Below are 115,343 nucleotides of genomic sequence, written 5' to 3'. Positions count from 1 at the left end.
GGTCAACAAGATTCTGCTCGACGGCAAGAAGGGTCTCGCTGAGCGCATCGTCTACGGTGCACTCGAGAACGTCGCCGCCAAGAGCGATCAGGATGCGGTGACGGTCCTCAAGAAGGCGCTCGACAACGTGCGCCCCACCCTCGAGGTCCGTTCGCGCCGCGTCGGCGGCAGCACCTACCAGGTGCCCGTCGAGGTCAAGCCGCACCGTGCGAACACGCTCGCACTGCGCTGGCTGACCAGCTACGCCAAGGCACGTCGTGAGAACACGATGACCGACCGTCTCACCAACGAGATTCTCGACGCGTCCAACGGCCTCGGTGCCGCGGTGAAGCGTCGTGAGGACACGCACAAGATGGCCGAGTCGAACCGGGCCTTCGCGCACTACCGCTGGTAACCCGTCGCCGTCCGGGCGGGGTCACCACCCTGATCCCGCCCGGACGCCGCGGTCGCGCTGGCTTCCGCGTTCCCGAACTTCCACCCCCGTACGGAGGAGACACCTGTGGCACAAGACGTGCTCACCGACCTGAGTAAGGTCCGCAACATCGGCATCATGGCTCACATCGATGCCGGCAAGACCACCACTACCGAGCGCATCCTGTTCTACACGGGTGTCAACCACAAGCTGGGCGAAACCCACGACGGCGCTTCGACCACCGACTGGATGGAGCAGGAGAAGGAGCGCGGCATCACGATCACCAGTGCCGCGGTGACCTGCTTCTGGGACAACAACCAGATCAACATCATCGACACCCCCGGTCACGTCGACTTCACCGTCGAGGTGGAGCGCTCGCTCCGCGTGCTCGACGGTGCCGTCGCCGTCTTCGACGGCAAGGAGGGCGTCGAGCCCCAGTCGGAGACCGTGTGGCGTCAGGCCGACAAGTACGGCGTGCCCCGCATCTGCTTCGTCAACAAGATGGACAAGATGGGCGCCGACTTCTACTTCACGGTCGACACCATCATCAACCGTCTCGGCGCGAAGCCGCTCGTGATGCAGCTTCCGATCGGTTCGGAGTCCGACTTCGTCGGCGTCGTCGATCTGCTCTCGATGAAGGCGCTCGTCTGGCCGGGCGACGCGAAGGGCGACGTTGCGCTCGGCGCTGCGTACGAGACCCGCGAGATCCCCGAGGAGCTCCAGGCAAAGGCCGTTGAGTACCGCGAGAAGCTCGTCGAGTCCGTCGCCGAGGCAGACGACGCGCTGCTCGAGAAGTACTTCGGCGGCGAAGAGCTGACGATCGACGAACTCAAGGGCGGCATCCGCAAGCTGGTCATGGAGGGGGAGACCTTCCCCGTCTACTGCGGCTCGGCATTCAAGAACCGCGGCGTACAGCCCATGCTCGACGCGGTCGTTGACTTCCTGCCGAACCCGCTCGACGTGGGTTCCATCAAGGGTCACGATCCCCGCGATGAGAGCATCGAGATGTCCCGCAAGCCCTCGAAGGACGAGCCCTTCTCGGCGCTCGCCTTCAAGGTCGCGGTGCACCCCTTCTTCGGGCGTCTCACCTACGTCCGCGTGTACTCGGGTCAGATCCCCTCGGGCACCCAGGTCATCAACTCGACCAAGGGCAAGCGCGAGCGCATCGGCAAGATCTTCCAGATGCACGCGAACAAGGAGAACCCGGTCGACGAGCTGACCGCCGGCAACATCTACGCGGTCATCGGCCTCAAGGAGACCACGACCGGCGACACGCTGAGCGACTCGAACGACCAGGTCGTGCTGGAGTCGATGACGTTCCCCGAGCCCGTGATCGAGGTGGCCATCGAGCCGAAGACCAAGGGCGACCAGGACAAGCTGTCGACCGCGATCCAGAAGCTCGCCGAAGAGGATCCCACGTTCCGCGTGAGCCTCAACCCGGAGACCGGCCAGACGGTCATCGCCGGCATGGGCGAGCTCCACCTCGACATCCTCGTCGACCGCATGAAGCGGGAGTTCAAGGTCGAGGCGAACGTCGGCAAGCCCCAGGTGGCGTACCGCGAGACGATCCGCAAGGCCGTCGAGAAGTACGACTACACGCACAAGAAGCAGACCGGTGGCTCCGGTCAGTTCGCCAAGGTGCAGATCGCGCTCGCGCCCCTCGAGGACGCGGACAGCGAGACGACCTACGAGTTCGAGGACAAGGTGACCGGCGGCCGCGTGCCGCGCGAGTACATCCCCTCGGTCAACGCGGGTATCCAGGACGCCATGCAGTACGGCATCCTCGCCGGCTTCCCGGTGGTCAACGTCAAGGCGACACTGCTCGATGGGCAGTACCACGACGTCGACTCCTCGGAGATGGCGTTCAAGATCGCTGGCTCGATGGCCTTCAAGGAGGCCGCGCGTCTGGCGAAGCCCGTGCTCCTCGAGCCGCTCATGGCGGTCGAGGTGCGCACGCCGGAGGAGTACATGGGCGATGTGATCGGCGACATCAACTCGCGTCGCGGTCAGATCCAGTCCATGGAGGACGCGAGCGGCGTGAAGATCGTCAACGCGCTCGTTCCGCTTTCCGAGATGTTCGGGTACATCGGTGACCTGCGGTCGAAGACCAGCGGTCGCGCCGTGTTCTCGATGGCTTTCGATTCCTACGCAGAGGTGCCGAAGGCCGTGGCCGAAGAGATCGTTCAGAAGGCTAAGGGCGAGTAATCCCGCCCGCGGTCGGCGGCGGGTCCCGCACTCGCCGCCGACCGCACCTCTCGGGTCGCGATCCCAGGCCCGAGCTTGTAACATAATGAGGCAACCCGTACTCGTGCCCTTCGAAACCGTCGGAGGGAAAGAGTACCTGACGTCCTGAGGAGGACCATAGTGGCGAAGGCCAAGTTCGAGCGGACCAAGCCGCACGTAAACATCGGTACGATCGGTCACGTCGACCACGGTAAGACGACCCTTACCGCGGCGATCTCGCAGACCCTCGCCGAGAAGTTCCCGTCGGAGGTGAACGTCAAGCGCGACTTCAACACCATCGACTCGGCTCCCGAGGAGCGTCAGCGCGGCATCACCATCAACATCTCGCACGTCGAGTACGAGACCGACAAGCGCCACTACGCGCACGTCGATGCCCCGGGTCACGCGGACTACATCAAGAACATGATCACCGGTGCCGCTCAGATGGACGGCGCGATCCTCGTGGTCGCGGCGACCGACGGCATGATGGCGCAGACCAAGGAGCACATCCTGCTCGCCAAGCAGGTCGGCGTTCCCTACCTGATGGTGGCGCTCAACAAGAGCGACATGGTCGACGACGAGGAGATCCTCGAGCTCGTCGAGATGGAGGTCCGCGAGGAGCTCTCCAAGCAGGGCTACCCGGGCGACGACGTCCCCGTGGTGCGTGTCTCGGGTTACGAGGCGCTGCAGGGCAACGAGAAGTGGGTCAACTCCATCGTTGAGCTCATGGAGGCCGTGGATGAGAGCATCCCGGACCCCGTGCGCGACAAGGACAAGCCCTTCCTCATGCCTGTTGAGGACGTCTTCACGATCACCGGTCGTGGCACCGTCGTGACCGGCCGCGCCGAGCGCGGCACCCTCGCCATCAACAGCGAGGTCGAGATCGTGGGTCTGCGTCCGACGCAGAAGACCACCGTCACGGGTATCGAGATGTTCCACAAGCAGCTCGACGAGGCCTGGGCCGGCGAGAACTGTGGTCTGCTGCTTCGCGGCACCAAGCGCGAGGACGTGGAGCGCGGTCAGGTCGTGGTGAAGCCCGGCTCGATCACGCCGCACACCAAGTTCGAGGGCACCGCCTACATCCTCAAGAAGGATGAGGGTGGCCGTCACAACCCGTTCGAGACGAACTACCGTCCGCAGTTCTACTTCCGTACGACTGACGTGACCGGTGTTATCACCCTTCCCGAGGACAAGCCCATGGTCATGCCCGGTGACACCACCGACATGTCGGTGGAGCTCATCCAGCCGATCGCCATGGAGGAGGGCCTCGGCTTCGCGATCCGCGAGGGCGGCCGCACCGTCGGCGCCGGCACGGTGACGAAGATCGTCGAGTAGTCTCTCGACTCCTCGGAGCATTTCGCTCCAACAGTAGACCCCCGGAACACCGTTCCGGGGGTCTACTGCGTTCTGCCCTGTTTCGGTTTTGACCCTCCGGCGCGCCAGTGGCGCGCAGGGATCGCGCGGCCGCGGCAGGGTATCCTCGGTGGGTGAGTACGGAGGCGGCGTCTCGCCGTGCCGTCACACCCCAGTCTCCGAGGCCGATACGAGAGGACCACTGTGCCGCAGACTCCGCAGCGTCGTTTCTCGCACTTCGTGCGCCAGTACGGTCTGCTCTTCCTCTTCGACGCAGCGGCATGGGCCATCGCGATCATGGCGGCGCTCGTGCTGCGCTTCGACTTCAACCTGACGCGCATCCACTGGACCTGGACGCTCGTAGTGATCCTGATCACCGCGCTGCTGCAGCTCGTCGGCGGGTGGCTGTTCTGGTTGTACCGGAGCCGCTGGGAGGTCGGCAGCTTCGACGAGGTGCGCGCGCTCGTGCTCAACGTCGTGGTCGTGATGACGTTCGCCTGGGCTGCCGCGTATCTCGTGGGCTACGGTCGAGGGATTCCGCGGAGCGCGCTCATCATCGCCGCTCCCATCGCGTTCACGCTCATGGGGGTTGTCCGCTACCTCGTCAGGCTTTCGGCCGAGCGGCAGTTGAAGCCGGGCGAAGAGGCCGAGCGCGTGCTCCTCTACGGTGCAGGTTACCTCGGTGTGCAGACCGCCAAGCGGCTTCTCACGGATGCCGCGGGCTCGGCGCTTCCCGTTGGTTTCATCGACGACAACCCGACCAAGCGCAATCAGGAGGTGCGGGGCGTCCGTGTGCTCGGAGGCTTCGCCGATCTCGCCGACACCGCCCGGCGTACCGACGCCACGACACTGCTCGTCTGCATCGGGGATGCGGACGCGACTTTCATGCGGCGGGTGGACGACGCGGCCGATGAACTCGGACTCCGCGTCCTCGTGCTGCCGCCGCTCGATCAGATCCTGCGGAATTCCTCGGCGATCAGTGAGGTCAGGGAACTCTCCATCGAAGACCTCATCGGCCGGCACCCGGTCCGGCTCGACACCGAGTCGATCGCGCCCTACCTTCAGGACCGCGTGGTGCTCGTCACCGGCGCGGGCGGCTCGATCGGCGCCGAGCTCTGCCGGCAGCTCGCGCGCTTCGCTCCGCAGGAGCTCATCATGCTCGACCGCGACGAGACGTCGCTGCAGGCGACGCAGCTCTCGATCAGCGGACACGGTCTGCTGGACACGCGCGACGTGGTGCTCGCGGACATCCGTGACGAGCAGACGCTGGAGCGTATCTTCGCCGAGCGCAAGCCCGAGGTCGTGTTCCACGCCGCCGCGCTGAAGCATCTGCCGATGCTCGAGCAGTACCCGGACGAGGCGTGGAAGACCAATGTGCTCGGCACGCTGAACGTGCTCCGGGCGGCACGGGCGTCCGGCGTTGACACCTTCGTCAACATATCCACCGACAAGGCCGCGAATCCGACGAGCGTGCTCGGCCACTCGAAGCGCGTCGCCGAGAAGCTCACCGCCTGGATGGCGCAGCAGACGGGGGAGCGGTACCTCTCGGTCCGGTTCGGCAATGTCATCGGAAGCCGGGGATCCATGCTGCCGACCTTCCGGGCGCTCATCGATGCCGGTGGGCCGCTGACCATCACGCATCCCGACGTCACCCGGTTCTTCATGACCATCCCGGAAGCGTGTCAGCTCGTCATCCAGGCGGGGGGCATCGGTCGTCCCGGCGAGGTGCTCATCCTCGACATGGGCGATCCCGTGCGCATCCTCGACGTCGCGAAACGGATGATCCAGCAGTCGGGGAAGCAGATCGACATCGTATACACGGGACTGAGGCACGGCGAGAAGCTCCATGAAGAACTCGTCGCCGAGGGTGAGGGCGACGCTAGACCGTTCCACGACAAGATCACCCACGCCAAGGTCGACTGGCTGGCGCCAGAGCGCCTCGACCATGACGGCTGGGTAGCGCGAATGGACCTGACCGACGACGCCGGCGGGAGGATCGAACGGTGATCTTCGTTCCCGTGCTCCTCTGCCTGGTGCTGAGCGCGTGCCTTCCACTGCTCGTGCGTCCGCTGCTCGTGCGGTTGGGCATCATGGACGTGCCCAACGAGCGCTCTTCCCATGAGCGGCCGATCCTGCGAGGCCTCGGCCTCGCCGTCCTCATCGCCATGACGGTGTCCGGTGTCGTCGCCGTCATCGCACTCGCCGTTACGAGCCCCGATATCGAGCGCTGGTGGGTACTGCTCCTCATCGTGGTGACCGGGACGTTCGCGGCCGGCCTCCTGGGCCTGGCCGAAGATCTGCGCGGCCTGAGCGTGGGGGTGCGCAGTGCGTGTCTCCTGCTGATCGCGCTCGCCGTGCCGGTCGCACTGCTGCTCGCGATGCGCGCCTTCCCGGATCCGTTCGCCGCCGGACCGCTGAATGGCATCACGGTGGATCGCGGCGGGGCACTCCCTGATTTCATTGCTGTACCACTGCCGTTCTGGGTGACCATCGCGCTGGTGCCCTACGCGGTGCTCTTCATCTCCAGCTACATCAACGTCGCGAACTTCATGGACGGGCTGAACGGGATCAGCGGATTCCACGGAGTCATCGCCGGCCTGACGTTCGCCGCTGCCGGGTTCTGCAGCGGACTCCCGTGGCTCGTGCTGGCCGGACTGATCCTCGCGGCGGGCTTCGCGGGCTTCCTCCCCTGGAACCTCAGCAAGCCGGGCGCCTTCCTGGGTGATGTCGGCAGCTACCTGCTCGGAGGCGCGACCGCGATCACGAGCTTCGCCGCCCTGCTCGCCGGCGTGCCGATCCTCGCCACGATCGGCCCGATGGTCATCTACTTCGGCGACGTGGGGGTCACGCTGGTCAAGCGGGTCCGCGCCGGCTTCAAGTGGGACGAACCCCATAAGGAGCACGTGTACCAGCGCGTACAGCAGCTCGGATACTCGCACGTGGCAGCGTCTTCGATGACCGCGCTCTGCACGCTCGCGGCGTCGCTCCTGGGCCTGGCGTCGTTTTACGTCGCGCCGATCTGGTGGATCGCGCTGCTCGGCGGAGGGCTTCTCGTGCTCGGCGTGTACCTCGCGCTTCCTCGCCTCCTGGCGCGCGGCCGCGGGCACATCTGAGCGCGACACGCCCGGGTTGCACGGTGGGTGCCGCTGTGCCAGAATAGTTGAGTTCAGTACTTCCGGGCGTGCTCGGAATCACTGCCAGGCAGTGCATAACCGCTCGGTGCGTCCGGGTTCAGGGTTAGGCCGCGGGCAGCGAACACCACTCACTTTCGGAACGGCCCGGCACTTCGCGCCAGGCCGTCTTCGTGTGTGAGGACCCCGACGGGTGTGAGGGCGACCTCCGGATCCTGCGGGATTGACAGGTGAACAGAGACCCAGTGCTTCCTCGTGGGGCACCAGGGCGCTGATACGCAAGACGTCCAATGCTGCGCACATCCACGCAGTACGACGCAACCAAGAAAGAGAGAGTCACATGGCGGGACAAAAGATCCGCATTCGACTGAAGTCGTATGATCACGAGGTCATCGACAGCTCGGCACGCAAGATCGTCGACACGGTGACCCGCGCGGGTGCGACCGTGATCGGCCCCGTGCCGCTCCCCACGGAGAAGAACGTGGTCGCTGTGATCCGTTCGCCCCACAAGTACAAGGACAGCCGCGAGCACTTCGAGAAGCGCACGCACAAGCGTCTGATCGACATCGTGGATCCGACCCCGAAGGCCGTCGACTCGCTCATGCGTCTCGACCTGCCTGCCGATGTCAACATCGAGATCAAGCTCTAAGGGGGGTCTGAACATGTCGCACAACGATCGCAACGTCAAGGGTCTCCTGGGCACCAAGCTCGGTATGACGCAGGTCTGGGATGAGAACGGCAACGTCGTTCCCGTCACCGTCATCGAGGTCGCACCCAACGTCGTCACCCAGATCCGCACCCCCGAGGTCGACGGCTACAGCGCCGTGCAGATCGCGGCGGGCGAGATCGACCCCCGCAAGGTGAACCAGCCCAGCGCCGGTCACTTCGAGAAGGCGGGCGTCACGCCCCGTCGCCACCTCACCGAGGTGCGAACGGCAGACGCCGCCGACTACACGCTCGGCCAGGAGCTCACCGCCGAGGCCACCTTCGAAGCCGGTCAGAAGATCGACGTCGTGGGTACCTCGAAGGGCAAGGGCTTCGCCGGCACCATGAAGCGCCACAACTTCAAGGGCGTTTCCGCGTCGCACGGCGCTCACCGCAACCACCGCAAGCCCGGTTCCATCGGCGGCGCCGCGACCCCCGGTCGCGTGTTCAAGGGCCAGAAGATGGCCGGCCGGATGGGCGGCGACCGCGTCACCGTGCAGAACCTGTCGGTGCAGGCGATCGACGCAGAGAAGGGTCTCATCCTGGTCAAGGGTGCGGTTCCCGGTGCTCGCGGCCGTCTCGTATTCGTTCGCAACGCAGTGAAGGGGGCCTAGTCCATGGCTACCGCTACCACGCTCGAGGTGCTCGACGCGAAGGGCAAGAAGGCCGGGTCCGTTGACCTGCCCGAGGCCATCTTCGCCGCCGAGGCCAACGTTCCGCTGATCCACCAGGTGGTCACCGCTCAGCTCGCAGCCGCTCGTCAGGGCACCCACAAGACCAAGGGCCGCGGTGAGCGCTCGGGGTCGGGCGCTAAGCCGTTCAAGCAGAAGGGCACCGGCCGCGCACGCCAGGGCTCGGTCCGCATGCCGCAGCACCGCGGTGGCGGCATCGTCCACGGTCCCGTGCCGCGCGACTACAGCCAGCGCACCCCGAAGAAGATGATCGCGGCTGCGCTCAGCGGCCTGCTCTCGGATCGCACCCGTGCGAACCGTCTGCACGTCGTCGAGTCCTTCGGTCTCGGCGAGCAGCCGAGCACGAAGTCCGCACGCGAGTTCCTCGCCTCGGTCGCCCCGGGTCGCCGCGTCCTCGTCGTCGTCGATCGTGCCGACGAGACCACGGTCCTCAGCGTCCGGAACCTGCAGCACGTCCACGTGCTGTTCCAGGACCAGCTCAACGCTTACGATGTCGTCGTCAGCGATGACATCGTATTCACCAAGGCGGCCTTCGACGCATTCGTCGCCGGTCGTGCCGCAGGGGAGGAATCCAAGTGAGCCTCAACAAGAACGCCCACGACGTCATCATCCGTCCGATCGTCTCCGAGAAGAGCTACGGCATGATCGACGCGAACGGCCAGTACACCTTCGAGGTGCAGCCGTCCGCGTCCAAGACCGAGATCAAGCTCGCGATCGAGCAGGTCTTCAACGTCAAGGTCGCGAAGATCAACACGCTGAACCGCAAGGGGAAGACGCGTCGCACCCGCTTCGGCATGGGCAAGCGCAAGGACACCAAGCGTGCCATTGTCACCCTGAAGTCGGGCACCATCGACATCTTCACGGCTGCGCTGTAGTAGGAGCGAAGAGGAAACAACATGGCTATTCGTAAGTACAAGCCGACGACCCCGGGTCGTCGCGGCTCGAGTGTTGCCGATTTCGCTGAGATCACGCGCTCGACCCCCGAGAAGTCCCTGCTTCGCCCGCTGCCGAAGACCGGTGGACGGAACAACCAGGGCCGCATCACCACCCGCCACATCGGCGGTGGCCACAAGCGCCAGTACCGCGTCATCGACTTCCGTCGCAATGACAAGGACGGCGTGAACGCCAAGGTCGCGCACATTGAGTACGACCCCAACCGCACGGCGCGCATCGCCCTCCTCCACTTCGAGGACGGCGCGAAGCGCTACATCCTGGCTCCGAAGCGTCTCCAGCAGGGCGACGTCGTCGAGTCGGGTGCCGGTGCCGACATCAAGCCGGGCAACAACCTGCCGCTCAAGAACATCCCGACGGGTACGGTCGTTCACGCGATCGAGCTGAAGCCCGGTGGCGGTGCGAAGATGGCACGTTCGGCGGGAGCCTCGGTTCGCCTCGTGGCGAAGGAGGGCCCCTACGCCCAGCTGCGCCTGCCCTCGGGCGAGATCCGCAACGTCGACGCGCGCTGCCGCGCGACCGTCGGCGAGGTCGGCAACGCCGAGCAGTCGAACATCAACTGGGGTAAGGCCGGCCGTATGCGGTGGAAGGGCGTTCGCCCGACTGTCCGCGGTGTCGTCATGAACCCGGTGGACCACCCCCACGGTGGTGGCGAAGGCCGCACCTCGGGTGGCCGTCACCCGGTCAGCCCCTGGGGTCAGAAGGAAGGCCGTACGCGTCATCCCAACAAGGAAAGCGACAAGCTCATCGTTCGTCGTCGTCCTTCGGGCAAGAAGCGCTAGTCGGCAGGTAGGAGAGAAGAGAAGATGCCTCGTAGTCTCAAGAAGGGCCCCTTCGTCGATAACCACCTGCTGAACAAGGTGGTTACGCAGAACGAAGCCGGCAGCAAGAACGTGATCAAGACCTGGTCGCGCCGTTCGATGATCGTCCCCGCAATGCTCGGGCACACGATCGCGGTGCACGATGGTCGGAAGCACATCCCGGTGTTCGTCACCGAAACCATGGTCGGGCACAAGTTGGGCGAGTTCGCCCCCACCCGTACCTTCCGTGGTCACGTGAAGGACGACAAGAAGGGCCGTCGCCGCTAACGCGGTGACGTGAAGGAGGAAGAGTCATGGTGGAGTCGATCGCACGTGTGCGTCACATCCGCGTTACCCCCCAGAAGGCCCGTCGCGTCATCGACCTGGTCCGCGGCAAGAACGCTCAGGAGGCCCTGGCCATCCTGAAGTTCGCCCCGCAGGCCGCTTCGGAGCCGATCTACAAGCTCGTCGCCTCGGCCATCGCGAACGCTCGCGTCAAGGCCGACAACGAGAACCAGCGTCTCAACGAGGACGAGCTCGTCGTAGCTCGCGCCTTCGTCGACGAGGGCACGACGCTCAAGCGTTTCCGCCCCCGTGCACAGGGCCGCGCATTCCGGATCAACAAGCGGACCAGCCACATCACGGTCGTACTGCAGACCGCCGATGAGCTTGCCGCGAAGAAGGGAGCCAAGTAATGGGCCAGAAGATTCACCCCTACGGCTTCCGCCTCGGGGTCACCACCGACCACGTGTCGCGCTGGTTCTCGGACTCGACGAAGCCCGGTCAGCGGTACGCGGACTACCTCGCTGAGGACGTCCGCATCCGCGAGCACCTCGGCAAGTCGCTTGACCGTGCCGGCGTCTCGCGCATCGAGATCGAGCGCACCCGCGACCGCGTCCGCGTGGACATCCACTCGGCGCGCCCGGGCATCGTCATCGGCCGCCGCGGCGCCGAGGCCGAGCGCATCCGGAGCGAGCTCGAGAAGATCACGGGCAAGCAGATCCAGCTGAACATTCTCGAGGTCAAGAACCCCGAGGCCGATGCTCAGCTCGTCGCTCAGGGCATTGCCGAGCAGCTCGCTGCGCGCGTGGCGTTCCGCCGCGCAATGCGCAAGGGCCTGCAGGGCGCCCAGCGCGCGGGTGCCAAGGGCATCCGTATCCAGGTTTCCGGCCGCCTCGGCGGCGCCGAGATGAGCCGTTCGGAGTTCTACCGTGAGGGTCGCGTGCCGCTGCACACGCTCCGCGCGAACATCGACTACGGCTTCTACGAGGCGAAGACCACCTTCGGCCGCATCGGCGTGAAGGTCTGGATCTACAAGGGCGACCTCACGAACAAGGAACTCGCACGCGAGCAGGCGGCCCAGAAGCCGTCCCGTGAGCGCGGCGACCGCCGCCGTGCACCCCGCGGTGCACAGGCCGAGGCTGCGCCCGCCGCAGCAGGAGCGGAGAAGTAAGCATGCTGATTCCCCGTCGAGTCAAGTACCGTAAGCAGCACCGTCCCGGCCGTTCAGGCCAGGCGAAGGGCGGCACGGAGATCAACTTCGGTGAGTTCGGTATCCAGGCCCTGACGCCCGCGTACGTGACCAACCGTCAGATCGAGTCCGCTCGTATCGCGATGACCCGTCACATCAAGCGCGGCGGCAAGGTGTGGATCAACATCTACCCCGACCGCCCCCTCACCAAGAAGCCCGCCGAAACCCGCATGGGTTCCGGTAAGGGTTCACCCGAGTGGTGGGTGGCGAATGTCAAGCCGGGCCGCGTCCTCTTCGAGGTCGCCGGTGTCAACGAGGAGCTCGCACGTGAGGCGCTCACCCGCGCCATTCACAAGCTTCCTCTGAAGGCCCGCATTATCAAGCGCGAGGAGGGCGACGCGTAATGGCGATCGGTAGCAAGGAATTGGTCATCACCGAACTCGACACGTTCGAGAACGAGCGGCTGACCGAAGAGCTCAAGAAGGCGAAGGCCGAGCTCTTCAACCTGCGGTTCCAGTCGGCCACCGGCCAGCTGGAGAGCCACGGACGCGTCCGTCAGGTGAAGCGCGACATCGCGCGCATCTACACGGTCCTCCGTGAGCGCGAGCTCGGTATTCGCGAGACCCCGGTTGCGACCGAGGCCCCGGCGAAGGCCAAGAAGAGCACCAAGAAGAAGACCGAGCAGGCGGACGCCGCCGCTGAGACGAAGGAGGCCTAAGCATGGCTGAGATCGAGAAGGAACAGCGCGGCTACCGTAAGGCCCGTCGCGGCTACGTCGTCAGCGACAAGATGGACAAGACCATCGTCGTTGAGGTCGAGGATCGCGTGAAGCACTCGCTGTACGGCAAGGTCATGCGCCGCTCCTCCAAGGTGAAGGCGCACGACGCCGAGAACACCGCGGGTATCGGCGACCTCGTGCTCATCCACGAAACCCGTCCGCTCAGCGCCTCCAAGCGCTGGCGCCTGGTCGAGATCCTCGAGAAGGCGAAGTAAGCTCCGGCTTACGGAAGAAGGAGTAACAAGTGATTCAGCAGGAATCCAGGCTCAAGGTCGCCGATAACTCCGGCGCCAAGCAGCTGCTCACGATTCGTGTGCTCGGGGGATCGAAGCGTCGGTACGCGGGGGTCGGCGACACCATCGTCGCCACCGTGAAGGACGCCATCCCGGGCGGCAACGTGAAGAAGGGCGACGTCGTCAAGGCGGTCGTCGTCCGTACCCGCAAGTCGACCCGTCGCCCCGACGGCTCGTACATCAGCTTCGACGAGAACGCCGCCGTGATCCTGAAGGCAGACGGGGAGCCCCGCGGCACCCGTATCTTCGGACCGGTCGGCCGTGAGCTCCGTGACCGGAAGTTCATGAAGATCGTCTCGCTCGCACCGGAGGTGATCTAGTCCATGGCTAGCAAGATCAAGAAGGGTGACCTCGTCGAGGTCATCTCGGGCCCGTCGCAGGAGCGCGGCGGCTACAAGGGCAAGCAGGGCCACGTCATCGAGGTGCTCCGAGACAGCGACCGCGTCGTCGTCGAGGGTGTCAACTACGTGACCAAGCACGTCCGCCGAGGGCAGTCGTCGCGTGGCACCCAGGAGGGTGGCATCGAGACGCACGAGGCGCCGATCCACGTTTCGAACGTCGCCGTCGTCGACCCCGAGACCAAGAAGCCGACCCGCGTGGGCATCCGCCTCGACGAGGTGGAGAAGGACGGCGTCAAGAAGACCGTCCGCGTCCGCTACGCCAAGAAGTCAGGGAAGGACCTCTGATGACCGAGACTGCTGCGCCCGCTGGCAAAATCCAGCCGCGACTGAAGCAGAAGTACCGCTCCGAGATCATCGCGGCGCTGACCGAGCAGTTCGGCTTCGCCAACGTGAACCAGGTCCCCGGCCTGGTGAAGGTGGTCGTGAACACCGGCGTCGGTGACGCCGCTCGCGACAGCAAGGTGATCGAGGGCGCTATCGCGGATCTGACGCTGATCACCGGCCAGAAGCCGATGGTCACCAAGGCACGCAAGTCCATTGCGCAGTTCAAGCTGCGCGAGGGACAGGCGATCGGCGCGCACGTCACCCTCCGCGGTGACCGCGCCTGGGAGTTCCTTGACCGTCTCATCACGCTCGCACTCCCGCGTATCCGCGATTTCCGTGGTCTGTCGCCCCGTCAGTTTGACGGAAACGGCAACTACACCTTCGGATTGACCGAGCAGAGTGTGTTCCACGAGATCGATCAGGATAAGATTGATCGGGTGCGCGGTTTCGACATCACTGTCGTGACCAGCGCCAAGACCGACGACGAGGGCCGTGCGCTTCTGCGCGCATTCGGTTTCCCGTTCAAGGCCGAATAACTGAATAGTCCATACGGGGCAGGCACCGCGGAGGAATTCCGTGGTGCCTGCACCCGTGTCACCCAGGTCGGCGGTCGTGTAACGGCCGTCGATACCAGGCGAGAAAGAAGAGTCACTCATGACGATGACTGATCCGGTCGCAGATATGCTGACCCGGTTGCGCAACGCGAGTAGCGCACATCATGACGACGTTTCGCTCCCCGGCTCGAAGCTGAAGGAGCGGATCGCAGAGATCCTCAAGCGCGAGGGCTACATCACCGACTGGAAGGTGGAGGACGCGCGCGTCGGCACCACCCTCAGCCTGTCGCTGAAGTACGGCCCGAACCGAGAGCCGGCTGTCGAGGGCATCAAGCGTGTCTCGAAGCCCGGCCTCCGCGTGTACGCGGGCTCGAAAGAGATCCCGAGCGTGCTCGGTGGTCTCGGAATCGCGATCCTGTCCACCTCCTCGGGGCTCCTCACCGACCGCGAGGCCGAGCAGAAGGGCGTAGGCGGAGAAGTCCTCGCCTACGTGTGGTAGTCCGTCATGTCACGTATTGGAAAGCTTCCCATCACCGTTCCCGGTGGAGTCGAGGTCAAGGTCGACGGCCAGCAGGTCTCGGTCAAGGGTCCGAAGGGCGAGCTGTCGCTCGTCGTTTCTGAGCCCATCCGCGTGTCGCTCGAGGAAGGTCAGGTGCTCGTCACCCGTCCCGACGACGAGCGCGAGTCGCGTGCCCTGCACGGTCTCACCCGCACGCTCATCAACAACAACGTCATCGGCGTGACTCAGGGCTTCGCGAAGCAGCTCGAGGTCGTCGGCACGGGGTACCGTGTGCTCCAGAAGGGTCAGGGCCTCGAGTTCGCCCTGGGCTTCTCGCACCCGGTCTCGTACGAGGCACCCGAGGGCATCACCCTCGAGGTCGAGGGCGCCAACAAGGTCACCGTCCGCGGCATCAGCAAGCAGGTCGTCGGCGAGACCGCCGCGAACATCCGCAAGCTGAAGAAGCCTGAGCCCTACAAGGGCAAGGGTATTCGCTACGCCGGCGAGAACGTTCGCCGCAAGGCAGGAAAGGCTGGTAAGTAACCATGGCCGCTTCAGTGTCACGGGCTAAGGGCCGTTCGGCAGCGCGTATCCGCCGCCACGCCCGGCTGCGTAAGAAGATCGTCGGTACGGAGGCTCGCCCCCGTCTCGCGGTGACGCGTTCCGCGCGTCACGTGTTCGTCCAGGTCATCGACGACAGCAAGGGCCACACTGTGGCCTCGGCGTCGACGATGGAGAGCGACCTCCGCTCGTTCGACGGTGACAAGTCCGCCAAGGCCCGTCGGGTCGGCGAACTGGTCGCCGAGCGCGCGAAGGCCGTCGGTGTCGAGGCAGTCGTGTTCGACCGCGGTGGCAGCAAGTACGCCGGCCGCGTCGCGGCGATCGCCGATGGCGCTCGCGAGGGAGGTCTGTCCCTGTGAGCGAAGAAACGAAGGAGCAGGAAGTGACTGCACAGGCCCAGGCTGAGACGCAGGGTGCTGAGGCCCCCGCTCAGGATCATCGGAACGAGCCCCGCGAGCAGCGCCGCGGCAGCCGCGATCGCGGTACCCGCGGGGAGCGCGGCGGTCGCGATCGCAGCGACAGCCAGTTCCTCGAGCGCGTCGTCACCATCAACCGCGTGTCGAAGGTCGTCAAGGGCGGCCGTCGCTTCAGCTTCACCGCGCTCGTCGTGGTGGGCGATGGCAACGGCACCGTTGGCGTCGGCTACGGCAAGGCGAAGGAGGTGCCCCTCGCCATCTCCAAGGGTGTCGAGGAGGCGAAGAAGAACTTCTTCCGCGTGCCCCGCGTCGGCAGCACCATTCCGCACCCGGTCCAGGGCGAGGCCGCCGCAGGCGTCGTCCTGCTGCGTCCGGCGGCTGCCGGTACCGGTGTTATCGCGGGTGGTCCGGTTCGCGCCGTCCTCGAGTGCGCCGGCATTCACGACGTGCTGAGCAAGTCGCTCGGTTCGTCGAACACCCTGAACATCGTGCACGCGACCGTTGAGGCGCTGCGACTGCTCGAGGAGCCCCGCTCCGTCGCTGCTCGTCGCGGTCTCGACTTCGACCGCGTCGCCCCGGCTCGCATCGTGCGCGCCGAGGCGAAGGCCGCGGCCGACGCTGCCGCCAAGGCGAAGGCAGGTGCGTAATGGCGACGAGCCTGAAGATTACGCAGACCAAGTCCGTTATCAGTGAGAAGCAGAACCAGCGCGACACGCTGCGGAGCCTCGGTCTCAAGCGGATCGGCGACTCCGTCGTCCGCGAGGATACCCGGGCGAACCGCGGCTACGTTCGCGCGGTCGCTCACCTCGTAGAGGTTGAGGAGATCGACGCATGAGCGAGAACAACGAGGAGCGCCAGCAGGTGCTGAAGGCGCACCACCTGCGCCCCGCCCCCGGCGCCAAGACCGCGAAGACCCGCGTGGGTCGCGGTGAGGGCTCCAAGGGCAAGACCGCGGGCCGCGGTACCAAGGGTACGAAGGCTCGCTACCAGGTCCGCGCCGGCTTCGAGGGTGGGCAGATGCCGCTGCACATGCGCACCCCGAAGCTCCGCGGATTCAAGAACCCGTTCCGCACCGAGTACCAGGTCGTCAACGTGGGTAAGCTCGCCGAGCTCTACCCGCAGGGCGGCGAGGTCACGGTTGCCGATCTCGTGGCCAAGGGCGCGGTTCGCAAGAACCAGCCGGTCAAGGTCCTCGGCGACGGCGACCTGCAGGTGAAGCTGTCGGTCCAGGTCGACAAGGTCTCGACCTCTGCCGAGCAGAAGATCACCGCCGCGGGCGGCGAGATCAAGTAGTACGTCTGCATTTGCAGATGCACATCGGGGGCGGGACCGGGCAGCGAGAGCTGCCGGGTTCGGCCCCCGACGTGTATTTCCCCGGGTCGGGCATTCCGACTCAGTTGTGACCCCGTGAGCGCCGTGTAGGCTGGGGTACTGGTTTTCCGTGTTCGGTCGTGCACTTCGCGACATCTTTCAGGAGGCAAGATTTGTTTAGCGCCATCGGTCGTATCTTCAAGACGCCCGATCTCAGGCGGAAGATTGTCTTCACGCTCGCGATCGTCACGCTGTTCCGGCTCGGCTCGTTCGTTCCGGGCCCGTTCGTCAACTACAACAACGTGCAGGCGTGCCTCGTCGCGAACCAGGCCGATACCTCCGGTCTGTACCAGATGATCAACCTGTTCAGCGGCGGTGCGCTGCTGCAGCTCTCGATCTTCGCCCTCGGCATCATGCCCTACATCACCGCGTCGATCATCACCCAGCTCTTGCGCGTCGTCATCCCGCACTTCGAAGCGCTCCACAAGGAGGGCCAGGCGGGTCAGGCCAAGCTGACGCAGTACACGCGCTACTTGACCATCGCCCTCGCGGTGCTCCAGGCCACGACTCTCGTCACGGTCGCTCGCGCAGGTATGCTCTTCGGCGCCTCCGCCAACGCCGCCTGCCAGAACCTCATCTCGCAGGAGTGGTGGTCGATCCTGATCCTCATCATGACGATGACGGCGGGCACCGGTCTCATCATGTGGTTCGGCGAGCTCATCACCGAGCGCGGCATCGGCAACGGCATGTCTCTGCTGATCTTCACCTCGATCGCCGCGACCTTCCCCGGCGCGCTCTGGATCATCCGCGAGTCGGAGGGCTGGGAGGTCTTCTTCCTCGTCATCGCCGTCGGCCTCGTCGTCATCGCCGCGGTCGTGTTCGTCGAGCAGTCACAGCGCCGGATCCCGGTCCAGTACGCGAAGCGCGTCGTCGGCCGACGCACCTACGGCGGCTCGAGCACCTACATTCCGATCAAGGTGAACATGGCTGGTGTCATCCCCGTCATCTTCGCCTCGGCGATCCTGTATCTCCCGATGCTCATCGCGCAGTTCAACGAGCCGGGCATCGGCGAAGAGCCGCAGCCGTGGGTGGTATGGATCTCGAACAACCTCGTGCAGGGCGACCAGCCGTTCTACATGCTGGTCTTCTTCTTGCTGACCATCGGCTTCACCTTCTTCTACGTGCAGATCACCTTCAACCCGGAGGAAGTCGCCGACAACATGAAGAAGTACGGCGGATTCGTTCCCGGTATCCGTGCCGGCCGTCCGACCGCCGAGTACCTCAACTACGTGCTCACCCGCATCACCAGCGCCGGCTCGCTGTACCTCGGTGTCATCGCGCTGATCCCGCTCATCGCGCTCGCGTTCTTCGGTGCGAACCAGAACTTCCCGTTCGGCGGCGCCTCGATCCTCATCATCGTCGGTGTGGGTCTCGAGACGGTGAAGCAGATCGACGCGCAGCTGCAGCAGCGCCACTACGAAGGGCTCCTCAAGTGACCGATACCACCACGACCCGTTTGCTCATCATCGGTCCCCCCGGGGCGGGAAAGGGCACGCAGGCCGCGAAGATCACCGAGCGCTATGGAGTTCCCGCGATCTCAACCGGTGACATCTTCCGAGCGAACATCAAGGGCCAGACTGAACTCGGCCAGCAGGTCCAGGCGGTGATCGAGCGCGGTGAACTCGTTCCCGACTCGCTGACCAACCGGATCGTCGAGGATCGCCTGCAGCAGGACGACGTCGCGCATGGATTCCTGCTCGACGGGTACCCCCGCAATGTGGAGCAGGTGCACGCGCTCGACGAGATGCTCCATGGCGACTCGCTCGACGCCGTCGTGCTGCTCGACGCTGACGTCGAAGAGGTCGTCGCCCGGCTCATCAAGCGCGCCACCATCGAGGGCAGGGTCGACGACACCGAGGACGTCATCAGGCACCGCCAGGAGGTCTACGCCGAGCAGACGGCTCCGCTCGTCGAGCTGTTCACCGAGCGAGGAATCCTCGTCCGCGTCGACGGTCTCGGCTCGATCGACGAGGTCTCGGAGCGGATCCGCGAGGGTCTCGACGCCCAGCTGGGTGCGCGCTAGATGGCACGTGGCCTGATCCGCCGCTCGATCTACAAGTCGCCGGCGCAACTGCGGCTCATGCGGGCGCCGGGTGAAGCCACTGCCGCCGCACTGAGTGCCGCGCGCGCCGCGATCCGGCCGGGAGTCACCCCGCTCGAGCTCGACGCCCTCGCCGAAGAGGCGATCCGGGCGCTGGGCGGTGCACCGAACTTCATGCTCGAACCCGGGTATCGACACACCATCTGCGCGAACGTCAACGAGAGCGTCGTCCACGCGATCCCGACGGATCGTCCGCTGGAGCCCGGCGACATCATCGCCGTCGACGCCGGCGCGATCGTCGACGGGTGGAACGGCGACTCTGCATTCACCGCCGTCCTGCCGGATCCGGAGCGCCCCGACCGCACCGACGCGAACGAACGACTGAGCCACGTCACCGAGCAGGCGATGTGGCGCGGGATCGCGAAGCTCGCGACGGCCCGTCACTTGAACGAGGTTGGCGACGCGATCGCCGAGTACGTGGAGGACGTGAGCGACTTCGGGATTCTCGAGGACTACATCGGACACGGGATCGGTCGCCGGATGCACGAGGATCCACCGGTGTTCAACTACCCGGTGGGGCGCAAGGGGCCCGAGGTGAAGCCTGGCCTGGTCGTCGCGATCGAGCCGATCATCTCCGCTGGGGGCATCGACACCGTCACCCAGGACGACAACTGGACGGTCGCGATGGCTGACGGCTCCATGAGTGCGCAGTGGGAGCACTCCGTCGCGGTGCACCGTGACGGCATCTGGGTGCTCACCGCCGAGGACGGGGGAGCGGCCGGTCTCGCGCCCCTGGGCGTGACCCCGGTCCCGATCCCCTGACCGGCCTTTACAACTCGGGCGTTTCGGAGTACTGTTGGTCTTTGGTGCTTTGCGCCTGGAATCGGTGTTGCCGTTTCCCGCACAGCATTCGCATGACGAGTGTTCACGAACCTAAGCGATAGTGAGGCTATGGCCAAGAAAGAACGTGTCCAGAAGGATAAAGAAGGCGTCATTGAGGTTGAGGGACGCGTGCTCGAAGCGCTGCCCAATGCCCAGTTCCGCGTGGAGCTGACGAACGGTCACATCGTCCTGGGTCACATCTCTGGCAAAATGCGTCAGCACTACATTCGTATCCTCCCCGAGGACCGCGTCGTAGTAGAGCTGACGCCGTATGACCTTACGCGCGGCCGGATCGTCTACCGCCACAAGTAGGCACTCCGAAGTAACGGCCCGCGGCACCCCGCGGGTACGAGGACAGCGAACATCTAAGGAAACATCATGAAGGTCAAGCCCAGCGTCAAGAAGATCTGCGACAAGTGCAAGGTCATCCGCCGCCACGGCCGCGTCATGGTGATCTGCGACAACCCGCGCCACAAGCAGCGCCAGGGCTAGTCCAGAGCACGGACACAACTCAATAATCGATCCAGCGCATCGAAGAACCCGTCGGCATCGCCGGTGGGGGACACCTCGGGACGGAGGCCCGAACCCCCGGTGCGCACCACACCTCCACCACAGTTAGAGGAGAGCCAGCATGGCACGTCTCGCAGGAGTCGATATCCCACGCGACAAGCGCGTGGAGATCGCACTCACGTACATCTACGGCGTTGGACGCACGAGCGCGTTGAAAGCGCTCGCCGAGACCCAGGTCGACGGGAACACCCGCGTCAAGGATCTCAGCGACGAGCAGCTCGTCGCCCTTCGCGACTACATCGAGGCCAACTTCACGGTCGAGGGCGATCTGCGACGCGAGGTCGCCGCGGACATCCGTCGCAAGGTCGAAACCGGGAGCTACCAGGGTCTTCGTCACCGCAAGGGCCTGCCTGTGCACGGTCAGCGCACCAAGACGAACGCACGTACCCGCAAGGGTCCGAAGCGCACCGTCGCCGGCAAGAAGAAGTAATCGCGGTTCGCGACCCAGATCACAGAGCTTTTCAGGAGAAGACACCACTCATGGCTGCACCCAAGACCGCGGCTCGCAAGCCGCGTCGCAAGGATAAGAAGAACGTCGCCGTGGGCCAGGCCCACATCAAGTCGACCTTCAACAACACCATCGTTTCCATCACCGATCCCAGCGGGGCCGTGATCAGCTGGGCTTCGTCCGGCGGCGTCGGCTTCAAGGGATCGCGCAAGTCGACCCCCTTCGCCGCGCAGCTCGCCGCGGAGTCCGCTGCTCGCAAGGCGCAGGAGCACGGGATGAAGAAGGTCGACATCTTCGTCAAGGGTCCCGGCTCGGGCCGCGAGACCGCGATCCGCTCGCTGCAGGCAGCGGGCCTCGAGGTCGGTTCGATCAACGACGTCACCCCCCAGACGCACAACGGCTGCCGCCCGCCCAAGCGGCGCCGCGTCTAAGGAGTCGAGCGCGCGACGGCGGAGCTTCGGCTCCGCCGTCCACCCCCTATCCCGATACCGCATGAGTCATATAGCGGACTCCAGCGAAAGGACCCCACACCGTGCTGATTGCACAGCGACCCACTCTGACTGAAGAACCCCTCTCCGAGTACCGTTCGCGCTTCGCGATCGAGCCCCTCGAGCCTGGCTTCGGCTACACCCTGGGCAACTCGCTCCGCCGCACGCTCCTCTCCTCGATCCCCGGTGCGGCTGTCACCAGTGTTCGATTTGAGGGCGTCGCGCACGAGTTCACGACGATCCCCGGCGTGACCGAGGACGTCACCGAGATCATCCTCAACATCAAGGACCTCGTCGTCTCCAGCGAGCACGACGAGCCCATCACCGCGTACCTGCGGAAGACCGGCGCCGGTGAGGTCACCGCTGCCGATATCTCCGCTCCCGCTGGTGTCGAGGTGCGCAACCCCGAGCTCGTCATCGCCACGCTCGGCGAGGACGCGCAGTTCGAGCTCGAGCTGACGGTCGAGCGCGGCCGCGGCTATGTCTCGGCAGCTCAGAACCGCAACGAGGACGCCGAGGTCGGCCGCATTCCGGTCGACTCCATCTACTCGCCCGTGCTCAAGGTCACCTACCGCGTCGAGGCGACGCGTGCCGGTGAGCGCACCGACTTCGACCGCCTGGTCGTCGACGTCGAGACGAAGCCGGCCATCACGCCCCGCGACGCGATCGCGTCAGCGGGATCGACGCTGGTCGAGCTGTTCGGCCTCGCACGCGAGCTGAACACCGCAGCCGAGGGTGTGGAGATCGGCCCCGCGCCGGTCGAGGTGGCCTCGGACGGCGAGCTCTCGATCCCGATCGAGGATCTCGATCTCTCGGTCCGCAGCTACAACTGCCTGAAGCGCGAGGGCATCAACACCGTGAGCGAGCTCCTGGCTCTCTCCGAAGCCCAGTTGATGAACATCCGCAACTTCGGTCAGAAGTCCGTCTTCGAGGTGCGCGACAAGCTCACCGAGATGGGACTGTCGCTGAAGGACGCCGTGCCCGGTTTCGACGGCGCGCAGTTCTACAGCTACGAAGACGACACCAACTAACGATCGCCCGCCGGTCGATCGCTCACCCCAGGAGATACCATGCCCAAGCCCACCAAGGGCCCCCGCCTCGGAGGCGGACCCGCTCACGAGCGCCTCATGCTCAACCAGATGGCCTCGCAGCTGTTCGAGCACAAGCGCATCCAGACCACGGAGACCAAGGCGAAGCGCCTGCAGCCCATCGCTGAGCGTCTCGTCACCTTTGCGAAGCGCGGAGACCTGCACGCACGCCGCCGCGTGATGCGTCAGGTGCTCGACAAGTCGGTCGTCCACGAGCTCTTCACCGAGATCGCGCCGCAGGTCGAGGACCGCCAGGGTGGTTACACCCGCATCATCAAGACCGGTTTCCGCAAGGGCGACAATGCTCCGCTCGCAGTGATCGAGCTCGTGCTCGAGCCCGTCGCCTCGAAGGCGAAGGCTGCGCACGCAGCCCCGGTCGCCGAGGAGGCTCCGGCCGAGGAGACCGAGGCACCTGCTGAGGAGACCACCGAGGCGCCCGCCGAGGAGTCGGCACCCGAGGCTGCGGCCGAGGAGGCCACCGAGGCACCCGCCGAGGAGAAGTCCGAGTAATTCGCTTCCCTCTGCATGAGCGCCCCGTGAGTCACATCGACTCGCGGGGCGTTCGTGCGTCTGGAGGGCGCCGGGTGTGTGGGGGCTCCTGCCGCGTGCGATGTCGGGCGGCTCGACTCCGACTGAGAGAATAGTGGGGTGACTGACACCCTTCCGGATAGATCGCCGCACGTTCGGCTGCGCCTGGATCTCGCGTACGACGGCACCGACTTCCACGGGTGGGCGGCGCAGCCCGGCCTGCGGACCGTGCAGGGAGAGCTGGAGGCGGCGCTCGCGATGGTGCTGCGCGCTCCCGAGGGGGAGAGTCGGCTCACGGTGGGCGGTCGCACCGATGCGGGCGTGCATGCGCGCGGTCAGGTCGCGCACCTCGACGTGACGGCTGAGCAGCTCGACCGCTGGAACGGTCGGAGTGCGGGGTCCGACGAAGCTGACTCGTCCCGTGCGCGTGCGCGGCGCGTTCAGGGCGTCCTGCGACGGGGTGCGCCCGACATCGCCGTGCGCGGGGTGACGCGTGTACCGTCGACGTTCGATGCGCGGTTCTCCGCGCTCAGACGCCGGTACGAGTACCGGCTCAGGGATGCGTCGTCGCCCGCGGATCCGTTGACCGCCCGGTTCACGGCCGATGTCGGGCGGGATCTCGATCTGCATCGGATGCGGCGCGTTTCCGAGGGGTTGATCGGTCTCAACGATTTCACGAGCTTCTGCAAGGCGCGCGAGGGGGCGACCGCAGTGCGGACACTGCTCGACTTCAGCTGGCGGGAGACCGACGACGGTGCGTTCGCAGCCCGCATCGAAGCGGATGCTTTCTGCCACTCGATGGTCCGCGCTCTCGTCGGCGGCGTGGTCGCCGTGGGTGCCGGACGCCTGGCACCAGAGGAGCTCACGGGCATTCTCGACGCGCGGCAGCGCACCAGCCGGTTCACCGTCATGCCCGCGCACGGACTCAGTCTTGAAGAGATCGGCTACCCCGATGATGATGCACTGGCCGCGCGGGCGGAGGCCACCCGAGCGAAGCGGGCGGCGCTGCCCGGTCAGGCGCGGACTCGCGAATCCGACCGCTGAGGGGAACTGTGCTAAAGTAGACCCTTGGTGCGTGCCCGCTATCGAGCGCGCACCGAAATGTTGAGCCCTCCACTGGACGGCTCGCGGGCTGTGCCCGCGAATCTCCACCGGAGCGGGATACACGAACACCTCCATTTCGACAGAAAGCAGCACGACAGTGACTCGCACTTACTCGCCGAAGGCCGCCGACCGGACGCACGATTGGCTCGTCATCGACGCAGCCGACGTGGTGCTCGGCCGCCTCGCCACGACCGCCGCGGCCCTGCTCCGCGGCAAGCACAAGACGACGTTCGCTCCCCACATGGACATGGGCGATCACGTCATCATCATCAACGCCGACAAGGTGGTCCTCACCTCGAACAAGGCGGACCGCAAGCGCGCCTACCGTCACTCGGGTTACCCGGGCGGCCTGAAGTCGGTCAGCTACACCGAGCTGCTCGAGAAGAACCCCGAGCGCGCCGTCGAGAAGGCGATCCGCGGCATGCTGCCCAAGAACTCGCTGGGTGCCGACCTGTTCCGCAAGCTGCGCGTCTACGCCGGCCCGGAGCACCCCCACGCTGCGCAGCAGCCGACCGCCTACACCATCGGCCAGGTCGCGCAGTAACGCGGCTCGAGAGACTTTGAGAGAAGGACACCACACATCGTGAGCACCCCAGAGCAGACCGTGGCCACCGAGAGCTACAGCACCGAGACCCCGGCTTCGCAGGCCACCGCAGCAACCCCGCGCCCCGCGCTCACCGTTCCCGGTGCAGCCGTCGGCCGTCGCAAGCAGGCCATCGCGCGTGTTCGCCTCGTGCCCGGCTCGGGCGAGATCCGCGTCAACGGCCGCGAGTTCGCCGACTACTTCCCGAACAAGCTGCACCAGCAGCTCATCACCGATCCCTTCACGGTGCTCGAGCTCGGCGGCTCCTACGACGTGATCGCCCGCATCGTCGGCGGCGGCCCCTCGGGCCAGGCGGGCGCGCTGCGCCTCGCGATTGCTCGTGCGCTGAACGAGATCGACGCGGAGCACAACCGCCCGACGCTCAAGAAGTCCGGCTTCCTCAGCCGCGACGCGCGTATCAAGGAGCGCAAGAAGGCCGGCCTCAAGAAGGCCCGCAAGGCACCCCAGTACTCGAAGCGCTAAACCGCGACGAGCTCATGGCACGCCTGTTTGGCACCGACGGGGTGCGAGGGCTGGCCGGCGTCGATGTGACTGCCGAGCTGGCCCTCAACCTCGCACATGCAGCGGCTCTCGTGCTCGGGCGTTCAGCCCGGGCCGAGAGCCGTCGTGCTACCGCTGTGGTGGCACGCGACCCCCGAGTCTCCGGCGAGTTCATCGCCTCCGCAGTCTCCGCCGGCCTTGCGGCCGCGGGTGTCGACGTGCTCGACGCCGGGGTCATTCCGACACCCGCTGCGGCGTATCTGGTCGCCGACACCGGAGCCGATTTCGGCGTCATGGTGTCCGCTTCGCACAACCCGGCACCCGACAACGGCATCAAGTTCTTCGCTGCGGGCGGGCGGAAGCTCGCCGACACCATCGAGGACGAGATCGAGGCTGCCATGGCCGGCCCGATTGTCGCGGTGACCGGCCGCGAGGTGGGGCGCATCCGCCGTTTCGCGGACGCCGAGGATCGGTACCTCGTCCACCTGCTCGGCACGCTCGAGGGAACCCGGCTCGACGGTATCCACGTGGTACTCGACTGCGCGCACGGAGCGGCTGCCGGAATCTCGCCAGACGTGTTCGCCGACGCCGGTGCGCGGGTCACCGTGATCGGGAACGACCCGGACGGTTTCAACATCAACGACGGCATCGGTTCGACCCACCTCGAACCGCTCATCGCACGAGTGCGTGAGGTCGGCGCCGACCTCGGGATCGCTCACGATGGAGACGCTGACCGGTGCTTGGCGGTCGACGCCGACGGCAACGTGATCGACGGCGACAAGATCATGGCGATCCTGGCGCTCTCGATGGCGGAGCGCGGCAAGCTGCACCAGCACACCCTCGTGGCGACTGTCATGAGCAACCTCGGACTCAAGCTCGCGATGGCCGATCGCGGAATCGACGTCGTCGAAACGGGTGTCGGTGACCGTTACGTGCTTGAGGCGATCAACGAGCATGGCTACTCGCTCGGTGGTGAGCAGTCGGGCCACGTCATCATGAGCGATCATGCGACGACGGGTGACGGTATTCTCACCGGCCTGCACATCGCGCTCGAGGTGGTTCGGAGCGGTAAGACCCTGGCGGAGCTCGCCGAGTGCATGCAGGTCTACCCGCAGGTGCTCGTCAACGTGAAGGGCGTCGACCGGGCAGGGGTGCACACCGACGAGGTGCTGCAGTCTGCGGTCGTCCAGGCGGAGACCGTGCTCGGAGGGAACGGCCGAGTGCTGTTGCGCCCCTCGGGTACCGAGCCAGTCGTCCGAGTGATGGTCGAGGCAGCTGAGACCGACCTCGCCCAGCAGCTCGCGGATGATCTCGCAGCGGTGGTGCGCGACCGTCTCGCCGTCTGAACACGTTCGCGACCTGGGCGTTCGTCCCCGGCTCGTCCGGCCTCGCTGTCACGCGCGGCACTTCACGCTCGTCTCGATGCGGACGCTCTCTCGCGGTCACGGTGCTTGCCCGCGGCGATTGCGCTCATGACCGTGTCCTGCACCTCAGGCCAGCGGTGCATCACCTGTTCGTAACCGACTCGGATGACGGTGAAGCCGCTCAGCATGAGGCTGGCGTCGTGCGCGATGTCCTGCGTGCGCTGCGCGCCGACGTGATGGCCCCCATCGATTTGGAGCACCAGGCGTTGTCCGATGAGGAAGTCGACGCGATGACCGGCGATCCATGCCTGGGCGACGATGCTGATGTGCAGCCAGCGCAGCCGGTGCCGAACATAGGTTTCGAGGCCGGAGTCCGAGAAGGGCGAAGCAGCTGCGAGTAGCCCCCGTGCGCGAGACCCCAGAGGGAGTTGCGCGAGTGAGAGCGTGTCGACGAGTTCATGCCGAAGCGCTGACTCCCACACCGTGAGGGCGTCTTCGAATGGGAGGCAGACGGCCACATAGCCGAGCACGTTCACGACGTCGTCCTCGAGGGCGTCGGGTGCGCGTGGCTTCACCGGTGCAGCCCAGTGGAGGCGTTCAGTGTGCTGGGGGACGGGGGAGCCCCCAGCGGGAGCGGGAGTCATCCGCGCGGGTGATGAGGGGCCTTCTGGCTGTGGTGAGGCATTCTGGTGCGTTCGGCCCTGAGAGCCCGGTCTGGTCATCGCCAGATGCAGCCCGCGATGCGGAGGCGTCCACAGACCGAGCCGTCGTGCTTGCGTGACACACGTGAGCGTTCCCCCGCGATCGACCGCGTGGAGGAGGAGAGGATCGGCATCGGGTGCGGATACCCACCCACGCCGGGGGCGTTGCAACCGACCGGCGGTTACCGCGAGCCTGATCTGGTGCGGACTCCACCCTCGTGCGATGAGAGCGCGGGAGCGCATGACGCCCCCCGGCGGGAGCGCGGTGCGTGCGGGAGAGGTCTGTGCGGGAGAGGTCTGTGCGGGAGACATGCGCTCAGTCTCGCGAGAAACGTGCACCGTGCGGGGTGCACGGACGGTACATGGGGATGACACGCCGGCACGGTACGCCAAGCGGCTGCTGTGCACGAGTGAGGAGAGCAAGTCATGCGCACGCTCGGCTCGAGATTGACGCTCCGCTCGATGTGGACGTGCGCGGTGAGCGAGCTGATGCTCATAATCGAGCGGACGGTGCAGGCACCCCACCTACATCTTGCGCAGAAGCACCTTCTGCACCCGGTGGTCCGCTTCCTTGCGCAGTACGAGCGTGGCGCGGGCGCGGGTGGGGCGGATGTTCTCGACGAGGTTGGGCTCGTTGATGTTCGTCCAGAACTCGTTCGCGAGCGCGACGGCGGTGTCGTCGTCGAGTCCCGCGAAGCGACGGAAGTGCGACGACGGGTCTTTGAACGCGTGCTCGCGGAGGCGGAGGAAGCGCTCCTGGTACCAGCGTCTGATGTCGGCGGTGCGGGCGTCCACGTAGACGGAGAAGTCGAAGAGGTCGCTCACGGCGAGGGGGTGCGCCGTCGAGGGGGGCTGCAGCACGTTCAGGCCCTCCACGATGAGGATGTCGGGCTGGCGGACGACGGTGTACTCGCCCGGCACGATGTCGTAGGTGAGGTGGTCGTAGTGGGGCGCGCAGACCTCGGGGACGCCGGCTTTCACCTGCGAGACGAACCGGAGGAGCGAGCGTCGGTCGTAAGACTCGGGAAATCCTTTGCGGTGCATGATCCCGCGGCGCTCGAGCTCGGCGTTCGGAAACAGGAAGCCGTCGGTGGTGACGATCTGCACGTCCGGCGTCTCGGGCCAGCGAGCGAGCAGGTCGCGGAGGATTCGGGCGACGGTGGACTTACCGACGGCGACTGATCCGGCGACGCCGAGTACGAAGGGGCTCTGACGTTCCTCACCCATTCCGAGGAATCCGCGCGTCCGGTCGTGCATCTCGCGCACTGCGATGGCGTACTGGTTGATGAGGCGGCTGATGGGTCGGTAGACGGCGCTGACCTCCGCCATGTCGAGCGGCTCACCGAGACCGCGGAACGCGTCGATCTCCTCCTCCGTGAGCGGCATGGGGGTCTCGCCGGCGAGTCGTGACCAGGCGTCCCTGCCGATCTCCGTGAACGGCGAAGTGAGGTCGGGGCGGATGAGCGCCTGAGTGTCCGTTGTGCGGTCTGTCATGGTTCACTCATCGTGCCACTAAACTAGAGCCCATGTGTGGAATTGTGGGATATGTCGGCCCGAACGATACGGTCGAGGTACTGATCAGCGGTCTGCGCCGCCTGGAGTACCGCGGGTACGACTCGGCGGGAATCGCGGTGACGACGCCGGAGGGCTCGATCGCGACTCGGAAGAAGGCAGGCAAGCTCGTCCGTCTTGAGGAACTGCTTGAGGTGCAGCCCGTCGAGGCCACCAACACCGGCATCGGGCACACCAGGTGGGCGACGCACGGCGGTCCGACGGACGTGAACGCTCACCCGCACCTGGGTGACGACGGCAAGCTGGCGCTGATCCACAACGGGATCATCGAGAACTTCGCCGTGCTCCGCGAGGAGGTCGATGCCGCGGGCATCGCTCTCAAGAGCGAAACTGACACGGAGGTTGTGGCGGCGCTCCTCGGCCACCGCATCGCGCAGGGCGAGGACCTCGAGACCGCGTTCCGCGCGCTGGTGCCCCGGCTCGAGGGCACGTTCACGCTGCTCGCGATGCACCAGGACGAGCCGGCCAAGGTCGTGTCGGCGCGGCACAATTCGCCGCTCGTCGTCGGTATCGGCGAGGGCGAGAACTTCCTCGGCTCCGACGTCGCGGCATTCGTGAGCTTCACGCAGCGGGCCGTCGCGGTCGACGAGGACAGCATCGCGGTCATCACGCCGGACGAGGTCCGCATCTCGACGTTCGCCGGCGAGCCGGTCGAGTTCGAGGAGTTCGAGGTCGCCTGGGACGCAGAGGCTGCGGACAAGGGCGGGTGGTCCTCGTTCATGGCGAAGGAGATCAACGATCAGCCCGACGCCGTCGCGAACACGATTCGCGGTCGCGTGCACGACGGACAGGTCGAGATCCCCGAACTCACGGCGCTCGGCGACGACGTGCTCCGCGACATCGACCGCATCATCATCATCGCCTGCGGAACGGCGTCGTACGCCGGGATGACGGGAACCTACGCGATCGAGCAGTGGGCGCGCGTGCCCGTCGAGGTGCAGCTGAGCCACGAGTTCCGCTACCGCGATCCGGTGCTGACCGAGCGCACCCTGCTCATCTCGGTGAGCCAGTCGGGTGAGACGATGGACACCCTCATGGCCGTCAAGTACGCGGCCGAGCGCGGCGTGAAGACCATCTCGGTGTGCAACACGCAGAGCGCGACGATTCCGCGGGAGTCGCACGCCGCCGTGTACACGCACGCCGGTCCCGAGGTGGCCGTCGCCTCGACGAAGGCCTACGTGGCTCAGATCACGGCGCTCTACCTGATCGGCCTGCACATCGCCCGCGTCCGCGGCACGATCTCCGCCGAGGATGCGCAGCAGGCGACCGACCAGCTGCTTGAGCTTCCGGAGAAGTTCCGCGAGGCCGTCGCCACGCACGACGAGATCGCCCAGCTCGCGCACTGGATGGCGGATACCCGCTCAGTGCTCTTCCTGGGTCGCCACGTCGGGTACCCGACGGCGCTGGAGGGCGCGCTGAAGCTGAAGGAGATCGCGTACATCCACGCCGAGGGGTTCGCCGCCGGCGAGCTGAAGCACGGCCCGATCGCGCTCATCGACCACGGTCAGCCGGTCTTCGTGATCGTTCCGAGCCCGCGGACCGCGCCGGTGATGCACTCGAAGGTCGTCTCCAACATCCAGGAGATCCGTGCTCGCGGTGCCCGCGTGATCGCTATCGTCGAGGTGGGCGACACGTCGGTGATGCCGTACGCGGACGATGTGATCCGCCTGCCGCTGGCCGATGCGCTGTTCGAGCCGCTGCTGCAGGTCGTGCCGCTGCAGTGGTTCGCGCTGGAGCTGTCGACCGCGAAGGGTCTCGATGTGGACCAGCCGCGCAACCTGGCCAAGTCGGTCACGGTCGAGTAAGCGGAGGCGGCAGCACGGCGATGATTCGCGGGATCGGCGTCGACACCGTTGACATCGAGCGGTTCTCACGGCAGCTCGCGTCCGCTCCGGCGCTGCGGGCGCGGCTGTTCGCTCCGGTGGAACGAGAACTCGCCGTGCCGTCGCTCGCGGCGCGTTTCGCGGCGAAGGAAGCCCTCGTGAAGGCGCTCAGGGGCTCGTGGAATCTCGGCTGGCAGGATCTCGTCGTCGAGCGCGATGAGGATCGGGCGCCGGGCTTCGCCGCGACGCCGGGGCTCGCGGGCTGTCTCCTGGAGCTCGGCATCGCCCGCCCGCACCTTTCGATGACGCACGACGGCGGTTTCGCTACGGCATTCGTCGTCGTCGAGGGGCGAGCCGGCGGGGAGGGCGACGCGTGACCGGTGAGAGCCTTCCGCACGGCGAGTGGACGACCCGAGTCATCGATCCCGACGCGATGCACGACCTCGGCGTGCGTCTCGGTGCGGTGTTGCGGGCCGGGGATCTCGTGATCCTCACCGGCCCCCTCGGTGCTGGCAAGACGACGCTGACTCGCGGGATCGGGGAGGGGCTCGGCGTACGAGGACCGGTGACGAGTCCGACATTCGTGCTGGCCAGGACGCACCCGTCGCTTGGGGAAGGCCCTCCGCTGGTGCACGTCGACGCCTATCGGCTCGCGGACGCCGTGGAGGCCGACGATCTGGACCTCGATTTCGACGGGTCGGTCGTCGTCGCGGAGTGGGGCGCCGGTCTCATCGCCGAGCGCGAGTCCTGGATCGAACTTGTTATCGAGCGCCCGACTGGTGGCGAAGACCTCGAATCGACGTCCCCTGAGTCCGAGGCTACCTCCGACTCAGAAGAGTGGGAGGCCGAGCTCGTGGAACCGCGGACGGTGACGATCATCGCCCACGGCGACCGCTGGCAGAACGGAGTACTGACGCAGTGACCGATTTCACCGTTTCCGAGACGACGCGCTCGCCGAGCGATCCCCGTGGTGGGGGCGTGTTGCTCGCCATCGACACCGCGATCGGCTCGAGCGTTGCGGTCGGCACCGCTGCAGGCATCGTTGAGGTCGCGAGCCGCGACCCCCGACGGCACGCCGAGGTGATCGGGGACCTCATCGCGCGAGCCTTTTCCGAGTCCGGAGTCACGCCGGCCGAGACGACGGGTGTGGTGGTCGGCATCGGCCCGGGCCCATTCACCGGGCTCCGCGTCGGCATCGCCGCGGCAACCGCGTTCGCGACCGGGCGCGGCATTCCGCTCCTCCCCGTCCAGGGGCATGAGGCTGTCGCACTCCCGGTCCTGGAGCGAGGGACCGACCCAGGCGTGCGCGTGCTGCAGGATGCGAAGCGGCGGGAGCTGTTCGTCACCGAGTACGCGCGCCTCGACGGGGCGGGGATCCCGCAGCGCAGCGCCGATCCGGACCTGATGGCCCGCGACGCACTCATCGACGATCCGCGAGACGTCTGGCCGGATGCGATCCCGGCGGGGCAGCTCGTCCGTCTCGCAGAGCGGCGCCTCGCCTCGGGGGCGCCGTTCGCGCCGAACCGTGCGCTCTACCTGCGCCAGCCAGACGTGCAGCAGCCATCGGCGCCGAAACGGGTGAGCACGTGAACCCCTCGTCTGGCCGCGAAGCCGGCGCACCCCCAGAGTTCCGGGAGCACCCCGGAACGCTGCGGCCCGTGGGACCAGCGGACTTCGACGCCATCCACGCGATCGAGGTCGCCACCTTCGGCACGGACGCCTGGAGCGCGGCGACGCTCGCCGACGAACTCGCAGGTCCGCACCGTTCCTACGTCGTGCTCGAGGTCGATGGGTCCGTACGGGGCTACGCCGGGCTGCTCGCAGTGGGCTCCCAAGGTGATATCCAGACCATCGCGGTCGACGCGTCCCTGCGGGGGACGGGGCAGGGGCGACGGCTCATGGACGCGCTCATCGCCCGAGCGGAGCAGCGGGGAGTGCGAGAGCTCTTCCTCGAGGTCCGCGCCGACAATCCGGTCGCCAAGCGACTGTACGCGTCCCTCGGGTTCGTCCCCATCGCCGAACGCCGCGCGTACTATCAACCGGATGGCGTCGACGCGATCATCATGCGACGCGACACAGGAGAGGCACCGGTGAACGGATGACGGCAATCGCGAAGACGGTACCGGCGAACGAGGAGCCGCTCGTTCTCGGCATCGAGACCAGCTGCGACGAGACCGGCGTCGGCATCGTGCGCGGACGCACCCTGCTCGCGAACGCGGTCGCCTCGTCGATGGACGAGCACGCCCGCTTCGGTGGGGTGATCCCCGAAGTGGCGGCGCGCGCTCATGTCGAAGCCCTCGCGCCGACGATCGACCGAGCCGTCGCCGAGGCAGGGATCGAGCTGGCCGATCTCGATGCGATCTCCGTGACCTCGGGTCCCGGCCTCGCCGGTGCGCTCATGGTGGGCGTCGCGGCGGCCAAAGCGCTGGCGCTCTCGCTCGACGTGCCGCTCTACGCCGTGAACCACCTCGTCGGGCACGTCGGAGCCGACCTGCTCCAGGGGGAGGGGCTCCGCGAAACGCATGGGACGGTGGGCGAGCTCGAGCTGCCGACCGTCGCGCTGCTCGTTTCGGGAGGGCACACCTCGCTCCTCCTCGTGCGTGACCTCGTGTCCGACGTTGAGATGCTCGGCGAGACGATCGACGACGCGGCCGGCGAAGCGTTCGACAAGGTCGCGCGCCTACTCGGGCTGCCGTACCCGGGAGGCCCCCATATCGATCGCGTCGCGGCCGACGGGGATCCGAACGCGATCCGCTTCCCGAGAGGACTGACTCGGCCGAAGGATCTGGAGCGGCACCGGTACGACTTCTCGTTCTCCGGGCTCAAGACATCGGTGGCCCGCTGGGTGGAGCAGCGCCGCGCTGCGGGTGAAGAGGTCCCCGTCGCCGATGTGGCTGCGAGCTTCCGCGAGGCCGTCGCCGACGTGCTCGTCAGCAAGGCGCTCGCCGCCTGCCGTGAACTCGGCGTGCCGCGTCTGCTGCTCGGGGGCGGTGTCGCTGCGAACGCGCGCGTGCGCGCGCTCGCAGCGGAGCGAGCGGCCGCGGATGGTGTCGAGCTGCGAGTACCGCCGCTCTCGCTCTGCACCGACAACGGTGCGATGATCGCTTCGCTCGGAGCGCAGCTGGTCGCGGGAGGCGCAGCGCCGTCGACGCTGGGATTCGGAGCCGATTCCACGCTGCCGGTCACCACAATCAGAGCCTGAGCCGCCTGACACCGTTATCGTGGTTCAGTCGGACCGAGCAGCTCGGACCCGAAGACCGTACACCCCAGACGAGGAGTGAGACATGTCGAGTACGACTCCAGACCACGACCCGGACGCGCCCCGGACGCCGGAAACCGCGTCACCCGAGACCACCGATCCCGAACCCGGCCCCGCCCCGTACGTCGCGCCTGCGGCGCGGGAGCCGCTCACGCCCCCGGTGCCGCCGGCCGCGCCCGTGCCGCAGGCCGCTGCAGATCCGCTGGGACTCCAGTCGGCGTCCGAGACCGGAACCCAGCCCGAATACGCTCCGCCGGCGTATGCGCCCGACCAGTCGGCGAGTGCATACGCCGGGGCGGCTGAGCCGGGCGCGACCGGCCCGCGCGGCTTCGCAATCGCGGCGCTCGTCCTCGGTATCGCCGGTCTGGTCCTCGTGTGGCTCCCGTTTCTCGCGGTGGTCGCGCTTCCGGCGGCGATCGTCGGCCTCATTCTCGGTATCGTCGCGATGCGGAAGGGCCAGCCGAAGGGATTCGCGCTGACGGGTGTGATCCTCTCGGGGGTGGCGATCCTGATCTCCGTGATCTCGATGGTCGTCGTGATGATCGGCCTCGCGCTCCTCGGCGGATCAGGCGCATTCGCCCCCTGATCGACGTCTAGGCCGAGGACTCGGCGGCAGTCACCCGCTCCGCGAGGAGCGCCGCGTGCCTGCCGCCGATCCGTGTCAGGACGAGGGTTGCACTGCGGTCTCCCCGGAGTTTCAAACGCTTCCGGAGCGCGGCTGGGTCGACATCAGCACCGCGTTTCTTGATCTCGAGACGGCCCACGCCGCGGTCTGCGAGCGCGCGTCGCAGATCCTTCTCCCGCGCAGGCAGTTCCTCGACGATGCGGAAGGTCTGTGCGAAGGGTGTGGACACGAGCCGCTCGGACGTGAGGTAGGCGATCCCCGCGCTGAGCGTTCCGGCGTCGAGGCGCTCTGCGAGCATCCCGATGAGTCTCGCCCGGATCACTGCGCCGTCAGGCTCGTAGAGGTACGCGCCGAGACGCGCGGGCTCCGGGTCGGGGGCGTCTCCCGGTGCAGCGAGTTCGTGCGCGAGCCCATCGCGGAGGAGCAGCGCCGACCTGCCGATGCCTCTGCGCGCGACGGCACCGAACCAGAGGCCCATCTCCACGACGTTCCCGTCGACCGACACCCACTGGGCCTCCGCGTCGTCAGGGATGAGTTCGCGGTCGAAGCCGGGCCCGAGCTTCACCCCTGTCGGCATCCGGTCGCCGAGTCCGAACGCGAAGTCGAGAGACGGCGCGTAGTCGTCGACCGAGGTGAGGCGACGAGTGTCACGCGACCCCGCGGTGCGCCTCGCGGGGTCCAGAAAGGCGCCGTCGATGCCCGCCAGGTCGACCCCGGTCGCGTCGGCGACCCGGACGTGCGGCGCTGGCACGTCCGCTGCCGCTGCGGCGACCGAGACGTTGTGCTGAGCGAATCGCGCGGTGAACGGGTCGATCTCCACCGGCGAGACCCTGACCCCGGCCGCGAGCAGCGCGAGCGATTCGGATCCGATCCCCGTGCCGAGGTCGGCGACGCACGCGCAGCCCGCCTCGCGGAACCGGGCCGCATGGGCTTCGGCCACGATCCGGCGAGAGGCCTGCTCGAGGCCCGCCTGCGTGAACAGCAGGTCACCTGCGGAGGGGCCGAACTTCGCTGCAGCACGTCGGCGGAGGTCGGCCTGGGTGAGGATCGCGGCCACGGCATCGGGCTCCAGGCCCGTGCGACGCAGCTCGGCACCGGCCTGCGACGCAGTCGCGCCGTCAGCGATCGCTCGCTCGACGGCCGCCAGGTGCTCGTGCCCGGTGTCGGTGAACAGGACGTCCCACCCCGGAGGCGGCTGGGGGAGCCCCTTCTGGATGCCGCTCAGGAGTAGTAGGGGTCCGAGAACGACGACATCATCGAGCCGAACCCGGCGATCATCGAGAAGATCACGACGACGTAGAAGACGATGAACGCCACCCAGAACGCCACCATGACGTAGCCAACGATGAGACCCGTGAGCGCGAGGCCGCGCCCCGTGTCGCCGTTGCGCTTGATCTGACCGAGCGCGAGGTGGCCGAAGACGATGCCTGCGATCGGCTGCAGGAACCCGAGAATGACCGCGACGAGTGCGAACGTGTTGGTGTACGCGAGCGTGGTCGGCTGCTGCGCTCGCTGCGCGGCTGCCGACTGCGGGGCATCCGCGCGGTACGGCGCCTGCGGGGCGTCGTTCGTGCCTGGACTCGAAGCGGGCCCTGGCGGGGGGACGGGGTGCGACATGGTGGGCTCCTTTCTGTGACCACACTATCGCAGGCCGATACGGGCGCCCCCAGTGACCGTATCGACATCGGAATTGGCACTCGCCTTGCACGAGTGCCAACGCACGGCATAGACTTTCGAGTGTGCGATCTCATCCGAGTTCGCTACACATTCTTCGTCCCCGAGTTCACCGAGAAAGAGGTCAACCGTGTCGGTCGCCATCAAGCCGCTCGAAGATCGTATCGTCGTCAAGCAGGTCGAGGCAGAGCAGACCACCGCGTCTGGTCTGGTCATCCCCGATAGCGCCAAGGAGAAGCCGCAGGAGGGCGAGGTCGTCGCTCTCGGCCCGGGCCGCATCGATGACAACGGAAACCGCGTGCCGCTCGACATCTCCGTCGGCGACATCGTCATCTACTCCAAGTTCGGTGGCACCGAGGTGAAGGTCGGCGGAGACGACTACCTCGTGCTCTCCGCGCGCGACGTGCTCGCGGTGGTCACCCGCTAACCAGAGCATTCAGTATCCCTGCGGGGCCGGCGCGATTGCGCCGGCCCCGCAGTTCGTTCAGCGGGCGGTGAGCCCCGGAGAGGAGTGTCGTGCCTTCGACCGAGCGGTCCGCGACGAGCGGACTCCTGTTCGGAATATCGGCGTACCTGCTCTGGGGGATCCTGCCGCTCTACTTCGTGGTGCTCGGCGCGATCGGACCGTTCGAGATCGTCTCGATACGCGTACTCCTCACACTCATCTTCTGCGCCGGAGCGGTGACCGTGCTTCGGCAATGGGGTCGCACCGCCGCGCTGCTGCGCGATCGGGGGATACTCCTCCGCCTCGCTGCGGCGGGCGCCGTGATCTACGTGAACTGGCAGGTCTTCGTCATCGCATCGACCTCGGGGCACGTTATCGACGCCTCCCTCGGGTACTTCATCAACCCGGTGGTCACGGTGCTGCTGGCAGTGGTGCTGCTCAAGGAGCGACTGACTCCGGTGCAGTGGATCGCGATCGGGTTGACGGTCGTGGCGTTCGCGATCATCGCGATCGGGTACGGCATCTTCCCGTGGACCGGTCTCGTGCTGGCCCTCTCCTTCGGCTTCTACGGGTATTTGAAGAGCTCGGTCGGAGATCGCGTGCCAGCGCTCAGTGGACTCTTCGTCGAGACCCTGGTGCTCACTCCGCTGGCCATCGCGATCATCAGCGTGCTCGGGATCACCACCGGCCTCTCAGTGGCCGACGCCGACCCCGTCACCATCCTGCTCTTCGCCTGCTCCGGAGCGGTGACCGCCGTTCCGCTGCTCTGCTTCGCCGCATCGGCGCGCCGGATCCCGCTGTCGGTGCTCGGGTTCCTGCAGTACCTGGCTCCGACGTTGATGTTCCTGCAGGGTTGGCTCCTCTTCGGAGAGGACGTGCCTCCGGCCCGTTGGGCCGGGTTCGGTCTGGTCTGGTTGGCCCTGATCTGCCTGTCGTTCGACACGATCAGGAGGGCCGGTCGTGAGCGTCGGCGGAAGCGGCTGGGATGAATCAAGCGTACGTCGAGGCGGGTGCCCCTACGATAGAGGGGTCGGTGCTCTCCGGCGTCGAGTCGCAATCAGAAAATCGAGGTCTTCATGGAACAGCGTGATCCGTTCGCACTCACGGGTCTCACCTACGACGATGTGCTGCTGCTTCCGGCGCACACCGACGTCATTCCGAGTGAAGCGGATACGTCGACGCAGCTGACGCGTCGCATCCGCCTCGGAATCCCGCTGATCTCCGCGGCGATGGACACCGTGACGGAGACTCGCATGGCAGTGGCGATGGCCCGCAACGGCGGCCTCGGCATTCTCCACCGCAATCTGTCGATCCAGGACCAGGCCGAGATGGTCGACCGTGTGAAGCGCTCCGAGGCTGGCATGATCACGAATCCGGTCACCACGTCGCTCGACGCCACCGTGGCAGAGGTCGATGCGATCTGCGGCGAGTACCGCGTGAGCGGACTCCCGGTGGTTGACAAGCAGGGCATGCTGCTCGGCATCATCACGAACCGCGACATGCGATTCATCGACCCGAAGCAGCGGGCTCGCGTGCTCGTGCGGGAGGCGATGACCCCGATGCCACTCATCACCGCGAGCCCCGGCATCGCCCGCGAGGACGCCGAGGACATCTTCAGGCAGCACAAGATCGAGAAGCTCCCGCTCGTCGACGACAGCGGCAAGCTCACCGGACTCATCACGGTCAAGGACTTCGACAAGGAGGAGGAGTACCCGAACGCCACGAAGGACGAGGCAGGGCGCCTCCGCGTCGGCGCGGCGGTGGGCTTCTTCGGCGACGCCTGGCAGCGAGCCACCGCCCTCGTTGAGGCTGGAGTCGACGTGCTCGTCGTCGATACAGCGAACGGCGACAGCCGCGGCGTGCTCGACATCATCACCCGCATCAAGAACGATCCCGCTTTCGACGGCGTCGACGTGATCGGCGGCAACGTCGCGACGTACGCCGGTGCCCGTGCGATCGTCGAGGCCGGCGCGGACGCCGTGAAGGTCGGCGTCGGTCCCGGCTCGATCTGCACCACCCGCGTGATCGCCGGTGTCGGCGTGCCCCAGGTCACGGCCGTCTACGAGGCCGCCAAGGCCGCGACCCCGGCAGGCATCCCCGTGATCGCGGACGGAGGCCTGCAGTACTCGGGCGACATCGCAAAGGCACTCGTGGCGGGCGCCTCATCCGTCATGATGGGATCCCTGCTCGCGGGCACCGATGAGAGCCCGGGCGAGCTCGTCTTCGTGGGGGGCAAGCAGTTCAAGAACTACCGCGGCATGGGATCGCTCGGCGCTCTGCAGACTCGCGGGGAGCGCACCTCCTACTCGAAGGACCGCTACTTCCAGGCCGATGTGCCGAGCGACGAGAAGCTCATCCCCGAGGGCATCGAGGGGCAGGTCGCGTACCGCGGTCCCCTCGGCTCGGTGGCGCACCAAATGATCGGCGGTCTGCGGCAGTCGATGTTCTACGTCGGTGCGCGCACCGTCACGGAGCTCAAGGAGCGCGGCGAATTTGTGCGCATCACGGCGGCGGGCCTTAAGGAGTCCCACCCGCACGATGTGCAGATGGTCGTCGAGTCGCCCAACTACAAGCGATAGGGAATCCCGGTGAGTACAGAGATCGAGATCGGCAGGGCCAAGCGCGCCCGCCGTGTCTACACCTTCGACGAGATCGGCATCGTCCCGACGCGGCGCACCCGAGACCCCGAGCTCGTCTCGACCGCGTGGACGATCGATGCCTTCCACTTCGAGATCCCCGTGCTCGGCGCGCCGATGGACTCCGTCATGTCGCCGGCCGCAGCGATCGAGCTCGGACGCCTCGGCGGACTGGGCGTTCTGAACCTCGAGGGCCTCTGGACCCGTCATGAGGATCCCGACACGCTGCTCGGCGAGCTCGCGGGGATCACCGATCCCATCGAGGCCGTTCACCGCATGCGCGAGTTGTACGCCGCGCCGATCCGGCCCGAGCTCATCCGCGCGCGCCTCGGCGAGATCCGCGAGGCCGGGGTGACGGTCGCCGGAGCGCTGTCACCGCACCGCACTGCCGAGTTCTGGGAGACCGTCGTCGGCGCAGGCGTGGACCTCTTCGTCATCCGCGGGAACACCGTCTCGGCCGAGCACGTCTCAGTCGAGGGCCGCGAGCCGCTGAACCTCAAGCAGTTCATCTACGAGCTGGACGTCCCGGTCATCGTCGGGGGCGTGGCGACCTACCAGTCGGCGCTCCACCTCATGCGCACGGGTGCCGCGGGTGTCCTCGTCGGCTTCGGCGGCGGTGCTTCGTCGACCACGCGTGCGACGCTCGGCATCCGCGCACCCATGGCGTCGGCGATCGCCGACGTGGCTGGCGCCAGGACCGACTACCTCGATGAGTCGGGCGGCCGGTACGTCCACGTGATCGCCGACGGTGGTCTCGGCACCTCAGGGGATCTCATCAAGGCGATCGCCTGCGGTGCAGACGCCGTCATGCTCGGAACAGCGCTCGCGCGTGCCACCGACGCTCCCGGTCGCGGGTGGCACTGGGGCCAGGAGGCCCATCACGAGGACCTGCCCCGCGGAAAGCGCATCCAGGCCGACCGTGTCGCACCGCTCGCCGAGATCATCGCCGGTCCCGCGAACGTGGCCGACGGAACGGCGAACCTCATCGGATCGCTGCGACGCGCCATGGCGACGACAGGGTACTCGGAACTCAAGGAGTTCCAGCGGGTCGACGTCGTCTACGCCGAGCGCTAGCGGCGTGCGCACGAACCTGGACGGGGTATGACGGAACGGCAGAGGCCGCAGTACACGGGAGAGCCCACGCTCGCCCAGATCATGCGACGGCCCGTGTGGATCCTGGCGCTGCTCTTCGCGCTCGCCGTCGCGGGAGCGTTCGCCTGGCTCGGGCAGTGGCAGCTCTCCCACGCCATCCAGGAGGATACGCAGCAGGGCACGGACTCCGAAGTGCCGCGCCCTCTCGGCGAGCTCAATCCTCCGGGGGAGCCCGTCACCGATGCCTCCGCAGGCCACATCGTGACCGTCGACGGCACGTGGGTGCCCGATGATTTCGCCGTCGTCTCCGAACGGGCCAATGACGGGGAGACCGGGGCGTGGGTCATCGGCCACCTCGTCGCGCCGATGGGCAACGGGACCGGACACCTGGCCGTGGCGGTGGGCTGGGCCCCGACCGTGGAGGAGGCCGAGACGGCCCGCGACCGGATCACCGACGACATCGATGAGTCGCGAGTGGTCTCGGGGATCACCGGCCGGTATATGCCGTCGGAGGGCGTCAGCGTTCCTGCGCCTGACGCCGACCCGTTCGCGCTCGAGACGATGGCTCCCGCGCAGCTCGCCAACATCTGGGACGGGATCGACGATCCGGTCTGGTCCGGCTTCCTCGTCCTGCACGCCGATGGTTCGGCCGCGCCGTTCGACGAAGCGGGTCTCACCGCTCTCGACCTCGACCAGATCGACTCTGTCCCCCCGATCCCGCAGGAGCGCGTGAACTGGCTGAACGTGTTCTACGCGGTCGAGTGGGTCGTGTTCGCCGGCTTCGCGGTGTACTTCTGGTTCCGTCTCACGCGGGACGCCTGGGAGAAGGAGCACGAGCTGCGCGCACTGACCGCCGAGGCTGAAGCCGAATCGGCGGCCGGGGGCGGGATCACCACCCCCACTAGAGACACGTAGAATGGAACTCATGCAACTGCAGCCCAGGACCTCCGACATCCCGCGTATTCGCAGGGCGCTGAAGATCTACAAGGTCGCATCGATCATCACCGGAACCATGCTGCTCCTGCTGCTCGCGGAGATGATCCTGAAGTACTCGCCGACGCACGTCGAGTTGTTCGCCGGGGGCGGGCAGTTCCTCCACTTCGCGCCGGTCGTCGTGGGAGAGGGGTGCCAGTGGTACTCCCTCTTCAACCCGGCGCAGGAGGTCTGCGAGCTCTCCTCGACCGGCAACGGGTTGAACCTCTCGTTGCTCATCCTGATCGTGCACGGCTGGCTCTACGTCGCCTACCTTGTCGCCTGCTTCCTGGTGTGGAGCCCGATGCGGTGGCACTTCGGCCGGTTCCTGCTCCTCGCGCTCGGCGGCGTGATCCCGTTCATGTCGTTCATCCTCGAGGTGCGCGTCGCCCGCGAGGTCACCCGTTTCCTCGACTCACACCCCGCCGCCGCGGAGCCCGCGGCGCTCTCCACGGAAGGCACCCGATGACGGACCAGACCCTGACGCGCCCCGTGCTCGTCGTCGACTTCGGCGCACAGTACGCCCAGCTCATCGCACGTCGTGTGCGCGAAGCCGGAGTGTTCTCGGAACTCGTCCCGCACACCATCACGGCGGCCGAGGTCACCGAGCGCAACCCGCTCGGTATCGTACTTTCGGGCGGGCCGTCCTCGGTGTACGAGGAGGGGGCGCCGCAGTTCGATCCGGCGATCTTCGAGCTCGGGGTTCCCGTGCTCGGCATCTGCTACGGCTTCCAGGTGATGGCGCGCACGCTCGGCGGCACCGTCGGCCACACCGGTGATCGTGAGTACGGGGCGACCGACGCGTCGGTGATCGGCGACGGCGGCCCCCTGCTCACCGGGCAGCCGGCAGAGCAGAACGTGTGGATGAGCCACGGCGATGCCGTACAGGAGGCTCCGGAGGGCTTCGAGGTCTTCGCCCGCACCGCGGTCACGCCGGTCGCCGCGTTCGGATCGGCCGCGCGCAAGCTCTACGGAGTGCAGTGGCACCCCGAGGTGCGCCACTCGGACCACGGCCAGCAGATCCTCGAGAACTTCCTGCACACCGTCGCCGGGATCCCGTCCGACTGGACCCCTGGCAACGTCATCGCCGACCAGATCGCCCGCATCCGCGAGCAGGTCGGGTCGGCGCGCGTCATCTCCGCGCTCTCCGGCGGCGTCGACTCGGCCGTCTCCACTGCGCTCGTGCAGCAGGCGATCGGCGACCAGTTGACAGCAGTGTTCGTGGACCACGGGCTCCTCCGTCAGGGCGAGCGCGAGCAGGTCGAGCAGGACTACGTCGCCTCCACCGGGGTGAACCTCGTCACGGTCGAGGCCGCGGAGACGTTCCTCGGTCACCTCGCCGGCGTCACTGACCCGGAGGAGAAGCGCAAGATCATCGGCCGCGAGTTCATCCGCTCGTTCGAGGGGGTGCAGCGCCAGCTCGTCGAAGAGGCGAAAGCCGAAGGCGAGCCGATCAAGTTCCTCGTCCAGGGCACGCTCTACCCCGATGTGGTGGAATCGGGCGGCGGATCCGGATCCGCGAACATCAAGAGCCACCACAATGTCGGCGGCCTCCCCGACGACATGACGTTCGAGCTCATCGAGCCGCTCCGCGATCTTTTCAAGGACGAGGTGCGCGCCATCGGCCGCGAGCTCGGCCTGCCCGAGGCGATCGTCGGACGCCAGCCGTTCCCCGGCCCTGGCCTCGGCATCCGCATCGTCGGCGAGGTCACCCACGACCGCCTGGAGACTCTGCGCGCCGCTGACGCGATCGCCCGCGCCGAGTTGACCGCCGCCGGCCTGGACGCCGAGATCTGGCAGTGCCCCGTCGTGCTGCTCGCCGATGTGCGCTCGGTGGGGGTGCAGGGCGACGGCCGCACCTATGGTCACCCGATCGTGCTGCGTCCCGTCTCGTCGGAGGACGCGATGACGGCGGACTGGACCCGCGTGCCCTACGACGTCCTCGCCCGAATCTCGAACAAGATCACGAACCAGGTGCCCGAGGTGAACCGAGTGGTGCTCGACGTCACGTCGAAGCCCCCGGGAACCATCGAGTGGGAGTGAGCGCCGGCACGCCGGTGTGAGCGCGGCCCGGGCCCCCGAGGGGGTCCGGGCCGCTGTCGTTTCTCGTGGCGTGAGTGCAGGGTTTCGCATGGAATATCCTGCGGATAGCGTGCGGAACCCTCCACTCAATGGCGGGCGTCGCCTCTGAAGCGCAGAAGCGCCTCACCGGACACAGAGAGGGCCCCTCCCGAACGAACGGGAGGGGCCCTCTCTCTCTGTCAGGGGCGAGCGCTGGTGATTAGTCGCCGCGCAGGATCGCGAGAATGCGCAGGATCTCGAGGTACAGCCACACGAGCGTCACCGTGATGCCGAACGCTGCGGTCCAGCCCCACTTCTCGGGAACGCGGTTCTGCACACCGTTCTGCACGAACTCGAAGTCCATGACGAGCGAGTACGCGGCGAGCAGCACGGCGAGCACACCGATGATGACGCCGAGCGGGATGCCCATGACCGTAATGTTGCGAGCACCGAACATGCCCTCGGTGACGCCGGTGAACATGAGGATGACGTTCACGACGGAGAACGCGAGGTAGCCGAGCATGGCGATCAGGAAGATCTTGGTGGCCTTCGGGCTCGTGCGCACCTTGCCGCTGCGGAAGAGGAGCAGTGTGACGGCGAAGACCGCGAGCGTGCCGATGACCGCTTGCGACACGATGCCGGGGAACATCCCCTCGAGCATGCCGGAGATGCCGCCGAGGAAGAGGCCCTGGGCCACCGCATAGGCGACGATGAGGCCGGGGCTCGGTTCCTTCTTGAAGGCGTTGACGAGTCCCAGCACGAGGCCGGCGATCACGCCGGGGATCATGAGGATCGGCACGAACCAGCCGACTGCGGCGCCCGCCACGACCAAGACGAAGAGCATCACGATCTTGTTGATCGTGTTCTCGTACGTCATCGGCTTGTCAGAGGGCGCGTCGATCGGCGGCCGCTGCGCCGTCGTCTCGGGGGTGTCGATGCCTGGCCGCTGCGTCTGCGCAGCGGGCTGATCGTAGATGCGGCGCAGCTCTTCGGCGGAGAGCGACTTGCCGTTCAGGGCCGGGTTGTTGTTCAGGGCCGGGTTGCTCATGCGTCTGGATCCTTCAATCGGGTCTCGGACAGGTGATTCCACACTATCTGCCGATGGTCACGCGAGGCTGAGGATTCCGCGCCAATTCGTACGTGTTCACTGTGGGCGGAGGGTCTCGGCGTGCGATGCGAGAGGTGCCTGCGTACAGTGGGGCCATGCGTCCGCTCATCATCGGTCACCGCGGTGCTCCCGGGTACCGCCCGGAGCACACGGAGTCGGCGTACCGGCTCGCCATCGCTCAGGGGGTCGATGCGGTGGAGCCGGACATCGTGCTGAGCCGCGACGGTGCGCTCGTCATCCGCCACGAGAACGAGATCGGGTCGACCACCGATGTCGCCGATCATCCGGAGTTCGCGGATCGGCGGACGACGCGCGTGGTCGACGGTGTGGAGCGCACGGGCTGGTTCACCGAGGACTTCGACTGGAACGAGCTTGCGACGCTCAGGTGCCGGGAGCGCCTGGCGGATCTCCGGCCCGACAGTGCCGAATTCGGCGGTGCCGAGCCGATCCTGCGTCTGCGCGATGTGCTCGCCATCGCCGATGATGCGGACCGGCCGATCTCGGTCGTCGTCGAGGTGAAGCACGCGCAGTACTTCTCCGACCGGGGGTTCGCGATCGATGAACTGTTGCTGGCGGAGATCTCGCGGGCAGGTTGGGGTGACCGCCGCGATCGACTGATCTTCGAGTGCTTCGAACTCGGAGTATTGGATCGTCTCCGGAGGTTCGGAGCGCCCGTCGTCTTCCTGACGGAGACACGGGGGGCGCCCGCCGACGAGGTCGCAACGATGGGGGATCGCGCCCGACCGTTCTCGTGGTTCCGCGGCGACGCGGGGCTCGAGGCACTCGCCGGCCGCGTAGACGGCATCAGCGTCGCGAAGCGCGACCTCTTCGTCCTCGACTCGGACGGGACTGCGTCGGGGACCAACGATCTCGTTGCGCGAGCGCACGCGCGCGGACTCGTCGCCTACGCCTGGACGCTGCGTCCCGAGAACCGCTTCCTGAATCAGCGCTACCGCTCGGGGGATGACCCCGCGGCTCAGGGGGAGTGGATGGCCGAGTTCGCGGCGATCCTCGATACCGGGATCGACGGCGTCTTCGTCGACCACCCGGATCGGTACATCGGAGAACTCTGCGACCCGTCGTGACACGGGTCGCGGAGTACCGGTCGGCTAGACGGCGGCGTCGAGGCCCCTCGTCTTCAGGAGTTCGCGTTGGTTCGGGTTGACCGACGGGCGGAACGGCACTTCGACGACGGTCGCGCACACGGGTTCTCCCGGCGTCTCCGCGTACTGATCGGGTAGATGGACCCACATCTCGGTGCCGAGCTCCGACATCGGCAGCGGGACGTGGGCGAGGGCGATGTTCGTCTCGAGTTCGGGGGAGAACCAGGGCGAGGTCACGTACCCGACGGCCTCGCTTCCCGCCTCCGCGCTGATCAGCCAGAAGTCGGGTGCGTAGTCGTCGATGGGCTTGCCGCCGAGGGCGAGACCGACCAGCTGGGTGCTGTAGGGCACCTCGCCGGCTTCGAGCCGCGCACGGACCTCGTCGAGCCGCGCCTTGCCGATGTAGTCGGCTTCCTTCTTGCGGGGAACCTGGTAGCCGAGATTGACCTGGAAGGGCAGCGTCTCGAAGTCCATGTCCTGACCCCAGGAAAGGATGCCAGCAGCGATCCGGCGATGATGGGCCGGAGCCACGACCCGGAGGTTGTGCCGCTCGCCGGCCGCGACGATGACCTTCCAGAGGTCTTCGGCATAGCGGGTGGCGTCGTAGAGATACACCTCGTAGCCCTTCTCCCCGGTGAAGCCGGTCTGCGAGATGATCACGTCGCGCCCGCCGATCTGAGCAGCGTGCAGGCCGTAGCTCGGGATATCCCTGGCAACGGGGCCGATGAGGTCCTCGAGGAGATCGACGGACTTTGGTCCCTGGATCTGGACAGGAGCCACATCGATCTCGGCGATACCGACATCGAATCTGCGTCCAACGTTCACGCCCTGCAGCCAGAGCATGAGATCGGTGTCCGAGAGGCTGAACCAGAACTCGTCCTCGGCGACGCGGAGGAGTACCGGATCGTTCAGGATCCCCCCGTCCTCGTTGCAGAGGATCACGTAGCGCGCCCGCATCACCGGGATCTTCGTCGCATCGCGCGTGATGACGTAGTTGACGAACGCTTCGGCGTCCGGACCCTTGACCTGGATCTGTCGCTCGACCGCGACGTTCCAGAGGGTCACGTCGTTGACGAGTGACTGGTACTCCACCGTCATGCCACCCTCTTCGCGGGGGACGTAGCCCCGCGGGTGATACATGCGGTTGTAGATCGATGCCCTCCAGCACCCGTGATCCATGGAGAGGGCCCAGTAGGGAGACTTCCTGACGCGGGTGTCGATCAGCATTTCGACGGGGGTGGGGCCTGACTGGCGCAGGTTGATCGGAACGCGACGGTCGCTTTGATCAACGGACGGGACGTTGTAGCTCATGGGTCCTCCTGTCACATCATTGTGGTCTCACCATGTGGAACACCCGTTCCAATTGTGGTGATGGCGCCAGTGTAGGCACGCCCGTCGAAGCGGTGCAAGGGGGTTTCGGGAGGCTGCGTTCAGCGATCGGTCAGCAGCGGAGGCACCTGCCGCTGCAAGGACCGGGAGAGCGTCTCCGCCTCGCGCACCAGGAGCGCGCCGAGACGTGCGTGATCCGGCTCGAGGCGGAGCGTCGGCCCCGAGATGCCCACCGCCGCGATCACGCCTCCTCCCGGCCCCGCAATCGGGGCGGCCAGTGCGTCCAGTCCATCCTCGAGTTCGTCGTGCGCGACGGCGAATCCGGACTCGCGGATCTCCTCGAGATCGGCGAGCAGTGCGGACCGGGTCGTCAGCGTGCGCGTCGCGCGTCGCTCCAACCTGCCGGTCGGCAACGGGATGGCGTCGAACGCGTACAGCACCTTGCCGAGAGCGGAGCAGTGCGGGGGAACGTCGATGTCGACCCAGTTGCCCGAGCCGAGCAGATACGTCGAGTCGATCTGGGCCACTTGCACGACCTTGCCGCCGCTCGGCACCGCGAGGTGACTCGCCTCTCCCGTCTCCTCGCTCAGGCGCTGCAGCGTGGACCCCGCGGCGGCGGAGAGGGAGTCGACTCGGTCGAAGCGCGCCGCGAACTGCGTGAACATGGCCCCGCCGCGATACCGACCGTCAGGATCCCGATCGAGGAGCGCGTTCCGCTCGAGGGCTTGCAGCAAGCGCGAGGCGGTGGATCGGGAGAGCCCGGTCTGTTCGACCACCTCGGTGAAGGAGACAGAGGTGTCGGCGCCGACGACGCAGGCGATCACGTGTGCGGCACGGTCGATCGCCTGAGCTCCACGGGGAGACTGGGAGGCGCGAGGGTCGGCGGACAGACTGCGCTCCTCTCATCCGTGGCTCACGGGAGCTCCCGAAACGGCCGGAAGCTCAGACTACCGGACCGGCGGGCGATGTCGGTGGCGCTCGGTAGGGTGGCAGCATGCTCCGATTCGACGAGACCCAGCGCTCAGTGCTGGCGCTCGACGCCTCGCGGCACGCGAGTGTCCTCGGGGCCCCGGGCACCGGTAAGACGACGACGCTCATCGAGTCCTTCGCGCGACGGGCCGACGCCGAAGGGTGGCAGGAGGGCGACTTGCTCGTCCTCGCTCCGAGCCGCGCCTCTGCGACGCGCCTCCGCGACCGCGTGCATCAGCGACTCGGACGTGCCTCCGGCGGCACCCTCGTGCGCACTCCAGCTTCCCTCGCCTTCGCGCTGCTGGCGAGGCGCGCTGCCGAAGAGGGGCGCGAACCGCCTCGCCTGCTCACCGGCACGGTGCAGGACGAGCTGATCGGAGAGGTGATCGAGGCGGCGCTCGTCAGAGCGGAGACCGGTCATCGTACCGCCTGGGTCGAACGCTTCGCTCCCGAACTGTTGCGCAGCGCCCCGTTCCGCGCCGAGCTGCGAGAGCTCGTCCGGGTGCTGGATGACGCCTCCCTCTCGCCCGAGACGCTGATGCCCCGGCTCGAAGCCCTCGAGGGAGCTCGGAGCCGCGAGGCGGTGACGGCACTGCCTGCGCCCGAGCTCGTCGAGGTCTGGCTGGCCGCCCTGGAGCTCCTGACCAGGGTCCAGGCGCGGATCGCGGAGGCGCGGCCGGGAGAGCTGACCTCGAGCGGCCTGCTGCGTGCCGCCGCTGCGATGGTGCGCGCGTCAGGCGACGGAGGAGGCGCGGTCCCTCTGCCGCGCCTCATCCTCATCGACGATGCCCACGAGCTGACCGAGGGAGACCTCGCACTCGTCGCTGCCTGCGCCCGCGAGGGGGCGCGCATCTGGGTGTTCGGCGACCCCGATGTGGCGACGAGCGCGTTCCGGGGGGAGCGCGTCGAACTGCTCACCCGGATGGAGGAGGAGCTCGCTCGACAGGGGTTCACAGAAGGGTCGCGTGCGGCGAGGTCTCGAGCCGCGCAACCGCAGCGCGTAGTGCTCGGGGTGGATCACCGCAGCGACCCCGCGATTCGCGGTCTCGTGCGGAGGCTCACGGAGCGGGTCGGGGCCGCCGGAGCCGGTGCGCAGCGCGCGGCGGTGTCCGCTCGCTCGGCCGAGCCGACGGGCGAGCCTGGCTCCGGTCGGCCCGCGACGCAGTTCGTGACGGTTCCCGCGGTGTCCGAGCAACTGGGGGTGATCGCGCACCGACTGCGTCGACGCCGCCTGGGTCTCGACGATGGGATCGAGCTCGACTGGAGCGACATGGCGGTGGTGTGCCGCACACGTGAGGAAGCCGGAGCCGCGGCCAGAACCCTCGCCGGTCTCGGCGTCGTCACGGCGGTGACCGCGGGCGGCATCGTGCTCAGAGAGCACCGGATCGTCCGCGAACTCATCCGCCTCTTGCAGCACGCCCTCGGCATCGCCCCGCTGACCTCCTCCGATGCGTTCGACGTGCTCGGTGGAGACGTGGGCGGTCTCGATCCCATCGTGCTCCGCCGGTTCCGGGCCGCTATTCGCCTGAGTGAGCAGCGCGCCGCCCGGGGAGAAGCGCGCGAGCCGAAGGGCATCGACGAGCTGGTCGTCGAAGCGCTCGGCCGGCCAGAGGCCGAACCGATCGTCGACAGTGCCGCGGGGCGTGCCCTCCGGCGCCTCGCCAGGTTGGCCGAGGCGGGAACGCGCGTGCGCGCGTCAGGCGGAACGCCGCGCGAGACCCTCTGGGCGATCTGGGACGCGACGGGCCTCGCCGGGCCCTGGCAGGAATCAGCGCTCGACGGCCGAGGTGCTCGGGCCGACGACGCCCATCGCCGCCTCGACGCCGTGCTCGGTCTCTTCTTCGCCCTGCAGCGGCACGAGGAACAGGACAGCGAGGTGCCGATCGCCGATCTGCTGGCCGAGCTCCTCGCCAGTGCGGTGCCGGAGGACTCCCTCGCGGCGAGCAGCGCCCGAGAGGTTGTCACGGTGACGACGCCGCAGGGGCTCGTGGGCACCGACTTCTCGCTGGTCGCGATCCTCGGCCCGCAGGACGGCGTCTGGCCGAACCTTCGCTCGCGCGGCACTCTGATCGGCGTCACCGCGCTCGAACGCTGGTTGCGCGGGGGGATCGCCGAGCCCCCGGCGCGACGGGACACGCTGCACGACGAGCTGAGGCTCTTCGCCCACGCCTGCTCCCGTGCCAGGGACGAACTGCTCGTGGTCGCCGTCGCGGACGAGGACCACCATCCATCGACCTTCTTCGGGATAGCGCACCCGCGGTTCGACGGAGCACTGCCGAGCTCGAGACTGACCCTCAGAGGAGCCGTCGCCGAAATGCGCCGACGGCTGACCCGTGATCCCGCCGACGCCGAGGCGAGCGCATCCCTCGCGGCGCTCGCGAGCGAGGGAGTGCCTGGAGCGCACCCCGATGAGTGGTACGGAGTGCTCCCCCCGAGCACCGAGGCGCCGCTCGTCGACCTCGACGGTGACCCCGAGGCCGTCGTACCCGTGAGCCCCTCGCACCTCGACACGGTGGAGCGGTGCCCGCTCGACTGGGCGATGTCCCGGCTCGGTGGGGGGACCACCACCTTCAGCTCCCAGCTCGGCACGCTGCTCCACCACGCCTTCGAACGCGTCGACGATGCAGACCCCGAAGCGCTGCTCGCCATCGTCTCCGAGGAGTGGGACAGCCTCGAGTTCGAGTCCGGTTGGGAAGAGGTGCGCTCGTTCCGACTCGCGGAGCAGATGACGCACGGACTCGCCGAGTACCTCGCGGACTTCGCGGCCTCGGAGCGCGAACTCGTCGGGCGCGAAGCCGAGTTCAGCGTTCGCGTCGATCGCGCCGAACTCCGGGGCACCGCCGATCGTCTCGAACGCGTGCACGGGACGGATGGGCGAAGAGCGCTGCTCGTGATCGATCTGAAGACGGGGAAGACCGCTCCGGGCGGAGCCGCTCTCGAAGCGCACGCCCAGCTGCAGGCGTATCAGTTCGGCGTGCTCGCCGGCGCGTTCGATGCGGAGGGCGGCAGCGCCGGGGCGGCGCTCGTCTTCGTGCACCCCGACGCGCTTCGTGCACGGGATGGCGCCTACAGTCTGCGCTCGCAGCAGCCGCTGACTCCGGAGGCGCGCGCCGAGTTCGGTGAGCGGGTCGCTGCGGCGGCACGCGTGATGGCGGCCGGTGCGTTCACCGCGAGAGTCGAGCACCACTGCTCCGACGAGCACAGCCCAGGGGGCGCGTGCCGCCTCCATGTCATTCCGGCGGTGAGCGCGGGATGAGTCGGAAACAGGATCGCGCAGCCGCGTTCAGCGCCGTGGAGATCGCGCAGCTCATGGCGGATGATCCGTCGGCGGCGCTGCTGCCGACGGATGAGCAGCGCGCCGTGATCGAGCACCGCCTCGACGGGAGCACGCTCGTCGTCGCGGGAGCCGGCAGCGGCAAGACGGAGACGATGGCGAATCGCGTCGTCTGGCTCGTTGCGAACGGATTCAGCGACCCAGGGGCGATTCTCGGGTTGACCTTCACGCGAAAGGCAGCGGGCGAACTCGGGGAGCGCATCGTCGGCCGGCTGACTCGTTTTGTGGAGCGCGTCTCCGACGCGGCAGATCGCGGACTTCTCACACCGTTCCAGAGCGAACGGGCGGAAGAGCTCGCGGCAGTGCTCGAAGACGGGCTCGTGCAACCCGAGGTGAGCACCTACAACGCGTTCGCCTCGAGTATCGTGCAGGAGTTCGGCGTCGCAGCGGGCGTCGCCGCTGCGGCGACCGTGATCGACTCAGCAACTGCCTGGCGTATGGCCCGCGGCACGGTGCTCGCGAGCGAGGCGCCAGGGCTCGTCGACACCGACACTCCGCTGCCCACCATCATCCGCCGCGTGCTCGAGCTCGACCATGCCGTCTCCGACCACCTCACCTCACTCGAGCGGGTCGACGCCGTCGTGACGGAGTTCGCCCGCGTCATCGAGCTCCCGTACAACGAGAAGCAGGCGCTCAGTCGCACCGGCAAACCCTACAAAGCGGTTGCTGACGCGGTAGAGGCGCACCGGGAGACCCCGCTCCTCACACGTCTGGCCCGGGAGTTCGCCGCTGCGAAGGACCGCGGCGGCGTGGTCGAGTTCTCGGACCAGGTGCGACTCGCCGTCAGTACTCTCGAGGAGTCGCGCGAGGCGGTGACGATCCTGCGACGACGGCACCGCATCGTTCTGCTCGACGAGGTGCAGGACACGTCCGTCGGCCAGACACGGCTGCTCTCCCGCATCTTCGCCGGGAGCTCGGTCATGGCCGTCGGCGATCCCCATCAATCCATCTACGGGTGGCGCGGGGCGTCCTCCGACAATCTCCGCCGCTTCCACGAAGTCTTCGCCGGGCCGGGGGAGCGCGTCAGCTCGACGCTGTCCCTCTCGATGAGCTGGCGAAACCCCTCTGGCGTGCTCGCGGCGGCGAACGTGGTCGCCGATCCGCTCGTCGCTGACGCTGCGGTGACCGTCGAGCGACTGCGCGCCGCGCCCCACACCGGTGATGGGGCGATCGAGTGGCGCTACCCCGAAACCGTGGCGGAGGAGTTCTCCGCGGTTGCCGAGTGGCTCGCGGAGGGGAGGGAGCGCCGGCGACTCGAGACCGGTCACCTGCCGACGGCCGCCGTGCTGTTCCGCAATCGCCGGCACATGCCCGCCGTCGCGGCGGCACTCGGTGAGGTCGGAGTGCCCAGCCGGATCATCGGGGTGGGAGGACTGCTGGCGACCCCCGAGGTCACCGACGTCGTCAGCACCCTTCGCTGCCTCTGGTATGCGGAGGCGGGAAGCGAACTTATCAGGCTCCTCGCCGGTCCGCGATTCAGGATCGGGGTCGCCGACCTCGATGGGCTCCGACGTTGCGCCGCCTGGTTCTCGGAGCGGGACTCCGGGCACCAACGGCTCACGGATGCCGACCTCGCCTCCCGTCCACTGCTCGCCGATCCGGAACAGCGCGTCACGCTGCTCGACGCCCTCGACGAGATCGCTGAGATGCGCGACCTGGATCACCGGTCGCTCGCCGCGGTCAGCCCCGAAGGCCGGGGCCGCCTCCGTGAAGCGGGGCGCATGCTCAGGCGACTGCGTCGGAGCGTGGGTGCCGGCATCCCGGAGCTCATCCGGGCTGTCGAGCACGAGCTGCGGCTGGACATCGAACTCGACGCCCATGAGCGCAGCGGTCACGACGGGTCGGCAGTGGCCCGTGCGAACCTGGACGCCTTCACCGAAGTGGTGCAGGGCTTTCTCGCCGTCGACGAGCACGGCACACTAGCTTCGGTCCTCGCCTGGCTGGAGCGTGCCACAGAGGACGACGAACCGGCCGAGCACGTTCCCGAGCCAGAGCCCGGTACGGTCGACCTCATCACGGTGCACGGCTCCAAGGGGCTGGAGTGGGACCTCGTGGCGATCCCTCGCCTGGTGACCGGCGAGTTCCCCGGTCCGTCACGCGAGGGTCGCGGCTGGTTGCGTCCGGGCCAGTTGCCTGACGAGCTCCGCGGGGATGCCTCCGGCCGTCCCGAGCTACGCTGGCGCCTCGCCGAGACGCAGGAGGACCTTCACCGTGCGATCAGCGGGTACCGGGAAGGGCGGGGCGACGACGCCGTGTACGTTCCCGGCTACCTCGATGCCCTCGCGGAGCGTCACGCAGCAGAGGAACGGCGGCTCGCTTACGTGGCGATCACCAGATCAGCGAGCGAGCTGCTGCTGACGGGATCGTTCTGGGGCGGTCAGCTGAAGTCTCGGGTTCCGTCGCCGTTCTTGCGCGAGCTCGACGCTGCCGGCGTGATCGCCGAACTGCCGGAGAACAGTCGATTCGAGTCCGACCCCAGTGAGCGACCCGAGCGCACTTTGGTGTGGCCACAGGATCCGCTCGGCCGTCGCCGGGCGAGCGTGCAGCAGGCCGCCGAGTCCGTGCGTGCTGCGCTCGCTGCGGACGACGCGCCCGGTCGTACTCCCGACCACTTCGTTGTCGGCATCGATCCGACCGTTGAACTGCTGATCGCCGAGAAGCGCAGCGCTGAGGAGAGCGGGGGGCGCCGGCACGCTGAGGACCTCTCTTCGAGCGGTCGCATCACTGCGTCGGGGTTCCACGAGTTCGTCGACGACCCCGAGCGGGCAGACCGTCAGGCGCGGCGTCCGCTGCCGCTCCGTCCGTATCGGAGGACGCGCATCGGGAACCGCTTCCACGAGTGGGTGGAGCGGCGCGCCACGACCGCCGTCGGCACGGCCCTGCCCCTCGCGGGACTCGAACCGGACCTGGACGAGGTGCATCGGACGGAGTTCGACGGCGAAGCGGAGCTGGCCCCCCTCATCACGAACTTCGAGCGGTCGCGTTGGGCGAATCTGCAACCCATCGCGGTCGAGCAGGAGATCACGCTCCCGTTCGCAGGCCGGCAGCTTGTATGCAAACTCGACGCCGTCTACCGGGTCGGTGAGGGCGACGACGCGCGTATCGAGATCGTGGACTGGAAATCGGGTCGCCCACCGGCGACCGAGGCCGAGCGCGAGACACGGCTGTACCAGCTCGAGCTCTACCGGCACGCCTACGCGCGATGGGCCGAATTACCGCCCGACACCATCGATGTCTCCCTCTACTACGTCGCCGACGACGTCGAGATCCGCGGCGAGCATCACCTCGACTTCAGCGCGCTCGAGAATCTGTGGGTCGAAGCTGCGCGACGGTTGTGAGCCGGTGAGGATCGAGCGGGATCAGCATTCCGCGGCTACTCCCGCTCACGATCGGCATCGGCATCGGCACTCCGCTCCTCGGGGCCCCGAGAGCGCGCGGGTGCCTCATCCGGGTCGGCGAGCGGGTCGAAGTCTGCGGGGGTGTCCTCAGCTTCCGCGTCTCCGCTCCTGGCTTCGCCACTGCCTGAATCGGCAGCGTCGAGTGGCTCGATGAAGTCCGTGTCCGCGCCGAAGACGCGGTCCTCATCCAGTGCCTCGTACTCGGCGGTGTCCGACCGGGTGTCCTCCACCCGCGGCACCTCGTCGAGCAGCTGCGAGAGTTCCTCCTCGCCGAGTGCCGCGGACCGCGCGTGAGGTTCGGGAATCGAAGTCAGGCGGTCGACGAGCCGATCGAGCATGGCGACGGCGTCGTCCACGACCGACTGGTCGCGGGTGTCGATGCCGTGCATCAGCCACCTGGCGATCTCGAGCTCGTGGTAGAGCACCGCGCGGGTGCGCAGGTGGCCCCGATGGCCGGTGTCGCGCTGCTGCCCGTATCTCGCGACGACACTGTCGAAGACCTCGGGTCCCGAGGCGAGGAGCCAGGCTAGGTCGCTTGCGGGATCCCCGATGGAGAACTCGCCCCAACCGAGCACGCCGGTCACCTCGTCCTCCGCGACGAGGAGCCTGTCGAGCGTGAGTGATCCGTGAATTGCGGTCGGCGCGAAGTCCCAGAGCTCCTGTTGACGGAGCAGCTGCTGCCAACGGTTCTGCACCGTTTGCGGGAGGAGGCGCGTCGCTCCGGCACGCTCGACGAACCGTGCGGTGTCCAACCGGACGTCCTGAGCTGACCGCACCGTGAGGCCGCCCTGGATCACGATGCTGTGCGGTAGCTCGTGTATGGCGCTCAGCATGTCGGCGATCGGCTGGAGCAGGTACGCGCCCGGGTCGAGGGAGTCCTCGGCCACGTGCGAGCCGGCGAGGAAGGTCGTCACCACCGCTCGAGTGTCACCCGAGCGAGTCACGCCTCGGGCCTCTGGCACGGAGAAGGGGAGCCGTGCCCGCGCACCCGAGGTGAGAGCCGCGAGTCCGAGCAGCTCGGCGGACTGCTCGGTCTCGGCCGAGGGCGTGCGCGGAATGCGTACGATGAGTTCTTCCGCCTCGGCCGTGACGACCACGGAGGTGTACGCGCCTTCCTCTCCGCTCGTGTGTACGCGCGCGCCGTGCACGATGAGCCCGGGAACCGCGGAGGTCGCGAGCGCGGCTAGAGTGAGAGGAGTACTGGCCATGTCTATCAGCGTAAGCAGCGCTCGGCCGGCTCGGTGCGCGCCACGCGCACCGGAGCGCACACCGATCGCGGGGAAGGAATGCGATGCCCGACTCTCGCCCGCCACTCGCCACAGGAGCGCTCGACCGCGACGCGGTGACGCGGAGCAGCGAGGCGGCGATCGCCGAGGCCTGGCGTTCGGCCGATGCACGGGTACTCGTCTTGCGCGGTGCGCTGGTGCCGATGGCGTCGACGGGTGATGCCCTGGCTCTGCGAGCGACCTCCGGAGTGTTCTCGCTTCGCACGGACGGTGCGACGCGGTCCTATCTCGGCCGCATCGACGGTGCCCCGGTCTTCGCAGAGGAGTACGGCGCCGATGCCGCGAGTGGTGCGGCAGGGGAGCCGACCGTCTCTGGTTCCAGCGCCGAAGCGGACACCGGTGTTGCCGGTTCGCGATGGGTGCACCCGTTCGAGTGCGCCGCAATGCTGAGCCCCGCCGAGCGGGAGGTGCTCGCGGTCGCCTCGGCTCTCGCGCGCTGGCACGAGTCCTTCGGGTTCTCCCCGCGGGATGGAGCGCCGCTGGAACTGACGCTCGGCGGATGGGCCGGAGTCGATCCGCACGGAGGTGAGCACTTCCCCCGCACCGATCCGGCCGTGATCGTGCTCATCGAGCACGAGGGGAGGGTCCTCCTCGGGTCGAATGCGCTGTGGCAGACGAACCGGTTCTCGCTGCTCGCCGGTTTCGTGGAGGCGGGCGAGTCCGCGGAGCACACGGTGGTTCGCGAGGTGTTCGAGGAGGCAGGGGTGCGTGTGGACCGCGTGACCTATGTCGCCTCTCAGCCGTGGCCGTTCCCGCGCTCGCTGATGCTGGGATTCCGAGCGCGACTGGTCCCGGGGTCTGACCCGACCCTCCTCGATCCCGACAGAGCGGAGATCTCCGAGTTGCGGTGGTTCTCCCGTGACGAGCTCCGCGATCCGGCCCCCGAGTTGCAGCTGCCGGGGTCGCTGTCCATCGCGCGGTGGATGATCGATGCGTGGATTGCGGAGGGCGATCGCGCCGATGAGCGGGCCTGAGGATCTCCTCGAAGCGCTCGACCCCGACCAGCGAGCGATCGCTGAGTGCCTCCGGGGGCCGGTACGCGTGCTCGCCGGAGCCGGAACGGGGAAGACGCGCACCATCACGCACCGGATCGCGTACGGCGTCCGCAGCGGCGTCTACGCTGCTGATCGAGTGCTCGCCGTCACCTTCACCCGGAAAGCGGCGGGCGAGCTCCAGGGGCGCTTGCGTGCGCTGGGCGCCGAAGGCGTCCGGGCGCACACCTTCCACGGTGCGGCGCTCGCCCAGCTCAGCTATTTCTGGCCCCAGTTCGTCGGGGGCCCGGCGCCCAAAGTGCTCTCCGGCAAGGTCGCGACGGTGTCTCAGGCGGTCGAGGCTCAGGGGTGGCGCTTCGGCGCCGAGGCGCTGCGCGATATCGCCGCCGAGATCGAGTGGCGGAAGGTCTCCATGCTCAGTATCGACGCGTATGCGCGGCAGGTCGATGATCGCCCGCTGCCGGCGGGGTTGCGCGCCGAGCAGATGGTGGAGGCGCATCGGGCGTACGAACGTCTGACCGATGAGCGCAAGCAGATCGACTTCGAAGATGTCCTCATCCTGCTTGCCGGGATGCTGGAGACCGAACCTCGTGCCGCGCTGCAGGTGCGCGAGCGGTACGGGTTCTTCACGGTCGATGAGTACCAGGACGTCTCGCCCCTGCAGCACGCGCTGTTGCAGGTCTGGCTTGGCGGACGCGATGAGATCTGCGTGGTCGGCGATGCCAGCCAGACGATTTACTCCTTCGCAGGTGCCTCGAGCGAGCACCTCCTGCGCTTCGGAACCGAGCATCCCGGGGCGCGCTCGTTCACGCTCGAGCGGAACTACCGTTCGACGCCCGCGATCGTGCGCACCGCGAACCGTCTGATGCGGGACCGCCCCGGAGCACTGACGCTCGAACCGATACGGAATGGAGGCCCCGAGGTGGCTCCCCTCTCCTGGTTCGGGAGCGAGCACGATGAAGCCGACGCGGTCGCCGCGTCCATCGCCGAACGGATTCAGTCGGGGGTCCCGGCCTCCCAGATCGCGGTCCTCTACCGGACGAACAGCCAGTCGGCGCTCGTCGAGGAGGCGCTCACCCGCCGGGGGGTGAGTTTCCGCGTGCACGGGGGTCAGCGCTTCTTCGATCGCGCCGACGTGCGTCAGGTGGTGATCATGATGCGGGGGCAGGCGAAGGTCGCCGATCCGCGTCCGCTCTTCCAGATCGTCAGCGATATCCTGCGGTCCGCCGGCTGGACGGCACAGCCGCCGGAGACCGCCGCGGGACGCGAGCGCTGGGAGGCGATGAACGCGATCCTGGGTCTTGTCGACGAGATGCCTCAGGGGGCCGGGGTGCGCGAGTTCGCGGACGAGCTGACGGCCAGGCAGAATGCGCAGCACGAGCCGACCTTGGATGCCGTGACCCTGAGCGCGATCCACTCGGCCAAGGGGCTCGAGTGGTCGCTGGTGCATGTGATCGGGCTCGCAGAGGGCACGCTGCCGATCGCGTACGCGAGCGATGAGGCCGGTCTCGAAGAGGAACGGCGCCTGACCTACGTCGCGCTGACGCGCGCGCGCGATGAACTCCGACTGTCGGGGAGCGGGGGCCGGGCCGGTCGTCGCGGAGGACGGCCGCCGTCGCGCTTCGTGGCCGAGACCGGACTTGAGACGCGCGGAGCGCACGACGCCCCTCCGAGGTGAGGCCGCACTCACTGCGGCTTCCCGGCGTGGGCGTCGACCCACCCGCAGGAGCAGGCTGGATGCTCGGTTACGGCTTCGAGTACGGGGAGTCCGGCCAGAGCGCCGGAGCGCACCGGTATACGGATGCGGGAGCAGTGGACATCCGACTCACCGGTGCGCCAGCGCCGCGCCAGTGCGAGTGCGATGACCGCGGCCGCTTCCGAGGCGGGCCGTGTCTCCGTCGCAGGGACCGCACCGATCAGTTGCGCGGCGAGTGCGGGGAGGCCTGGGTCGCGGTCGACTTCTGAAAGCGAGACGCAGTCGAGGCATGGACGCCCCGCAGTTGCAGCGAGCGGCCCGATGATGAGGCTGTGGTCGGTGAACCTGATCAGGAGCCGTGGGGCCTCAGCCCGATGTCGACGCACGGCGCTTCCGAGCGGTTCGAGGTACCGCTCGACCACGACGATCAGGTCGGCCGCGCGCGTCTCGCGCTCGGAATGGTCGATGAGCTCGCACCCGGAGGCCGTGAGCATCGTCAGCAGGTCTCGCGGGGGAGGCCCGCGATGCTCCACCTCGAGCAGGAGCGGACGATCCGCCGGCGGATTGCCCCGGCCGCCTTGCACTTCGACGAGTGCAGGCGCGAGGGCGTCCAGTATGTCGTCGAGGTCTGCAGCTGAGACACCGAGCGCGAACGCCGTGGTCGTGAGGTCGGCGGGCCGGATCCCGACGCGGAGCGCAGACAGCAGTCGCTGCGCTCCGGCCGAGGGCCGTTCGAGGCGCGCGATCGCCCGGTCGAAGCCGAGTCGGATCGTGTGGGGGTCCTCCCAGCAGAGCGGGAGCTCGGGGCGGAACTGCAGTCGGGCATCGGTCATGCGACCAGTCTGCGGAGCCCGGACGAGTCAGACGTGCTTATCCACAGTGCGGCCAGCCTCGACTAACGGTGCCGCATTGTGGACGAGCGGTCACCTCAGCTCACTCGAGGGCCTGGTCCGTCACCCGGCTCTTCGTCTGTGGCTTCAGCGTCGCCGCCGTCACCGGTCTCACCGTCGAGCAGTTTCGCGAGCTCGCGGTCGAAATCGTCGGCTTCCGCGGTGCCTTCGTCGCTGCCTGCGAGCCCCAACCGCTCGAGGAGTCGTGCGGGGTGAGAGATCTCCTCGGCGGTCGGCAGGAGGTCGGGGTGCGCCCAGAGGCCGTCCCGTGTCTGGCGGCCACCGACCTCTCCGACCAGTCTCCAGAGCGCAGCGCCCTCGCGCATGCGCCGAGGCCGGAGTTCAAGTCCGATGAGGGTGGAGAACGCCTGCTCGGCCGGCCCGCCGGTAGCTCGCCGACGACGGACCATCTCCGCGATGCCCTCTGCTCCCGGAAGGCGGGATACCGCGTCGGCGGTGACGACGTCGACCCAGCCCTCGATGAGTGCCAGCATCGTTTCGATTCGCTCGTGCGCGGCTTCCTGCGCAGGCGATTTCGGCGGGATGAGCGCGCCGTTGGAGAGGAGCTCCTGTATTTCTTCGGGACGTTGCGGATCAAGGTCGCGCGCCATCTCCTCGATGCGGTCCGTCTCGATGTGGATGCCTCGTGCGAACTCGGCGATCGCGCTGGTGAGGTGCAGCCGGAGCCACTTCGTGTGGCGGAACAGCCGCGCATGCGCGAGTTCGCGTACGGCGAGATACAGCGTGACGGCGTCGAGATCCTGATCCAATCCCGACGCGAACGCCTCCACTCCCGAGGGGAGCAGCGCGCCCCCTTCGTGACCGGGGCCGGAGAGCAGGGGTACCCCGACATCGCCGCCGGAGAGCACCTCCCCCGAGAGCTTGCCGATGATCGTGCCGAGTTGCACGGCGAACAGCGTGCCGCCGACGTTCTTCAGCATGGGGCCGGCATTCTGCAGCGCCCCGCTGAGCTCCTCGGGCATCTGCTGCGTGAGCGCGTCCATCAGCGCCGTCGTGATTGAGTCGGCGACCGGCTGCGCGAACCCGACCCAGGTGTCGACGGACTGCTGCACCCAGTCGATGCGCGACAGGGTGCGCGGTGCGTCTGGGGTGGCGCCGACATCGGTGACCTCGTCGAGCCAGAGGGCCGCTACCGGGAACGCCCGCTCTGCCGAGGCGCGGTCGCCCCGGGGCGTATCGGCACCCTCGCTGCTGGCGACGTCGATCGCCGTCTTGCGGGTGATCGACCAGTCGATGCCGTCGCCCTGCTGCTGCATCGCTCCCTGCAGCGTGGCGAACAGCCGCTGCAGCGCTGCAGGGTCTCCGGGAAGACCCGCTGCAGCGGCGATCTGCGCGGGGTCGAAACCCTCCGGAGACGCGGAGGCGTCGCCGGAGAGCATGTCTCTGAGGATGCGCTGCAACTCTTCGAAGTCGCGGTTGTCGTCGGGATTCTGGGAGTCGTCGTGCTCGTTCATCGGTGTGCTCGCCTCACTCTCGCTGATGCCCTCAACGCTACGGCAATGGCTTCAGTTTCTCCTGCTAGATTGGCCGCTTCCGGCGGGTGAGCGTTGCGCTCAGTGCGAACAGGGCGACTCAGTCGGCAGGCGGGGCGAGAAGGGACGGTCGTATGCGGGACTCGGAAGTCGATCGGCGGCGCACCAGGCTCACGATCGGGTTCGCGATCGCCGCGCTCCTCGTGCTGGTCGCAGCTGTCACGCCCTCGCCGTTCGTCGTCGAGCGCCCCGGCCCGGTCATCGACACCCTCGGCGACGTCGATGTCGAAGGCGAGGAGCTCCCGGTCCTGTCGATCACGGGCGCCGAGACCTATCCGACCACCGGATCGCTCTCGCTCACGAGTGTCACGCTCATCGGAGGCCCTGAGCATCCGACGAAGTGGTTGTCGCTCATCGCTCCGCTGTTCGATCGGGATCAGAGGATCGCGCCGCGATCCGAATTCTTCCCAGACGGCGTCACGGAGGAGCAGCGTTCCGCCGTCAACACCGCGATGATGGGGTCCTCGCAGACCCAGGCGGCCGCGGCTGCGGCGCGGGAGATGGGCATGGATGTTCCCGGCCGGGTGCTCGTCGCCGATGTCGTCGAGGGTGGTCCAGGGGAGGGCGTGCTCAAGCCGGAGGACGAGATCCGCACCGTTGGCGGCGCAGCGGTCGCCGATGTCGAGGCGCTCCGGGCGGCGGTCGCCGAAGATGACGGGGCGCCGATCGAGCTCGGGATCGTGCGCGACGGCCAAGCCATGACGGTGTCAGTCGTGCCCGAGACGCCCCAGGGATCCGATGCCCCCGTCATCGGGATCACCGCCGGCGTCGACTACGAGCTGCCGTTCGAACTCGACACGAGCCTCGAAGACATCGGAGGGCCGAGCGCCGGGATGATCTTCGCGCTCGCCATCTACGACAAACTCACTCCTGAATCACTCACGGAGGATCGTGCCGTGGCGGGGACTGGCACGATCGACGGCGAGGGACGCATCGGCGGGATCGGCGGGCTGCCGCAGAAGATCGCCGGCGCGGCGGGCGCGGACGCGGAGCTGTTTCTGATGCCGATCGAGAACTGCGCGGACATCCCCTCCCGGCTTCCCGACAACATGGCGGTCGCTCCGGTCGGCACCCTCGACGAGGCGCTCGACGCCGTCGCCGCCTTCACCGCGGGCGATGACGTGCCGGGTCCTGAGGCGTGCGATGGGGTCGCGGCAGGAGCCGTTTCGTAACGGTACGTCGAGGGGGTATAACGATCCCCTGATCCCGGCGATCCGCGTCCGACGCGACCGGTAGGGTGGACAGCGTCCCCGTACCTATACGAAAGTTCAGACGTGACCGACCAGAACAGTTCTGCTCCGGCCGCCCGTCAGCGCCGACTCTCACCACTCGTCCTCACCGTGATCATCGTCGCGGTCCTCATCGTCGCGTTCCTCGGGTTCGCGTCGGTGTTCACCGAGGTTCAGTGGTATCGACAGCTCGGATTCCTCCCGGTGCTCGCGACGCAGTGGATCGCCGCTGCCGTGATGTTCGCCGTCGGATTCATCGCGATGGCCGTCCCCGTATTCTTCTCCATCGACATCGCATACCGGAAGCGCCCGGTCTACGCTCGCCTCACGGCTCAGCTCGACCGGTACCAGGAGATGATCGAGCCCCTGCGCCGCGTGGTGAAGTGGGGCCTGCCGATCGTCATCGGCATCATCGGCGGCATGACCGCGGCAGCCGCATGGCAGCGGGTGCTCCTCTGGATGAACCGGGAAGGCACGGGCCAGGTCGATCCGCAGTTCAACCTCGACGTCTCGTTCTTCATGTTCGATCTGCCGCTGCTCCGCGGCATCGTCGGTTTCGCCTCCGCGGTCGTTCTGACGTCGCTCATCCTCGGTGCTGCGACGAGCTACCTCTACGGCGGCATCTCGATCAACGGCCGCGAGGTGCGCGTCTCGAAGGCGACCCGTATCCAGGCGGCTGTCCTGGCATTCCTGTACCTCGCACTGCAGGGGCTGAGCCTGTGGCTCGACCAGTATGCGACGCTCAACGATCCCCAGGGCCTGCTGACGGGCGCTATGTACAGCGATGTGCACGCGGTCATCCCCGGCAAGCAGATTCTTGCGGGCATCGCGGTGCTCATCGCACTCCTCTTCCTGATCACCGCCTTCACGGGCAAGTGGCGGCTGCCGGTGATCGGCACGGCGCTCTTCCTCGCTTCGAGCCTCGTGCTCGGGGTCGGGTACCCCTGGGCGATCCAGCAGTTCCGCGTCACGCCCGATGAGGGCAGCCTCGAGTCCGAGTACATCGAGCGGAACATGGCGGCGACCCGGGCGGCGTACGGCGTCGACGAGGTCGAGCAGGAGTCCTATGACGCGACGACCGATGCCGAGTCGGGTGCGCTGCGGAACGACGCCGTCGCGACGGCTAACATCCGCATCATGGATCCCGAGGTCATCTCGCGGACGTTCGCGCAGCTCGAGCAGAGCCGTCAGTACTACACGTTCCCGAACTCGCTCAATGTCGACCGCTACGTGATCGATGGCCAGGTCGAGGACACCGTGTCGGCGATCCGCGATGTCAACGTCGAGTCGCAGAGCGGCTGGTACAACCAGACGCTCGTGTACACGCACGGCTACGGTCTCGTCGCCGCATACGGCAACCAGCGTTCGCCGGGCGGCGAGCCGGTGTTCCTCGAGAACGGCATTCCGACGAGCGGCATGCTCGGCGAGTTCGAGCCGCGCGTGTACTTCGGAATGAACTCACCGCCCTACTCGATCGTCGGAGGCGATCGTGATCGTCCGATCGAGGTCGACTACCCGGCGGATGCCGAGACGGCAGCCGAAGCGAGCGCCGACGAGGACGCGGTCGACGCCGAGCCCGCCGAGGGCGAGGACGCCGTGGTCGAGGAGGCCGAGGGGAACGATGGCGAGCGCCAGAACCTCACCACCTTCGAGGGTGACGGGGGCCCGGTGCTGAGCAACGCCTTCATGAAGCTGCTCTACGCCCTGAAGTTCCAGGACTTCGAGGTGCTCCTCTCCGGCGCCGTCGTCGACGGCTCGCAGATCCTCTACGATCGCAATCCGGTCGAGCGCATCCAGAAGGTCGCGCCGTACCTCACGATGGACTCTTCGCCGATCGCTTCGGTCGTCGATGGGCGAGTCGTGTGGATCGTGGACGGATACACGACCTCTGCGGACTATCCCTACTCGGAGGTGCGCGACTTCAATGCGATGAAGGTCGACGCGGACAACGAGAATCAGGCGATGTCGCAGGATCCGGTGAACTACATTCGCAACTCGGTGAAGGCTACGGTCGACGCCTATGACGGCAGCGTGAAGCTGTACGCGTGGGACACGGAGGACCCGATCCTCAAGGCCTGGGACAAGATCTACCCCGGTATGCTCACCGACCAGTCGGAGATGAGCGCGGACCTGCTCAGCCACGTGCGCTACCCCACGGACCTCTTCAAGGCGCAGCGGGACATCCTGTCGCGCTACCACGTCAGCGGCCCTGGCGTCTTCTACTCGTCCGAGGACCAGTGGCGCACGCCGGACGACCCGGTGAGCGCGGCAGGCGGGGAAGCCAACGCGGCACCCCAGCCGCCGTACTACCTGACGCTCTCTGCGGGAGCGGATGAGGATCCGAACTTCTCGATCTACTCGACCTACATCCCGGATGCGACGGGCGAGGGATCCCGAGATATCCTCACCGGGTACCTCGCGGCGAACTCCAACGCAGGCGACCAGGCCGGGGAAGTGTCGGAGGACTACGGTCGGCTGAAGCTGCTGACCCTGCCGCGCGGAGACACCGTGCCTGGCCCCGGCCAGGTGCAGAACTCGTACAACACCGATCCGACGGTGTCCACGGAGCTCAATATCCTTCGTCAGGGCGAGACGCGAGTCATCAGCGGAAACCTGCTGACCCTCCCGGTCGGCGGCGGTCTGCTCTACGTGCAGCCCGTGTACATCGAGGCCTCCTCGGGTACGAGCTTCCCGCTGCTGCAGAAGGTGCTGGTCTCCTTCGGCGACAAGATCGCCTTCGAGGACACGTTGGACGATGCGCTCGACGAGCTCTTCGGTGGCGACTCGGGTGCGAGCGCCGGCGACCAGGAAGTCGTGCCGGAAAGCACCGTCGACGGTGAGGCGCCCGCCGAGGGCGGCGAGACCGAGACACCGGCACCCGAGGCGACGGTCGACGACGCCCTGCGCGAGATGCAGTCCGCGCTCGAGGATCGCGACGCCGCCATGGCGGAGGGCGACTGGGCCGCCTATGGTGAAGCCGACGAGCGTCTTAAGCAGGCGATCGAAGAGGCGATCTCGAACGAGGCGGACGAGGAGTAACTCCTCCTCGGACACATCAAGCAGAAGGGGCCGGGCGTTTTCGCCCGGCCCCTTCTGCTGTCTGTCGTCTTGAATGTGCTGGGGACCTGTAGCTCCTCCGCGTACTCAACACACTGAATGTTGCTCAGAAGCGTCAACGTGACGGAAGAGCCGCGACGGCCTAATCTCATACCGGGGAGATGGTATAGAGAGGAATGATGTTGATGAGAACTCATGAAGCTATTGCAATCGGTCTCGTGCTCGCAGTGTTCGCAGTGCCGGCGCTCGGGGAGCGTGCGGCCGTCGCGGAGGTCAGCGAACGGGCGGGCGAGCCACCAGGAAGTGGTGTCGAGCTCACTGAAGATCACTCTGACGCGGGCGAGGGGGTCGAGGAGGACCCGACGGACGTGGGTGGCACGGTCGTCGATCCTGATCGGTCGGAGTTCGGTCAGAAGGATGCCCGACCAGCACTGCCGGGGGATGAGGGGGCCCTCGACGAGCGGTCACTCGCAGATGAACTGGCGGGGATACGCGACCCCTGGGGAGCCGAAACCGACTCCGGGTCGATCGGCCTCGATGAGGTCGCGGGGAGCGGACAGTTCGCTTCGGATGAGGAGCAAGCAGTAGCGTTCGACGTGTCCGCCACGGGGCGTGTGGAGATCGCTCCCGAGGGTGGCCGCACACTCGCTCTCGAGTTCGATGGCGTGAGCAGCGCGCTCGACGAAGTCGATTCGGGAGGGATACTTGCCTACGGCATGCAGGGTGACGCGTCGCTGGTGCCGCAGGTCGATGACCACGTGTTCAGGGCCCTCTTCGCCGTGGAACACGCTCAGAGTCCGGCTGAGTACGCGTTCCACGTCACCGGTGAGGGAGGGGAGGTGCTCGCTCCCCAGAGCGATGGATCGATCATCGTGCTCGACACCGATGGTGAGGAGAGCGCATACATCGGCGCTCCCTGGGCTCGGACAGCGCAGAACGCCGAGGTTCCCACTGCGTATCGGGTGGAGGGCACCTCGATCACCCAGGTCGTCGATCTCGAGGGGCTACCGGACAGTGCGTTCCCGGTGATCGCGGATCCGGCGGTGTACGTGAACTCGGTCACCCGGAAGGTCATCAATGTGAAGAACCACGGTCGCGTTGCGAAGTGGAAACGGGTGGGTTCGTGTCAGGCGCTCAGAAAAGCTCCGGCGTGTTCCGTCAAAGCTGAGTTTCAAGACGAACGGTCCGTACAGGTGGCTCTCGGCATCTCAAGGGGATCGGTCACGGGCTCACTAGGTTTCACCGCCGCATCCAAGAAGAAATACGGTGCCACCTGCAAGTCTCGGCCAGGTCCGTCGAAGGCGCAGATGTATCAGGCGGCGAAGAAAAAGACCTACCGGATCCAGAAGACTGTGAAGCGTGGTGTGCCTGGTATCCCCGGCCACCGGATGAAAACGACGATAACGAAGAGTGGGACGCTTGTCGCTTACTCGGCTGGCAACGATTGGACGTGCGCAGTCTCATGAAGTTCAGGGCTATTCAATGTCTTGCTGCCGCGGTCATCGTAATTGTGGCAGTCTTCTCGATCGTCATGCTCAATCTGCAGTGGCTTCCCTGTCAAGAGCCTGCTTGTGTGATCGAACCCGCGACCCAGGCTATGTTCGGGGCAGTGCTGTTCGCGGGAGCACTCGTCTCCGCCTCGGTGCTAGTCGGCGCGACGATGGTGGCGCGAGCGCTGTCGTCAGTGGTGGGGCGCTCCGGTACGCCGGGGGACTCCGGTACTCAGCGTTCTGACGACGATGAGTGTGATGCGGCCGTCTGACGGAGTCAGGCGGAAGGTTCTCTCCTTCGTCCCCAGGGGGCTCTCCGGACTGTGCCTCGATGCACAGTCCGGAGAGGAGGTTCTCTGATCAGTGGGTTGCGGAGACACGGGGACGCAAAAAAGAGAGGTACTGGGATGATTCCCAGTACCTCTCTCAGTGCCGCACTTGGCGTTTTCTCGTTGCGGGGGCAGGATTTGAACCTACGACCTCCGGGTTATGAGCCCGGCGAGCTACCGAACTGCTCCACCCCGCGGCACAAGAATTAACTTTAGCACGGGGTCCGGGGCAATGCAAAACGGGCTCCCTCGCGCGGGGAACATCGGCGTGTTCGCCCCTGTGGAGAGCGTGCGCGCCGACCTCCGAACTCGCGAACCATGGGCACGAGCGGCGCATCCGTCGTCGCGAGAGGAGAGTGCCCAGTGAATGACAACGTGACCATCGTCACCCAGCGCCGAGCGAGGCGAGCAGTGGTGACGGGGATACTGATCGCGCTGATGTGGGCGATGCTGCCGCACGCCGACCCACCAGCCGCGGCGGCGAACCGCGGGTACATGGTCGACATCGGCGGGTGGATGGTGGGCACGTTCGTGTCGTCCACCGGTGTGCACACCTACTGCGTCGAACCCGGAACATCGGAGCCGGTCGCCGCGCAGCAGAAGCCCCGGAAGATGGGGACGCTCCCGGGGTACACCGGGTACCAGCCCGACGCCACCGGCTGGGACGCCAAGGTCACGAGCGGTCCGGCATCGGGCGAGACCGTGCGCCGCATGAACTACGTCATGTGGAAGTACGGGCGAACGACCGATGCCAACCAGGCCGCGAGCGTGCAATTCGCGATCTGGTTCCTCCGGGACGACCCCGGAGTCCGCGACTGGGTGAACCACCGAGTCAAATGGGTCCGCGATCACGGTCGCGCCGATCTCATTCAGCGCGCAGAGGACTACGCGGCGGAGGCCCGCCGGCAGGCGCGAGCACCGCAGGCTCAGAAACCCGGCACCCTCGTACTCGCGGAGCAGCAGCTCGTCACCGCTGCATCGGGGGCGGTGTCAGGCACGGGGAGCGTCGCCTTTCCCGTCGGCACGACCCAGGTGAAGATTTCTGGCGCCGCATTTGCCGGCGGCAAGACGGTGCATATGAACCCGTCGAAGCAAGCCGGACGGGTCTCCTGGAGCACCCCGTTGCACGCGAAGGGCTGGGCACGGCACCACGGCGTCTCCGTCACCGCATCCTGGGAAGCCAGATCGTCGGGATGGCCGGCCAGCGTGGTGGTGCACCCCGCATCGCAGCAGAACCAGCAGTGGCTCGGGTCGGGGATCTCTCCGATCGATGAGACGATGCGCGCAGACCTGACTCCCGTATCCACGCAGCTCGACAGCCAGTTCTCGCCCGAGCTCAGCACCGAGGTCCCCGCGAACATCATCGCCCGCGAATCAGCGGCATTTGCCGACAGCGTGACGATCACCGTCCCATCCGGCTCCGCCCCCTGGCCCGCGCGGCTCGGAAGCGGGGGAGCAGCAGCGGAATACCTCCCGGTCCAGGCCGAAGGTACGCTCTACGGCCCATTCGAGCACCCCATCCAGCAAGCGGAGACCCCGCCGGACGACGCGCCCGTCGCCGCACGTGCCACGGTCATCGCCGATCGGGGGCCCGACACGTATGACGTGCACCTCGACGAGGCACCTGCGAGCTCGGGGTACTACTCCTGGGTCTGGGAGATATCGGAACCCGGTCAGGCCGAGGAGGTCCGTACGAGCGGGCTGCTTCCCCAGAGCTTTCGCGTCGCAGACGAGTTCGGCGTCGAGAGCGAGGGTCAGATCGTGCCCACTGCGCTGCGGTGGAAGACGCAGCTGATCGAGCAGCGACTCGGACTCGATGACCTGCGAATCCGGGACCGGGTCACGCCCGAGGCGATCGACGGCCCGTGGCTGCGCGGTGCCGCGGGCGACCCGCTCGAGGCCGTTCTCACGCTCACCGCCTACCATTCGAAGACGGAACCCGAACGCGCGGAAGCACCGCCGGAGGGCGCCGTCGAGATCGGATCCACACAGGTAGTCGTCTCGGGTGATCCCGCAACCGTCGAGGCGGAGCCGATCGCCGTCCCCTTCGATATGCGGGGCTGGGTGACGGTGCAGACCTGCCTGAAGAACGAGGATCAGACCGAAGCGTCACGCGGCCTGTTCGACGAGTGGTGCGACGACTACGGCATCCCCGAGGAGACGGCCGTCATCGCCCCACCCGAGGTCGTTACCGAAGCGCAGTCGAACGCGCTCGTCGGTGACTCGATCCAGGACACCGCGATCGTTACGGGCCGTGTTCCCGAAAACGCCGAGATCGGCTTCACGTTCTACCTGGTCCCCGAGGCAGGCACGCCGAAGTACGACGAGGAGTGGCAGCCGCGCACGAACTCCCGTGGAGAACCCGAGACGTGGTCGCGCGCCGAACTGCGCGGGATGTCCGACGATGAACGGTGCCTCGCGCAGCCGGTGGGCTCCACCGCCCGCACCGCGGTCACCGAGCCGGGTCGCGTGGAGTCTCCGACGATCAGGGCGGGGAGCGCCGGTGTCGGCTACTGGGTCGAAGATCTGGATACGCAGAACCCCGATACGGGTGAGCGCGAGGAGTTGCATCGCGGAGCATGCGGCTTGGAGAACGAGCGGACGGTTGTCAGCGAGCGTCCCGGAGCGCTCGCCGTCACGGGCTCCGACTACGCGCTCATCGGCGTCGCTATCGGCGGGGCGCTCGCGGTCCTCGCCGGCCTGATGCTCTGGGCCGGGCGGCGCGCGAAGCGCGTTGGAAACGACCCCGCACAGACTGTCGGCGCAGGTTTCGAAGCCGTCGAGCCCCGCGGGGTGAGCGGTCCGCGCGACTGAGGGTGAGGCGGGCACTGCAGCACCCACTGCGGTGCCCGCCCCTCGGTGGCAATCTCGATTCCGCAGGCTCTGTGGAGATGGCACAGAAGTTATTCATAGACTTCTCCGACAGCCTGAGTGTCAGGAAGGGAACCGAGATGCATAGAACTCCTGAATCAGAACCGTCAGACCGGGACTCCGAGCGCGAGCCCGGCACCGGTTCGGAAGCGCACGCCGAGACGCGTCCGCTACCGCCGAACACCGATCGCGATGCGACTGCCGCCGAGACGCGTGCAACGTACACTCAGGGCGTCCCGTCGGCCCACGCGCCGTACGGGCAGGCGCAGTACCCGACGCAGCAGCAGCCCGAATCCGCTGAGCGCGGCCAGTACCCTCAGTATGCTCCACCGCAGTACGCACCACCGCAGCACACCTACACGGGGACCGGCGCTCAGTCGCACCCGGGAGGACACACCGCCTCTGGGGCTCCGCAGCAGCCAGCCGCGCCGCACCCCACCCACACCGCGCACGCTGCGGAACCGGCGACGGTGGCGGCCGGTGGCGGAGCTCAGCCGCCGCTCTCGGGCGAGCGGCCTCCCGCCGAGTTCGGTGAGCCGGGTTCGACAGGATCCGCGAAGAAGGGCCGGAGCGGCACCCTCCTCGCCGGCCTCGCGATCGGAGCGCTCCTCGGCGGTGTCGTCGGAGGTGGTGTGGGGGCCGTCGTCTCCGCGAACCTGTCGCAGACGTCGGTCACCGCGGGCGGAAACGGGGGCACCCTCACTCTGCAGAACACCGACACGGCGACCCAGGTCTCCGGCGTCGCTGCGGCCGCGACGCCGAGCGTCGTCACCCTGGAGGTGCAGTCGAGCAGTGCGCAGGGCTCCGGATCCGGCATCGTCTACAGCGAAGACGGATACATCCTCACCAACGCACACGTGGCCACACTCGACGGAGCAGCGATCAACGGCGCTGACATCAAGGTGAAGTTCTCCGACGGAAGGATCCTGCAGGGAGAACTCGTCGGTACGGACCCCTACGCCGACCTCGCGGTGGTGAAGGTCGATGCCGAGGGCCTCAGTGCGGCGACCTTCGCCGACTCCGATCAGATCAACGTCGGCGACCTGACCGTCGCGATCGGCGCGCCGCTCAACCTCTCCAACACCGTCACCAGCGGTGTGGTGAGCGCGCTCAACCGAGGCATCTCCGTCGGTAGCCCACTCATCCCAGACAACACCGAGCAGCCCGACCAGTCTCAGCCGGACGAAGGCAACGGCTTCCCCTGGGACTTCCGTTTCGGGACGCCGGACGAAGACGGCCAGCAGCAGCCCGAGCAGCAGCAGGCGGGTGGCAGCGTGACGCTCCCGGTCGTGCAGACCGATGCGTCGATCAACCCCGGAAACTCCGGCGGAGCGCTCCTGAACGGCGACGGCGAAGTCATCGGCGTGAACGTCGCGATCGCTTCGAACGCTGGATCCGAAGCGGCTGGCAGCGACGGTCTCGGCTTCGCGATCCCGTCGAACCTCGCGAATCGCATCGCGCAGGAGATCATCGACGGAGACCAGCCGTCCCACGGCCAGCTCGGTATCAGCGTCGCAGACTCCTCGACGGACACCGACGCCGACGCGAGCGTCGCAGGCGGTCTCGTCGCGAGCGTCGAGAAGGGCGGCCCCGCCGCCGAAGCCGGGCTCAAGGAGGGTGATGTGATCACCGCCATCGACGGAATCCCGGCCATCGACGGCACCTCCGTCTCCGCGTTGGTCCGCTACCACGAGGGCGGGAGCGACGTGAAGATCTCCTACACCCGGGACGGCAAGGCGGACGAGACGACCGCCACGCTCGGCACGCTGGAGTGGTGACCCCGCACCGCTGACAGCCGCACTCACCCGCTCCGGCTACAGTGGAGCGGGTGAGTGACGGCAACTTCCGATTCGCGCGGGGAAACCTTGAGAAGCTCCTCGCGCTCCCCAAGTACCTGATCTCGGTCATCGTCGCATGGTTCGTGCCGCGCGACGATGACCGCTGGGTGTTCGGTTCGGGCATCGGCGTCGCCGAGGGCGCGCTCGCCGTCGCGCGACAGCTCCGCGCGGAACGACCGGAGGCGGAGATCGCCTGGCTCGTCGCCGACGACCAGGAGGCGGCGCTCGCCGAAGCGGAAGGATTCGTCCCGGTCCTCCGGCGGGGCTGGGCGGGCTACTTGGCCACCCTCCGCGCCCGGTACCTCGTCGTCACGCACGGGCTCGGAGACGTCAACCGATTCGGCGTCTTCGGCGGCACCGTCGTGCAGCTGTGGCACGGCGCGCCGCTCAAGCGGCTGCACCTCGATTCGCCGGTCACGACCGCGGTGAGAGGCCCTGCGCCGGTCCGCAAGGTGCTCCGGAAGATGTACCTCTCGGGCGCCGGGCAGGTGGATCTGTTCGTAGCAGGATCACCCGTCGCCGCCGAACGATTGCGATCCGCCTTCCGCGTGGACCCGGGACGCGTGCTCGTGCTCGGCGACCCCCGCGACGATGAGCTCGCCCGCCAGGCAGCCGATCCCGCCAGGTGCCGATCGGTGCGGAGCACCGTTCGAACGATGCTCGGGCTCCCCGACGATCGGGACGCCGAGGCGCTGGTGCTCTACGCGCCGACCTGGCGCGACGGGGAGACCGATCCGGGGGTGCCGACGCCCGAGGAGATCGCCGCGCTCCACACGAGACTCGAAGCGCTCGGCGCCCGTCTGGTGCTCCGACCGCATCCGCTCGGCGCCGGGGCCTACGCGGACGCGCTCGGTCCGCGGGTGCACCTGCTCGATACGACGCAGGCGCGAGATCTCACGCCGCTCCTCGGTGCCTTCGACGCCGTGGTGACGGACTATTCATCAGCGGCGATCGATTTCTCGCTGCTCGGCCGACCGATCGTCTGGTTCGCCCCTGACCTGGATCGCTACGCGCAGTCCCGTGGTCTGTACGAGCCGCTCGAGGTCACGAGCGAGCGACGAGTCGCGTCCGACTGGGCCACGGTCGAGGAGCACCTCGCAGCAGTGCTTCCCCCTGGCCAGGCGCGCCGGGCCGCCGAAGCGCGTTCTCGCGCGCTCGCCGCCCGGTTCCACGCGTACCCCGAAGGGGGAGCAGCGACCCGGGTACTCCGTCGGATCACGGAACTCCGCCTCTCGGACGCCGAACTCGTTCCGGAGGGCGGCGTGTTCTTCGAGAGCTTCTACGGGCGCCAGGTCGGGTGCAACCCCTTGGCACTCGACCGCGAGATCGCCCGCCGCTTCCCGGAAGCCCGCCGGTACTGGAGTGTCACGAACGAGGAGCAGCGCGTGCCGGAGGGGGCTACCGCCGTGCTCGTCGGCGGGCGCGAATGGACGGCCGCCCGGAGGCGTGCACGGCTGCTCATCGTCAACGACTGGTTGCGGAAGGGCTTCTCGCCGAAGCGCCACCAGACGGTGCTCCAGACGTGGCACGGGACGATGCTCAAGCACCTCGCACTCGGGCGTCCCGGCGTCGGCCTCCGCACGCGGATCGCGATCCATCGCGAGAGCCGCAGATGGGACCTGCTGCTCTCCCAGAACCCTCACGCCACGGAGCAGTTCCGCAGCAGCTACGCCTACCGCGGTCCGATCATCGAGACGGGTTACCCGCGCGATGATGCGCTGGCGCGGGCGGTGCTCGGCCCCCACGCCTTGAATCCCGTGCCCGTGCGTGCGGCTCGGCAGGCTCTCGGGGTGAGGGACGAGCAGCGGGTGCTCGTCTACGCGCCGACGTGGCGGGACCGCGGGATCACCCTCGTCGACGGTCTCGACGTGGTCGCGCTCGCCGAAGCACTCGGGGAGGGGTGGACCGTCGTCGTGCGCGGACACACCAGGACCCACGCCTTCGGAACCTACGGTATGGGCCACCCCAGGGTCGTCGACGCCTCGCGTCATCCCGACGTGAACGACGTGATCCTCGCCGCCGACCTGCTCGTCACCGATTACTCGTCGATCATGTTCGACGCATCGATCACCCAGGTGCCGATGATCTTCTTCGTGCCAGACCTGGCTGCATACCGCGATCGCGAGCGGGGATTCACCTTCGACTTCGAGCGGACCACGCCGGGGCCGCTGCTCACGACCCGCGACGAAGTCGTCTCGCATGCCGCCGCACTTGCACAGGACGGGAGCGAGGCGGAATGGGTGCAGCGCTGCGACCCCGCCGCAGCGGCCTGGCGTGCTCGGTTCGTCCCCCACGACGACGGGCGAGCGGCCGAGCGGGTCGTGGACGAGCTCGTGGGGCGGGGCGCGATCGGCTGATCAGGCTCGGGACTTGTCCACCGTCCGGCCGCCGCCGAGCAGGATGCCGCGCAGAAAACCGGCACCCCAGCTCAGGTGCATCGTCACAAGCGCGCATCCGCTCAGCACGCGATCGGCGACGCCGCGCTGCGGGGGATCGCTGAGCCGGGTCACGGCGAACCCGACCCCCGCAGCGTAGGCGGCTGCCGCGAGGTGAGCGAGCGCCAAGGGAGATCTGCGCGGGAGCACCCCCGCGATCTGCAACGCTCCGATGCCTGCGCTCGCCGCGAGGCCGATGACGAGCGCGCCGGGAACGAAGAATCGCCACGGGTTGGCGCCGCGGTAGCGGCGCACCAGCACCGCCCGCCAGGCACCGGTCGCGAAGAACTGTCGGGCGAGGTCGCGGAAACTCCCGCGCGGCCAGTACGTGACGCCGAGTTCAGGGGCGAACCAGACGGTGCCCCCGGCTCGGCGGATGCGGAGGTTGAGCTCCCAGTCCTCACCGCGGAGGATTCCCGGATCGTACCCGCCGACCGCGTCAATCGCTTCGCGTCGGAAGATGCCGAGGTAGGCCGACTCCGCCGGACCGGGCGTGCCATCGCCGTGGTAGGCGCCGCCCCCGAGCCCGAACGGACTGTTGTAGCCGCGCGCGATGGCGCGCTGCACCGGCTTCCGGCCCGCGGCACGCATCACGCCGCCGACGTTCACCGCGTCGTGCTCGCGGAGCGCCGCGATGCCGGCACGGGTGTAATCGGGAGTGAGTTCGGAGTGCGCATCGACGCGGATCACGATCGGGTGCGAGCTCGCTCCGATCGCGAGGTTCAGGCCGATGGGGATGTGGCGCTCGGGATTGTCCACGAGACGCACCCGCGGGTCCTCTGCGGCCAGGTCGCGCGCGATCGCCGAGCTCCGGTCCTTCGACGGTCCGAGCGCGAGCACGATCTCCTTCTCGCCGGAGTAGTCCTGGGCGAGGATGGTGCGGACGGCGCGTTCGAGATACCCCTCCTCGTTGAGCACCGGCATGACATACGAGACCGCGGGGGTCTCCGGGAGCGGGGGCAGGGTTCGCACACTGCGATTGTGCCACGGCGGGGCTCGCGGAGTCCGCGGGTAAACTGTGCGCGTGCAAGCAGTCAGGATCGCCAAGCGAGTCGTGTCGATGGGGCGCCGTGCCGTGGTGCGGTGGTGCGCCAACCGGGCCGTGCAGGGGCTCCTGTCGGAGCGGGGCGCACTCGAACCCGGGCGGTTCCGGGTGGGCGTGTACTTCGCCGACAGTGACGTGAACATCTACCAGATGCGCCAGTGGTACGCGCCGCTCCGCTCGCTCGCTCGCCGATTTCCCGTGCTGGTCATCGCGCGCGACGCGTCCGGGACGCGCGCGATCGCGGAGGAGAGCGGGCTCGACGTTGTGCTGGCGCCCCAGCCGCCCGACATCGAGCGGGTGCTCGCGGAGCAGCCGCTCGAGGTGATCCTCTACGTGAATCAGAACACCCGGAACTTCCAGATGCTCAGGTACGGTCGCCGCTGGCACGTGTTCATCAATCACGGTGAGAGCGACAAGATGTACATGACCACCAATCAGCACAAGACCTACGACCGGGCTTTCGTGGCAGGTGACGCGGCGCGCGAGCGGTTGGGCCTGGCTCTCTGGGACTACGACGTAGACGAGCGGACGGTGGCGATCGGTCGGCCGCAGAACGACCACCTCGGCGGGGAAGCCCCGTACCCGGTTGATGACCGTACCGTCGTGCTCTACGCACCGACGTGGGAGGGCGATCGTCCGGCGGCGAGGTACGGCTCCGTTCGGTCGCACGGCGTCGAGCTGGTCCGTCGCCTGGTCGAGACGGGCCGGCACCGAGTCGTGTACCGGCCGCATCCGCGAACGGGTGTCGTGGATCAGGCGTTCGGTCGCGCGAGCGCTGAGATCGTCGCGATCCTCCGCGAGGCGAACCGGCACGATTCGTCAGCGCATCACGTGGTCGACGACTCGGCGCAGATCGACTGGCAGCTGCGCGACCCGGATATCGCGATCTGCGACGTCTCCGCGATGGTCTACGACCGGCTGGCGACCGGCAAGCCGCTGATGATCACGCGGCCGGTCGCTCGAGCCGCGGAAGTCGAGGACGACCGCGGGTACCTCGCCGATTGCGACTGGCTCACGGTCGACGAGGTACCGGATATCGTCGCGGCGATCGAGCGCGCCCTCCATGACGAGCACGCGCGCGATCGACTCGGGACCTGGTCGGAACACTATTTCGGTGACACCTCGCCCGGCGCGCCCACTGCGCGCTTCGAATCCGCGGTCGCAGAACTCATCGATCGCGCGGATGAGTACCGCGCGCGCACGTCGGACCCAGACAGGGTTTGATAGATTGTGGGGGTGCCGCCCGAAGACTCGCGATTGGATGCTGACCAGGTGCCGGAAGACGACGCAACGGTAGACAAGTCCGCTGCTCAGGCGACCGATCGGCAGGGTGGGTCATCCCGGGTCCGGCCGAGCCGGACAGCAGGGGCCCGATCGCGGAACGCGGCGGCGAATCCTCCAGCCGAGGCGGCCTCGGAAGCTCAGGGGGAGAGCGCTCCGGCGGCGGCGAGTCCGACCGAAGCACGCGCAGACACTCCCGCGAGGGGCGAACGGCAGGGATCCGGATCACCCGCGACCGGTCGCATTCAGGTGCCGGTGCCCTCGGTCGTCCGTGCGCGCGAGCGCGGCCGCCTGGCGGAGCACAACCCCGTCGTGCTCCGCACCGAATCGCTGACCAAGAGCTACGGTCCCGTCATCGCCGCCAATGAGGTCACGATCGACGTGCACGCCGGATCGTTCACCGGCATCGTCGGGCCGAACGGCGCGGGCAAGACGACGACGCTCTCGATGCTGAGTGGCTTGAACCGGCCCACGTCGGGGCGGGTCACGGTGCGCGACGTGGACGTCTGGGCGGACGGTTCGGCCGCAAAGCGGCTCATCGGCACCCTGCCCGATCGGCTCAGGCTCTTCGACCGGCTCACCGGTGCGCAGCTGCTGTACTACTCGGGCGTGCTCCACGGAGTGCAGGAGTCCGCGGTGGCGCAGCGCGTCGCCGAACTCGCCGAGGCGTTCAGCCTGGAATCGGCCCTCGGCCGCTTGGTGTCCGACTACTCCGCCGGCATGCAGAAGAAGATCGCGCTGGCGTGCTCCATGATCCATGCTCCCGACGTCCTGGTGCTCGACGAGCCGTTCGAAGCGATCGATCCGGTCTCGGCGTCGAACGTGACCGACATCCTCGAGAAATACGTGGCAGGCGGCGGCAGCGTCATCATGTCGAGTCACAGCCTCGACCTCATTCAGCGCGTCTGCGACCACGTCGCCGTGATCATCGATGGCAGCGTCATCGCACAGGGCACCGTCGACGCCGTGCGCGACGGCATGAGCCTCGAGGATCGCTTCAAGCACCTGACCGAGTCCAGCGAGGCGGGGAAGGGGCTCGAGTGGTTGCACGGCTCTTCAGACTCCGAGTAGCGCTGCTCGCGGCGCCGTTCCGCGAGACCTTCACGCGGTCGGTGGGCGCCGTCATCGCGTTCGCCGCCCTGTTCGCGGCGGCGATCCTCGTAGCGACGCTTCCGCCGAGGCTCTCCGCCTCGGCTGAGCAGCTCGCGACGTTCGACACCGCGGTGGGGGCGGTCATCCTGGGTGCGGTCGTCCTGGTGCCGTTCTTCGCGAATCGCGGGCACCTCGAGCCGCGGCAGTTCGCCGGCTTCCCGATGTCCTCCTCGCAGGTCGCTCTCGGTCTGCTGGGGTCGACGATCGTCTCCTGGCCGTTCCTGCTCCTGCTGAGCTGGGTGGTCGCACTCGGCGTCTCGCGCCCCGCATGGCACGCCCATCCCGTCGCGCTCTGGTTGACGCTGCTCGGCGTGCTCGTGCTCGGCGTGTGCGGTGCTCGGGTCGCTTCGGCGCTGTCCAAACTCGTGATCGGTTCGGACCGCGCGGGCGTCGTGCGCGCCATCGGCGCCGTGCTCCTCGTCGCATTCGCGCCCGTCGCAGTCTTCATCGCGGCGACCACCTTCGGCGAGTCCGATGGAGCGTTCGTGGACGTCACCTCCGCGCTTTCCTGGACGCCGTTCGGAGCCCCGTTCGCCGCGCTGTGGCAGATGGCTGCTGCTGATGACAGCGGGCTGGCCGCGCGGTTCGCCATCATGGGGGGCTTCGCCCTGCTCTGCCTGATCGTCTGGTTCCCCCTGGTGAAGGCTTCGAACGAGCGGGTCGAGCGCCCCTCTGATACGGCGGTCGCGCGTCGGGGTCTCGGGTGGTTCGAGCGGTTCCCAGCGCGGCCCGCTTCCGTGATCAGTGCGAGAACGCTCACGTACTGGGCGCGGGATCCGCGATACCGCGTCGCGCTCATCGCGATCCCCATCGCCCCCATCGTCATGCTCCTCGCGTTCTGGGTCGCCGGAGCCGGGATCACGGTGCTCGCTCTGCTGCCCCTTCCCGTCATGCTCCTGCTGCTCGGCTGGTCGCTGCACAACGACGTCGCGATGGACTCGACGGCGATCTGGAGCCACGTCGCGAGCGGGATCAAGGGTCGCGAGGATCGCGCCGGCCGCCTCGCGCCCGTGCTCGTGGTCGGGGTGCCGCTGGCCGTCATCGGGTCGAGCCTGACCGTGACGGTGCTCGGCGAGTGGCGGATCCTGCCGGCCGTCATCGGACTGAACCTCGGGGTCCTGTTCGTCGCCGCTGGTGTCGCGAGCGTGTTCTCCGTGCTCATGCCGTACCCCACGACGCGTCCGGGTGACAGCCCGTTCCTGCAGCCGCAGTGGTCGGGTTCGGGGTCGGGGCGCGCGCAGACGATGTCGATCATCGTCGCGATTCTGCTCTCGCTCCCGCCGGTCTGGTTCGCACTCCACGCCGTCTTCGACGTCGAGTTCGCCGCGAACCTGTGGGCGCTGCTGTTCGGGGTCGGCTACGGCGCGCTGGTGCTGCTCACCGGTGTGCTCATCGGCGGCGCTGTGTTCAACCGCAGCGCGCCAGAACTCATCGCGGTCACTCAGGTCTACGACTGACACCCGCGCCCGAGCGGCGTAGAATGGTCGCATGGGTATCTTCACGCGTGACCAGGGCCCCGCAGGCGGCACGGATGTGCTCGATCGCGAGCTTGAGAAGCTGCTCGAGGACGAGCAGCTGGAAGACGGCGACCACGAGCGCTTCTCGCACTACGTCCCGAAGAACAAGATCATGGAGTCCGCCATGTCCGGGAAGCCGGTGCGCGCGCTCTGCGGCAAGAAGTGGACCCCTTCGCGCGACCCGGAGAAGTTTCCGGTCTGCCCGGAGTGCAAGAAGGTCTACGAACAGATGAAGAAGTAGGCTCGCCGCCTCAGTCCTCGTACACCGTCGGTACGGCGGGGTCTCCGCGCGTGAGGCTCATCGCTACCGGCGGAAGTGCTGCGACGCTGCGCTGATGTCGCTCACGGGCCGCAGCGATGCCCTCGGGGCCCGTGTGACCCGGTTGGACTGCTCCGTCGATGACGAGCGGAACGACGACCTCCTGAGCGGACTCGCCCTGGCCGAGTCGCAGGTTGTCGGCTGCCCCCTCACGGAGGAGTATGTGCTCGCCCAGCACGGTCCCCGCGGCGGAGGTGATGCGGCGCACGCCTTTCCGGCCGCCGATCGACGCCTTCTCAGCGGAGCGCTTCGCGACGGGCACCCAGTCGCCATCGTCACCGGTGCGGGCGACGAGCTTGTAGACCATGCCCATGGTCGGGGAGCCCGAGCCCACGACCACCGATGTGCCGACTCCGAAACTGTCGACCGGGGACGCGGCGAGAGCTGCGACCGTGTGTTCGTCGAGATCGTTCGTGACGGTGATCCGCGTGTCGACGGCGCCGAGTTCGTCGAGCAGTCGACGGACCCGGCCGACGACCACGGGAAGGTCACCCGAGTCGATCCGCACCGCGCCGAGACCCGGTCCGGCGACGGCGACGGCGTTCCTCACGCCCTGCTCGATGTCGTAGGTGTCGACGAGCAGCGTGGTGCCAGGGCCCAGCGAGGCGACCTGCGCCGCGAAGGCGTCGCGTTCGCTGTCATGCAGCAGGGTGAAGCTGTGCGCCGCGGTGCCCATCGTCGGAATGCCGTAGCTACGGCCCGCCTCGAGGTTGGACGTCGCGCTGAATCCCGCGATGTACGCCGCCCGGGCCGCGGCGACGGCGCTGCGCTCCCCGGTCCGTCTCGATCCCATCTCTGCGAGAGGCTTGCCACCCGATGCGTGACTCATTCGCGAGGCAGCCGTGGCGACAGCCGAATCGGCGTTGAGGATGCTCAACGCGAGAGTTTCGAGCAGCACACCCTCGGCGAACGTCGACTCAACCGTGAGCAGTGGTGAACCGGGAAAGAACACCTCGCCCTCCGGGTACCCCCAGATGCTGCCGCTGAAAGCGAAGTCGGCGAGCCAGTCGAGGGTCTCGGGGCGCAGAAACTGCTCACCCGCGAGCCACTCCAGCTCGGCATCGGTGAAGCGGAACTGCTCGAGCGCCTCGAGCAAGCGTCCGGTCCCGGCGACGACGCCGTAGCGCCGCGCCCCCGAGAGGCGGCGGGCGAAGAGCTCGAACACGCTGCGACGATGAGCGGTGCCCGCGCTGAGGGCGGCATCGACCATCGTGAGCTCGTAGCGGTCGGTGAGGAGCGCGGTTGAGGCTGGCACCTCGCCAGCATAGCGGCGGCGCTCCGATCAGCGGAAGTCGCGCGAGGAGACGCTCGGGGGTGCCGCGAGCGGCTCGAACCCCGACGCGATCACATTCACGACGCCCTCGGCCGACCGCTCGAGCGTGCCGGTGACGATGAGGGCAGGGGCGGATCCGGCGACGAGTCGGCTGCGCTTCCACAGCTGCGGCCACGTGACGATGTTGACGGTGCCCGCTTCGTCCTCGAGCGTGATGAAGGTGATACCGCCTGCGGTGCCGGGCCGCTGCCGGTGCGTCACGAGCCCCGCTACCTCGACGAGTGCGCCGGCAGGCACGTCGTGCACCCGGTCGGAGCGCACCACGCGACGCCCATCGAGGGTCCCCCTGAGCAGCGCCACGGGGTGCGTGCCAGACACGACCCCGGTGGTCCAGAGATCGAGCGCGGTCTGCTCGGCGTCGCTGAGCACGGGGAGCAGGGGCGGTTGCACCTGCACCCCGGACCCCTCGAGGTAACGCGCCCGATTGTCCGACGCCGGAGCGGCCGCCCACATCGCCTCGCGACGCTCCAGGCCGAGCCCAGCACACGCGCCTGCGGCGCCGAGCGCTTCGATGGTGGCGCGATCCAGATCTGCGCGCCTCGCGAGGTCCGCGAGATCTCTGAACGGTGCGTCGCCTCGGGCGCGCTCGATCCGCTCGGCCGCGCCCCGTTCGATACCGCGGACCTCCTCGAGGCCGAGACGCACGGCGAATGCGCCGTCGCGGCGATGGCGTGCACTCGCGTCGGGGGATGAGGCGTCGAACGGTCCAGGAGTCGGCTGCTCAGCGCTGGCGCACGCGGGCATGCCGGTAACGCGCGAGGCCGGATCATGATCCTGGTCGTCCAACGCCTCGAGCGCTGACCCGGCCTGCGAGCGCTGCACATCGGGCGGCAGCACCTGCACCCCGTGACGCCTGGCGTCCTCCACCAGCGATCGTGAGGAATAGAAGCCCATCGGCTGTGCGCGCAGCAGTCCAGCGAGGAAGGCGGCGGGGTAGTGCAGCTTGCACCAGGAACTCGCGTAGACGAGCAGCGCAAAACTGATCGAGTGGCTCTCGGCGAACCCGAATCCCGCGAAGGCCTCGATCTGCCGGTAGAGCAGCTGTGCCTCCTCGCCGACGATGCCGTGCCGCTCCATGCCGGTGAACAGCTTGCCCTTGAGACTGTCGATCCTCTCGGTGCCCCGCTTCGACCCCATGGCCCGGCGCAGCTGATCGGCCTCCGCAGCCGTGCAGTCGCCGACCGTCATCGCCATCTGCATGAGCTGCTCCTGGAAGAGCGGAACCCCGAGCGTGCGCTCCAGCACCGGCTTCAGTGTCGGGTGCGGATACACGACCTCCTCCTCATGGGTGCGCCGCCGCAGATAGGGGTGCACGGCGCCGCCCTGCATGGGGCCCGGGCGGATCAGCGCGATCTCGATGACGAGGTCGTAGAAGGAGCGCGGCCTGAGGCGCGGCAGCGTGTTCAGCTGCGCGCGACTCTCGACCTGGAAGACCCCGATCGCATCGGCGCGGCACAGCATGTCGTACACCCCGGCCTCCTCCTTCGGAATGGTCGCGAGCGTCCAGGTCTCACCGGTCGCCCCGGCGATGAGGTCCAGCGTGCCCTGCAGCGCGTTCAGCATGCCGAGCCCGAGCAGGTCGAACTTCACGAGACGCATCGCCGCGCAGTCGTCCTTGTCCCACTGCAGCACGGTGCGGCCGTCCATGCGGGCGTGCTCGATGGGGCACACCTCGCCGATCGGTCTTCGGGTGAGCACCATGCCGCCGGAATGGATGCCCAGGTGCCTGGGGCTTTTGAGTAGCTGCGATGCGAGGTCGCGGACGGGTGCGGGGATCGGGCTGTGCGGATCATCGCCGATCGAGTTCCACCGGTCCAGGCTGCGCGTCCACGCCTTCTGCCGATCGGGTGGATAGCCGAGCGCTTTCGCAGCGTCGCGCACCGCCGCCTTCGGTCGATAGGAGATCACGTTCGCCACCTGGGCGGCACTGCGCCGCCCGTAGCGCTCGTACACGTACTGGATGATCTCCTCGCGCCTCCCGGAGTCGAAGTCCACGTCGATGTCCGGTTCTTCGTCGCGCATGCTCGACAGGAAACGCTCGAACGGCAGGTTGTAGAAGACGGAGTCCACGTCGGTGATTCTGAGGACGAAGCAGACGGCCGAGTTCGCCGCCGATCCTCTGCCCTGGCACAGGATCCCCCGGGAGCGCGCGACCATCACGAGGTCGTGCACGATGAGGAAGTAGCCGGGGAAGTCTTTCTCCGCGATCACCTGGAGCTCGCGTTCGATCCTGGCCCGGATCTCCGGATCCAGCGGATCGCCGTAGCGCTCCGCCGCCCCGCGCCACACCAGTTCGCGGAGCCAGCTCATCTGCGTGTGCCCCTCCGGAACCTCGAGCCGCGGCAGCTCGGGCGAGGCCGCGCGCAGGGGGAACGCGAGCGACTGCGCGAGCGGGACGGTACGCGCGACGGCCTCGGGATGCCTGGCGAACCGCTGCAGCATCTGAGCGCCGCTGCGCAGGCGTGCTGCGGCGTTCGCCGGCAGGTACCCGTCCATCTCGTCGAGGCTCCTCCGCGCCCGCACGGCGGCGACGGCCTCCGCCAGCGGAGCGTGCGCCGCAGTCGCGTAGTGCACCGCACCCGTCGCGACGGTCGGGAACCCCGCACGCCGCGCGACCTCCGCGAGCACGTCGCAGCGCACGTCATCCCCTGGGTGGCCGTGATCGCTGAGCTCGACGTACACGTTGTCCCGACCGAACCGATCGCCGAGGCGGGCGAGCTCGCGCGCCGCAGCGTCTGGACCGCCGAGTTCGAGCGCCTGCCGCACGGCTCCCTTTCGGCATCCGGTGAGCACCGCCCACTGGCCCTCGGCGCTCGCCGCCAGGGCATCGAGATCGTAGTGCGGGCGCCCCTTCTCGCCGCCGGCGAGCTGAGCCTCGGTGATCGCAGAGGAGAGCCGGTGGTAGCCGGCGACCCCGCGGGCGAGGACGAGGAGGTGCGTGCCGGCAGGGTCAGCGACACCGAGCTGCGGCTGCTCGAGCCCCAGCGACAGCTCGGCGCCGTATACCGTGAGCAGATCGGGGTGCTCGAGCGCGGCCTCCGCGAAACGGGCGGCACCGTAGAACCCGTCGTGATCGGTGACGGCGATGCCGTCGAGGCGCAAGCGCACGGCTTCGCCGATGAGCTCCTCCGGGGAGGACGCGCCGTCCAAGAAACTGTAGTGCGAGTGCGTGTGGAGCTCCGCGTATGGAACGGCGGGGGGCTCCGGGGCCTCTGCGGGTGGGGTCTCGGCGGGTGCGGTCTCGGCGTGTGCGGTCTGGGCGGGTGCGGCGTTCGGATGGTCGGTCTGCGGTTCGGGCCTGCCGGAGAGCGTCCGCTCGAACGCCTCCCATGAGAGCGGCGGGTTGTTCCAGTTCACGAGTCCTCCTCAGGAGCGGCATCAGTCGTAGTGGCCCTCCGCGAACCACGATCCGCGCTGGTGCAGGAGCAGCCAGGCGTCCCCGTTCCGCAGGGCCAGTTGGAGGCGGAAGCGCGGCGGAGTGCCCGCCCACCACCGTTCGTGCAGCGGCCACGGCGGGGACCATGCCTCGACGGGGTCGTCGACACCCGCTGAGGGGATGCGCAACCGCGAGGGCGGGTGGGTGAGTGCGTCGCCGTCCTCGCTCATCGCTACGGGGGTGCCGTCGGCGGTGAGGCATTCGGCAGGCACCGGCGGATCGAAGACGGAGACGGGGTGCGGGGGCGGGAGGGCTCCCGGCCACGGGTGATCGGGGGGCCGACTGCGTGTCTCAGCCCCGGGGGTGCGCGTGCCCCAGGGCACCCACCGCCGTCGGTCCCGCAGCAACCGGCCTCCCGTGAGCTGGGCGGTGACGACTCCCTCGTGGCCGACGAGGCTCTGCACGCGACTGAGCACGTGGTGCACGCGCGGGTCAGAGTCGCTGCTCCACAGTCCGGGTTCGTGGTGCGCTGCGCGGTCGGTGCGGATCGGGGTGATCCGCACGTGCGCGACGCCGGCCCCAGCGCGGTCGGCGTCGCGGGGGAGGGCTTCTGCCTGCCAGCGCACCCGGTTCAGCACGTCGGGTCCGTCGAAGTGCTTCGGGTGCGCCCAGTTCCGCTCGTGCCTCACGCCGATGTCATCGGTCAGCTCCACGCTGATCTCGGTGCAGATGAGACCCGCGCCGACGAGATCGGCGACGAAACGCTCGGCGGTCGTGCTGCAGGCGAACGCGAGGGGATCGGCGCCGTCGATCGGGGGTTCGAACGCGAGCTCGGCTGCGAAATCCTGGGGCCGCTCCCGCGGCACGATGAGCGGCCCGTCGGCGGGATCATCACCCGCCGCGAGCCTGCGGGCGATGCTGCCAGCCCGCCCGAACCGGTCTTGCACGGCCGCGGTCGGCAACGCGGCCAGAGAGCCGAGCGTATGGATGCCGAGACCGCGCAGCACATCGCCCAGTTCGGTGCCCGCGGCGCGAGCGATCGGCAACGGGCCGAGGAACGACGCGGTATCCGCAGCGGCGACGAGTCGTACGCCGGGTGCCGGCGCCTCGACGCAGGGATCATCCGCGGAGGATCGAGCGGCCTGTTCGGCGGCGAACCGCCCTTCGGCCACACCGACCCGTGCCCCGGGAAAGCCGAGTTCGACGATCGCCTCGCGGATCGCCACCGCAGCCTGCATCTCCCCGCTGTAGTAGCGAGCCGGGCCTCGCGCGCGCACCGCGCACAGTCCCGGTCTCACCGCTTCGACCTCCGGTACGAGTGCTTCGAGCGCGGCGAGGACCGGCTCGAAGCGGCGAGCATCGACCTCGGGATCGTGCGTGCGCAGCCGGAGATCGGGGCAGCGGAATCTCGCCTCGTGCTCCTTGAGTCCGACCCGCACTCCCGCGGCCCGGGCCTCGGCAGAGCATGCCGAGACCCGGCGTGCTGCCAGGAGCGCCACGGGGGCGTCAGGCTGGCCAGGCGGAGAACCCGCTTCGGGGTGCTCGGCGAGGTGAGCGTGCACCGGCCAGTCGGGAATCCAGAGCGCCATCACGCGCCGGTGCGAGGGCGTCATGCGAACTCCCAGGCTGGTTCTGCCGTCAGCTCGGAGGGACGGTCATGGTCGGCTGCCGGTGCAGCAACCGCTGCGGGGCGCGGGAACTCTCGCTCGGGCGATGCGGCACTCGTGATCCGCGGTCCGCGATCCTGAGCCTCCAACCGGCCGGTTTCCAAACGACCGGTCTCCAGGTGCACCCGGTGCACCGTGACCCCGCGCCGATCCTGCGAGCGAACCGTGAGTTCCCGGCCGCGCAGCACTCCGTGGCCCTCGCCGAGCCCCGACCAGCGGGAAGCGGTCACGCGCAATTCGCTCTCCGCGCGCGGCCAGTCGCCGAGCACGATGAGTGCGGCTCCGCTGTCGCGCAGTTTCGCCGCCAGGCGAGCGGCATCGCGGTGGGTCGGCGCGGAAATATCGTACACCAGTACGAGTGAGAGCGTCTCCGCGAGTGTGCTGGCGATGCCGAGTGCGCGGGTGCCCGGCCGTGGAACGAGCGCGCATCGGTCGAGCGCAACCCCGAGGCGTGCGGCGGCTTCGGGGTGGAGGTCGGGTGCCCCGACAATGCCGCACCACTCGCCTGCGGCCGAGGCTTCGGCGAGGAGTGCGAGCCCCAGAGTGGCGGATCCGTGCACCGCGTAGGCGGCGCCCTTGCGCAGGCCGCCGGCTGGCAGGAGTGGACGCAGTGGTCCGGCGGTCGGGAGGGTGCGCTCGGCCAGGCGGAGCGGCTGCATCGTGTCGATGCGGTGCTGCAGCGAGGTCGGAACGGGCGAGGACATGCACCCATATTCGAACATGTATTCGAGTCTGTCAATCCGGAAACGGGGTGGGCTGCCAGCGCGTAGGATGGACGTGATGAATGAAGACGATCTGGACGATTACGAACGCGATGCCGAGCTCTCGCTGTTCCGAGAGTACCGGGACGTCGTCGGTCAATTTCGCTACGTCGTGGAGACCGAGCGACGGTTCTACCTCGCGAACGAGGTCGACCTCACGCGTCAGGACGCGGGGAGCGATTTCTACTTCGAACTCGCGATGAAAGACGTGTGGGTATGGGACGTCTACCGCGCCGACCGGTTCGTGAAATCGGTACGAGTGCTCACGTTCAAGGACGTCAACGTCGAGGAGCTCTCGGCACGCGAGTTCAAGCTTCCCCAGGAGCTCGCGCTCGACGAGTGACTCGGGTGACTCGGGCTGCTCTGATGAGACCCGAGTCCGTGCACAGCTGACATTCGAGACGTTCTTCGGCGCGTCCTCCACAGGGAAGCGAAGACGCAGGCGCGTCCCTCAGCCCGCGTGACAGAGTCTGGGCATGCGACGCGAACGGTTCTCCCTCGGCGCCCGGACTCATCGAGCCTGGGCGGGGGTGCTGGCCACGGTGCTGTTGCTGTTGCTGCTGCTCCATCCGGGGGAGTCGGCAGGTGCGTCGTCGCTGATCGAGAAGTGGGAACCGCCAGCCGGGCGTCCACTGCAACTCATCCGGGGGTACGAGCCGCCACCCACTCCCTATGCGGCGGGGCACCGCGGCGTCGATCTCGCCGCGGTGAGCGGACGCGCCCTCCTTGCTCCAGCGGATGGAGTGGTGAGTTTCGCCGGTCCCGTTGCGGGGCGCGGAGTGATCTCCATCCGGGTCGACCGTCGGACCGTGCTCTCCCTCGAACCCGTCGAAACGCCGCTCGCAGAGGGCGATCTCGTGCAGCGTGGTCAGACGATCGGCACGATCCTCGACGGGCACTGCACTGCAGCCTGCGTCCACCTGGGGGTGCGGGTTGACGGCGAGTACGTGAATCCGATGCGCTATCTCAGCGGAGTCCCCGAGTTGCTGCCCTGGTGAGTCGCCTCTTGCGGTGTGCGGGTTGTGGCGCGCGGGTTGTGCTTGAGGTGTGCCGGTTGCGCGTTCCCCGTGCCGGTTTTCACGATCTCCTCGATATCGACGCTCCGCTCGATCTGCCACTGCCCTCAGATCGAGGAGAACCTCGATATTGAGCGGAACGTCGAAGCCGTGCGCGGCCAGCGGAACGTCGAAGCCGTGCGCGGCCAGCGCAGGTCATGCCCGTCATGCCCGAGGGTGTGCCTGGCGGTAACTCTCCGCGAGTCGCTCGGTCGATACGTGTGTGTACACCTGGGTGCTCGACAGGCTTGCGTGACCGAGGAGCTCCTGCACGACGCGGAGGTCGGCTCCGCCGTCGAGCAAATGCGTCGCGGCGGTGTGGCGGAACGTGTGCGGGCCGCGCGGGCCACCCCCGGGCTCCTGCGCGAGTTCACGCGCGACGAGACGGTAGACGGCCTGCGTGGTCAGGGGGAGGCCGTCGCTGCCGAGGAAGACCTCGGCAGCGACGGTCGTTCCGTCCGACTCGGCGATGATGGCGGGTCTGCCGCGCTCCAGGTAGTCGTCGATGGCGTGAGCTGCTGGGGCACCGAAGGGGACCACTCGTTCGCGGTCGCCCTTACCCCGGACGCGGACGGTGCGCTCGAGCCGGTCGAGGCCGGTCAGGCGGAGGGTGCAGAGCTCTGACACCCGGAGCGCCGTGGCGTAGAGCAGCTCGAGGATTGCGCGGTCCCTGATCTGCTGCGGCGTGCCGTGCTCGGCGCGCTGCGCCGCGCGCTCCATGATCCGGGTGATCTGCTCGTTGCCGAGCACCCGGGGGAGGGTGCGGGGAGCCTGAGGCGCGCGCAGTCGGGAGGCAGGGTTGCCAGGGACGAGTCCGCGGTGTTCGAGCCATTTGCCGAAGGACTTGGCGGTCGCGACGCGGCGCGCGATCGTCGTGGGAGCGAGGCCGCGCTGCTGCTCCGCCCAGAGCCAGTCGCGCAGCAGGTCGAGGGTGAGCGACTCAAGGGCGACGGGTGCTGAGGCGGTGGACCTGTCGCCCGCGAAGGCGTGCAGGGACTCCAGGTCTCGGGCGTAGGCACGCAGCGTGTGCTCCGAGTAGCCGTACTCGTGCCGGGTGGCGGCGAGGAACTCGTCGGTGGCGTCGTGCAGGTGCATGCACTCATTCTCGACGGTTGAGGCGCCATCGCTCTTCACCCCCGTCCGGCGTTTCTTCTCGGGTCATGAAGCCGAGCAGCTCGAGTTCGGCGGCGGCGTCGCGGGCCTCGTCGGGGTCGAGTCCGGCGCGCGCCGCCGCGTCTCGCAGTGTGCGCGTGCCGCGAAGCGGCAGCGCGTCCAGGAGCCGGCGATGTATAGCCGGTTGCCTGCTCGCTGCTGCCGTGTCGGGGCCAGGCAGAGGGTCGGTGGCCGCGCCGAGCAGTTCGAGCACATCGGCCGCGCTGGAGACAAGGGTCGCACCGTAGTCGCGGATCAGCCGGTGGCATCCCATGGATGCCGCCGAGGTGACGGGCCCTGGCACGGCCCCGAGCGGTCGGCCGATCTCCGCTGCGTGCCCCGCGGTGTTCAGCGAGCCTGAGCGCGGGCCGGCTTCCGTGACGAGCGTCGCGGTGGAGAGCGAAGCGATGAGTCGGTTCCGCATGAGGAACCTCCAGCGGGTCGGCGCGGCACCCGGAGGCATCTCAGCGCAGATGGCCCCCTGCTCGGCGATGCGTTTCAGGAGCGATTCGTGCGCGCGCGGATAGGCCCGATCGGCGCCGCCGGCGAGGAACGCGACGGTCGGTCGGTCGAGGTGGAGCGCGGTGCGGTGAGCGACCGCGTCGATGCCGTAGGCAGCACCGGACACGATCGTCGCACCCGTCTCCGCCGCGGCGGCACTGAACTCTGCCGTGACCTCGGACCCGTACCCGCTGGCCGCCCGGGAGCCCACGACCGACAGTGCGGCGCCTGACAGATGAGCGGGGTCGCCCCGCACCCAGAGCACAAGGGGACCGTGCGCGCCCAAGTCGTGGAGGGATCGCGGCCAGAGGTCGTCTCCGGGGACGACGACGGTCAGGCCGGAGTGCTGTGCTCTGACGACATCTTCGTGCGTGGCCTGTCGGTCGAGTCGCGGGAGCCAGCGTTTCACCGCTGCGGCGAGTGCACGGTCCGTGACCTCTGGCGGTGAAATAGCCTCATCGGCGGTCTCTGCGACGCGCCGCTCGCACGCCCTGCGGAAATCGGATCCGGTACTGCCGCGCATGAGCATCCGCAACGCCGATTCCGCTCCGAGGCAGGCGATGAGCTCGTGGGCGACCCGGTCACCCGGCTCGGCGAGACGCGACCAGGCGATGCGGGCGAGGAGGTCATCGGCCCGGTCCGCGGCTCGGTCGGACGCGACCGTATCGGGTGCGCCGTCGATGTCTGCGAGGGCGCGGCGGATCGCGGGTCCCGCAAGGGCCGTGCGGTGAGCGGGGGAGTCAGAAGTCATCGCTGGCCTCCGCGCAGCGCGAGGGCACGAGCGATGTCGGCCCGATCGGGCAGTTCTCGGTCGCCGAGATCGGCGATCGTCCACGCGACTCTGAGCGTGCGATCGTAGCCCCGGAGGGTAAGCGCTCCGCGGCCGAGCGCCTGGTCGAGTACTGCAGTGTGGCTCCGCGGCAGCTTCGCAGCAGGTCCGCGCAGCCAGGTTCCAGGCACTTCGGCATTGACCTTCCACGGTGTCCTGCAGAGGCGAGTCGCGGCCCGCTCTCTGGCTCGCTGGACCCTGCTCCGCAGCTCCTGGCTGGTGGGCCTGACCGCGCACGCTTCGGCGAACACGGCGGTGGAGACGCGGCGCACCTGGAGCGCGAGATCGATCCGATCACGCAGCGGCCCTGACACGCGTTGCCCGTACTGGCGGCGGGCATATGGGGTGCAGGTGCACTCGAGCGCCGGGTCGGGGGAGTCCGCGTTGCCGCACGGGCACGGGTTCGATGCGAGCACGAGTTGGAGCCTGGCGGGGAACGTCGCGCGCAACGTGGCGCGGTGGATCTCGATGACCCCCGACTCGAGCGGTTGCCTGAGCGCGTCGAGCACTCCCGCTGAGAAGAGGGGCGTTTCATCGAGCAGCATTACTCCGTGGCAGGCTTTGGTGATCGCCCCTGGGCGAATGCCCGCCGCGCCTCCTCCGCCGATGATGGATGCCGGCGAGGCGGTGTGGTGCGGTCGCTCGAAGGGTGGGCGCCTGACGAGTTCGGTGAGGGGCGAACCGCCGAGCGAGGCGATGCAGCTCGCCGTCAGTGCCTCCTCCGGTGTGAGGTCGGGAAGGATCGAGGGGAGCCGACTCGCCAGAAGCGTCTTGCCCGCCCCAGGCGGTCCGGTGAGGGAGATGTGGTGACGACCCGCTGCCGCGACCACCATCGCCTCGACCGCTTCCTCCTGGCCGATGATGTCCGCCATGTCCGGCTCGGACAGTGATCGTGGTGCCAGGGGACCATTGCCAGAGGTCCCGAAGCCGACGGGCCGGTCGCTCGGAATCTCCCTCCAGGCTCCTGGCGCTCCGGAGTGCCAGGCCGCAGCCGCTGCGAGGTCGGGCACTGTGACGATCTCGATGTCGGGCACGAGCGAGGCCTCGACTCGGCCGGATTCGGGGACCATGATCCGTTCGAACCCCAGCGAGCGTGCGGCGACGACCGCGCTCAGAAGGCCTGCCGGTCGCCGGATGCCTCCATCGAGCCCGAGCTCACCGAAGTGCGCCGTCTCGCTCAGCCGGTGGTCGGGGATCTCAGTCGAGGCAGCGAGTCCGGCGAGCGCGATGGCGAGATCGAAGGACGAACCGTGCTTGGGCAGCGCCGCCGGGCTCAGATTGATCGTGAGGAATCGTTCGCTGAGACTCAGCCCCGCCTGCGCGATCGCGGTGCGGACCCTGAGTCTGGCCTCGCCCAAGGCAGTATCGGGGAGCCCGATGATCGCCATGCCGGGGAGCTGTCGCGTGACGGCCGCTTCGACCATCACGGCTGTGCCCGTGAGGCCGAGCAACGCGATCGCTGCAGCGCGCGGCACCCCCGCGCTCACGCGATCCCCTGCAGATGGTCGAGACGCGGGCGCTCACCGTCGCGCAGGACGATGCCGATGGCGTCGACGCGCAGTCGTGCGCCGCGGGCCGCATGCGTCCGGGCCCAGTCGCCGAGGAGCCTCCGCAGCCTGTGCGCCTTTCGCGCGGTGATCGCCTCGAGCGGGTGCCCGTAGCCGAGCCCCGTCCGGGTCTTCACCTCGACGGCGACGATCGTCTCCCCGTCGCGTATGACGAGGTCGAGTTCACCGGCTCGGGTACGCCAGTTGCTGGCGAGGATCGTGCAGCCTCGGCGTTCGAGATGCTCGCGAGCGATGGCCTCCCCGCGCGAGCCGATCAGTTGGTTGTGTGTGGGCTCCGCCTCGGCGGCGCATCGGTCAGTGGTGTGACGGTTCATCGGTACCTCCGCCACCAGCCTGGAACGCGGGTCCTGGCGGTAGGGCGGGGTGGCGGGGAGTGGGGAGGGATTCGGATGGATCCCAGTCTGGGGACGAACCGATAGCGAGCTCGGAGCGGTGCCCGCCGGTGCTACACTGTCGGGAGCACCTCTGTCGAGGTGACTTCGCGTGCCCGCGCACGGACGCAGCGCCACCGGTCTTCACTCGTGAAGCGGCGCTCTCCGGGGCACCAGGATTCCCCCGCGCCGCGGGAGGGATAAGCAACCGAAAGCGCGCACGTTTCCGTGCGCAGAACAGGAGAACGGCCATGGCCGTCGTCACCATTCGCCAGCTGCTCGACAGCGGCGTCCACTTCGGACACCAGACCCGCCGCTGGAACCCGAAGATGAAGCGCTTCATCTTCACCGAGCGCTCGGGCATCTACATCATCGACCTGCAGCAGTCGCTCGGGTACATCGATGACGCCTACGAGTTCGTCAAGAACACGGTCGCCCGCGGCGGCAACATCCTCTTCGTCGGCACCAAGAAGCAGGCGCAGGAAGCCATTGCCGAGCAGGCCGCCCGCGTCAACCAGCCCTACGTCAACCAGCGCTGGCTCGGTGGTCTCCTCACGAACTTCCAGACCGTTACCAAGCGCCTCGAGCGCATGAAGGAGCTCGAGCAGCTCGACTTCGAGGGCGGCACGAGCGGCTTCACGAAGAAGGAGCTCCTCCTCAAGAGCCGTGAGCTCGAGAAGCTGCAGAAGTCGCTCGGCGGTATCCGCAACATGGGCAAGACTCCCGCGGCGCTCTGGGTCGTCGACACCAAAAAGGAGCACCTGGCGATCGACGAGGCGAAGAAGCTGGGTATCCCGGTCATCGCCATCCTCGACACCAACTGCGACCCCGATGAGGTCACCTACCCGATTCCGGGCAACGACGACGCGATCCGCTCCGTCTCGCTGCTCACCCGCGTGATCGCCGACGCGGCGGCCGAGGGCCTCATGGAGCGCCACCAGAAGCCCAGCGAGGGCGACGCAGCGGCCGAGCCGCTCGCCGAGTGGGAGGTCGAGCTGCTGAACGCCGACCAGACCGAGGCAGCTGCTGAGGCTCCCGCAGCCGAGGAGGCCACCGAGGCTCCCGCTGCCGAGGCTTCGGAAGAGGCTGCAGCCGAGGCTCCCGCCGAGAAGACCGCCGAGTAATTCGGCACCCACTCACTCGTACCCACTACTCAGAAGGAGTCACACATGGCTGCAGTCAGCATGGCCGCTGTGAAGGAACTGCGCGAGCGTCTCGGCGCCGGCATGGTCGACAGCAAGAACGCGCTCACCGAGGCAGATGGCGACATCGAGAAGGCGATCGAGATCCTGCGTCTCAAGGGCCTGAAGGGCGTCGCGAAGCGTGAGGGCCGTGAGGCGAGCGAGGGTCTCGTCGCCGTCAAGCAGGGCGATGACACCACCGTGATGATCGAGCTCGTCTGCGAGACGGACTTCGTCGCGAAGAACGAGAAGTTCGGCGCGCTCGGCGAGCGCGTGCTCGAAGCGATCACCGCTGCCGGCGCGAAGACGCTCGAGGAGGCGCTTGCCGCTCCCGCAGAGGGCAAGACCGTCGGAGAGGTCATCACCGATGAGGCCGCGATCATCGGCGAGCGCATCGAGCTGCGCCGCGTCGCGGTGACCGAGGGCACCACCGCCGTCTACCTGCACCGCACGTCGAAGGATCTGCCCCCGCAGATCGGCGTCGTTGTGGGCTACACCGGTGACGACGCGAAGGCAGCGCTGAGCATCGCTCAGCACATCTCCTTCGCAGACCCGGTGTACGTCACGCGTGACGAGGTGCCCGAGGCCGAGGTCGAGAAGGAGCGCGAGCTCGTGACCGAGATCTCGAAGAACGAGGGCAAGCCCGAGGCAGCCCTGCCGAAGATCGTCGAGGGTCGCCTCAACGCCTTCTTCAAGCAGGTCGTTCTGAACGAGCAGATCCACGCGCTGGACGAGGAGAAGCGCACTGTGGCGAAGGTGGCCGAGGCCGCCGGGATCACCGTGACCGGCTTCGCTCGGTGCAAGGTCGGATCCTAATCCGCTGGTGAGAGACCCGGGTGCCAATGGCACCCGGGTCTCGTGCTGTCCGGAGGTCCGCACGCACTGACGTGGTGCTCGCGCGGTGCTCACGCGGAGACAGCCCACCGTGGAGCCGGGACTCCACTATCCTGGCATCAGCAGATGCCCCGTCTTGAAGGAGAATCGATGACCCAGAACACCTCTGATCGCAAGCGTCGCGTCATGCTCAAGCTGTCGGGCGAGGCATTCGGCGGTGGCACGCTCGGCGTGAACCCCGACGTGGTGAGCCAGATCGCCCGCGAGATCGCGGCGGCGGTCGACACGGTCGAGGTCGCTGTTGTGGTCGGCGGAGGCAACTTCTTCCGCGGCGCCGAGCTCTCGCAGCGCGGCATGGACCGTTCCCGTGCGGACTACATGGGCATGCTCGGCACCGTGATGAACGCGCTCGCGCTGCAGGACTTCCTGGAGCAGGCAGGTGTCTCGAGCCGGGTGCAGTCGGCCGTCACGATGACGCAGGTCGCCGAGACCTATATTCCGCTGCGGGCGGTTCGCCACCTCGAGAAGGGGCGCGTCGTCATCTTCGGTGCCGGGGCGGGACTTCCGTACTTCTCGACCGACACCGTGGCCGCCCAGCGCGCGCTGGAGATTCACGCCGAGCAGGTGCTCGTCGCGAAGAACGGCGTCGACGGGGTGTACACGGCGGATCCTCGCAAGGATCCGGAAGCAACGTTGATCGATGAGATCAGCTACGGCGATGCGCTCGTGCGCGGTCTGAAGGTGGTCGATTCGACCGCGTTCAGCCTGTGCATGGACAATGGGATGCCGATGCGCGTGTTCGGCATGGAGCCCGAGGGCAACGTGACCGCCGCGATCCGCGGCGAGCAGCTCGGCACGCTCGTCCGCCAGTAGCGGACCGAACGGATCGCGTGCACGGCGGGGCGGTACCGCTCCGACCGTTATGCTGGAAACACTGAGATTTAACGAAGGAGAGCACCGTGATAGACGAGGTCTTCGCTGACGTCAACGACCGCATGAGCAAGGCCGTGGAGGCGGCGAAGGAAGGTTTTTCGACGGTGCGCACCGGGCGTGCGAACCCGGCTCTCCTGCAGGGAGTGCAGGTCGACTACTACGGCACCCCGACGCCGCTGCCTCAGCTCGCATCGGTGCAGAACCAGGACGCCAGGAGCTTGGTCATCACGCCGTACGACAAGGGTGCGATGAAGGAGGTCGAGCAGGCCATCCGCGACATGCCGAACCTCGGGGCGAACCCGAATAACGACGGCACCGTCATCCGTCTGAATCTTCCCGAACTCACGGCTGAGCGCCGCAAGGAGTTCGTCAAGATCGTGAAGGCGAAGGCCGAGGACGCCCGCGTCGCCGTGCGCAACGTGCGTCGCCACGGGAAGGACGAGCTCGAGGCGCTGAAGTCCGAGATCGGCGAGGACGAGATCGGACGGGCCGAGAAGGAGCTGGAGTCGCTCACCAAGCAGTACATCGACCAGATCGATGACGCGATGAAGCGCAAAGAGACCGAACTGCTCGAGGTCTGATCCGGTGTCGGACCACCCGCGGAGCGAGTTCAGGGCGCACCTGGAATCGACCCGCGCGCAGCTCGAGGCGAAGAACGCCGAGATCGAGAAGCGCGCGGGCCGGAACCTGTTCTTCGCCGTGCTCTCAGGTCTCGCTTTCGCGGGGGTGTTCATCGCGAGCCTCTTCTTCCTGAAGGAGCTCTTCGTCGCCCTGGTGGCGGTCCTCGTGTCGATCGCCCTCGTCGAGCTAGCGGCGGCATTCCGCGTCGCCGGACGACGCGTGCCCAGGGTCGGCGTGGTCCTCGGCGGTCTGACGATCGTGACGGGAGCATACGTGTGGGGGCCGGAGGGAATGCTCCTCGGTCTCTTCGCCGGCTCGCTGCTGCTCACGGTCTGGCGGCTCGTCGAGGGGCTCGTCCCGCGGTGGGAGGTGCCGAAGCGCACGCTGATCCGCGATATCTTCTCGGGGCTGTTCACACTCGTGTACGTGAGCTTCCTCGGTTCGTTCGCGGTGCTGCTGCTGATGGCGGATCGCGGCGAGTGGTGGGTGTTCTCGCTCGTGCTCGTCGTCGTCTCCGTCGACATCGGGGCGTACGCGGCCGGTGTGACGCTCGGGCGCCACAAGATGACCCCGAGGATCAGCCCCAACAAGACCTGGGAGGGTTTCTTCGGCGCTGCAACGGTGGCCGTCATCGCGGGTATCGCGGTGTCGCTGCTGGCGCTCGATCAGCCCTGGTGGGTTGGTGCGGTAATCGGTGCGGTGGTTCTCCTCACCGCAACGGGCGGCGACCTCACCGAGTCGCTGATCAAGCGCAACCTGGGCGTCAAAGACATGAGCTCGTGGATTCCCGGGCACGGAGGATTCCTGGATCGTCTGGATTCGCTGCTGCCTTCGGCGGTCGGCGTGTACGGAGTCGCGTTGAGTTTGGGAGTGGTCGCATGAGTGCGCGGAAGACATCGCCGGATCAGGTGGACGAATCGTTCGAGACGGGCGAGGGGGAGCAGCACGCCCCGTTCCCGTTCGCGGAGGGGAAGCAGCTGGGGTATGCGACGGAACCCGTCGACGCGTTCCTCGCGCGAGCCCGGGCGACCTATGAGGATCCGAAGCAGCTCGACGACCCGGTCACGTCCGTCGAGGTCAGGCGAGCGGCGTTCCCGGTGAAGAAGCGGGGCTACTCGGCGCGGCACGTAGATGCGGCGATGGACCGCCTCGAAGAGGTCTTCTTCGAGCGGGAGCGCCGTGCGCGCGTCCGCACGGAGGGTGAGGATGCGTGGTGGGCAGAGACCCGCAAGCTCCTCTCCGAGGTGCGCGGCCGCCTTGAGCGCCCGCGCGGGCGCCGCTTCAACCGCCGCGGACTGCTCGCGACGGGGTATCGCAGGGCCGAGGTGGACGCCTTCCTCGATCGTATCGCTGCAATGTTCGCCCATCGTGAGATGACGCTCGACGCTTCCGAGGTGCGCGACGTGGTGTTCCACTCGCAGCTGCGGGGCTATGACGAGGATCAGGTCGACGCCCTCCTCGACAGCGTGGTGGAACTGATTCTGTCCACAAAATAGGGGTACCGCCGGGCTGGCCAGGACTGGTCGTCTGAGATAGGATCGTTACATTGTGAATCCATGGAATCAGACTGCTCCCGCCCCGTCAGCCTCTTCCTGGAAGCGCGTGCGCGGTGTCGGAGCAGCTCTGGCAGCGGTTGCGTTCTTCGGGACGGTGGTCATCGCACCGTTCGCGGTATCGACCGCGTCCTCGGCTGACGAACTGGCGAGCCCTGAGGAGCTGAACCAGCGAATCAATCAGGAGTTCGTGGCAGCTGACGTTCCCGACGTGGAGTTCGCGTTCGAGACGTCGTCCGAGAAGCTCCCGGACCCGAAGCCCAAGCCGAAACCGGAACCCGAGGAAGACGAGGAAGACACCTCGGATTCGGGTGAGTCGGCGGAGCCCGCGGGCGACGAGGGTGCCGGTGGCGGCGCCGAGTCGCCCGAGTACACCGGTGGCGGATCGCCGAAGAAGTGGATGACCGAGGCGGGGATCGCCGAGAGTGATTTCGGGTATGTCGACTACATCGCCAACCGCGAGAGCGGCTGGAACCCGAACGCTACTAACGCGTCATCCGGCGCGTGCGGCGTGATCCAGGCGAACCCTTGCAGCAAGGTTCCCGGCAACGGCTACAACCCGGTCGATAACCTCAAGTGGGCCGACGGGTACGCCAAGGACCGCTACGGCAGCTGGAAGGCGGCATGGGAGTTCTGGCAGGCGAATCACTGGTGGTGATCGAGGCTTCGCGTGGGGCGTAAGCACCGGCGGAGCGCCGAGCGTGAGGTGCGCGATGTGACGCACCTGGCGAACGGTGGTGCGCAGCGCGTGACGCGGCGGGGCGGCGAATGGTTCGTTCGTGATATTCCCGCTCACCGCGCCGAGAAGGCGTACCGGTGCCCCGACTGCGGGGGCGATATCCCGCCGGGCCGGGCTCACGTCGTCGCGTGGCGCGCCGATCACCTCTTCGGCGACTCGGCCGCGGTTCAGGATCGGCGTCACTTCCACGGGCACTGCTGGCGACTCGCCTGATCCGAAGCAGCGCCTTCCCCGTGGGCGGGCCGCCGTCTGCCTAGAACAGTGTCGCTGAGGTGTTCCTCTGCGGGGGAGTAGGGTCCGCCGGCTCGCTGGGGGCACTGTCTGGCAGGCCCGGTCCGTGCTCGGGCGGCGCACCGGTCTGGAACGCGGTAGCGACGGCTCTCGCGCGGCGATCGGCCGCCTCGTTCAACGGGTGACCCGCATGTCCTTTCACCCACTCGAAAACGACATCGCGTCCCTGCAGGGCGGTGTCGAGACGCTCGAGCAGCTCTCGGTTGAGTACGGGCTTGCCGTCACCCTTGCGCCAGCCGCGGCGCTTCCACCCAGGCATCCACTTCGTGAGCGAGTTGATGACGTATTGGCTGTCACAGAGCACCGTCAGTCGCTCGTCGGAGCGGTGCGCCGTCGCCTGCAGCAGATCGAGGACGGCCATGAGCTCGCCCTGGTTGTTCGTGGCGCGCGGCCATCCACCCGCGCGCCAGTGATCCTCATCGATCACCCAAGCCCACCCGGCCGGGCCGGGGTTGCCGAGCGCTGATCCGTCCGCGGCCGCCGTCAGAGTCACGCGTCGCGTTCCTCTGCACCGGATACCGCGTCCTCCGCTGAATCCCCTGGATCGGGTTCGGCTCCGTCCGCCTCGGCGAGGGACGCCGCTGTGGCCGTGCCCGCCACGGTGGAGAGCCGCTGGGCGTTCGCGATGACGTCGCCGAGGCTCTCGAAATAGCTGGCGACGGCGCCGCGCTCGACCTTCAGTTGCGTCATCCGGTCCTCTGCTGCGGAGAGCACCTTGGCCGCTCGATCCTCGGCCGCAGCGAAGGTGGTATGGGCGCGCTGCTCGGCCTCCCGAACGATCTCAGTGGCCTCGCGTTCGGCTTCGCTGCGAATGGCTCGCGCATCGCGCTGTGACTCGGCGGCCAGCCGCTCGTACTCGGCTCGGGCCTCGGCGAGCTGCTCGCGGAGTGCCGCGAGCTCGGCGCGGGACTGATCCGCCTCGCTCTGGAAGGCTTCCGTCGATGTCCGCTGGCGCTCGGCGAGCTCGCGCTCGAGCGTTTCGCGCTGCTCGGCGGACGAGCGCTGAAACTCGGAGCGTTCCCGCTCCACCTCTTCGCGGAGCTCTCGCGCGTAGTCCTCGGCCTCGCTCCGCATCGCGGTACTGGCGGCCTCGACCGAGGCGCGCTCCTCCGCGAGTTCTCCTGCCGTCCTGGCGCGGAGCTGCTGGACCTCGTCCGTGACCTCGGTGCGTTGCGCAGCGACCTCGCGTGCGATGGCGCCCTCCGCCTCGGCACGCTCACGGGCGAGATCGGCCGCGTGCTGCTCCGCCTCGGTCGCCAGGGCGCGCTCGTGCTCTTCACGTTCGCGTTCGAGCTCGGCAGCGAGATGCGAACGCTGGCGCTCGCCCTCGAGCTGGAGTCGTTCGCGCTCCAGTCCGAGCTCTGCCGCCGCCTCTTCGCGGTTGATGCGGAGTCTCTCGGCCTCAGCCGTAGCCTCGTCCTCCAGGCGCTGCTCATGCTCGGCGAGCTCAGCGGCGAGCCGGTCCCGCTGTTGAGCCGACTCGTCGGCGAGCGCGGCTGCATGCTCGTTTCGCTCCCGCTCGATACCGGATCGGTGCTCGCGAAGCTCGCGCTCGATGACGGCGTCGTGCTCGCGGCGCTCCGTCGCGAGCGTCTCCGCGATGGCGCGCCGCTCTGCGTCGAGTTCGGCGACCAGCGCCGTCCGCTCCGCCGCGAGCTGCGCGTCGTGGGCCTCGCGGTCGGCGGCGAGCTGTGCCTGCTGCTCCGCTGCCGTGGCTGCGAGCTCGCGTTCCTGGCGTTCGCGCTCCGCCTCGAGCCGGGAACGGTGTTCCGTGAGCTCGTTCTCGATCTGCGCGTCGATCGCGGCGCGTTGACGTTCCAGGCGGGAGTCGTGGTCCTCCTGCTCATGCGCGATCCGCCGTTCGTGGTCCTCGCGCTCGGCGGCGAGGTCGGCGTCGTGCGCCTCCCGGCGTTCACGGATCTCGGTCTCGGCCCGCTCAAGCAGCCGGTCGCGTTCGCGCTCCGCCTGTTCGGCTGCGGCCTGGAGCTCGGCACGCTGAGCTTCCTCTCGCCTGGCGAGTTCTGCGTGCTGCTCGGCGCGCTCCGCTGCGAGACGCTCGTCGTGCCTGAGAGCCTCGGCGGCGAGGCGCTCATCGTGCTCCGCGCGCTCCGCCGCGATGGCTTCGTCGTGGCGGCTCCGCTCCTCGGCGATGCGGCCGCGGAGATCTGCCATCTCCTGATGCAGCGCCCGCTTCTGCGCATCGATGTCGGCGGTGAGGGTCCGCTCCTGCTCGGTGAACCTGGCTTCGAGTTCGGCCTGTTCCCGCTGCTGCTGCGCCGTGAACGCGCTGCGGGCCGAATCGATCTCCTCGCGCATACGCGCGCGCTCGAGTTCGAGGTTGCGCTCGGCTTCGGCCTGCTCGCGCGCGACCTGCTCCGCCCGGATCTCCGTCTCGCGTCGGAGCTGCTCGGCCTCCGCACGCGCGTCACCCGTCAGGCGGGCGGCTTCGCTCTCGGCAGAAGCCCGGAGCTCGGCGGCTTCGCGTTCGGCGGTCTCGCGCTCCGCTGTCGCCTCCCGCTCGGCTGAGGTTCGCGTGAGCTCAGCCGTTCGCCTTGCCTCTTCGAGCAGGCGCTCCTGCTCCTCGTTCGCGGAGGCGGACTGCGTCGCCACATCGTTCCGTGCGCTGGTGATGAGGACTTCCGACTGCTCCCTGGCAGTGGAGAGGATCTCGTCCGCGCGCCGCTGGGCCTGGCTGAGCAGGCGCTGGGTCTCCTGCTCCGTGGTCGCGCGCAGGCGCTCGGCGTCGAGGTCGGCCTGGCTCATCAGTCGCTGAGCGGTGTCTTCGGCGGCCTTCAGGCTCTTCTCGACGCGGAGCCCGAGTCCGGTGTACCCGGTCGCGCCGAGTTCCGCGACCTGCTCCTGGAGATCAGAGATGAGCGTGCGCTGGTTCTCCGAGAGGTCGGACGCCTGCTGATGGGCGCGCTGCAGCGACTCGAGGTGGGCCTGCAGTGTGGCGATGTGCTGGGTCAGCGCGGTGACGCGCTCGTCGACCTCTTCGCGGTTGTACCCCCGGAATGCGGGTGAGAACTGCGCTTCTGCTTCTGTCACGTGATCTCCGTGGTCGTCGGCGGTGCCCGCCGCGGCACCGCTCTCCGGCGACCGCGGGCATAGTTGCGACTATGATAGTTCAATTCCCTGTGGCGATCGGTCGCGCCCGCGCTGTCCACCTGCCACTCGGGATCCTCGGGTAGCGTTGCAGGTTGCGGACTGGTCGCTCCGAGAGGGCCGCCCGAGATCCGACACTGACGAACCCGAATCCCAGCGATCAGACCCCGAGAAGGAGCCCACTGTGCGGTATGTGCTTGCGATTGCGACGCTGGTGCTTGCGGGGGTGCTCCTGATCTTCGGCATCGGCCAGCGCACGTTCCTCGCGGGCCCCGCCGAGATCCGGTACGAGGCGGAGACGATGGAGGGCGCGGCGTACGCGGTGCTTCCCGCCGAGGTGCTCGATGCGGCACCCGGCCAGCCCAACGTGGTCGTGGAGAGCCCCGGTGCGTTCGTCGCGATGGGGTCGCAGACCGATGTCGACGCCTGGGTGGAGCCGTTCGCTCACGAGGTCGTGGGGATCGACGCGGCGAATCGTGCGCTCACGAGCACGGCGGTCCCCGCTGCAGATGCGGCCGAGGATGGCGATGCTGAGGAGGGGGAAGAGGCCGTGGCCGGTCTCGATCCTCGCGGCAGCGATCTGTGGCTGGACGAGTGGAGTGCGAATCAGGACGCAGCCAGCGAAGACGAGGAGAACACGCCGGGCGGGGAAGCCAGCCTGTTGCGCGTGCCGATGGACCTCGAGCCCGGCCAAGCGGCGCTCATCGCCGTGGACGGAACCGAGCCGCTGCCCGACAGCATCGCGGTCTCCTGGGTGCAGGACCGCTCGACGCCATGGGCCGGCCCGCTTCTTGCGGGAGGCGCCCTGCTCGCCGTCGTCGGAGGCATCCTGTACCTGCTTGCGGTGGATCACAACCGGCGCGGCTTGGGGCCGCGGCGAGGCCGTCGGGGCCCGCTGCAGGGCATCCGCAACAGTTTCGGCAAGAGGAAGCAGAGGAGCGCGTTGGACGGTGTGGATGCCGCGGGCGTACGCCCGCCTGAGGGACGGGGACGAACCGGGGCCGCCGGCGACGCGGACGGACAGAGCGCGGCCGATCCGAGCGCTGGCACAGCGCCCAAGCGGAAGCAGCGGGGGAAGAAGGCCCAGCGCGTGGCGCTCCCGGCAGTTGGACTGGTACTGGCATTCGGCGTCACGGCGTGCTCCCCGAGCTACTGGCCCGATTTTGGCAACGGACAGCCCGAGGAGACGGCGGAACCCGAGGAATCGGCGCCGAACGCCGCGCCGGTACCCGTGAGCGGTCAGCAGATCGACCGGATCATTCAGCGCCTCTCCGAGACCGCTGGCGCCGCCGACGACGCGCTCGACGCGGACGCCCTCGCGGGTCGTTTCACCGGCGACGCACTCGCGCAGCGCGCGGCGAACTATCAGATCCGCGAGGATCTCCCGTCGTATGAAGTCGTCCCGCCCAGGATCACGGAGGAGGGCCTCGACTACGACCTCGTGCAGAGCACCGAGGGGTGGCCGCGCACCATGTTCGTGACGGTGGCTTCGGCGAGCGGAGTGGACGACGCTGCGGCGGAAGACGCTGAGGCGACGGAAGAAGCGGAGGCCGCGGATACCGATGCCGGCGCCGAACAGGCTTCTTCGCCGTCGTTGGCACTCCTCATGACGCAGCAGACTCCGCAGGACAACTACGCCGTCTCCCGGGTGATCGCCCTGCGCGGAGGGATCTCGATGCCAGACGCCGCGCCCGTCGAGGAGGGCACGGCGCTCCTCTCGGCGGATCAGCAGGGCCTCGTGCTCTCGCCGGGCGAGGTCGGCGATGCCTTCGCCAGCGTCATGCAGGAGGGTGCGGACAGCGCTGCTGCCGAGAACTTCGACATCGCCGAGGACGACGCGCTCACCACGCGCGGAGGCGCGGCATGGCAGGCTCAGGCGCAGCAGGACGCGGACGACGACGATCGCACGGTGAAGTACTCCGTGACGGTCGCCCAAGGCGAGGAGGCACCCGTCAGCCTGTCGACCGGAACCGGCGGTGCGCTCGTCGCGACGACCGTGATCGAGAACCGGATCGAGGACGCGGACGGCGGACGCTGGCAGCCGCAGGCCGAGGGAGCGGTGACGGCGCTCACCGGAATCGAGGGGAGCGTGGATCGTCTCGAGCGGCAGGTGGCGCACCAGATGCTGTTCTTCGTGCCCAGCGCGGAGAGCGGCGACAAGATCCAGATTCTCGGAGTGACTACCGAACTAGTGGGAGCGAGTGAGTGAGTATGTCGCAGCAGATGCCCGAACGAATTCCCGGTGGCGGGATGGATCTGAGCCACCTCGCCTCGCGTCCCGCTGAGGGGCAATCCGGGGCAGGGCAGCCGGCCGGAGGGGGCGCAGGCGGCACCGTCGTCGACGTGCCCTCGCTGGTCATGGAGGTGACGGATCAGACCTTCGAGCAGGTCGCGCAGCTCTCGACGGTCGTGCCGGTCGTCCTGGATCTCTGGGCCGAGTGGTGCGAACCGTGCAAGACGCTCGGCCCGATCCTCGAGCAGGTCACCCGCGACTACGGCGGGCGACTCGTGCTCGGCAAGATCGACGTCGAGGCGAACCCCCGTCTCGCGCAGGCGTTCCAGGCGCAGTCGATTCCCATGGTGCTCGCGCTCGTCGGCGGACGGCCTGTGCCGCTCTTCCAGGGGGCGATCCCGGAGTCCCAGGTCCGTGAGTTCTTCGACCAACTCCTCCAGCTCGGTGCGCAGCAGGGCCTGACTGGTCGGGTGAACGCCGCTGACGCCGATGGGGAAGACGGCGCCAATGCGCCAGCCGAGCCCGAGGTGCCCGAGGCGCACCTGCCCGCCGTCGAGGCCGCCGAGCGCGGCGACTTCGAGACGGCGATCCGCGAGTACGAGGCAGTTCTGGCGAAGGCTCCTGCGGATGCGGAGGCGCGTGCGGCGCTCGTGCAGATGAGACTGCTGCACCGGCTCTCCGATGCGTCCGCTGAAGAGATCCGCAGCGCCGCCGCCGAGCGTCCGGCCGACACGGCGGCGCAGATGCGGGTCGCCGATCTCGATATCTCAGGTGGGCACGTCGAGGACGCCTTCCTGCGCCTCCTCGAACTCTTCGAGCGTGCCACGGATGCGGTGGATCGCCAGGCGGTACGCGAGCGCCTGCTCGAGCTGTTCGAGGTGGTGGGCGTCGCCGATCCACGAGTGATCGCGGCACGCGGGCGCCTCGCCACCCTCCTCTACTGAGCGGCTGAGGCCTGGCGCCACCGTGGGAGCATACTTCGATCACGCCGCGACTTCGCCGATGCCGGAGCCGGTGCTCCAGCGCTACGCCGAGGTGCTCCGCGAGGCGGGGAATCCCGCATCGACGCACGGTCACGGTCAGGCGGCGCGGGAGCGCCTCGAATCCGCCCGCGAGCGGATCGCGGCGGGACTGGGCGCCGATGCGGCGGAGACGATCCTGACGAGTGGCGGCACCGAGTCGATCAACCTCGCGCTCAAGGGCATGTACTGGGCGAGGCGCGCCGCCGGGGCTGGACCGGTCATCCTCGTGGCTGAGGGGGAGCACCACGCCACGCTCGAGGCAGCCGAGTGGCTGCGCGACACCCAGGGAGCCGAACTCCGCTGGGTCGGACTCGACGGGTCTGGCCGGCTCGATCCCGCCACGCTCTCCGGCGCACTGGACGCAGAGGAGTCCGGCAGCGTCGCGCTCGTCTCGTTCATGTGGGCGAACAGCGAGGTCGGCACGATCCAGCCCGTAGCGGAGCTGTGCCGGATCGCGGAACGTGCGGGCGTGCCCGTACACGTCGATGCCGTGGCCGCGCTCGGGCAGGTGCCGATTGACTTCCACGGAGTCGGTGCAGCGGCGCTCAGCGTCTCGGCGCACAAGATCGGCGGGCCCGTCGGGATCGGTGCGCTCCTCCTGCGACGGGATGTCGTCGCCGAACCGCTGCAGCACGGCGGGAACCAGCAGCGGTTCCGCTCGGGTACGCAGAACGCCGCCGCAGCGGTCGCGTTCGCGACGGCGCTCGCACTCACCGACGCACCCGATCACGATGCCCACCTCGCGCGGGTGCGCGATGCACTGATCTCCGGTGTGCGCGCCGCGATCCCGGATGCGATCCTCCGCGGCGCGGATCCCGCGACTCCCGGCGCGCGCCTGCCGAGCAACGCGCACTTCACGTTCCCGGGGTGCCGGGGCGATTCGCTGCTCTTCCTGCTCGACATGGCCGGTGTATCGGCATCGACAGGGTCGGCCTGCCAGGCGGGGGTCGACGGCGTCTCGCACGTGCTGCTCGCGCTGGGAGTGCCGGCCGAAGAGGCCGCCGGCGCGCTCCGCTTCACGGTGGGTCCCGGCACGACCATGGAGGAGGTCGACCTGCTGCTCGCCGCGCTCCCCGATGCCGTGGATCGGGCGAGACGGGCGGGCACGGGCAACGGCTGACCTCATCGCTGAACGTCCGCTGAGCGGCGCGGTGCGATCGACGGAGGTAAACTGTTCCGATGCGAGTTCTAGCGGCGATGAGTGGGGGAGTCGATTCGGCCGTCGCGGCGGCGCGGGCCGTCGAGGCCGGACACGACGTCGTTGGCGTGCACCTGGCGCTGAGTCGGATGCCCGGCACGCTCCGCACTGGATCGCGCGGATGCTGCACGATCGAGGATTCGATGGACGCCAGGCGGGCGGCGAACCTGCTCGGCATCCCGTTCTACGTGTGGGATTTCAGCGACCGTTTCAAGGCCGATGTCGTCGACGATTTCATCGACGAGTACGCTGCTGGCCGGACTCCGAACCCGTGCATGCGCTGCAACGAGAAGATCAAGTTCGCGGCACTGCTCGACAAGGCGATCGCGCTCGGCTTCGACGCGGTGGCGACCGGTCACTACGCCACCCTCACCGACGGGCCTGAAGGCAGGCAGCTGCATCGCGCGAGCGCATGGGCGAAGGATCAGTCGTACGTGCTCGGGGTGCTGACGGCCGAGCAGCTGGCCCACTGCTACTTCCCGCTGGGGGACACCCCGTCGAAGGAGCTCATCCGGGCCGAGGCTGCGGATCGGGGGCTCCAAGTCGCCCAGAAGCCCGACAGCCACGACATCTGTTTCATCCCCGACGGAGACACCCGCGGGTGGCTCTCCGACCACCTGGAGCGCGAGTCCGGGGAGATCGTCGACGAAGCCGGCGCGGTGATCGGCACCCATGACGGGGCGAACGGGTACACGGTCGGCCAGCGGAAAGGGCTGCAGCTCGGCCGGCCTGCCGCCGACGGGAAGCCGCGCTACGTGCTCTCGATTCGCCCGGTCTCGAATCAGGTCGTCGTCGGCCCGAAGGATCGCCTCGCGATCGCGAGCATGGCGGGCGGACGGTACAGCTGGGCCGGCGATCCTGGCATCGACGTCGGCGAGGCGTTCGACTGCGACGTGCAGATCCGCGCGCACGCCGACCCCGTACCCGCTCGGGCCAGACTCGCGCCGGTGCGCGACGAGGACCGCACCGAGCAGCACCGCGACGGTGCCGGCCACGAGGTCGTCGTCGACGTCGATCTCGCGCGGACGGAGCCGTTGCTCGGCGTCGCTCCCGGTCAGACGGCCGTCCTCTACCGCGGTACGCGGGTACTCGGTCAGTTCACGATCGACCGTGCCATGCCGGCGCCGGTCGCCGCCTGACCCGGGACGCGGATCGCGCGAACCCGCGGTCGCCGTGACGATGTCGGCGGTGCTCTCTAGACTGTGAGGGTGAGCGATTCCCAAGCGATCCCGACCGATTTCGATGCGGCGCGCGAGGAGGCGCAGCATCTCGCCGACGAGGTGGAGCGACTGCGGCGCGCGTACCACTCCGAGGGTGTGAGCCTCGTCTCCGACGCCGAGTACGACGCGCTGTTCCGCCGGCTGGAGGCGATCGAGCGCGCCTTTCCCGAGCTGGCAGGGCAAGACAGCCCGACGCAGGAGGTGGGCGCCGCCGTGGTCTCGGCCGGCTTCCCGGAACACGAGCACGCCGAACGGATGCTGAGTCTCGACAACGTCTTCACGGTCGACGAGCTGCGCGACTGGATGCGGAAGACCGAGGCCGCGGCCGGTCGTCACGTGCGGTGGCTGACCGAGCTGAAGATCGACGGGCTCGCGATCAGCCTCGCGTATCGGAACGGTGTGCTGGAGACGGCGACGACCCGCGGAGACGGCCGCGTCGGCGAAGACATCACCGTGAACGTCGACCTCCTGCCGGTGATCCCTCGCGAGCTCACGGGCGAGGGGGTTCCCGAGTTCTTCGAGGCGCGCGGCGAGGTCTTCCTGACCGAGGAGGCCTTCACCGAGCTCAACGACCGGCAGCACGAGCTCCAGGAGCAGTACGCGGCCGCGCAGCGGGCCAAGGGGGTGCCGGAGGAGCGGATCACGGTGCGCTACCCCGAGTTCGCGAACGCGAGGAACACCGCGGCCGGCAGTCTGAGGCAGCGCGCCGACAACAAGACGGCCGAGGAGCTCGTGCTGATGCGCGAGCGCCTCGCGCGGCTCTCGCTCTACGTGCACGGCATCGGCGCGTGGGAGCACCCCGATTTCGAGAACCAATCGGATGCGTACGAGCTGCTCGCGGGGTGGGGGCTCCCGGTCTCGCCCCACTCGCGGGTCTTCGACGCGGTCGACGAGGTCTGCGCCTTCATCGAGGAGTGCGGCGAGCACCGACACGATTTCGAGCACGAGATCGATGGCATCGTCGTGAAGGTCGACGAGTTCGACCTGCACGCGGAGCTCGGGGAGACGAGCCGTGCCCCGCGCTGGGCGATCGCGTACAAGTACCCTCCCGAGGAGGTCTTCACGACCCTCCTCGATATCCGGGTCGGGGTGGGGCGCACCGGGCGAGCGACTCCCTACGCCGTCATGGAGCCGGTGAAGGTCGCCGGTTCGACGGTGAGTCAGGCGACGCTGCACAATCAGCAGGTCGTGCGTGCGAAGGGGGTGCTGATCGGTGACACCGTCGTCCTCCGGAAAGCCGGAGACGTGATCCCGGAGGTCCTCGGCGCCGTGCTCGAACGGCGGGACGGCAGTGAACGCGAGTGGCAGATGCCCGAGAACTGCCCCGAGTGCGGTACCCCGCTCCGCCCCATGAAGGAGGGCGACATCGACCTCAGGTGCCCCAATGCGCGAGCGTGCCCGGCGCAGGTCAGGGGCCGCGTGGAGCACATCGGATCCCGCGGGGCACTCGACATCGAGGTGCTGGGAGAGATCACCGCTGCGGCCCTCACACAGCCGGAAGAACCGCCGGAGCCGCCCCTCGAGACGGAGGCGGCACTGTTCGACCTCACGATCGAGCAGCTCGTACCGATCACCGTCGTCGTGCGCGACGCGGAGACGGGGGAGCCGAAGCGCGAGGAACCCGGAGATGACGGGCAGCCGGGCGAGCTCGTCAGGCGGACCCCGTTCCAGCGCCTCGGCCCCGCCGCGTACCCTCCCGGGTGGGAGGAGGCGTCGGCCGCAGAGCGCCGAGCGGCCGGCATCAAGAAAGACCACAGGCAGGTCCTCCCGTCGAAAGACGCAGAGACCCTTCTTGCAGAGCTCGAACGGGCGAAGACCAAACCGCTCTGGCGTCTGCTCGTCGCCCTCAACATCCGCCACGTCGGCCCCGTTGCTGCCCGTGCACTGGCCGACTGGTTCGGCTCGCTCGAAGCCATCCGCAGCGCCTCGGTCGCCGAGCTCGCCGAAGTCGACGGCGTTGGCGAGATCATCGCGGAGTCGGTGATCGCATGGTTCGGCGAGGACTGGCACCTCGACATCGTCGATCGCTGGTCCAGCGCAGGCGTCCAATGGGCGACTCCTGGGCACCCGGGGCCGGGGGCGCGCACCGCCGAAGGAGGCGTGCTTTCCGGGCTCACGGTCGTGGCGACCGGCTCCCTCGAGGGCTTCACGCGAGACGGCGCGAAGGAGGCGATCATCCAGGCGGGCGGCAAAGCGGCATCGAGCGTATCGAAGAAGACCGACTACGTCGCCGCCGGCCCCGGTGCAGGGTCGAAGCTCGCCAAAGCGGAAGAACTCGGGATCCCGGTGCTCGACGCCGACCAGTTCGCCGTCCTCGTCACCGAGGGGCCTGCGGCTCTCGGCGAGTTATCCACAACCGGTGGCGACGCGGACTCAGCCGACGAGTGAACCTCATAGGCTGAGCGGAGCGACAGGGGGCTCACGAAAGGACTGCTGTGACCCATCTGCTGCCGCCGGCCGAGCGCGAACGACTGCTCTCTGACTACTTCGCCACAGAGTGGGGCTTGCCCCGCACGAGTGAGCACGAAGTGTTCGAGACACTCAGCCTCTGCGGGTTCCAGGCCGGGCTCTCGTGGGCGACGATCCTCGCGAGACGCCCGCTCCTCCGCGACGCCTTCTCCGCATTCGATCCCGACCGCATCGCGCACTACGGCGCCGACGATGCTGCGCGGCTGCTCGCCCACCCCGGCATGATCCGCAATCGGCGGAAGATCTCCGCCGTCGTGTCGAACGCGCGAGCAACGGTCCGCCTCCGGGCCGAAGGCACCACCCTGGCCGACCGCGTCTGGGCGTACAGCCCCGAGCGCACACCGATGCCGCGCACCTGGGCCGACCTGCCGCGCAGCACACCCGAGTCCGCGGCGCTCGCCGCCGAACTCAAACGCCGCGGCTTCGCGTTCGTCGGGCCGACGATCCTCTTCGCCGTGATGGCGACCTGCGGCGTGATCGACGCGCACCCCATCGGCAGCCCGGGTCGTGGCCTGTCGGGGCTCTGGAACCCAGACGGCTCCCGCCGCCGGGAGGTGCCTTCGCTGGGGACGGCGCAGGAATCCGGCCGGTAGGATGGACGGGTTCAATGCCCACCACCTCGATGGAGCAGTATGTCTGAATCCTCCGCGATACCCGGCGCCGGCACGCACGGCGAGATCACGACCGAGACCGTGCAGCATCTCGCCGGTCTCGCGCGCATCGCCCTCTCCGACTCCGAGGTCGAATCGCTCACCAGCGATCTCGACTCGATCCTCACCCACATCGCGAAGGTGGGTGAAGCCGTGTCGGGTGATGTGCCCGCCATGAGTCACCCCATCCCGCTCGACAACGTCACGCGACCGGATGAGATCTCCGACGTGCTCACTCGCGAAGAGGCGCTCCGCAACGCGCCCGACGCGGATCAGGGCATGTTCCGAGTGTCTTCGATCCTCGGTGAAGAGCAGTAGGGGGAGACGGAATGACTGAACTGATCCAGCTGACCGCCGCGGAGCTCGCGGCGAAACTCGCATCGGGCGAGACCTCGTCGGAGGAGGCGACGCGCGCCCATCTCGATCGGATCGACGCGGTCGACGACGCGGTCCACGCGTTCCTCGCCACGGGTGGCGAGACCGCGCTTCAGGCCGCGCGCGACATCGACACGCGCCGCGCCAGCGGGGAGCAGCTCGGCGAGCTCGCCGGTGTACCCCTCGCGGTGAAGGACGTGCTCGTCACCACCGATATGCCGTCGACCTCGGGCTCGAAGATGCTCGAGGGGTACCGGTCCCCGTTCGACGCGACCGCGGTCGCGAAGGCCCGAGCCGCAGGCCTCGTGGCTATCGGCAAGACGAACATGGACGAGTTCGCCATGGGATCGTCGACGGAGAACTCGGCATACGGTCCCACGCGGAACCCCTGGAACCTGGAGCGGATTCCCGGCGGCTCCGGTGGCGGTTCGGCCGCGGCGGTCGCCGCGTTCGCAGCGCCGCTGGCGCTCGGCAGCGACACCGGCGGCTCGATCCGCCAGCCCGCCGCGATGACCGGATCGGTCGGTGTGAAGCCCACCTACGGCGGCGTGAGCCGCTACGGGGCGATCGCCCTGGCGTCCTCGCTCGATCAGATCGGCCCGTGCGCCAGGACCGTCCTCGACACCGCGCTGCTGCACGATGTCATCGCCGGTCACGACGCGCACGACTCGACGTCGCTCGATTTCGCCTGGCCGTCGATGGCCGAGGCCGCCCGTGAGGGTGCGCGGGGCGAATCGCTGCGGGGGCTGCGCGTCGGGATCGTGAAGCAGCTCATGGTCGACGGGGTGCAGGCCGGTGTGCGGAGCCGGTTCTCGGAGACCATCGAGCTCTTGACGGCCCAGGGCGCGGAGATCGTGGAGATCGACGCACCGAACCTCGAGTACGCAGTGGCGGCGTACTACCTGATTCTCCCCGCCGAGGCCTCGAGCAACCTCGCGAAGTACGACTCCGTCCGGTTCGGACTGCGCGTCGCCCCCGAGGGCGGCGGCACGGTCGAGGACGTGATGAGCGCGACGCGCGCCGCCGGGTTCGGCGACGAGGTGAAGCGACGGATCATCCTCGGCACGTACGCCCTGTCGGCCGGCTACTACGATGCCTACTACGGCAGCGCGCAGAAGGTGCGCACGCTGATCCAGCGCGAGTTCGCGCTGGCGTTCGAGCAGGCCGACGTGATCGCATCGCCCACGGCGCCGACCACCGCGTGGGCGCTCGGAGAGCACTCCGGCGATCCGCTGCGGGACTACCTGAACGACGCCACCACGATCCCGGCGAACCTCGCGGGGATCCCAGGACTCAGCCTGCCGATCGGCACGGCTCCGGAGGACGGGATGCCCGTCGGGCTCCAGCTGCTCGCCCCGGCGTTCGAGGACGCCAGGCTCTACCGTGCGGGCGGGGCCATCGAACAGGTGATTCAGGATCGCGACGGCGCGCCGTTCTGGGCGCAGGCTCCGTCGCTCGCAGGCGCAGGAAAGGCGGCCAGCTGATGGCACAGGCGAAACTCATGGACTTCGAGGAGGCGCTCGCCCGGTTCGAGCCGGTGATCGGGCTCGAGGTGCACGTCGAGCTCAACACGCGCACCAAGATGTTCTCTCCCGCCCCCAACGTCTTCGGGTCGGAGCCGAACACCAACCTGGCGCCGGTCTGCCTGGGGCTGCCTGGTTCGCTCCCCGTGATCAACGAGGAGGCGGTGCGATCCTCCATCAGTCTCGGCCTCGCACTTCAGTGCGAGATCGCCGAGCACTCGGGGTTCGCGCGGAAGAACTACTTCTACCCGGACATGGGCAAGAATTACCAGATCTCCCAGTACGACGACCCGATCGCCCACGACGGCTCCGTCGAAATCGAGATCGCCTCCGGTCGGGTCGTGCACGTGCCGATCGAGCGCGCTCACATGGAAGAGGACGCCGGCAAGCTGAACCACGTCGGCGGCTCGACGGGACGCATCCAGGGTGCGGAGTACTCGCTCGTGGACTACAACCGCGCCGGAGTGCCGCTCGTCGAGATCGTCACCCGGCCGATCTTCGGCGGAGAGGCTGACACCCCGGAGATCGCGGCGGCGTACGTCTCGACGATTCGCGATATCGTGCTCGCGCTCGGCATCTCCGATGCGCGCATGGAACGGGGCAACCTCCGCTGCGATGCCAACGTGTCCCTGCGACCGAGAGGCAACGAGGACGCAGGGATGAGCGTGCTCGGCACCCGCACCGAGACCAAGAACGTGAACTCGTTGCGCTCGATCGAACGCGCCGTGCGGTACGAGATCCAGCGTCAGGCGCAGATCCTCTCCGAGGGCGGAACCATCACGCAGGAGACCCGTCACTGGCACGAGGACACGGGCGCCACATCGGCCGGTCGTCCGAAGTCCGACGCCGACGACTACCGCTACTTCCCGGAACCGGACCTCGCACCGTTGACTCCGTCGCGCGAACTGGTGGAGGAGCTCCGTGCAGCTTTGCCTGAGCACCCCACACTGCGTCGTCGTCGCCTCCGTGAGAGCTGGGGATTCTCGGCGCTCGAGTTCCAGGACGTGGTGAACGCCGGCCTGCTCGAGCCGATCGAAGCGACGGTCGCGGCGGGTGCCGCTCCTCAGATCGCCCGTAAGTGGTGGACGGGGGAGATCGCGCGCATCGCGAACGAGCGCGGCGTCGAAGCCGTCGATCTGATCACTCCAGAGCAGATCGTGTCGGTGACCGAGCTCGTCGATGCGGGCACCCTGAATGACAAACTCGCGCGCCAGGTGATCCACGGGATCATCGACGGCGAGGGGACGGCCGCCGAGATCGTCGAGGCCAGAGGGCTCGCGATCGTCTCCGACGACGGTCCGCTGATCGAGGCAATCGACGCGGCGCTCGCGCAGCAGCCCGACGTGCTCGAGAAGATCCGCGACGGCAAGGTGCAGGCTGCCGGCGCCATCATCGGTGCAGTCATGAAGGCGATGCGAGGACAGGCGGACGCCGCACGCGTCCGCGAACTGGTGCTCGAACGGGCGCAGTAGCCTGATCACCGAGCGCGGGGCCACGGGTGCGTGCGCCCCGCGTGTGGTGCAACAGAGGGGTGGCGAGTGGAGTGCGCGAGATCGCGTCGATCCTGCACGTCGACATGGACTCGTTCTTCGTCGCCGTGGAACTCCTCGAGCGACCCGACCTGATCGGCAAGCCGGTGGCCGCGGCCCACGACTCGCCGCGCTCGGTCGTGTCCAGTGCCAGCTATGAGGCTCGGCGGTTCGGCGTCTCCTCCGCCATGCCCGTCGGGCGTGCGAAGCAACTGTGCCCGCAGCTCATCCTCGTGCCGCCGGCGCACGAGAAGTATCGTGAGATGTCGCGGCGGGTCATGCAGGTCTTCACCGAGTTCACGCCGCTCGTGGAGCCGCTCAGCATCGATGAGGCGTTCCTCGACGTCGCCGGGTCTGTGCGCCTGTTCGGCCCGCCTGCGGACATCGCGCGGCAGATCAGGGAGCGCATACGCGAGCGCACCGGCCTTCCCGCGTCAGTCGGGCTCGCCGGCACCAAGTTCGTCGCCAAGCTCGCATCGCAGCGCGCCAAGCCAGATGGGGTTCTCGAGATCCCTCCGGCACGCACGCTGGAGTTCCTGCATCCGCTGCCCGTCGAAGCCGTGTGGGGAGTGGGGCAGGCGACGAGCCGCGCACTGCGGGCACGTGCGCTGCACACCGTCGGGGATATCGCGCGCGAACCGCTGGACTCGCTCCGCCGCGTCGTCGGCGATGCCACCGCGCGCAAGCTCAGCAGTCTCGCGCGAGGCGAGGATCCGCGTGAGGTCGAGACGACCCGGGTGGAGAAGAGCATCGGCCACGAGGAGACCTTCGCGGTCGATCAGGGCGACCCCGACGTGCTCAGCCGCGAACTGCTGCGTCTCGCGACCCGCACGGGGGAGCGGCTCCGTGCCCATCGCTTAGAGGCCAGGACGATCTCGATCAAGGTGCGCTGGGCCAACTTCGACACCGTGACGCGATCGCGCACGCTCGCCGAGGCGACCGGGGGCACCCAGCGGATCTACCACACGGCGCAGGAGCTCTTCGATGCGCTCGGCGAACGCGGCAGACCCGTGCGGTTGATCGGAGTGCGGGCTGAGCAGCTCGTTCCCGAGGGGAGTGATGCGGCAGCGCTCTGGAGCGATGACGAAGATTGGAAAGCCGTCGATCAGATCATGGATCAGGTGCGCGGACGCTTCGGCGAGTCCGGGGTGACTTCGGCGCGCCTCATGCGTCCGAAGGAGTAGGCGCGTCGAGCGCTCAGGCCTCGTGGCCGTGCTCGGTCATTCGGAGCACCGAATCGAGGATCGCGGCGAGCCAGTCGTAGACCAGCACCGTGCCCCGCGTGTCCTCGTGCTGCAGGAGCTGCGCGTGGTCGTCCTCGCGCTCGAGCCCGACGCGGGCGGCGATGGCGAGGCGCAGGGAAGTCAGGGTGCGTACCCAGGTGGGCAGGGTCTCCGGAGTGATCTCGAGTTCCACTGGGGTGCCGGCGTCCTCGCTCGCGCCCAGGCCGATGGCCGTTGTGACGTCCATGGCGTCCTGCAGCTTCCGGTTGAGGAGGCCCTGCTCGGTGACGCGGCGGAACTGCGAGGCCTCGTCGTCATCCTCGTAAGCGCTCGGGAAGAGCCTGGCCAGTGCTGGGTCGGCCGGTTGCTCGTCCGACCCTCCGACTTCCAGGCTGGCGAACAGGGGGTCGGGGTCGAG

110 protein-coding genes and 1 tRNA gene (2 of these 111 only partly in view) are annotated in these 115,343 nt (G+C 68.1%); 88 read left to right on the top strand and 23 right to left on the bottom strand.

Annotation, left to right across the window (positions count from 1 at the left end):
- The 38 genes from rpsG to glmM form a co-directional block, all read left to right on the top strand.
- A protein-coding gene (gene rpsG, locus K8P10_RS10820) for a 30S ribosomal protein S7 (RefSeq protein ID WP_224778929.1) crosses the window boundary here: on the top strand, positions 1–394 show its 3' portion. It extends 77 nt beyond the left edge of the window; 394 of the gene's 471 nt are visible here — the last part of the coding sequence; its start codon lies beyond the left edge, outside the window; its stop codon occupies positions 392–394.
- A 105-nt stretch (positions 395–499) separates the two neighbouring features.
- The gene (gene fusA, locus K8P10_RS10815) at positions 500–2,617 is read left to right on the top strand and encodes an elongation factor G (protein WP_224778928.1); all 2,118 of its coding nucleotides are present in this window, start codon (positions 500–502) and stop codon (positions 2,615–2,617) included.
- 159 nt (positions 2,618–2,776) lie between these two features.
- The gene (gene tuf, locus K8P10_RS10810) at positions 2,777–3,970 is read left to right on the top strand and encodes an elongation factor Tu (protein ID WP_224778927.1); all 1,194 of its coding nucleotides are present in this window, start codon (positions 2,777–2,779) and stop codon (positions 3,968–3,970) included.
- Between the two features lie 222 nt (positions 3,971–4,192).
- Positions 4,193–5,995 carry a nucleoside-diphosphate sugar epimerase/dehydratase gene (locus tag K8P10_RS10805; protein ID WP_224778926.1) on the top strand — a complete coding sequence of 601 codons (1,803 nt, stop codon included), beginning with the start codon at positions 4,193–4,195 and terminating at the stop codon, positions 5,993–5,995.
- On the top strand, positions 5,992–7,101 hold the full coding sequence (locus K8P10_RS10800; protein WP_224778925.1) for a UDP-phosphate alpha-N-acetyl-D-fucosaminephosphotransferase: 1,110 nt from the start codon (positions 5,992–5,994) through the stop codon (positions 7,099–7,101). Before K8P10_RS10805 ends, K8P10_RS10800 begins: the two co-directional genes overlap by 4 nt.
- A 358-nt stretch (positions 7,102–7,459) precedes the next feature.
- Positions 7,460–7,768 (top strand): 30S ribosomal protein S10, encoded by a 309-nt coding sequence (gene rpsJ / locus K8P10_RS10795; protein WP_119073194.1) that lies wholly within the window; start codon positions 7,460–7,462, stop codon positions 7,766–7,768.
- Between the two features lie 13 nt (positions 7,769–7,781).
- The gene (gene rplC, locus K8P10_RS10790; protein WP_224778924.1) at positions 7,782–8,438 is read left to right on the top strand and encodes a 50S ribosomal protein L3; all 657 of its coding nucleotides are present in this window, start codon (positions 7,782–7,784) and stop codon (positions 8,436–8,438) included.
- A 3-nt stretch (positions 8,439–8,441) separates the two neighbouring features.
- Positions 8,442–9,095, top strand: a complete 654-nt coding sequence (gene rplD, locus K8P10_RS10785) for a 50S ribosomal protein L4 (RefSeq protein WP_224778923.1) — start codon at positions 8,442–8,444, stop codon at positions 9,093–9,095.
- On the top strand, positions 9,092–9,391 hold the full coding sequence (rplW, locus tag K8P10_RS10780; protein ID WP_224778922.1) for a 50S ribosomal protein L23: 300 nt from the start codon (positions 9,092–9,094) through the stop codon (positions 9,389–9,391). The genes rplD and rplW overlap by 4 nt, the downstream gene beginning before the upstream one ends.
- A gap of 21 nt (positions 9,392–9,412) precedes the next feature.
- Positions 9,413–10,249 carry a 50S ribosomal protein L2 gene (gene rplB / locus K8P10_RS10775; RefSeq protein WP_224778921.1) on the top strand — a complete coding sequence of 279 codons (837 nt, stop codon included), beginning with the start codon at positions 9,413–9,415 and terminating at the stop codon, positions 10,247–10,249.
- A 24-nt stretch (positions 10,250–10,273) separates the two neighbouring features.
- A complete protein-coding gene (gene rpsS, locus K8P10_RS10770; protein ID WP_224778920.1) occupies positions 10,274–10,555 on the top strand; it encodes a 30S ribosomal protein S19 in 282 nt (93 codons plus the stop codon).
- A 26-nt stretch (positions 10,556–10,581) separates the two neighbouring features.
- A complete protein-coding gene (gene rplV, locus K8P10_RS10765) occupies positions 10,582–10,962 on the top strand; it encodes a 50S ribosomal protein L22 (RefSeq protein ID WP_208237892.1) in 381 nt (126 codons plus the stop codon).
- Positions 10,962–11,720, top strand: coding sequence for a 30S ribosomal protein S3 (gene rpsC / locus K8P10_RS10760; protein WP_208237894.1), 759 nt, complete (start codon positions 10,962–10,964; stop codon positions 11,718–11,720). The genes rplV and rpsC overlap by 1 nt, the downstream gene beginning before the upstream one ends.
- Before the next feature lie 2 nt (positions 11,721–11,722).
- On the top strand, positions 11,723–12,142 hold the full coding sequence (gene rplP / locus K8P10_RS10755) for a 50S ribosomal protein L16 (protein ID WP_208237896.1): 420 nt from the start codon (positions 11,723–11,725) through the stop codon (positions 12,140–12,142).
- Positions 12,142–12,456 (top strand): 50S ribosomal protein L29, encoded by a 315-nt coding sequence (gene rpmC, locus K8P10_RS10750; protein WP_224778919.1) that lies wholly within the window; start codon positions 12,142–12,144, stop codon positions 12,454–12,456. The genes rplP and rpmC overlap by 1 nt, the downstream gene beginning before the upstream one ends.
- Before the next feature lie 2 nt (positions 12,457–12,458).
- Positions 12,459–12,731, top strand: coding sequence for a 30S ribosomal protein S17 (gene rpsQ, locus K8P10_RS10745; RefSeq protein ID WP_224778918.1), 273 nt, complete (start codon positions 12,459–12,461; stop codon positions 12,729–12,731).
- Positions 12,732–12,760: 29 nt separating this feature from the next.
- Entirely contained in the window at positions 12,761–13,129 is a 369-nt protein-coding gene (rplN, locus tag K8P10_RS10740; protein ID WP_208237902.1) for a 50S ribosomal protein L14, read from the top strand.
- Positions 13,130–13,132: 3 nt separating this feature from the next.
- Positions 13,133–13,495 (top strand): 50S ribosomal protein L24, encoded by a 363-nt coding sequence (rplX, locus tag K8P10_RS10735; RefSeq protein ID WP_224778917.1) that lies wholly within the window; start codon positions 13,133–13,135, stop codon positions 13,493–13,495.
- Entirely contained in the window at positions 13,495–14,070 is a 576-nt protein-coding gene (rplE, locus tag K8P10_RS10730; RefSeq protein ID WP_224778916.1) for a 50S ribosomal protein L5, read from the top strand. The genes rplX and rplE overlap by 1 nt, the downstream gene beginning before the upstream one ends.
- Positions 14,071–14,188: 118 nt before the next feature.
- Entirely contained in the window at positions 14,189–14,587 is a 399-nt protein-coding gene (gene rpsH, locus K8P10_RS10725) for a 30S ribosomal protein S8 (RefSeq protein ID WP_224778915.1), read from the top strand.
- Positions 14,588–14,593: 6 nt separating this feature from the next.
- On the top strand, positions 14,594–15,130 hold the full coding sequence (rplF, locus tag K8P10_RS10720; RefSeq protein WP_224778914.1) for a 50S ribosomal protein L6: 537 nt from the start codon (positions 14,594–14,596) through the stop codon (positions 15,128–15,130).
- A 2-nt stretch (positions 15,131–15,132) separates the two neighbouring features.
- Positions 15,133–15,507 carry a 50S ribosomal protein L18 gene (rplR, locus tag K8P10_RS10715; protein ID WP_224778913.1) on the top strand — a complete coding sequence of 125 codons (375 nt, stop codon included), beginning with the start codon at positions 15,133–15,135 and terminating at the stop codon, positions 15,505–15,507.
- A complete protein-coding gene (gene rpsE / locus K8P10_RS10710) occupies positions 15,504–16,211 on the top strand; it encodes a 30S ribosomal protein S5 (protein WP_370631852.1) in 708 nt (235 codons plus the stop codon). The genes rplR and rpsE overlap by 4 nt, the downstream gene beginning before the upstream one ends.
- A complete protein-coding gene (gene rpmD / locus K8P10_RS10705; RefSeq protein WP_224778911.1) occupies positions 16,211–16,399 on the top strand; it encodes a 50S ribosomal protein L30 in 189 nt (62 codons plus the stop codon). The genes rpsE and rpmD overlap by 1 nt, the downstream gene beginning before the upstream one ends.
- Positions 16,396–16,857, top strand: a complete 462-nt coding sequence (gene rplO, locus K8P10_RS10700; RefSeq protein WP_224778910.1) for a 50S ribosomal protein L15 — start codon at positions 16,396–16,398, stop codon at positions 16,855–16,857. The genes rpmD and rplO overlap by 4 nt, the downstream gene beginning before the upstream one ends.
- A gap of 191 nt (positions 16,858–17,048) precedes the next feature.
- Positions 17,049–18,371, top strand: coding sequence for a preprotein translocase subunit SecY (gene secY, locus K8P10_RS10695; RefSeq protein ID WP_224778909.1), 1,323 nt, complete (start codon positions 17,049–17,051; stop codon positions 18,369–18,371).
- A complete protein-coding gene (locus K8P10_RS10690) occupies positions 18,368–18,958 on the top strand; it encodes an adenylate kinase (protein ID WP_224778908.1) in 591 nt (196 codons plus the stop codon). The genes secY and K8P10_RS10690 overlap by 4 nt, the downstream gene beginning before the upstream one ends.
- Entirely contained in the window at positions 18,959–19,798 is an 840-nt protein-coding gene (map, locus tag K8P10_RS10685) for a type I methionyl aminopeptidase (RefSeq protein ID WP_224778907.1), read from the top strand.
- Between the two features lie 129 nt (positions 19,799–19,927).
- Positions 19,928–20,170, top strand: coding sequence for a translation initiation factor IF-1 (gene infA / locus K8P10_RS10680; protein ID WP_224778906.1), 243 nt, complete (start codon positions 19,928–19,930; stop codon positions 20,168–20,170).
- Between the two features lie 66 nt (positions 20,171–20,236).
- Positions 20,237–20,350, top strand: coding sequence for a 50S ribosomal protein L36 (gene rpmJ, locus K8P10_RS10675; protein ID WP_208237928.1), 114 nt, complete (start codon positions 20,237–20,239; stop codon positions 20,348–20,350).
- A gap of 139 nt (positions 20,351–20,489) precedes the next feature.
- Positions 20,490–20,858 carry a 30S ribosomal protein S13 gene (gene rpsM / locus K8P10_RS10670; protein ID WP_224778905.1) on the top strand — a complete coding sequence of 123 codons (369 nt, stop codon included), beginning with the start codon at positions 20,490–20,492 and terminating at the stop codon, positions 20,856–20,858.
- A gap of 50 nt (positions 20,859–20,908) precedes the next feature.
- Complete coding sequence (gene rpsK / locus K8P10_RS10665) at positions 20,909–21,307, top strand: 30S ribosomal protein S11 (RefSeq protein ID WP_208237932.1); 399 nt, start codon at positions 20,909–20,911, stop codon at positions 21,305–21,307.
- A 101-nt stretch (positions 21,308–21,408) separates the two neighbouring features.
- On the top strand, positions 21,409–22,395 hold the full coding sequence (locus tag K8P10_RS10660) for a DNA-directed RNA polymerase subunit alpha (protein ID WP_224778904.1): 987 nt from the start codon (positions 21,409–21,411) through the stop codon (positions 22,393–22,395).
- A 39-nt stretch (positions 22,396–22,434) separates the two neighbouring features.
- Positions 22,435–22,962, top strand: coding sequence for a 50S ribosomal protein L17 (gene rplQ, locus K8P10_RS10655; protein WP_224778903.1), 528 nt, complete (start codon positions 22,435–22,437; stop codon positions 22,960–22,962).
- Between the two features lie 138 nt (positions 22,963–23,100).
- Positions 23,101–24,024: a tRNA pseudouridine(38-40) synthase TruA gene (gene truA, locus K8P10_RS10650; RefSeq protein WP_224778902.1), complete on the top strand. Its 924-nt coding sequence runs from the start codon at positions 23,101–23,103 to the stop codon at positions 24,022–24,024.
- A gap of 157 nt (positions 24,025–24,181) precedes the next feature.
- Complete coding sequence (gene rplM / locus K8P10_RS10645; protein ID WP_224778901.1) at positions 24,182–24,628, top strand: 50S ribosomal protein L13; 447 nt, start codon at positions 24,182–24,184, stop codon at positions 24,626–24,628.
- Between the two features lie 39 nt (positions 24,629–24,667).
- Positions 24,668–25,150 (top strand): 30S ribosomal protein S9, encoded by a 483-nt coding sequence (rpsI, locus tag K8P10_RS10640; protein ID WP_224778900.1) that lies wholly within the window; start codon positions 24,668–24,670, stop codon positions 25,148–25,150.
- 14 nt (positions 25,151–25,164) lie between these two features.
- Positions 25,165–26,514 carry a phosphoglucosamine mutase gene (gene glmM, locus K8P10_RS10635; protein WP_224778899.1) on the top strand — a complete coding sequence of 450 codons (1,350 nt, stop codon included), beginning with the start codon at positions 25,165–25,167 and terminating at the stop codon, positions 26,512–26,514.
- A 62-nt stretch (positions 26,515–26,576) separates the two neighbouring features.
- Here glmM and K8P10_RS10630 read toward each other — a convergent pair whose 3' ends face one another.
- Together K8P10_RS10630 and coaA are read right to left on the bottom strand one after the other, a co-directional pair.
- Positions 26,577–27,107 (bottom strand): endonuclease domain-containing protein, encoded by a 531-nt coding sequence (locus tag K8P10_RS10630; RefSeq protein WP_224778898.1) that lies wholly within the window; start codon positions 27,105–27,107, stop codon positions 26,577–26,579.
- 651 nt (positions 27,108–27,758) lie between these two features.
- The gene (gene coaA, locus K8P10_RS10625; RefSeq protein WP_224778897.1) at positions 27,759–28,727 is read right to left on the bottom strand and encodes a type I pantothenate kinase; all 969 of its coding nucleotides are present in this window, start codon (positions 28,725–28,727) and stop codon (positions 27,759–27,761) included.
- Positions 28,728–28,759: 32 nt separating this feature from the next.
- Between coaA and glmS the strand changes: the two genes are divergently transcribed.
- The 7 genes from glmS to K8P10_RS10590 all read left to right on the top strand — a co-directional run bounded on the left by glmS (position 28,760) and on the right by K8P10_RS10590 (position 34,473).
- Positions 28,760–30,610, top strand: a complete 1,851-nt coding sequence (gene glmS / locus K8P10_RS10620) for a glutamine--fructose-6-phosphate transaminase (isomerizing) (RefSeq protein ID WP_224778896.1) — start codon at positions 28,760–28,762, stop codon at positions 30,608–30,610.
- A 20-nt stretch (positions 30,611–30,630) separates the two neighbouring features.
- Positions 30,631–31,005: a holo-ACP synthase gene (locus K8P10_RS10615; RefSeq protein WP_224778895.1), complete on the top strand. Its 375-nt coding sequence runs from the start codon at positions 30,631–30,633 to the stop codon at positions 31,003–31,005.
- 56 nt (positions 31,006–31,061) lie between these two features.
- Positions 31,062–31,550, top strand: a complete 489-nt coding sequence (gene tsaE, locus K8P10_RS10610) for a tRNA (adenosine(37)-N6)-threonylcarbamoyltransferase complex ATPase subunit type 1 TsaE (RefSeq protein ID WP_224781268.1) — start codon at positions 31,062–31,064, stop codon at positions 31,548–31,550.
- Complete coding sequence (gene tsaB / locus K8P10_RS10605) at positions 31,547–32,218, top strand: tRNA (adenosine(37)-N6)-threonylcarbamoyltransferase complex dimerization subunit type 1 TsaB (RefSeq protein WP_224778894.1); 672 nt, start codon at positions 31,547–31,549, stop codon at positions 32,216–32,218. The genes tsaE and tsaB overlap by 4 nt, the downstream gene beginning before the upstream one ends.
- The gene (gene rimI, locus K8P10_RS10600; protein WP_370631851.1) at positions 32,215–32,730 is read left to right on the top strand and encodes a ribosomal protein S18-alanine N-acetyltransferase; all 516 of its coding nucleotides are present in this window, start codon (positions 32,215–32,217) and stop codon (positions 32,728–32,730) included. Before tsaB ends, rimI begins: the two co-directional genes overlap by 4 nt.
- Complete coding sequence (gene tsaD / locus K8P10_RS10595) at positions 32,727–33,830, top strand: tRNA (adenosine(37)-N6)-threonylcarbamoyltransferase complex transferase subunit TsaD (RefSeq protein WP_224778893.1); 1,104 nt, start codon at positions 32,727–32,729, stop codon at positions 33,828–33,830. Before rimI ends, tsaD begins: the two co-directional genes overlap by 4 nt.
- Before the next feature lie 82 nt (positions 33,831–33,912).
- Positions 33,913–34,473, top strand: a complete 561-nt coding sequence (locus tag K8P10_RS10590) for a DUF4190 domain-containing protein (RefSeq protein ID WP_224778892.1) — start codon at positions 33,913–33,915, stop codon at positions 34,471–34,473.
- A 7-nt stretch (positions 34,474–34,480) separates the two neighbouring features.
- Here K8P10_RS10590 and K8P10_RS10585 read toward each other — a convergent pair whose 3' ends face one another.
- On the bottom strand, positions 34,481–35,569 hold the full coding sequence (locus K8P10_RS10585) for a class I SAM-dependent methyltransferase (RefSeq protein ID WP_224778891.1): 1,089 nt from the start codon (positions 35,567–35,569) through the stop codon (positions 34,481–34,483).
- Between the two features lie 164 nt (positions 35,570–35,733).
- Complete coding sequence (locus tag K8P10_RS10580; RefSeq protein WP_224778890.1) at positions 35,734–36,129, bottom strand: DUF4190 domain-containing protein; 396 nt, start codon at positions 36,127–36,129, stop codon at positions 35,734–35,736.
- A gap of 187 nt (positions 36,130–36,316) precedes the next feature.
- On the opposite strand from K8P10_RS10580, the gene groES reads away from it, so the two are divergent.
- From groES to guaA, 7 genes are all read left to right on the top strand, one after another.
- Positions 36,317–36,613 carry a co-chaperone GroES gene (gene groES / locus K8P10_RS10575; protein ID WP_208237961.1) on the top strand — a complete coding sequence of 99 codons (297 nt, stop codon included), beginning with the start codon at positions 36,317–36,319 and terminating at the stop codon, positions 36,611–36,613.
- 89 nt (positions 36,614–36,702) lie between these two features.
- Entirely contained in the window at positions 36,703–37,620 is a 918-nt protein-coding gene (rarD, locus tag K8P10_RS10570; RefSeq protein ID WP_224778889.1) for an EamA family transporter RarD, read from the top strand.
- Positions 37,621–37,707: 87 nt separating this feature from the next.
- Complete coding sequence (gene guaB / locus K8P10_RS10565; RefSeq protein WP_224778888.1) at positions 37,708–39,210, top strand: IMP dehydrogenase; 1,503 nt, start codon at positions 37,708–37,710, stop codon at positions 39,208–39,210.
- Positions 39,211–39,219: 9 nt separating this feature from the next.
- On the top strand, positions 39,220–40,341 hold the full coding sequence (locus K8P10_RS10560; RefSeq protein ID WP_224778887.1) for a GuaB3 family IMP dehydrogenase-related protein: 1,122 nt from the start codon (positions 39,220–39,222) through the stop codon (positions 40,339–40,341).
- A 27-nt stretch (positions 40,342–40,368) separates the two neighbouring features.
- Positions 40,369–41,274, top strand: coding sequence for an SURF1 family cytochrome oxidase biogenesis protein (locus K8P10_RS10555; protein ID WP_224778886.1), 906 nt, complete (start codon positions 40,369–40,371; stop codon positions 41,272–41,274).
- A 10-nt stretch (positions 41,275–41,284) separates the two neighbouring features.
- Positions 41,285–41,800: a DUF3817 domain-containing protein gene (locus K8P10_RS10550; protein ID WP_224778885.1), complete on the top strand. Its 516-nt coding sequence runs from the start codon at positions 41,285–41,287 to the stop codon at positions 41,798–41,800.
- A complete protein-coding gene (gene guaA, locus K8P10_RS10545; protein ID WP_224778884.1) occupies positions 41,797–43,374 on the top strand; it encodes a glutamine-hydrolyzing GMP synthase in 1,578 nt (525 codons plus the stop codon). Before K8P10_RS10550 ends, guaA begins: the two co-directional genes overlap by 4 nt.
- A gap of 238 nt (positions 43,375–43,612) precedes the next feature.
- On the opposite strand, the gene K8P10_RS10540 is transcribed toward guaA, so the two are convergent.
- Positions 43,613–44,440 carry a Bax inhibitor-1/YccA family protein gene (locus K8P10_RS10540; protein ID WP_224778883.1) on the bottom strand — a complete coding sequence of 276 codons (828 nt, stop codon included), beginning with the start codon at positions 44,438–44,440 and terminating at the stop codon, positions 43,613–43,615.
- Positions 44,441–44,595: 155 nt separating this feature from the next.
- Here K8P10_RS10540 and K8P10_RS10535 point away from each other — a divergent pair, with 155 nt between their 5' ends.
- A complete protein-coding gene (locus tag K8P10_RS10535; protein WP_224778882.1) occupies positions 44,596–45,585 on the top strand; it encodes a glycerophosphodiester phosphodiesterase family protein in 990 nt (329 codons plus the stop codon).
- A gap of 24 nt (positions 45,586–45,609) precedes the next feature.
- Here K8P10_RS10535 and K8P10_RS10530 read toward each other — a convergent pair whose 3' ends face one another.
- Both K8P10_RS10530 and K8P10_RS10525 read right to left on the bottom strand, forming a co-directional pair.
- Positions 45,610–46,914, bottom strand: coding sequence for a glycine cleavage T C-terminal barrel domain-containing protein (locus K8P10_RS10530; RefSeq protein WP_224778881.1), 1,305 nt, complete (start codon positions 46,912–46,914; stop codon positions 45,610–45,612).
- A gap of 119 nt (positions 46,915–47,033) precedes the next feature.
- Complete coding sequence (locus K8P10_RS10525) at positions 47,034–47,774, bottom strand: IclR family transcriptional regulator (RefSeq protein ID WP_224781266.1); 741 nt, start codon at positions 47,772–47,774, stop codon at positions 47,034–47,036.
- A gap of 152 nt (positions 47,775–47,926) precedes the next feature.
- Here K8P10_RS10525 and K8P10_RS10520 point away from each other — a divergent pair, with 152 nt between their 5' ends.
- Entirely contained in the window at positions 47,927–51,157 is a 3,231-nt protein-coding gene (locus K8P10_RS10520) for a UrvD/REP family ATP-dependent DNA helicase (RefSeq protein ID WP_224778880.1), read from the top strand.
- Positions 51,154–54,573 carry an ATP-dependent DNA helicase gene (locus K8P10_RS10515; protein ID WP_224778879.1) on the top strand — a complete coding sequence of 1,140 codons (3,420 nt, stop codon included), beginning with the start codon at positions 51,154–51,156 and terminating at the stop codon, positions 54,571–54,573. The genes K8P10_RS10520 and K8P10_RS10515 overlap by 4 nt, the downstream gene beginning before the upstream one ends.
- A 35-nt stretch (positions 54,574–54,608) precedes the next feature.
- Here the strand turns inward: K8P10_RS10515 and K8P10_RS10510 are convergent, their stop codons facing one another.
- A complete protein-coding gene (locus K8P10_RS10510; protein ID WP_224778878.1) occupies positions 54,609–55,841 on the bottom strand; it encodes a phosphotransferase in 1,233 nt (410 codons plus the stop codon).
- Positions 55,842–55,924: 83 nt separating this feature from the next.
- Here K8P10_RS10510 and nudC point away from each other — a divergent pair, with 83 nt between their 5' ends.
- Both nudC and K8P10_RS10500 read left to right on the top strand, forming a co-directional pair.
- The gene (gene nudC / locus K8P10_RS10505; protein WP_224778877.1) at positions 55,925–56,893 is read left to right on the top strand and encodes an NAD(+) diphosphatase; all 969 of its coding nucleotides are present in this window, start codon (positions 55,925–55,927) and stop codon (positions 56,891–56,893) included.
- Positions 56,880–58,589, top strand: coding sequence for an ATP-dependent helicase (locus tag K8P10_RS10500; RefSeq protein ID WP_224778876.1), 1,710 nt, complete (start codon positions 56,880–56,882; stop codon positions 58,587–58,589). Before nudC ends, K8P10_RS10500 begins: the two co-directional genes overlap by 14 nt.
- A gap of 8 nt (positions 58,590–58,597) precedes the next feature.
- On the opposite strand, the gene K8P10_RS10495 is transcribed toward K8P10_RS10500, so the two are convergent.
- Together K8P10_RS10495 and K8P10_RS10490 are read right to left on the bottom strand one after the other, a co-directional pair.
- Positions 58,598–59,440 (bottom strand): hypothetical protein, encoded by an 843-nt coding sequence (locus K8P10_RS10495; protein WP_224778875.1) that lies wholly within the window; start codon positions 59,438–59,440, stop codon positions 58,598–58,600.
- A 95-nt stretch (positions 59,441–59,535) separates the two neighbouring features.
- A complete protein-coding gene (locus K8P10_RS10490) occupies positions 59,536–60,972 on the bottom strand; it encodes a zinc-dependent metalloprotease (protein WP_224778874.1) in 1,437 nt (478 codons plus the stop codon).
- A gap of 152 nt (positions 60,973–61,124) precedes the next feature.
- Here K8P10_RS10490 and K8P10_RS10485 point away from each other — a divergent pair, with 152 nt between their 5' ends.
- From K8P10_RS10485 to K8P10_RS10470, 4 genes are all read left to right on the top strand, one after another.
- Positions 61,125–62,222 (top strand): PDZ domain-containing protein, encoded by a 1,098-nt coding sequence (locus K8P10_RS10485; protein WP_224778873.1) that lies wholly within the window; start codon positions 61,125–61,127, stop codon positions 62,220–62,222.
- Between the two features lie 102 nt (positions 62,223–62,324).
- Positions 62,325–65,318 (top strand): UPF0182 family protein, encoded by a 2,994-nt coding sequence (locus K8P10_RS10480; protein ID WP_224778872.1) that lies wholly within the window; start codon positions 62,325–62,327, stop codon positions 65,316–65,318.
- 203 nt (positions 65,319–65,521) lie between these two features.
- On the top strand, positions 65,522–66,802 hold the full coding sequence (locus K8P10_RS10475; protein ID WP_224778871.1) for a hypothetical protein: 1,281 nt from the start codon (positions 65,522–65,524) through the stop codon (positions 66,800–66,802).
- A 107-nt stretch (positions 66,803–66,909) separates the two neighbouring features.
- Positions 66,910–67,098, top strand: a complete 189-nt coding sequence (locus tag K8P10_RS10470) for a hypothetical protein (protein ID WP_224778870.1) — start codon at positions 66,910–66,912, stop codon at positions 67,096–67,098.
- Positions 67,099–67,278: 180 nt separating this feature from the next.
- Here K8P10_RS10470 and K8P10_RS10465 read toward each other — a convergent pair.
- Positions 67,279–67,352: transfer RNA gene (locus K8P10_RS10465), tRNA-Met, on the bottom strand.
- Between the two features lie 166 nt (positions 67,353–67,518).
- On the opposite strand from K8P10_RS10465, the gene K8P10_RS10460 reads away from it, so the two are divergent.
- The 3 genes from K8P10_RS10460 (at position 67,519) to K8P10_RS10450 (ending at position 74,221) form a co-directional block, all read left to right on the top strand.
- Complete coding sequence (locus K8P10_RS10460) at positions 67,519–69,969, top strand: hypothetical protein (protein WP_224778869.1); 2,451 nt, start codon at positions 67,519–67,521, stop codon at positions 69,967–69,969.
- Positions 69,970–70,106: 137 nt separating this feature from the next.
- Positions 70,107–71,804 carry a S1C family serine protease gene (locus K8P10_RS10455; RefSeq protein ID WP_224778868.1) on the top strand — a complete coding sequence of 566 codons (1,698 nt, stop codon included), beginning with the start codon at positions 70,107–70,109 and terminating at the stop codon, positions 71,802–71,804.
- Positions 71,805–71,854: 50 nt separating this feature from the next.
- Positions 71,855–74,221 carry a CDP-glycerol glycerophosphotransferase family protein gene (locus tag K8P10_RS10450; RefSeq protein WP_224778867.1) on the top strand — a complete coding sequence of 789 codons (2,367 nt, stop codon included), beginning with the start codon at positions 71,855–71,857 and terminating at the stop codon, positions 74,219–74,221.
- Here the strand turns inward: K8P10_RS10450 and K8P10_RS10445 are convergent, their stop codons facing one another.
- Positions 74,222–75,271 (bottom strand): glycosyltransferase family 2 protein, encoded by a 1,050-nt coding sequence (locus tag K8P10_RS10445; RefSeq protein WP_255596699.1) that lies wholly within the window; start codon positions 75,269–75,271, stop codon positions 74,222–74,224.
- 52 nt (positions 75,272–75,323) lie between these two features.
- Here K8P10_RS10445 and K8P10_RS10440 point away from each other — a divergent pair, with 52 nt between their 5' ends.
- From K8P10_RS10440 to K8P10_RS10425, 4 genes are read left to right on the top strand one after another with little or no spacing between them, the layout of a single operon-like run.
- On the top strand, positions 75,324–76,568 hold the full coding sequence (locus K8P10_RS10440; RefSeq protein WP_224778866.1) for a CDP-glycerol glycerophosphotransferase family protein: 1,245 nt from the start codon (positions 75,324–75,326) through the stop codon (positions 76,566–76,568).
- Positions 76,569–76,580: 12 nt separating this feature from the next.
- A complete protein-coding gene (locus K8P10_RS10435; RefSeq protein ID WP_370631849.1) occupies positions 76,581–77,696 on the top strand; it encodes an ABC transporter ATP-binding protein in 1,116 nt (371 codons plus the stop codon).
- Entirely contained in the window at positions 77,666–79,234 is a 1,569-nt protein-coding gene (locus K8P10_RS10430) for a hypothetical protein (protein ID WP_224778865.1), read from the top strand. Before K8P10_RS10435 ends, K8P10_RS10430 begins: the two co-directional genes overlap by 31 nt.
- A 31-nt stretch (positions 79,235–79,265) precedes the next feature.
- Positions 79,266–79,535, top strand: a complete 270-nt coding sequence (locus tag K8P10_RS10425) for a DUF3039 domain-containing protein (RefSeq protein ID WP_224778864.1) — start codon at positions 79,266–79,268, stop codon at positions 79,533–79,535.
- Between the two features lie 10 nt (positions 79,536–79,545).
- On the opposite strand, the gene K8P10_RS10420 is transcribed toward K8P10_RS10425, so the two are convergent.
- From K8P10_RS10420 to K8P10_RS10405, 4 genes are read right to left on the bottom strand one after another with little or no spacing between them, the layout of a single operon-like run.
- Positions 79,546–80,868 carry a nicotinate phosphoribosyltransferase gene (locus K8P10_RS10420; protein ID WP_224778863.1) on the bottom strand — a complete coding sequence of 441 codons (1,323 nt, stop codon included), beginning with the start codon at positions 80,866–80,868 and terminating at the stop codon, positions 79,546–79,548.
- A gap of 27 nt (positions 80,869–80,895) precedes the next feature.
- Positions 80,896–84,303, bottom strand: a complete 3,408-nt coding sequence (locus K8P10_RS10415; protein WP_224778862.1) for an error-prone DNA polymerase — start codon at positions 84,301–84,303, stop codon at positions 80,896–80,898.
- 21 nt (positions 84,304–84,324) lie between these two features.
- Positions 84,325–85,935 (bottom strand): DNA polymerase Y family protein, encoded by a 1,611-nt coding sequence (locus K8P10_RS10410; RefSeq protein WP_224778861.1) that lies wholly within the window; start codon positions 85,933–85,935, stop codon positions 84,325–84,327.
- Positions 85,932–86,693: a hypothetical protein gene (locus K8P10_RS10405; protein WP_224778860.1), complete on the bottom strand. Its 762-nt coding sequence runs from the start codon at positions 86,691–86,693 to the stop codon at positions 85,932–85,934. Before K8P10_RS10405 ends, K8P10_RS10410 begins: the two co-directional genes overlap by 4 nt.
- Positions 86,694–86,769: 76 nt before the next feature.
- On the opposite strand from K8P10_RS10405, the gene K8P10_RS10400 reads away from it, so the two are divergent.
- Both K8P10_RS10400 and K8P10_RS10395 read left to right on the top strand, forming a co-directional pair.
- Entirely contained in the window at positions 86,770–87,093 is a 324-nt protein-coding gene (locus tag K8P10_RS10400; protein ID WP_224778859.1) for a DUF2469 domain-containing protein, read from the top strand.
- Between the two features lie 133 nt (positions 87,094–87,226).
- On the top strand, positions 87,227–87,748 hold the full coding sequence (locus K8P10_RS10395; RefSeq protein WP_224778858.1) for a M23 family metallopeptidase: 522 nt from the start codon (positions 87,227–87,229) through the stop codon (positions 87,746–87,748).
- A gap of 222 nt (positions 87,749–87,970) precedes the next feature.
- Here the strand turns inward: K8P10_RS10395 and K8P10_RS10390 are convergent, their stop codons facing one another.
- The 4 genes from K8P10_RS10390 to K8P10_RS10375 are packed head-to-tail and all read right to left on the bottom strand — an operon-like array spanning position 87,971 to position 92,169.
- On the bottom strand, positions 87,971–88,900 hold the full coding sequence (locus tag K8P10_RS10390; RefSeq protein ID WP_224778857.1) for a tyrosine-type recombinase/integrase: 930 nt from the start codon (positions 88,898–88,900) through the stop codon (positions 87,971–87,973).
- Between the two features lie 4 nt (positions 88,901–88,904).
- On the bottom strand, positions 88,905–90,209 hold the full coding sequence (gene dprA, locus K8P10_RS10385; RefSeq protein ID WP_224778856.1) for a DNA-processing protein DprA: 1,305 nt from the start codon (positions 90,207–90,209) through the stop codon (positions 88,905–88,907).
- Positions 90,206–91,774 (bottom strand): YifB family Mg chelatase-like AAA ATPase, encoded by a 1,569-nt coding sequence (locus K8P10_RS10380; RefSeq protein WP_224778855.1) that lies wholly within the window; start codon positions 91,772–91,774, stop codon positions 90,206–90,208. Before K8P10_RS10380 ends, dprA begins: the two co-directional genes overlap by 4 nt.
- Positions 91,771–92,169, bottom strand: a complete 399-nt coding sequence (locus K8P10_RS10375; RefSeq protein ID WP_224778854.1) for a YraN family protein — start codon at positions 92,167–92,169, stop codon at positions 91,771–91,773. Before K8P10_RS10375 ends, K8P10_RS10380 begins: the two co-directional genes overlap by 4 nt.
- A 308-nt stretch (positions 92,170–92,477) precedes the next feature.
- Here K8P10_RS10375 and rpsB point away from each other — a divergent pair, with 308 nt between their 5' ends.
- The 8 genes from rpsB (at position 92,478) to K8P10_RS10335 (ending at position 98,300) form a co-directional block, all read left to right on the top strand.
- A complete protein-coding gene (gene rpsB, locus K8P10_RS10370) occupies positions 92,478–93,350 on the top strand; it encodes a 30S ribosomal protein S2 (RefSeq protein ID WP_224778853.1) in 873 nt (290 codons plus the stop codon).
- Positions 93,351–93,395: 45 nt separating this feature from the next.
- Positions 93,396–94,223 (top strand): translation elongation factor Ts, encoded by an 828-nt coding sequence (gene tsf, locus K8P10_RS10365; protein WP_224778852.1) that lies wholly within the window; start codon positions 93,396–93,398, stop codon positions 94,221–94,223.
- 168 nt (positions 94,224–94,391) lie between these two features.
- Positions 94,392–95,114 carry a UMP kinase gene (pyrH, locus tag K8P10_RS10360; protein WP_224778851.1) on the top strand — a complete coding sequence of 241 codons (723 nt, stop codon included), beginning with the start codon at positions 94,392–94,394 and terminating at the stop codon, positions 95,112–95,114.
- A gap of 86 nt (positions 95,115–95,200) precedes the next feature.
- Complete coding sequence (gene frr, locus K8P10_RS10355) at positions 95,201–95,755, top strand: ribosome recycling factor (RefSeq protein WP_224778850.1); 555 nt, start codon at positions 95,201–95,203, stop codon at positions 95,753–95,755.
- Positions 95,756–95,759: 4 nt separating this feature from the next.
- Positions 95,760–96,677 carry a phosphatidate cytidylyltransferase gene (locus tag K8P10_RS10350; RefSeq protein WP_224778849.1) on the top strand — a complete coding sequence of 306 codons (918 nt, stop codon included), beginning with the start codon at positions 95,760–95,762 and terminating at the stop codon, positions 96,675–96,677.
- Positions 96,674–97,291 (top strand): DivIVA domain-containing protein, encoded by a 618-nt coding sequence (locus tag K8P10_RS10345; protein WP_224778848.1) that lies wholly within the window; start codon positions 96,674–96,676, stop codon positions 97,289–97,291. Before K8P10_RS10350 ends, K8P10_RS10345 begins: the two co-directional genes overlap by 4 nt.
- Positions 97,292–97,397: 106 nt before the next feature.
- A complete protein-coding gene (locus K8P10_RS10340; protein WP_224778847.1) occupies positions 97,398–98,006 on the top strand; it encodes a transglycosylase SLT domain-containing protein in 609 nt (202 codons plus the stop codon).
- Between the two features lie 12 nt (positions 98,007–98,018).
- Positions 98,019–98,300 (top strand): ATP/GTP-binding protein, encoded by a 282-nt coding sequence (locus tag K8P10_RS10335; RefSeq protein WP_224778846.1) that lies wholly within the window; start codon positions 98,019–98,021, stop codon positions 98,298–98,300.
- Positions 98,301–98,340: 40 nt separating this feature from the next.
- On the opposite strand, the gene K8P10_RS10330 is transcribed toward K8P10_RS10335, so the two are convergent.
- Together K8P10_RS10330 and K8P10_RS10325 are read right to left on the bottom strand one after the other, a co-directional pair.
- Entirely contained in the window at positions 98,341–98,871 is a 531-nt protein-coding gene (locus K8P10_RS10330; RefSeq protein ID WP_224778845.1) for a ribonuclease H, read from the bottom strand.
- Positions 98,868–101,426 (bottom strand): hypothetical protein, encoded by a 2,559-nt coding sequence (locus K8P10_RS10325; protein WP_224778844.1) that lies wholly within the window; start codon positions 101,424–101,426, stop codon positions 98,868–98,870. Before K8P10_RS10325 ends, K8P10_RS10330 begins: the two co-directional genes overlap by 4 nt.
- Before the next feature lie 241 nt (positions 101,427–101,667).
- On the opposite strand from K8P10_RS10325, the gene K8P10_RS10320 reads away from it, so the two are divergent.
- The 10 genes from K8P10_RS10320 (at position 101,668) to dinB (ending at position 114,886) form a co-directional block, all read left to right on the top strand.
- Positions 101,668–103,692: a glycosyltransferase gene (locus tag K8P10_RS10320; RefSeq protein ID WP_224778843.1), complete on the top strand. Its 2,025-nt coding sequence runs from the start codon at positions 101,668–101,670 to the stop codon at positions 103,690–103,692.
- Between the two features lie 2 nt (positions 103,693–103,694).
- A complete protein-coding gene (locus K8P10_RS10315; protein WP_224778842.1) occupies positions 103,695–104,660 on the top strand; it encodes a tetratricopeptide repeat protein in 966 nt (321 codons plus the stop codon).
- A 22-nt stretch (positions 104,661–104,682) separates the two neighbouring features.
- Positions 104,683–105,858 (top strand): cysteine desulfurase family protein, encoded by a 1,176-nt coding sequence (locus K8P10_RS10310; RefSeq protein WP_224778841.1) that lies wholly within the window; start codon positions 104,683–104,685, stop codon positions 105,856–105,858.
- Positions 105,859–105,917: 59 nt separating this feature from the next.
- On the top strand, positions 105,918–107,075 hold the full coding sequence (gene mnmA, locus K8P10_RS10305) for a tRNA 2-thiouridine(34) synthase MnmA (RefSeq protein ID WP_224778840.1): 1,158 nt from the start codon (positions 105,918–105,920) through the stop codon (positions 107,073–107,075).
- 69 nt (positions 107,076–107,144) lie between these two features.
- Positions 107,145–109,544, top strand: a complete 2,400-nt coding sequence (gene ligA / locus K8P10_RS10300; RefSeq protein WP_224778839.1) for an NAD-dependent DNA ligase LigA — start codon at positions 107,145–107,147, stop codon at positions 109,542–109,544.
- A gap of 47 nt (positions 109,545–109,591) precedes the next feature.
- Positions 109,592–110,218 (top strand): DNA-3-methyladenine glycosylase I, encoded by a 627-nt coding sequence (locus K8P10_RS10295; protein ID WP_224778838.1) that lies wholly within the window; start codon positions 109,592–109,594, stop codon positions 110,216–110,218.
- A gap of 39 nt (positions 110,219–110,257) precedes the next feature.
- Complete coding sequence (gatC, locus tag K8P10_RS10290) at positions 110,258–110,593, top strand: Asp-tRNA(Asn)/Glu-tRNA(Gln) amidotransferase subunit GatC (protein ID WP_224778837.1); 336 nt, start codon at positions 110,258–110,260, stop codon at positions 110,591–110,593.
- Positions 110,594–110,604: 11 nt separating this feature from the next.
- Positions 110,605–112,134 carry an Asp-tRNA(Asn)/Glu-tRNA(Gln) amidotransferase subunit GatA gene (gene gatA / locus K8P10_RS10285; protein ID WP_224778836.1) on the top strand — a complete coding sequence of 510 codons (1,530 nt, stop codon included), beginning with the start codon at positions 110,605–110,607 and terminating at the stop codon, positions 112,132–112,134.
- The gene (gatB, locus tag K8P10_RS10280; RefSeq protein ID WP_224778835.1) at positions 112,134–113,645 is read left to right on the top strand and encodes an Asp-tRNA(Asn)/Glu-tRNA(Gln) amidotransferase subunit GatB; all 1,512 of its coding nucleotides are present in this window, start codon (positions 112,134–112,136) and stop codon (positions 113,643–113,645) included. Before gatA ends, gatB begins: the two co-directional genes overlap by 1 nt.
- Positions 113,646–113,716: 71 nt before the next feature.
- A complete protein-coding gene (dinB, locus tag K8P10_RS10275) occupies positions 113,717–114,886 on the top strand; it encodes a DNA polymerase IV (protein ID WP_224778834.1) in 1,170 nt (389 codons plus the stop codon).
- A gap of 13 nt (positions 114,887–114,899) precedes the next feature.
- On the opposite strand, the gene K8P10_RS10270 is transcribed toward dinB, so the two are convergent.
- On the bottom strand, positions 114,900–115,343 hold the 3' portion of the coding sequence (locus K8P10_RS10270) for a DUF2017 family protein (RefSeq protein WP_224778833.1). The gene runs 123 nt beyond the window's last position; the window shows 444 of its 567 coding nt (coding positions 124–567); its start codon lies beyond the right edge, outside the window; the stop codon is at positions 114,900–114,902.

This window comes from Leucobacter sp. Psy1 (assembly GCF_020096995.1).
GTDB lineage: Bacteria > Actinomycetota > Actinomycetes > Actinomycetales > Microbacteriaceae > Leucobacter.
Note: the sequence above shows the minus strand (reverse complement) of the source record. Positions and strands in the feature narration are given on the sequence as shown.

Excerpts from the sequence above, each read along its gene's own strand:
- rpsJ (WP_119073194.1), top strand. The coding sequence starts at position 7,460 with ATGGCGGGACAAAAGATCCGCATTCGACTGAAGTCGTATGATCACGAG.
- rplC (WP_224778924.1), top strand. The coding sequence starts at position 7,782 with ATGTCGCACAACGATCGCAACGTCAAGGGTCTCCTGGGCACCAAGCTC.
- rplD (WP_224778923.1), top strand. The coding sequence starts at position 8,442 with ATGGCTACCGCTACCACGCTCGAGGTGCTCGACGCGAAGGGCAAGAAG.
- rplB (WP_224778921.1), top strand. The coding sequence starts at position 9,413 with ATGGCTATTCGTAAGTACAAGCCGACGACCCCGGGTCGTCGCGGCTCG.
- rpsS (WP_224778920.1), top strand. The coding sequence starts at position 10,274 with ATGCCTCGTAGTCTCAAGAAGGGCCCCTTCGTCGATAACCACCTGCTG.
- rplV (WP_208237892.1), top strand. The coding sequence starts at position 10,582 with ATGGTGGAGTCGATCGCACGTGTGCGTCACATCCGCGTTACCCCCCAG.
- rpsC (WP_208237894.1), top strand. The coding sequence starts at position 10,962 with ATGGGCCAGAAGATTCACCCCTACGGCTTCCGCCTCGGGGTCACCACC.
- rplP (WP_208237896.1), top strand. The coding sequence starts at position 11,723 with ATGCTGATTCCCCGTCGAGTCAAGTACCGTAAGCAGCACCGTCCCGGC.
- rpmC (WP_224778919.1), top strand. The coding sequence starts at position 12,142 with ATGGCGATCGGTAGCAAGGAATTGGTCATCACCGAACTCGACACGTTC.
- rpsQ (WP_224778918.1), top strand. The coding sequence starts at position 12,459 with ATGGCTGAGATCGAGAAGGAACAGCGCGGCTACCGTAAGGCCCGTCGC.
- rplX (WP_224778917.1), top strand. The coding sequence starts at position 13,133 with ATGGCTAGCAAGATCAAGAAGGGTGACCTCGTCGAGGTCATCTCGGGC.
- rplE (WP_224778916.1), top strand. The coding sequence starts at position 13,495 with ATGACCGAGACTGCTGCGCCCGCTGGCAAAATCCAGCCGCGACTGAAG.
- rpsH (WP_224778915.1), top strand. The coding sequence starts at position 14,189 with ATGACGATGACTGATCCGGTCGCAGATATGCTGACCCGGTTGCGCAAC.
- rplF (WP_224778914.1), top strand. The coding sequence starts at position 14,594 with ATGTCACGTATTGGAAAGCTTCCCATCACCGTTCCCGGTGGAGTCGAG.
- rplR (WP_224778913.1), top strand. The coding sequence starts at position 15,133 with ATGGCCGCTTCAGTGTCACGGGCTAAGGGCCGTTCGGCAGCGCGTATC.
- rpmD (WP_224778911.1), top strand. The coding sequence starts at position 16,211 with ATGGCGACGAGCCTGAAGATTACGCAGACCAAGTCCGTTATCAGTGAG.
- rplO (WP_224778910.1), top strand. The coding sequence starts at position 16,396 with ATGAGCGAGAACAACGAGGAGCGCCAGCAGGTGCTGAAGGCGCACCAC.
- map (WP_224778907.1), top strand. The coding sequence starts at position 18,959 with ATGGCACGTGGCCTGATCCGCCGCTCGATCTACAAGTCGCCGGCGCAA.
- infA (WP_224778906.1), top strand. The coding sequence starts at position 19,928 with ATGGCCAAGAAAGAACGTGTCCAGAAGGATAAAGAAGGCGTCATTGAG.
- rpmJ (WP_208237928.1), top strand. The coding sequence starts at position 20,237 with ATGAAGGTCAAGCCCAGCGTCAAGAAGATCTGCGACAAGTGCAAGGTC.
- rpsM (WP_224778905.1), top strand. The coding sequence starts at position 20,490 with ATGGCACGTCTCGCAGGAGTCGATATCCCACGCGACAAGCGCGTGGAG.
- rpsK (WP_208237932.1), top strand. The coding sequence starts at position 20,909 with ATGGCTGCACCCAAGACCGCGGCTCGCAAGCCGCGTCGCAAGGATAAG.
- rplQ (WP_224778903.1), top strand. The coding sequence starts at position 22,435 with ATGCCCAAGCCCACCAAGGGCCCCCGCCTCGGAGGCGGACCCGCTCAC.
- glmM (WP_224778899.1), top strand. The coding sequence starts at position 25,165 with ATGGCACGCCTGTTTGGCACCGACGGGGTGCGAGGGCTGGCCGGCGTC.
- coaA (WP_224778897.1), bottom strand. The coding sequence starts at position 28,727 with ATGACAGACCGCACAACGGACACTCAGGCGCTCATCCGCCCCGACCTC.
- glmS (WP_224778896.1), top strand. The coding sequence starts at position 28,760 with ATGTGTGGAATTGTGGGATATGTCGGCCCGAACGATACGGTCGAGGTA.
- K8P10_RS10615 (WP_224778895.1), top strand. The coding sequence starts at position 30,631 with ATGATTCGCGGGATCGGCGTCGACACCGTTGACATCGAGCGGTTCTCA.
- tsaE (WP_224781268.1), top strand. The coding sequence starts at position 31,062 with ATGCACGACCTCGGCGTGCGTCTCGGTGCGGTGTTGCGGGCCGGGGAT.
- tsaD (WP_224778893.1), top strand. The coding sequence starts at position 32,727 with ATGACGGCAATCGCGAAGACGGTACCGGCGAACGAGGAGCCGCTCGTT.
- K8P10_RS10590 (WP_224778892.1), top strand. The coding sequence starts at position 33,913 with ATGTCGAGTACGACTCCAGACCACGACCCGGACGCGCCCCGGACGCCG.
- K8P10_RS10580 (WP_224778890.1), bottom strand. The coding sequence starts at position 36,129 with ATGTCGCACCCCGTCCCCCCGCCAGGGCCCGCTTCGAGTCCAGGCACG.
- guaB (WP_224778888.1), top strand. The coding sequence starts at position 37,708 with ATGGAACAGCGTGATCCGTTCGCACTCACGGGTCTCACCTACGACGAT.
- K8P10_RS10555 (WP_224778886.1), top strand. The coding sequence starts at position 40,369 with ATGACGGAACGGCAGAGGCCGCAGTACACGGGAGAGCCCACGCTCGCC.
- K8P10_RS10550 (WP_224778885.1), top strand. The coding sequence starts at position 41,285 with ATGCAACTGCAGCCCAGGACCTCCGACATCCCGCGTATTCGCAGGGCG.
- guaA (WP_224778884.1), top strand. The coding sequence starts at position 41,797 with ATGACGGACCAGACCCTGACGCGCCCCGTGCTCGTCGTCGACTTCGGC.
- K8P10_RS10540 (WP_224778883.1), bottom strand. The coding sequence starts at position 44,440 with ATGAGCAACCCGGCCCTGAACAACAACCCGGCCCTGAACGGCAAGTCG.
- K8P10_RS10535 (WP_224778882.1), top strand. The coding sequence starts at position 44,596 with ATGCGTCCGCTCATCATCGGTCACCGCGGTGCTCCCGGGTACCGCCCG.
- K8P10_RS10530 (WP_224778881.1), bottom strand. The coding sequence starts at position 46,914 with ATGAGCTACAACGTCCCGTCCGTTGATCAAAGCGACCGTCGCGTTCCG.
- K8P10_RS10520 (WP_224778880.1), top strand. The coding sequence starts at position 47,927 with ATGCTCCGATTCGACGAGACCCAGCGCTCAGTGCTGGCGCTCGACGCC.
- K8P10_RS10515 (WP_224778879.1), top strand. The coding sequence starts at position 51,154 with ATGAGTCGGAAACAGGATCGCGCAGCCGCGTTCAGCGCCGTGGAGATC.
- K8P10_RS10510 (WP_224778878.1), bottom strand. The coding sequence starts at position 55,841 with ATGGCCAGTACTCCTCTCACTCTAGCCGCGCTCGCGACCTCCGCGGTT.
- nudC (WP_224778877.1), top strand. The coding sequence starts at position 55,925 with ATGCCCGACTCTCGCCCGCCACTCGCCACAGGAGCGCTCGACCGCGAC.
- K8P10_RS10500 (WP_224778876.1), top strand. The coding sequence starts at position 56,880 with ATGAGCGGGCCTGAGGATCTCCTCGAAGCGCTCGACCCCGACCAGCGA.
- K8P10_RS10495 (WP_224778875.1), bottom strand. The coding sequence starts at position 59,440 with ATGACCGATGCCCGACTGCAGTTCCGCCCCGAGCTCCCGCTCTGCTGG.
- K8P10_RS10490 (WP_224778874.1), bottom strand. The coding sequence starts at position 60,972 with ATGAACGAGCACGACGACTCCCAGAATCCCGACGACAACCGCGACTTC.
- K8P10_RS10485 (WP_224778873.1), top strand. The coding sequence starts at position 61,125 with ATGCGGGACTCGGAAGTCGATCGGCGGCGCACCAGGCTCACGATCGGG.
- K8P10_RS10475 (WP_224778871.1), top strand. The coding sequence starts at position 65,522 with ATGAGAACTCATGAAGCTATTGCAATCGGTCTCGTGCTCGCAGTGTTC.
- K8P10_RS10455 (WP_224778868.1), top strand. The coding sequence starts at position 70,107 with ATGCATAGAACTCCTGAATCAGAACCGTCAGACCGGGACTCCGAGCGC.
- K8P10_RS10425 (WP_224778864.1), top strand. The coding sequence starts at position 79,266 with ATGGGTATCTTCACGCGTGACCAGGGCCCCGCAGGCGGCACGGATGTG.
- K8P10_RS10410 (WP_224778861.1), bottom strand. The coding sequence starts at position 85,935 with ATGACGCCCTCGCACCGGCGCGTGATGGCGCTCTGGATTCCCGACTGG.
- K8P10_RS10405 (WP_224778860.1), bottom strand. The coding sequence starts at position 86,693 with ATGTCCTCGCCCGTTCCGACCTCGCTGCAGCACCGCATCGACACGATG.
- K8P10_RS10400 (WP_224778859.1), top strand. The coding sequence starts at position 86,770 with ATGAATGAAGACGATCTGGACGATTACGAACGCGATGCCGAGCTCTCG.
- K8P10_RS10395 (WP_224778858.1), top strand. The coding sequence starts at position 87,227 with ATGCGACGCGAACGGTTCTCCCTCGGCGCCCGGACTCATCGAGCCTGG.
- K8P10_RS10390 (WP_224778857.1), bottom strand. The coding sequence starts at position 88,900 with ATGCACCTGCACGACGCCACCGACGAGTTCCTCGCCGCCACCCGGCAC.
- dprA (WP_224778856.1), bottom strand. The coding sequence starts at position 90,209 with ATGACTTCTGACTCCCCCGCTCACCGCACGGCCCTTGCGGGACCCGCG.
- K8P10_RS10375 (WP_224778854.1), bottom strand. The coding sequence starts at position 92,169 with ATGAACCGTCACACCACTGACCGATGCGCCGCCGAGGCGGAGCCCACA.
- rpsB (WP_224778853.1), top strand. The coding sequence starts at position 92,478 with ATGGCCGTCGTCACCATTCGCCAGCTGCTCGACAGCGGCGTCCACTTC.
- tsf (WP_224778852.1), top strand. The coding sequence starts at position 93,396 with ATGGCTGCAGTCAGCATGGCCGCTGTGAAGGAACTGCGCGAGCGTCTC.
- pyrH (WP_224778851.1), top strand. The coding sequence starts at position 94,392 with ATGACCCAGAACACCTCTGATCGCAAGCGTCGCGTCATGCTCAAGCTG.
- K8P10_RS10345 (WP_224778848.1), top strand. The coding sequence starts at position 96,674 with ATGAGTGCGCGGAAGACATCGCCGGATCAGGTGGACGAATCGTTCGAG.
- K8P10_RS10315 (WP_224778842.1), top strand. The coding sequence starts at position 103,695 with ATGTCGCAGCAGATGCCCGAACGAATTCCCGGTGGCGGGATGGATCTG.
- mnmA (WP_224778840.1), top strand. The coding sequence starts at position 105,918 with ATGCGAGTTCTAGCGGCGATGAGTGGGGGAGTCGATTCGGCCGTCGCG.
- gatC (WP_224778837.1), top strand. The coding sequence starts at position 110,258 with ATGTCTGAATCCTCCGCGATACCCGGCGCCGGCACGCACGGCGAGATC.
- gatA (WP_224778836.1), top strand. The coding sequence starts at position 110,605 with ATGACTGAACTGATCCAGCTGACCGCCGCGGAGCTCGCGGCGAAACTC.
- gatB (WP_224778835.1), top strand. The coding sequence starts at position 112,134 with ATGGCACAGGCGAAACTCATGGACTTCGAGGAGGCGCTCGCCCGGTTC.